The organism is Ectobacillus funiculus (genome assembly GCF_004138295.1).
Taxonomy (GTDB): Bacteria; Bacillota; Bacilli; order Bacillales; family Bacillaceae_G; genus Ectobacillus; species Ectobacillus funiculus.
Genome location: NZ_SCFM01000004.1, coordinates 403700 through 519042, shown reverse-complemented (window position 1 = coordinate 519042; position 115343 = coordinate 403700). Strand labels below are relative to the sequence as shown.

The 115343-nt window shown below is 38.6% G+C and carries 104 protein-coding genes and 6 pseudogenes (1 of these 110 cut by a window edge); 77 read left to right on the top strand and 33 right to left on the bottom strand.

Translation table 11 applies throughout. From position 1 onward, the window contains the following. The first annotated feature begins 174 nt into the window (after positions 1-174). The gene (locus EP737_RS03965) at positions 175-1179 is read left to right on the top strand and encodes a DUF3231 family protein (RefSeq protein WP_129726585.1); all 1005 of its coding nucleotides are present in this window, start codon (positions 175-177) and stop codon (positions 1177-1179) included. A gap of 243 nt (positions 1180-1422) precedes the next feature. On the opposite strand, the gene EP737_RS03960 is transcribed toward EP737_RS03965, so the two are convergent. Next, complete coding sequence (locus EP737_RS03960) at positions 1423-1956, bottom strand: DoxX family membrane protein (RefSeq protein WP_129726584.1); 534 nt, start codon at positions 1954-1956, stop codon at positions 1423-1425. A 581-nt stretch (positions 1957-2537) separates the two neighbouring features. Between EP737_RS03960 and uxaC the strand changes: the two genes are divergently transcribed. The 5 genes from uxaC to EP737_RS03935 all read left to right on the top strand — a co-directional run bounded on the left by uxaC (position 2538) and on the right by EP737_RS03935 (position 9627). Beyond that, entirely contained in the window at positions 2538-3980 is a 1443-nt protein-coding gene (uxaC, locus tag EP737_RS03955) for a glucuronate isomerase (protein ID WP_129726583.1), read from the top strand. Between the two features lie 101 nt (positions 3981-4081). Beyond that, entirely contained in the window at positions 4082-5080 is a 999-nt protein-coding gene (locus EP737_RS03950; protein WP_129726582.1) for a LacI family DNA-binding transcriptional regulator, read from the top strand. A gap of 73 nt (positions 5081-5153) precedes the next feature. Beyond that, complete coding sequence (locus tag EP737_RS03945) at positions 5154-6620, top strand: tagaturonate reductase (RefSeq protein ID WP_129726581.1); 1467 nt, start codon at positions 5154-5156, stop codon at positions 6618-6620. 13 nt (positions 6621-6633) lie between these two features. Then, a complete protein-coding gene (locus EP737_RS03940; RefSeq protein ID WP_129726709.1) occupies positions 6634-8127 on the top strand; it encodes a UxaA family hydrolase in 1494 nt (497 codons plus the stop codon). 120 nt (positions 8128-8247) lie between these two features. Next, positions 8248-9627, top strand: coding sequence for an MFS transporter (locus tag EP737_RS03935; RefSeq protein WP_129726708.1), 1380 nt, complete (start codon positions 8248-8250; stop codon positions 9625-9627). 162 nt (positions 9628-9789) lie between these two features. On the opposite strand, the gene EP737_RS03930 is transcribed toward EP737_RS03935, so the two are convergent. The 7 genes from EP737_RS03930 to nikA all read right to left on the bottom strand — a co-directional run bounded on the left by EP737_RS03930 (position 9790) and on the right by nikA (position 16579). Beyond that, on the bottom strand, positions 9790-9987 hold the full coding sequence (locus EP737_RS03930) for a DUF3600 domain-containing protein (RefSeq protein ID WP_281278872.1): 198 nt from the start codon (positions 9985-9987) through the stop codon (positions 9790-9792). 2 nt (positions 9988-9989) lie between these two features. Then, complete coding sequence (locus EP737_RS03925) at positions 9990-11324, bottom strand: MATE family efflux transporter (RefSeq protein WP_129726579.1); 1335 nt, start codon at positions 11322-11324, stop codon at positions 9990-9992. A 20-nt stretch (positions 11325-11344) separates the two neighbouring features. Next, complete coding sequence (nikE, locus tag EP737_RS03920; RefSeq protein ID WP_129726578.1) at positions 11345-12178, bottom strand: nickel import ATP-binding protein NikE; 834 nt, start codon at positions 12176-12178, stop codon at positions 11345-11347. A 151-nt stretch (positions 12179-12329) separates the two neighbouring features. Beyond that, positions 12330-13142, bottom strand: a complete 813-nt coding sequence (gene nikD / locus EP737_RS03915) for a nickel import ATP-binding protein NikD (RefSeq protein ID WP_425455844.1) — start codon at positions 13140-13142, stop codon at positions 12330-12332. Positions 13143-13160: 18 nt separating this feature from the next. Then, on the bottom strand, positions 13161-13994 hold the full coding sequence (gene nikC / locus EP737_RS03910; protein ID WP_129726576.1) for a nickel ABC transporter permease subunit NikC: 834 nt from the start codon (positions 13992-13994) through the stop codon (positions 13161-13163). Continuing rightward, positions 13991-14935 (bottom strand): nickel ABC transporter permease subunit NikB, encoded by a 945-nt coding sequence (gene nikB, locus EP737_RS03905; protein WP_129726575.1) that lies wholly within the window; start codon positions 14933-14935, stop codon positions 13991-13993. The genes nikC and nikB overlap by 4 nt, the downstream gene beginning before the upstream one ends. Positions 14936-14956: 21 nt before the next feature. Further along, positions 14957-16579, bottom strand: coding sequence for a nickel ABC transporter substrate-binding protein (gene nikA, locus EP737_RS03900; protein ID WP_129726574.1), 1623 nt, complete (start codon positions 16577-16579; stop codon positions 14957-14959). A 430-nt stretch (positions 16580-17009) separates the two neighbouring features. On the opposite strand from nikA, the gene EP737_RS03895 reads away from it, so the two are divergent. Then, positions 17010-18251, top strand: coding sequence for an ATP-binding protein (locus tag EP737_RS03895; RefSeq protein WP_129726573.1), 1242 nt, complete (start codon positions 17010-17012; stop codon positions 18249-18251). A 214-nt stretch (positions 18252-18465) separates the two neighbouring features. Here EP737_RS03895 and EP737_RS03890 read toward each other — a convergent pair whose 3' ends face one another. Further along, positions 18466-19350 carry a sulfite exporter TauE/SafE family protein gene (locus EP737_RS03890; protein ID WP_129726572.1) on the bottom strand — a complete coding sequence of 295 codons (885 nt, stop codon included), beginning with the start codon at positions 19348-19350 and terminating at the stop codon, positions 18466-18468. A gap of 693 nt (positions 19351-20043) precedes the next feature. Here EP737_RS03890 and EP737_RS03885 point away from each other — a divergent pair. Continuing rightward, a complete protein-coding gene (locus EP737_RS03885; protein WP_205650874.1) occupies positions 20044-21000 on the top strand; it encodes a hypothetical protein in 957 nt (318 codons plus the stop codon). 138 nt (positions 21001-21138) lie between these two features. Here the strand turns inward: EP737_RS03885 and thrS are convergent. After that, positions 21139-22275, bottom strand: a pseudogene (gene thrS / locus EP737_RS03880) (threonine--tRNA ligase); the annotation flags it as partial. A 196-nt stretch (positions 22276-22471) separates the two neighbouring features. Between thrS and tnpB the strand changes: the two are divergent. Next, on the top strand, positions 22472-23572 hold the full coding sequence (gene tnpB, locus EP737_RS03875; RefSeq protein WP_129726570.1) for an IS200/IS605 family element RNA-guided endonuclease TnpB: 1101 nt from the start codon (positions 22472-22474) through the stop codon (positions 23570-23572). A 341-nt stretch (positions 23573-23913) separates the two neighbouring features. On the opposite strand, the gene EP737_RS03870 is transcribed toward tnpB, so the two are convergent. The 3 genes from EP737_RS03870 to EP737_RS25945 all read right to left on the bottom strand — a co-directional run bounded on the left by EP737_RS03870 (position 23914) and on the right by EP737_RS25945 (position 26558). Further along, positions 23914-24621 carry an SDR family oxidoreductase gene (locus EP737_RS03870; protein ID WP_129726569.1) on the bottom strand — a complete coding sequence of 236 codons (708 nt, stop codon included), beginning with the start codon at positions 24619-24621 and terminating at the stop codon, positions 23914-23916. A gap of 154 nt (positions 24622-24775) precedes the next feature. Further along, a complete protein-coding gene (locus tag EP737_RS03865; RefSeq protein ID WP_129726568.1) occupies positions 24776-25963 on the bottom strand; it encodes an MFS transporter in 1188 nt (395 codons plus the stop codon). 25 nt (positions 25964-25988) lie between these two features. Next, entirely contained in the window at positions 25989-26558 is a 570-nt protein-coding gene (locus EP737_RS25945) for a cyclophilin-like fold protein (RefSeq protein ID WP_205650873.1), read from the bottom strand. Between the two features lie 519 nt (positions 26559-27077). Here EP737_RS25945 and EP737_RS03855 point away from each other — a divergent pair. The 3 genes from EP737_RS03855 to EP737_RS03845 all read left to right on the top strand — a co-directional run bounded on the left by EP737_RS03855 (position 27078) and on the right by EP737_RS03845 (position 29138). Continuing rightward, complete coding sequence (locus tag EP737_RS03855) at positions 27078-27623, top strand: TetR/AcrR family transcriptional regulator (protein WP_129726567.1); 546 nt, start codon at positions 27078-27080, stop codon at positions 27621-27623. Between the two features lie 708 nt (positions 27624-28331). After that, positions 28332-28823, top strand: coding sequence for a hypothetical protein (locus EP737_RS03850; RefSeq protein WP_129726566.1), 492 nt, complete (start codon positions 28332-28334; stop codon positions 28821-28823). A gap of 51 nt (positions 28824-28874) precedes the next feature. Next, a complete protein-coding gene (locus EP737_RS03845) occupies positions 28875-29138 on the top strand; it encodes an HPr family phosphocarrier protein (protein ID WP_129726565.1) in 264 nt (87 codons plus the stop codon). A 93-nt stretch (positions 29139-29231) separates the two neighbouring features. Here the strand turns inward: EP737_RS03845 and EP737_RS03840 are convergent, their stop codons facing one another. Then, positions 29232-29957 carry a RibD family protein gene (locus EP737_RS03840; protein WP_129726564.1) on the bottom strand — a complete coding sequence of 242 codons (726 nt, stop codon included), beginning with the start codon at positions 29955-29957 and terminating at the stop codon, positions 29232-29234. A gap of 2 nt (positions 29958-29959) precedes the next feature. Next, positions 29960-30328, bottom strand: coding sequence for an SDR family oxidoreductase (locus tag EP737_RS03835; protein ID WP_246040174.1), 369 nt, complete (start codon positions 30326-30328; stop codon positions 29960-29962). A 302-nt stretch (positions 30329-30630) separates the two neighbouring features. Here EP737_RS03835 and EP737_RS03830 point away from each other — a divergent pair, with 302 nt between their 5' ends. Beyond that, positions 30631-31716 carry an alpha/beta hydrolase gene (locus tag EP737_RS03830; protein WP_129726706.1) on the top strand — a complete coding sequence of 362 codons (1086 nt, stop codon included), beginning with the start codon at positions 30631-30633 and terminating at the stop codon, positions 31714-31716. Between the two features lie 467 nt (positions 31717-32183). Further along, on the top strand, positions 32184-32444 hold the full coding sequence (locus EP737_RS03825) for a hypothetical protein (protein ID WP_129726562.1): 261 nt from the start codon (positions 32184-32186) through the stop codon (positions 32442-32444). An 87-nt stretch (positions 32445-32531) separates the two neighbouring features. On the opposite strand, the gene EP737_RS03820 is transcribed toward EP737_RS03825, so the two are convergent. Further along, complete coding sequence (locus EP737_RS03820) at positions 32532-33080, bottom strand: TetR/AcrR family transcriptional regulator (RefSeq protein WP_129726561.1); 549 nt, start codon at positions 33078-33080, stop codon at positions 32532-32534. 269 nt (positions 33081-33349) lie between these two features. Between EP737_RS03820 and licT the strand changes: the two genes are divergently transcribed. The 4 genes from licT to EP737_RS03800 all read left to right on the top strand — a co-directional run bounded on the left by licT (position 33350) and on the right by EP737_RS03800 (position 39197). After that, entirely contained in the window at positions 33350-34183 is an 834-nt protein-coding gene (licT, locus tag EP737_RS03815; protein WP_129726560.1) for a BglG family transcription antiterminator LicT, read from the top strand. Positions 34184-34333: 150 nt separating this feature from the next. After that, the gene (locus EP737_RS03810) at positions 34334-36172 is read left to right on the top strand and encodes a beta-glucoside-specific PTS transporter subunit IIABC (protein ID WP_129726559.1); all 1839 of its coding nucleotides are present in this window, start codon (positions 34334-34336) and stop codon (positions 36170-36172) included. A gap of 76 nt (positions 36173-36248) precedes the next feature. Continuing rightward, positions 36249-37697, top strand: coding sequence for a glycoside hydrolase family 1 protein (locus EP737_RS03805; RefSeq protein ID WP_165350691.1), 1449 nt, complete (start codon positions 36249-36251; stop codon positions 37695-37697). A gap of 330 nt (positions 37698-38027) precedes the next feature. Continuing rightward, complete coding sequence (locus EP737_RS03800) at positions 38028-39197, top strand: MFS transporter (protein ID WP_129726558.1); 1170 nt, start codon at positions 38028-38030, stop codon at positions 39195-39197. A 189-nt stretch (positions 39198-39386) separates the two neighbouring features. Here EP737_RS03800 and EP737_RS03795 read toward each other — a convergent pair whose 3' ends face one another. From EP737_RS03795 to EP737_RS03785, 3 genes and pseudogenes are all read right to left on the bottom strand, one after another. Continuing rightward, positions 39387-40331 (bottom strand): sugar ABC transporter substrate-binding protein, encoded by a 945-nt coding sequence (locus tag EP737_RS03795; protein WP_129726557.1) that lies wholly within the window; start codon positions 40329-40331, stop codon positions 39387-39389. A gap of 100 nt (positions 40332-40431) precedes the next feature. Next, positions 40432-41862 (bottom strand): annotated as a pseudogene (pyk, locus tag EP737_RS03790) (pyruvate kinase); the annotation flags it as partial. A 96-nt stretch (positions 41863-41958) separates the two neighbouring features. Then, on the bottom strand, positions 41959-42201 hold the full coding sequence (locus tag EP737_RS03785) for an HPr family phosphocarrier protein (RefSeq protein ID WP_342772880.1): 243 nt from the start codon (positions 42199-42201) through the stop codon (positions 41959-41961). 914 nt (positions 42202-43115) lie between these two features. Here EP737_RS03785 and EP737_RS25425 point away from each other — a divergent pair. The 3 genes from EP737_RS25425 (at position 43116) to EP737_RS26815 (ending at position 44635) form a co-directional block, all read left to right on the top strand. After that, the gene (locus tag EP737_RS25425; protein ID WP_165350690.1) at positions 43116-43259 is read left to right on the top strand and encodes a hypothetical protein; all 144 of its coding nucleotides are present in this window, start codon (positions 43116-43118) and stop codon (positions 43257-43259) included. A gap of 212 nt (positions 43260-43471) precedes the next feature. Continuing rightward, on the top strand, positions 43472-44359 hold the full coding sequence (locus tag EP737_RS03780; RefSeq protein ID WP_129726555.1) for a LysR family transcriptional regulator: 888 nt from the start codon (positions 43472-43474) through the stop codon (positions 44357-44359). Positions 44360-44428: 69 nt separating this feature from the next. Continuing rightward, positions 44429-44635, top strand: a complete 207-nt coding sequence (locus EP737_RS26815; RefSeq protein WP_129726704.1) for a LysR family transcriptional regulator substrate-binding protein — start codon at positions 44429-44431, stop codon at positions 44633-44635. Positions 44636-44723: 88 nt separating this feature from the next. Here EP737_RS26815 and EP737_RS03770 read toward each other — a convergent pair whose 3' ends face one another. Beyond that, positions 44724-45953, bottom strand: a complete 1230-nt coding sequence (locus EP737_RS03770; protein ID WP_129726554.1) for a benzoate/H(+) symporter BenE family transporter — start codon at positions 45951-45953, stop codon at positions 44724-44726. Positions 45954-46518: 565 nt separating this feature from the next. Further along, positions 46519-47058 carry a helix-turn-helix domain-containing protein gene (locus tag EP737_RS03765; RefSeq protein ID WP_129726553.1) on the bottom strand — a complete coding sequence of 180 codons (540 nt, stop codon included), beginning with the start codon at positions 47056-47058 and terminating at the stop codon, positions 46519-46521. 281 nt (positions 47059-47339) lie between these two features. Between EP737_RS03765 and EP737_RS03760 the strand changes: the two genes are divergently transcribed. The 12 genes and pseudogenes from EP737_RS03760 to EP737_RS03715 all read left to right on the top strand — a co-directional run bounded on the left by EP737_RS03760 (position 47340) and on the right by EP737_RS03715 (position 57163). After that, a complete protein-coding gene (locus tag EP737_RS03760; protein ID WP_246040173.1) occupies positions 47340-47993 on the top strand; it encodes an alpha/beta hydrolase in 654 nt (217 codons plus the stop codon). A gap of 28 nt (positions 47994-48021) precedes the next feature. Beyond that, entirely contained in the window at positions 48022-48807 is a 786-nt protein-coding gene (locus EP737_RS03755) for a dioxygenase family protein (protein ID WP_129726552.1), read from the top strand. Positions 48808-48878: 71 nt separating this feature from the next. After that, positions 48879-49310, top strand: coding sequence for a DoxX family protein (locus EP737_RS03750; RefSeq protein ID WP_129726551.1), 432 nt, complete (start codon positions 48879-48881; stop codon positions 49308-49310). A gap of 183 nt (positions 49311-49493) precedes the next feature. Continuing rightward, a pseudogene (locus EP737_RS26180) lies at positions 49494-49601 on the top strand (hypothetical protein); the annotation flags it as partial. Between the two features lie 335 nt (positions 49602-49936). Continuing rightward, a complete protein-coding gene (locus EP737_RS03745) occupies positions 49937-50743 on the top strand; it encodes a uroporphyrinogen-III synthase (RefSeq protein ID WP_129726550.1) in 807 nt (268 codons plus the stop codon). A 432-nt stretch (positions 50744-51175) separates the two neighbouring features. Continuing rightward, complete coding sequence (gene trhO / locus EP737_RS03740) at positions 51176-52150, top strand: oxygen-dependent tRNA uridine(34) hydroxylase TrhO (RefSeq protein ID WP_129726549.1); 975 nt, start codon at positions 51176-51178, stop codon at positions 52148-52150. Between the two features lie 248 nt (positions 52151-52398). Next, positions 52399-52587 (top strand): hypothetical protein, encoded by a 189-nt coding sequence (locus EP737_RS25940; protein ID WP_205650872.1) that lies wholly within the window; start codon positions 52399-52401, stop codon positions 52585-52587. A 45-nt stretch (positions 52588-52632) separates the two neighbouring features. Beyond that, a complete protein-coding gene (gene cobA, locus EP737_RS03735; protein ID WP_129726548.1) occupies positions 52633-53406 on the top strand; it encodes a uroporphyrinogen-III C-methyltransferase in 774 nt (257 codons plus the stop codon). Between the two features lie 100 nt (positions 53407-53506). Beyond that, positions 53507-54811, top strand: coding sequence for an aminotransferase class I/II-fold pyridoxal phosphate-dependent enzyme (locus EP737_RS03730; protein WP_129726547.1), 1305 nt, complete (start codon positions 53507-53509; stop codon positions 54809-54811). A gap of 18 nt (positions 54812-54829) precedes the next feature. Next, positions 54830-56026: pseudogene (locus EP737_RS03725) on the top strand (aminotransferase class I/II-fold pyridoxal phosphate-dependent enzyme); the annotation flags it as partial. Between the two features lie 65 nt (positions 56027-56091). Beyond that, positions 56092-56380, top strand: a pseudogene (locus tag EP737_RS03720) (aminotransferase class I/II-fold pyridoxal phosphate-dependent enzyme); the annotation flags it as partial. A gap of 333 nt (positions 56381-56713) precedes the next feature. Next, positions 56714-57163 (top strand): YfmQ family protein, encoded by a 450-nt coding sequence (locus tag EP737_RS03715; RefSeq protein WP_129726545.1) that lies wholly within the window; start codon positions 56714-56716, stop codon positions 57161-57163. A 309-nt stretch (positions 57164-57472) separates the two neighbouring features. Here EP737_RS03715 and corA read toward each other — a convergent pair whose 3' ends face one another. Continuing rightward, on the bottom strand, positions 57473-58426 hold the full coding sequence (corA, locus tag EP737_RS03710) for a magnesium/cobalt transporter CorA (RefSeq protein WP_129726544.1): 954 nt from the start codon (positions 58424-58426) through the stop codon (positions 57473-57475). Positions 58427-58858: 432 nt separating this feature from the next. Here corA and EP737_RS03705 point away from each other — a divergent pair, with 432 nt between their 5' ends. The 4 genes from EP737_RS03705 to EP737_RS03690 all read left to right on the top strand — a co-directional run bounded on the left by EP737_RS03705 (position 58859) and on the right by EP737_RS03690 (position 64291). Next, positions 58859-59482, top strand: coding sequence for a hypothetical protein (locus EP737_RS03705; RefSeq protein WP_129726543.1), 624 nt, complete (start codon positions 58859-58861; stop codon positions 59480-59482). 151 nt (positions 59483-59633) lie between these two features. After that, entirely contained in the window at positions 59634-61463 is a 1830-nt protein-coding gene (locus EP737_RS03700; RefSeq protein WP_129726542.1) for a carboxypeptidase-like regulatory domain-containing protein, read from the top strand. A gap of 730 nt (positions 61464-62193) precedes the next feature. Next, a complete protein-coding gene (pdxR, locus tag EP737_RS03695) occupies positions 62194-63627 on the top strand; it encodes a MocR-like pyridoxine biosynthesis transcription factor PdxR (RefSeq protein WP_129726541.1) in 1434 nt (477 codons plus the stop codon). A 214-nt stretch (positions 63628-63841) separates the two neighbouring features. Next, the gene (locus tag EP737_RS03690; RefSeq protein WP_129726540.1) at positions 63842-64291 is read left to right on the top strand and encodes a YfmQ family protein; all 450 of its coding nucleotides are present in this window, start codon (positions 63842-63844) and stop codon (positions 64289-64291) included. 113 nt (positions 64292-64404) lie between these two features. On the opposite strand, the gene EP737_RS03685 is transcribed toward EP737_RS03690, so the two are convergent. Beyond that, entirely contained in the window at positions 64405-65595 is a 1191-nt protein-coding gene (locus EP737_RS03685; protein ID WP_129726539.1) for an SLC45 family MFS transporter, read from the bottom strand. Between the two features lie 497 nt (positions 65596-66092). Further along, positions 66093-67964, bottom strand: coding sequence for a glycoside hydrolase family 15 protein (locus EP737_RS03680; protein WP_129726538.1), 1872 nt, complete (start codon positions 67962-67964; stop codon positions 66093-66095). A gap of 237 nt (positions 67965-68201) precedes the next feature. On the opposite strand from EP737_RS03680, the gene EP737_RS03675 reads away from it, so the two are divergent. The 5 genes from EP737_RS03675 (at position 68202) to EP737_RS03650 (ending at position 73922) form a co-directional block, all read left to right on the top strand. Continuing rightward, complete coding sequence (locus EP737_RS03675; protein ID WP_129726537.1) at positions 68202-69260, top strand: LLM class flavin-dependent oxidoreductase; 1059 nt, start codon at positions 68202-68204, stop codon at positions 69258-69260. Between the two features lie 1095 nt (positions 69261-70355). Next, positions 70356-70655 (top strand): DUF2325 domain-containing protein, encoded by a 300-nt coding sequence (locus EP737_RS03665; RefSeq protein ID WP_129726535.1) that lies wholly within the window; start codon positions 70356-70358, stop codon positions 70653-70655. A gap of 198 nt (positions 70656-70853) precedes the next feature. Continuing rightward, on the top strand, positions 70854-71888 hold the full coding sequence (gene desA / locus EP737_RS03660; protein ID WP_129726534.1) for a Delta(5) desaturase DesA: 1035 nt from the start codon (positions 70854-70856) through the stop codon (positions 71886-71888). A 301-nt stretch (positions 71889-72189) separates the two neighbouring features. Then, positions 72190-73326, top strand: coding sequence for a sensor histidine kinase (locus tag EP737_RS03655; RefSeq protein WP_129726533.1), 1137 nt, complete (start codon positions 72190-72192; stop codon positions 73324-73326). Beyond that, positions 73323-73922 (top strand): response regulator transcription factor, encoded by a 600-nt coding sequence (locus EP737_RS03650; RefSeq protein WP_129726532.1) that lies wholly within the window; start codon positions 73323-73325, stop codon positions 73920-73922. Before EP737_RS03655 ends, EP737_RS03650 begins: the two co-directional genes overlap by 4 nt. Positions 73923-74195: 273 nt before the next feature. Here the strand turns inward: EP737_RS03650 and EP737_RS03645 are convergent, their stop codons facing one another. From EP737_RS03645 to EP737_RS03635, 3 genes are all read right to left on the bottom strand, one after another. Continuing rightward, on the bottom strand, positions 74196-75701 hold the full coding sequence (locus EP737_RS03645) for an MFS transporter (protein WP_246040172.1): 1506 nt from the start codon (positions 75699-75701) through the stop codon (positions 74196-74198). Continuing rightward, positions 75698-76321 (bottom strand): YqjF family protein, encoded by a 624-nt coding sequence (locus EP737_RS03640; RefSeq protein ID WP_129726531.1) that lies wholly within the window; start codon positions 76319-76321, stop codon positions 75698-75700. Before EP737_RS03640 ends, EP737_RS03645 begins: the two co-directional genes overlap by 4 nt. A gap of 369 nt (positions 76322-76690) precedes the next feature. Next, positions 76691-77719, bottom strand: coding sequence for a LacI family DNA-binding transcriptional regulator (locus tag EP737_RS03635; protein WP_205650871.1), 1029 nt, complete (start codon positions 77717-77719; stop codon positions 76691-76693). Between the two features lie 546 nt (positions 77720-78265). Between EP737_RS03635 and EP737_RS03630 the strand changes: the two genes are divergently transcribed. The 8 genes and pseudogenes from EP737_RS03630 (at position 78266) to EP737_RS03590 (ending at position 87129) form a co-directional block, all read left to right on the top strand. Then, positions 78266-79609, top strand: coding sequence for a sugar ABC transporter substrate-binding protein (locus tag EP737_RS03630; RefSeq protein ID WP_246040171.1), 1344 nt, complete (start codon positions 78266-78268; stop codon positions 79607-79609). Between the two features lie 146 nt (positions 79610-79755). After that, the gene (locus EP737_RS03625) at positions 79756-81060 is read left to right on the top strand and encodes a carbohydrate ABC transporter permease (RefSeq protein WP_129726701.1); all 1305 of its coding nucleotides are present in this window, start codon (positions 79756-79758) and stop codon (positions 81058-81060) included. Then, the gene (locus EP737_RS03620) at positions 81060-81896 is read left to right on the top strand and encodes a sugar ABC transporter permease (protein WP_129726529.1); all 837 of its coding nucleotides are present in this window, start codon (positions 81060-81062) and stop codon (positions 81894-81896) included. The genes EP737_RS03625 and EP737_RS03620 overlap by 1 nt, the downstream gene beginning before the upstream one ends. Positions 81897-82033: 137 nt before the next feature. After that, positions 82034-82303 (top strand): annotated as a pseudogene (locus EP737_RS03615) (TOBE domain-containing protein); the annotation flags it as partial. Positions 82304-82327: 24 nt separating this feature from the next. Continuing rightward, entirely contained in the window at positions 82328-84088 is a 1761-nt protein-coding gene (locus EP737_RS03610; RefSeq protein ID WP_129726700.1) for an alpha-glycosidase, read from the top strand. 106 nt (positions 84089-84194) lie between these two features. Then, the gene (locus EP737_RS03605) at positions 84195-84452 is read left to right on the top strand and encodes an HPr family phosphocarrier protein (RefSeq protein ID WP_129726527.1); all 258 of its coding nucleotides are present in this window, start codon (positions 84195-84197) and stop codon (positions 84450-84452) included. 161 nt (positions 84453-84613) lie between these two features. Beyond that, the gene (locus tag EP737_RS03600; RefSeq protein ID WP_129726526.1) at positions 84614-85606 is read left to right on the top strand and encodes an ROK family glucokinase; all 993 of its coding nucleotides are present in this window, start codon (positions 84614-84616) and stop codon (positions 85604-85606) included. A 152-nt stretch (positions 85607-85758) separates the two neighbouring features. Beyond that, positions 85759-87129, top strand: coding sequence for an MATE family efflux transporter (locus EP737_RS03590; protein WP_129726525.1), 1371 nt, complete (start codon positions 85759-85761; stop codon positions 87127-87129). A 242-nt stretch (positions 87130-87371) separates the two neighbouring features. Here EP737_RS03590 and EP737_RS03585 read toward each other — a convergent pair whose 3' ends face one another. Then, positions 87372-87866 (bottom strand): dihydrofolate reductase, encoded by a 495-nt coding sequence (locus tag EP737_RS03585; RefSeq protein WP_129726524.1) that lies wholly within the window; start codon positions 87864-87866, stop codon positions 87372-87374. A 396-nt stretch (positions 87867-88262) separates the two neighbouring features. Between EP737_RS03585 and EP737_RS03580 the strand changes: the two genes are divergently transcribed. Together EP737_RS03580 and EP737_RS03575 are read left to right on the top strand one after the other, a co-directional pair. Next, positions 88263-88745 (top strand): dihydrofolate reductase, encoded by a 483-nt coding sequence (locus EP737_RS03580; protein ID WP_129726523.1) that lies wholly within the window; start codon positions 88263-88265, stop codon positions 88743-88745. A 364-nt stretch (positions 88746-89109) separates the two neighbouring features. After that, on the top strand, positions 89110-89826 hold the full coding sequence (locus tag EP737_RS03575) for a lysophospholipid acyltransferase family protein (protein WP_129726522.1): 717 nt from the start codon (positions 89110-89112) through the stop codon (positions 89824-89826). Positions 89827-89948: 122 nt separating this feature from the next. On the opposite strand, the gene EP737_RS03570 is transcribed toward EP737_RS03575, so the two are convergent. From EP737_RS03570 to trhA, 4 genes are all read right to left on the bottom strand, one after another. After that, positions 89949-90434 (bottom strand): heme-degrading domain-containing protein, encoded by a 486-nt coding sequence (locus EP737_RS03570; protein ID WP_129726521.1) that lies wholly within the window; start codon positions 90432-90434, stop codon positions 89949-89951. Positions 90435-90443: 9 nt separating this feature from the next. Continuing rightward, the gene (locus EP737_RS03565; RefSeq protein ID WP_129726520.1) at positions 90444-91490 is read right to left on the bottom strand and encodes an oxidoreductase; all 1047 of its coding nucleotides are present in this window, start codon (positions 91488-91490) and stop codon (positions 90444-90446) included. After that, entirely contained in the window at positions 91487-92263 is a 777-nt protein-coding gene (locus EP737_RS03560) for a DeoR/GlpR family DNA-binding transcription regulator (protein ID WP_129726519.1), read from the bottom strand. Before EP737_RS03560 ends, EP737_RS03565 begins: the two co-directional genes overlap by 4 nt. A 231-nt stretch (positions 92264-92494) precedes the next feature. Then, complete coding sequence (gene trhA / locus EP737_RS03555) at positions 92495-93133, bottom strand: PAQR family membrane homeostasis protein TrhA (RefSeq protein ID WP_129726518.1); 639 nt, start codon at positions 93131-93133, stop codon at positions 92495-92497. Between the two features lie 183 nt (positions 93134-93316). Between trhA and iadA the strand changes: the two genes are divergently transcribed. The 18 genes from iadA (at position 93317) to EP737_RS03465 (ending at position 107968) form a co-directional block, all read left to right on the top strand. Continuing rightward, positions 93317-94492 carry a beta-aspartyl-peptidase gene (gene iadA, locus EP737_RS03550; RefSeq protein WP_129726517.1) on the top strand — a complete coding sequence of 392 codons (1176 nt, stop codon included), beginning with the start codon at positions 93317-93319 and terminating at the stop codon, positions 94490-94492. Positions 94493-94601: 109 nt separating this feature from the next. Further along, complete coding sequence (locus EP737_RS03545; protein WP_129726516.1) at positions 94602-94781, top strand: twin-arginine translocase TatA/TatE family subunit; 180 nt, start codon at positions 94602-94604, stop codon at positions 94779-94781. 214 nt (positions 94782-94995) lie between these two features. After that, positions 94996-95742, top strand: coding sequence for a twin-arginine translocase subunit TatC (gene tatC / locus EP737_RS03540; protein ID WP_129726515.1), 747 nt, complete (start codon positions 94996-94998; stop codon positions 95740-95742). Between the two features lie 168 nt (positions 95743-95910). Further along, positions 95911-96162, top strand: coding sequence for a DUF2535 family protein (locus EP737_RS03535; RefSeq protein ID WP_129726514.1), 252 nt, complete (start codon positions 95911-95913; stop codon positions 96160-96162). A gap of 478 nt (positions 96163-96640) precedes the next feature. Continuing rightward, a complete protein-coding gene (locus EP737_RS03530) occupies positions 96641-97228 on the top strand; it encodes an SCO family protein (RefSeq protein WP_129726699.1) in 588 nt (195 codons plus the stop codon). Between the two features lie 412 nt (positions 97229-97640). After that, positions 97641-98894, top strand: a complete 1254-nt coding sequence (gene urtA / locus EP737_RS03525; RefSeq protein ID WP_129726513.1) for an urea ABC transporter substrate-binding protein — start codon at positions 97641-97643, stop codon at positions 98892-98894. Between the two features lie 77 nt (positions 98895-98971). Further along, positions 98972-99874 (top strand): urea ABC transporter permease subunit UrtB, encoded by a 903-nt coding sequence (urtB, locus tag EP737_RS03520; RefSeq protein ID WP_129726512.1) that lies wholly within the window; start codon positions 98972-98974, stop codon positions 99872-99874. A 12-nt stretch (positions 99875-99886) separates the two neighbouring features. Further along, positions 99887-100948 (top strand): urea ABC transporter permease subunit UrtC, encoded by a 1062-nt coding sequence (gene urtC / locus EP737_RS03515; RefSeq protein WP_129726511.1) that lies wholly within the window; start codon positions 99887-99889, stop codon positions 100946-100948. After that, on the top strand, positions 100923-101675 hold the full coding sequence (gene urtD / locus EP737_RS03510; RefSeq protein WP_129726510.1) for an urea ABC transporter ATP-binding protein UrtD: 753 nt from the start codon (positions 100923-100925) through the stop codon (positions 101673-101675). Before urtC ends, urtD begins: the two co-directional genes overlap by 26 nt. Beyond that, entirely contained in the window at positions 101669-102367 is a 699-nt protein-coding gene (gene urtE / locus EP737_RS03505; protein WP_129726509.1) for an urea ABC transporter ATP-binding subunit UrtE, read from the top strand. Before urtD ends, urtE begins: the two co-directional genes overlap by 7 nt. A gap of 24 nt (positions 102368-102391) precedes the next feature. Then, a complete protein-coding gene (locus EP737_RS03500; protein WP_129726508.1) occupies positions 102392-102694 on the top strand; it encodes an urease subunit gamma in 303 nt (100 codons plus the stop codon). 11 nt (positions 102695-102705) lie between these two features. Further along, on the top strand, positions 102706-103029 hold the full coding sequence (locus EP737_RS03495) for an urease subunit beta (protein ID WP_129726507.1): 324 nt from the start codon (positions 102706-102708) through the stop codon (positions 103027-103029). Next, positions 103026-104735: an urease subunit alpha gene (gene ureC, locus EP737_RS03490; protein WP_129726506.1), complete on the top strand. Its 1710-nt coding sequence runs from the start codon at positions 103026-103028 to the stop codon at positions 104733-104735. Before EP737_RS03495 ends, ureC begins: the two co-directional genes overlap by 4 nt. 10 nt (positions 104736-104745) lie before the next feature. After that, positions 104746-105192 carry an urease accessory protein UreE gene (gene ureE / locus EP737_RS03485; protein ID WP_129726505.1) on the top strand — a complete coding sequence of 149 codons (447 nt, stop codon included), beginning with the start codon at positions 104746-104748 and terminating at the stop codon, positions 105190-105192. Beyond that, entirely contained in the window at positions 105185-105874 is a 690-nt protein-coding gene (locus EP737_RS03480; protein ID WP_205650870.1) for an urease accessory protein UreF, read from the top strand. Before ureE ends, EP737_RS03480 begins: the two co-directional genes overlap by 8 nt. Positions 105875-105901: 27 nt before the next feature. Next, complete coding sequence (gene ureG, locus EP737_RS03475; RefSeq protein ID WP_129726504.1) at positions 105902-106510, top strand: urease accessory protein UreG; 609 nt, start codon at positions 105902-105904, stop codon at positions 106508-106510. A 2-nt stretch (positions 106511-106512) separates the two neighbouring features. Beyond that, entirely contained in the window at positions 106513-107328 is an 816-nt protein-coding gene (locus EP737_RS03470) for an urease accessory protein UreD (RefSeq protein ID WP_246040170.1), read from the top strand. Between the two features lie 22 nt (positions 107329-107350). Then, complete coding sequence (locus EP737_RS03465; protein WP_129726503.1) at positions 107351-107968, top strand: HoxN/HupN/NixA family nickel/cobalt transporter; 618 nt, start codon at positions 107351-107353, stop codon at positions 107966-107968. A gap of 285 nt (positions 107969-108253) precedes the next feature. Here EP737_RS03465 and EP737_RS03460 read toward each other — a convergent pair whose 3' ends face one another. Then, positions 108254-108718 (bottom strand): Hsp20/alpha crystallin family protein, encoded by a 465-nt coding sequence (locus tag EP737_RS03460; protein ID WP_129726502.1) that lies wholly within the window; start codon positions 108716-108718, stop codon positions 108254-108256. A 195-nt stretch (positions 108719-108913) separates the two neighbouring features. On the opposite strand from EP737_RS03460, the gene asnB reads away from it, so the two are divergent. The 7 genes from asnB to EP737_RS03425 form a co-directional block, all read left to right on the top strand. After that, positions 108914-110815 (top strand): asparagine synthase (glutamine-hydrolyzing), encoded by a 1902-nt coding sequence (gene asnB / locus EP737_RS03455; RefSeq protein ID WP_129726501.1) that lies wholly within the window; start codon positions 108914-108916, stop codon positions 110813-110815. Positions 110816-111030: 215 nt separating this feature from the next. Further along, positions 111031-111501 carry a GNAT family N-acetyltransferase gene (locus tag EP737_RS03450; protein ID WP_129726500.1) on the top strand — a complete coding sequence of 157 codons (471 nt, stop codon included), beginning with the start codon at positions 111031-111033 and terminating at the stop codon, positions 111499-111501. A gap of 13 nt (positions 111502-111514) precedes the next feature. Further along, on the top strand, positions 111515-112006 hold the full coding sequence (locus EP737_RS03445; RefSeq protein ID WP_165350688.1) for a GNAT family N-acetyltransferase: 492 nt from the start codon (positions 111515-111517) through the stop codon (positions 112004-112006). A gap of 18 nt (positions 112007-112024) precedes the next feature. Further along, positions 112025-112339, top strand: a complete 315-nt coding sequence (locus EP737_RS03440; protein ID WP_205650869.1) for a hypothetical protein — start codon at positions 112025-112027, stop codon at positions 112337-112339. A gap of 433 nt (positions 112340-112772) precedes the next feature. Next, positions 112773-113036, top strand: a complete 264-nt coding sequence (locus EP737_RS03435) for a LemA domain protein (RefSeq protein WP_129726498.1) — start codon at positions 112773-112775, stop codon at positions 113034-113036. 146 nt (positions 113037-113182) lie between these two features. After that, complete coding sequence (locus EP737_RS03430) at positions 113183-114988, top strand: AAA family ATPase (RefSeq protein ID WP_129726497.1); 1806 nt, start codon at positions 113183-113185, stop codon at positions 114986-114988. After that, positions 114972-115343, top strand: the beginning of a protein-coding gene (locus EP737_RS03425; RefSeq protein WP_425455835.1) for a hypothetical protein. Its footprint extends 1485 nt past the window's final position; 372 of the gene's 1857 nt are visible here — the first part of the coding sequence; the start codon lies at positions 114972-114974; its stop codon lies beyond the right edge, outside the window. Before EP737_RS03430 ends, EP737_RS03425 begins: the two co-directional genes overlap by 17 nt.

Genomic DNA, 115343 nt, shown 5'->3' with positions numbered 1-115343 from the left:
GCCCTTTAATGGAATAACTAAGATATGTCATCAGTCCTAAAATCACTTAATTGTTCTTCCACTAACGCCCCCGTTCAACAAGAAACTACTCAACTAATCATCTAAAAGGTTGAAGTCCAAAGAAATGCATACCTATTTCTGTATTAGTAAAAAATACGGAAGAGGTGAGAACAAATGGAAAATGATAATTTAAAACTTACATCTTCCGAAATAGGAACACTATGGGGGGAGTATGTAAACGGAACTATGACCGAGATAGTAAATAGGTATATGATTTCTATCTTGGAAGACGAATCAATAAAAAAAGTTTTTGAAATTGCCATTGAGACATGGGAAAAGCAAAAGAAGCAGCTTGTTTCCTTCATTGAGAAAGAGGGATTTCCAGTTCCTATTGGATTTACTGAGTCCGACCTTAATAAAGGTGCAGAGAGATTGTTTTCTGACACATTCTGCTTAAATTATTTACATATTATGACTATACATGGTTTGTTGGGTCATACAACTGCTTTAAGTGTTTCTGTCAGAAAAGACCTACGGGAATTTTACAATTCATGTGATAATGATGCAAAAAGTATGTACGATTTAACCATTGAGTTATTGCTTAAGAAAGGAAAATTCCAACGAGACCCCTATTTCTATCCTAACGAAGGCCCTGAATTTATTTCTACCAAAGATTTTACTGATGGATTCTTCGGAAAAGAGAGACTTTTATCTGCTTCAGAACTAATCAGTATTTCTCTTAACATTAAAAAGAGCATTATGGCAAAAACTCTTTCAATTGGATTCAGTCAAGTCACAGAATCGAAAGAAGTAAGAAAGTTTTTTGAGGAATTAGAACAAGCCGCAGATGACAACCTACAAGCCCTTTCAAAAATTATGCACAATGATAATTTGCCAGTTCCAATGTCGTGGGAATCAGAGGTTACAACGTCAAAAGACTCTCCTTTTTCAGATAAATTAATGTTGTATCATATGGGCTTCTTGACTCAAACTGCACAAGTATATTATGGGACAGGTCTAGCAGGAGCCATGCGAAAAGACCTAGCTGTAGCTTATGAAAAAGCAATTCTAAAAACATTAGGAACTACCAAAAACTGGTTCGATATTATGGTGAAAAACAAGTGGTTAGAACAGCCACCACTTGCTCCCAATAGAAAAGAACTTGCACGAGATCAATAGGATATACCCCTCATTAGTGAGGGGTATATTTTTAATTAGCTTCTTATTTTAATGGATAATTCCAACATAAAGTGGTTATTCCTTCTTCAACATATATATTATATACCATCTTTTTAATATTTGATTATGGAGTATGCTATGTAAAAAATAAGAGGATCTATGCCTTTATATTGAACATAGTATCCCCTTCTAATTTTAGTATGTTTAAAGCAATCCACATGCTTTTGTACTGTGTTGAAAAATCTATAGCGCAGGTTTTACTTTAATGTTTTCAGTCTTTTTAATGCTAGTATTTTGTTTCAAAATAGTTTTACGAATAAATGGAATTACCCATCGGTCTAAACCAAATACACCGGCGTTAAACCCAGCTGCTAAAATAATTCCGCCTAATAGAATGTCAGTTGGATTATGAGAAACAGTTCCCGCAAGCAAGAAGCTAAAATTCATTACAAGACCAAAGAACGCCGCCGCTGTTGTTAAGCAGCCGAGCAACAATCCAAGACCTACAAGAGTTTCACCTAATGGAATTACAATGTTAAATAAGTCCGCATTCGGAAGAGCCAGGTTTTTTAGGAAAGATACATACCATCCATAGACAACGCCATCTGGACCAGCAACTGGTTTTGCAACAGCTCCAGCTAAGAAGCCAGCTGCATCAAATTGACCGCTTTGTAATTTTCCTAGTCCTGCTGTAAACCAAGAGTATCCTAAATATAAACGAAGAACTGTTAAAAGAGCTGCTGCAATTCGATTTTCCCTAACAAACTTTCCAAACATACAAGATCGCTCCCTTTCAAATTGGATTAAGTAATGATTACACTCTTAGTATATTTGAAAGTTTGTAAGAAGTATCAGTCTTGTGAATATATTCACAAATAGTTCAAAAGAAATTGACCAAATGGTGAATACTTCCTTCTTCCTAAATTCGGTAAGAACAACCGATTAAAAAGCTATATCATTCTACCTCCCGGGCAGAATGATATAGCTTTTTGAGCAGGAGTAGATTTTTGTTGCGCTGCAAGAAAGAAAATATAAATTTTCATCCGGAAGCCAATTTAACGTATTCGAAAATTTTAGGAATACGTTGTAAGGTAGCTACGCTTTTGCTTTTTCCTAACAGCTCGCCAATCCACGAGTTTTTTAGAACGAACGACCACATTTTTAGTCCTGTATATACACTTGTTCTTTTTGAAAAATGGAGTTTATTAGAAAAAAATACAAATCCCTATTGCATTAAAAAGAAATAAAAAGTAGAATGAAGGAGAAATGTTAACGTTAACATTTCTAAGTGACTTTCGCCCTATTATTTTTTTAATTTAAAATGTTAACGTTAACAAAAACTGTAGGATGGTGAAATAATGGAAAAATTTATGAATGAAAATTTTTTACTTAAAAATGAAACCGCTATCTCTCTGTTCCATGATTATGCGAAGGAAATGCCGATTATTGACTATCATTGTCATTTAAGCCCTAAAGAAATTTATGAAAATAAAAAATTTAAAAATATTACAGAAGCTTGGCTTTATGGTGACCATTATAAATGGAGAGCAATGAGAGCAAATGGAATCCCAGAAGAATATATTACCGGAAATGCAAGTGATTATGAAAAATTTCTTGCCTGGGCAAAGACGGTTCCAATGACAATAGGAAATCCTTTATATAATTGGACTCATTTAGAATTGCAGCGATTCTTTGGCATTTACGAAACATTAAACGAACAAAGTGCCCCAGGGATTTGGGAGAAAGCGAATGCCCTTATAACTGGAGAAGGATTTGGCGCCCGTGACCTCATCGTAAAATCAAATGTTAAAGTGGTTTGCACAACTGATGACCCGACAGATAGCTTAGAATATCATCAATTATTAAAAAAAGATGAAGACTATCCTGTCAGTGTTGTTCCGGGTTTTAGACCGGATAAAGGCTTGGAAATCAACCGAGATGAATTTCTAGAATGGGTTGGGAAGCTTGAGCAAGCTTCGCAAGTAAAGATTGAGAACTATAAGGACTATCTCGCTGCACTTGAAGTGAGAGTTCAGTTCTTCCACTTAGTTGGCGGTGTCGTCTCTGATCATGCATTAGATTCAATGGTTTATGAAGAAGCGACCTTTGACGAAGTACAGGAAATCTTTGCAGAAAGATTAACTGGCAGCAAGCTCTCCTTAGAAGCGGAAAAGAAATTTAAAACCTTTACATTAATTCACTTAGGCAAGCTATATGCAGATCTCGGTTGGGCGATGCAGTTCCATATTAATGCCCATCGCAACAATAATACAAACATGTTTAAGCGATTAGGACCTGATACCGGTTATGATTCAATTAATGATGATCAAATTGCCAAACCACTCGTTTCAATCCTGGATTCTTTAGAACAGGCTGGCAAGCTTCCAAAAACGATTATCTATTCTTTAAATCCTACTGATAATTATGTCATTGCAAGTATTATCAATAGCTTTCAAGATGGAAAGACACCAGGAAAGATCCAATTCGGTACTGCATGGTGGTTTAATGATACGAAGGAAGGCATGCTAGAGCAAATGAAAGCACTCTCCAATGTAGGGCTTTTTAGCCGGTTCATTGGAATGCTGACAGACTCTAGAAGCTTTCTATCTTATACGAGACATGAATATTTCAGAAGAATTGTCTGCAATCTGATTGGAGAATGGGTAGAGAATGGTGAGGTTCCAAAGGATATGGAATTATTAGGGAGAATCGTCCAAGCAATCGCCTACAACAACGCGAAAGAATATTTTCAATTTCAAGGAGTTACAGAAGGCCACCCTATTTCTTCTACAAGATCATAACGAAAGATGCTAAAGGTTGATTAATGCTGGTGAGGTAGTAAAATAGGATAATATATGCCACTTTTTCTAAATGAATGTAATGAAAAAAGGAAGGAAATAGAATGGTTACTATTAAAGACATTGCTAGGCTGGCCAATGTATCTCATACAACGGTTTCAAGGGCCCTCAATAACAGCCCGCTTATAAAAGAGCCAACCAAGCAGAAAATCCTTGAAATTGCCTCCCAGCTAAACTATACACCAAATTATAATGCAAAAAGCCTTGTGACGCAGAAGTCCCATACAATTGGTTTGTTTTTTTCAAGCATAAGCAACGGAACATCTCCAAGCTTTTTTGTCGATGCGCTCAAAGGTGTCAATCATGTCATCAGCCAGGATTATAATTTATTTGTCCGCGGCATAGATGATTATCAGGATTTTTCAACAATTAATCCCCTACGCTTTGATGGCATCATTTTAATGAGTCAAAGTGTGCAAGATAATTCGTTTATCTACCACACAATGCAAAAGGGAATTCCCCTTGTGGTACTTAACCGTTATATCGAGGAAAATCATATTATCAATATTTTATCTGATGATACAGAAGGATCCCGTCAAGCAGTAGAATACGTGATTAAAAACGGGCATCGGGATATCGCCATTATTGAAGGAATACAAGGCTTTAAGTCCACACAAATGCGCAAAGAGGGATATCTTCAAGCGTTAATCCAACACGGGATGTCCATTCAGCCCGAATACTCTGTTAGTGGAAACTATGATATGGAAAGCGGTTATCTCGCGATGAACAAACTGCTGTCATTAAAAAAGTCTCCAACAGCTGTTTTCTGTTCAAATGATGATATGGCCATTGGTGCCATGAACGCAGTTTTCGCTAAAGGACTAAAGGTTCCCGATGATATTTCAATTATTGGTTTCGATGATATAGGTTTTTCTCGGTATACAACACCGCGCCTAACAACCGTAAAACGCCCTACAGAACAAATCAGTATTTGGGGTGCGAAAAAAATTCTGTCATTAATCATGGGGAAACAAGAAAAGGTGGAAAAGATCTTTGCCAATACAGAGTTAATCATTCGTGACTCTGTTAAAAAGATGGAGTAATATTATTGTCCCGTTTTGGGACGATTATTGAAATAAATGTTCACGTGTGCATAACGAAGGGAGATACCTATAGATGCAGAGGTTAAATAAACACAATTACAAGCAGTCTGCTGTACGTCCAGAGAAAATTCTTCAGTTTGGAGAAGGAAATTTTTTAAGAGCGTTTGTTGACTGGCAGGTTCAAGTATTAAATGAGAAAACAGATTTTAATGGAAGTGTCGTCGTGGTCCAACCAAGGGGCTCGGAAAAAATTGAAAGACTGAATCAACAAGATGGTTTGTTCACCCTTTTTTTACAAGGAATGAAGGATGGGAAACCCGTTGATGAGCATATGGTGATTGAGTCGATTAGCCGAGGGATTAGCCTTTTTACAAACTATGAGCAGTATAAAGAACTGGCGGGAAAACAGGATATGCGTTTCATCATTTCAAACACGACAGAAGCCGGGATTGTTTTTGATTCTGAAGATCGGTTGGAAGATCGACCGCCAAGGAGTTTTCCAGGAAAGCTGACTGCTTTTCTTTACTATCGCTTTCAAGCTTTTTCGGGAGACGATAGCTATGGCTGCATCGTGATTCCTTGTGAGCTGATTGAAAATAATGGCGAAAAACTGAAAGAGGTTGTGCTTCAATATGCCAACCACTGGAACCTAGGTGATGAATTTATCAATTGGATCCATGATGCAAATACGTTTTGTTCCAGCTTAGTAGACAGGATCGTCCCAGGCTTTCCATTGGATTCAATAGACGAGAAAACAGCAGCGCTGGGCTATAAGGATGAATTAATGGTAGTCGGAGAACAGTATCATCTTTGGGTGATTGAAGGACCTGATTGGATCAAAGATGAACTGCCAGTTGCAGGTACAGGTTTGAACACGTTAATCGTTGATGATTTAACACCCTACCGAGTGCGAAAAGTCCGTATTTTAAACGGTGCTCATACCGCTATGACACCTGTTTCATACTTATATGGCCTAGACACTGTGGAAGAGTCGGTCAAGCATCAGGAGCTAGGGGTATTCATTAAGGAGTTGGTTGATAATGAAATTGTTCCAACTTTAGATGGATCGCCTGAAGAACTTGCTGCCTTTTCAAATGAAGTGTTAAATCGCTTTATGAATCCATATATCAAACATTATTTATTAAGCATTTCCTTAAATTCCATTTCAAAGTTTGCGGCGAGGAATTTACCAACGTTACTAGATTACGTGAACCAAACGGCTACTTTGCCGAAACGGCTCGTTTTTTCTTTAAGTTGCCTGCTGTATTTTTATCGAGGAAAACGAGGGAATCAGGATATTTCATTACAAGATAATCCAGAAATCCTACAATTCTTTCAAGCTCTTTGGGGGAAAGCCGATCAACATGAATTCCATATAGAAGATCTAGTTAAAACCGTGTTGGCTAACAAACAGCTATGGGCAATGGATCTTACTTCGATTCCAGGCTTGGTGAGCGCTGTAACAACTAATCTCCTGAATATTAAGCAGTTCGGAGTAAAAGAAGCCCTTAAAGAATTATACGGGACATCAATTAAGTGAGGTAATCATGCGGATGAAAAAATACTTGCAAATAAATGAAAACGATAACACTATCCTTGCCTTAAGAGACCTTAAGAAGGATGAAGAACTAAGCATCGACGGAAAGACCATTCAATTAAAACAGGATATTTATCGCGGCCATAAAATCGCTTTAAAAGAAATCCAAGAAAAAGAACATGTTATCAAATACGGGTATCCAATCGGCCATGCACTCACAACAATTGCGCCTGGAGAACTTGTTCATACCCATAACACGAAAACGAATTTATCCGGAACGCAGGATTATCGGTACACACCGAAACAAACGGACCTTTCATATAAAAATGAAAATCGGACCTTTAAAGGCTATGTAAGGGAAAATGGAAATGTCGGAATTCGAAATGAACTTTGGATCGTGCCAACAGTAGGCTGTGTGAATGGAATTGCCGAAAAAATTATGAAACGCTTTGAAAAACATGTAGGCGACATAAGTCCGTTTGATAATGTTCTCGTTTTAAAACATAACTACGGCTGTTCCCAGCTCGGTGACGACCATGAAAATACAAAGCAAATTTTGCTCAATGCTGTAAACCATCCAAATGCTGGCGGTATTCTCGTTTTAGGGCTTGGATGTGAAAACAATGAACTTCCTGAATTTAAAAGAGCGCTCGGTGACATAAATGAAGACCGAGTCAAGTTCCTCATTTCCCAGGCAGTTACAGACGAAATTGAAGAAGGATTTAAACTTGTCATGGACATTTATGAAAGCGCTAAAAATGATGAAAGAGAAGATGTTCCCCTATCAGAACTAAAGATTGGCCTGAAATGTGGCGGTTCTGACGGCTTCTCTGGAATAACCGCTAACCCTCTTTTAGGCAGATTCTCTGATTACTTAATTTCACAAGGTGGAACCACTGTCTTAACCGAAGTTCCAGAAATGTTCGGTGCCGAAACCATCTTGATGGAACGAGCGGCTAATGAAGCAGTATTTCATAAGGTCGTAGATTTGATCAATGACTTTAAGGATTATTTTCTTCAGCATAATCAGCCTGTTTATGAAAATCCATCTCCAGGAAACAAGGCTGGCGGCATTACAACTTTAGAAGACAAGTCACTTGGATGTACACAGAAGGCTGGTACTTCCACCGTCGTGGACGTTTTGAAATATGGGGAAACTTTAAAAATAAAAGGATTAAATCTTTTAAGCGCACCTGGCAATGATCTCATCGCTTCTACGGCACTTGCATCAGCAGGCTGTCAAATGGTGCTGTTTACAACAGGCAGAGGAACACCATTCGGGACATTTATTCCAACTATGAAAATTTCAACGAATACCCAAATTTACGAAACAAAACCACATTGGATTGACTTTAATGCTGGAACATTGCTTGAAGATGGGAGATCAATCGATCAAGTAATGACTGAGTTTGTCGACTATATTATCAAAGTCGCAAGCGGAGAATTTGTTAACAATGAGAAAAATGATTTTAGAGAGATTTCAATCTTTAAAAGCGGTGTAACATTATAAGCTGATTTTGTTTTTTTAAGCGAGTCTCCTTGACTTATTCTCACCTCATTCATTTTAGTTACCAGTACAGCACATTTCAAAAATATCATTCCAATATATCTGGAGGTAATTATGAGCACAATGTTAGCTACGAATAATTCCCAACAGGAACAAAATCCTAAGCACGAAAAGATCAGTATAAAAGAGAAAGTGTCTTATGGATTTGGAGACTTTGGTAATGGCTTCCTGTTTGATTTAGGTCAACTCTACCTGCTTAAATTTTTGACAGATGTTGCTGGAATCCCAGCTGCAGCAGCCGGTATGATTTTCTTAGTAAGCAAGCTGTTTAATGCTGTTATGGATCCAATTGTCGGTTCGTCGATTGATTATCGTAAGAACGTTGGTAACCGCGGCAAATTTCGCCCATATTTATTATTTGGCAGTTTTATATTAGGGATCATTACAGTGTTATTGTTCATGTCACCGGCTGCTTCGACAACAGGAAAGCTGATATATGCTTATGTGATTTATATGATATGGGGAGTAGCCTATTCATTTACAAACATTCCTTATGGTTCACTGGGTGCTGCAATTACCCAAGATGCAAGCGATCGCACTTCACTTGCAACATTCAGACAAATCGGTTCTTTAGGTGCTTTGTTGATTACAAGCGTTATCGTTATGCCAATCATTGTGCAATTTGAAAATCCACAAGTAGGCTATCCAGTTGCTATGGGGATGATGGCCATTATTGGTATTCTCGGATTCTATATTTGTTATCGGAATACAAAAGAACGAGTGATTGTAAAAGAGGCTCCGAAGGAAAAAATATCTGTAAAATCAATTATTAAAACATTTATTAAGAATAAACCATTGTTAACACTTGTGCTAATGACGATCTTTTCCATTTCTGCTTATAACATTAAATCAGCGCTACTGGTCTATTTTGCACAATATAATTTAGGAAATGTAACACTTGTAGCGAACATGAGCTTTATCATTATTGGTTCTTCATTTTTGGGTGTTATCCTTATGCCTAAGCTTGTTTCAAAATTTGGAAAGAAACATACGGCGATGCTGGGGTTTGCAATCTGTATAGCCGCTGATCTTGTGAATTTCTTGATTCCAACTAATATTTATTCATTCACAATTCTTTCAGCAATAGCTTTCATTGGAATTAGTATTCCAAATGGTATTACATGGGCATTGGTTTCGGATATTATTGACTATGGCGAGTGGGTATCAGGAGATCGAAAAGAAGCGACGACATATTCTTTATTTAACTTCTCAAGGAAATTGGCACAATCATTGGCAGGTTTTCTTTCCGGTCTCGGTTTATCTTTAATCGGCTATGTGCCAAACGTGGCTCAATCGGCTGGAACCTTGCTGGGTATTAAAGGACTGCTTACTCTATATCCAGCAGTTGCATTAACTATATCTTTACTAATCATTGGATTTATGTACAAGCTAACAGATGAGAAGCATGCAGAAATTATGAAGGATCTTAATGCAAAAGCGTAGTTGATATAAAAAGGGAACCTTCCTTCCTAACATAAAAAATGAATTATTGTGTAATTAAGAAAAACAAAAGCAGCCCTGTGTTTTTTCAGGGCTGTTCTTTTACATAGGTTTTACCATATATCTTCGTTATTCTTGTAATACCTTCTTATGAAACATATAAACTTATTCTTTTTTTGCTTGCTGCTTATTGTTTACATAGTCTATAAAATCCTTCGCTTGTTGAAATTCTCCTTGCAGTTCTCTAGGAAGCTTTTCCACCTCTATCGGTCCCTTGCTTGTATCTATTTCCCCTTGCGCCAACACCTTTTCATATGTCATGAGAGCCTCAATATACTGTTCGTGTTCTTCAGAAGTTAGGATTTCTAGCTGTAAAATGTTTGAGTATTCTGCACTTGAACCGAAAATAACTTTCTGTTTAATTTTGGAATATACATTACCAAAAACACAGAACGTCCTATACTAAATACAATAAAAGAGAACCATAAACCGTGATTTTGAAAACTAGGCACTGCAATAAATAGCGCCATGAGATAAGCAATCAACGCCAAAATCATCGAGTTTCGAATAGGTGCTGCTTCCGTTGCCCCTGTAAAAACACCATAAATAATGATGCCAAAGCTGGCTGAAATAGGAAATAGCGTAATCCATATTCCATAGGCATTTGCCAATTCAATAACACTTGGTATACTCGTAAATAGCATAATTATATTATGACCAAACAAGACGTAAATACCTGCGATAAAGCAGGACGAAAAGATAGCCCACTGACACGATAGCGAAAGTGTCTTCTTGTACAATTGTTTATCGTTTGCTCCAATTGCTTTCCCCACAAAAATACTAGAAGCATTCGCAAATCCGTCAAAGAAGTAAGCCATGAGATAGTGAATTTGGATGAGAACAGCATTTGCTGCCAAAACCTCTGTTCCAAAGGAAGCCCCTTTCGCCGTAAATATATTAAACATCGTTAATAAACAAAGGGTTCTGATGAACAAATCCCGGTTCACACTCATCATTTTTTTGAACGAAGCGGGATCAACAATCGCTTTTAAAGGAAGGCGCTTAAATGTAAAAGGAACAGCCTTCCATATGACAATAAGTCCTATAATAAAAGCCATTATTTCCGATAGTAAGGTTGCTACAGCTACACCAGCTACTGCCCAAGAGAATACGTTAACAAATAATAGAGATAGAGCGATGTTCATGAGATTCATAGATACTTGTATCATTAAAGAGGTTTTAATCCTAGACATCCCCATTAACCATCCGAGGATAACGTAATTCATTAAAGCGAACGGGACACCCCATATACGAATACTAAAATAATCTGATGCCAACGCCCGGACGTTAGACTCTGGGCTTATTAAGGTTAAAAATAAATGTTCGATAGGCCACTGTAGAAGAATAAAGGCAACCCCTACTACAATTGCCACTACAAATGGCCTTGTTAGAGCTAAAACCCCTTGCATATCATCATTTGCTCCATACGCTTGCGCAGCAAAGCCCGATGTACTAACTCGTAAAAAACCAAACAACCAGTACATCGTATTAAAAATAATGGTTCCTACAGCCACCGCCCCAATATAAGCAGGGTCAGGCAACTGCCCGACAACTGCTGTATCAACAGCCCCTAATAAAGGAGTAGTTATGGTTGAAATGATCAGGGGAATAGCCAACATAAGATAGGATCGATGATTCAATAGTTTCCCTCCTTTCTCTCTCATGCCAGAGGTTGGGCATAATGTCTCCCTCCAGAAAGAGAACGGTAACGGGGATGCTCGGAAAGAATAGACGAGAGCAAAGTTTGCACAGCAGGATGACGCGATGTGAACAGCTTGTCTTTACTTTTGCACTCCTCAACTATTTCACCTTTCTCCATCACAGCCAAAGCATCGGAGATAGAATAAGCAGCTTTTATATCATGGGTAATAAAAAGGTATGAGAGACCAAAAGCTGACTTCAATTCACTCAATAAGTTTAAAATATTTGTTTGGTTAACCATATCTAGACTACTTACCGCTTCATCTAATACAATTAGCTTCGGTTTTAAGGAAATCGCTCTTGCAATATTAATCCTTTGCAGCTGTCCTCCGCTAAATTGATGAGGGTACTTTCTCATATCCTCATGATTCAGACCTACTCTTTCTAGTAAATCTCCAACGGTCCGCTTCTGTTCATCCGGAGACATTCTTTCATAGTTTTGTAATGGTTCACTAATAATTTGTTCCGCAGTCATGCGTGGATTTACTGAAGAGTAGCAATCTTGAAATACTACTTGAAGATCGCGGCGAAGCCGTTTACGAGTGATGCGGTCTGTATTATAAAAATCATGCCCTTGAAACAAAACCTGCCCCTTTTGCGGCTTCTCCAATCCAAGGATTACTTTTCCAAGCGTGCTTTTCCCAGCTCCGCTCGTTCCGAGAACACCTAGACACATTCCTTGCCCTATGGAAATCGAAACGTTGGAAAGCACCCGTTTTCGTTGGTCTGTTCTGCTAAACAAATTATAGGAGCCGTACGTATGTGTTACATCCTTAACCTGCAGTAAACTCATGGACTCACCACCTGTTTTCTTAAGATATTAATGCTAGTCTAACAATGTTAGAGAATCCTGCGCTTTTTTGTACTGATCGGAAAGTATAAATTTCCAGCTAGAAGTGAATCCGACGTAGTCGGAAATTTTAAGAATACAGTATAAGTAGGGCTCAGTTTTCTTTACTAAATTGCAACGATGGTCGAGCATGAAGCAGCTTTTTCGTATATTCATGCTGCGGATGATCAAATAACTGATAAACATCTGCTTTTTCCACAATTCTTCCGTTCTGCATCACGATGACATCGTCAGCCAGCTCAGAAATAACTCCTAAATCATGAGAAATTAATAAGATCGCCGTACCATATTCTGAACGAATCCAATCCAACTGCCGCAGCACCTGCAATTGGTTTGTCACATCTAGCGCTGTTGTTGGCTCATCAGCAATAATTACAGCTGGCCGCAAGCACAAAGCAATAGCAATCATTACCCGCTGCAGCATTCCTCCGCTTAGCTGAAATGGATATTTACGCATAATGTCTGAAGGATTTGGCAAATTTACGTTGTGCAAAGAGTCAACAGCCAGCTCAAATGCTTCCTTCTTTGTTAAATTCGTATGAGTCCGAATCGTTTCAATGAATTGGTTGCCAATCGTATATACAGGGGTAAAAGCGTTCATTGGATTTTGCATAATAAGAGCAATCTCTTTTCCTCGGATCCGCTGCATCTCCTTCGCGCTCAGCCCATTTAATTCCCTGCCGCGCAATCGTATACTGCCTTCTATACTCGTTGTTTTACGGTCTAGCAATTGCAGGAGTGATAAGGAAGTAATGGTTTTTCCGCTGCCGCTTTCTCCAACAAGCCCGAGCACATGCCCAGGCTTTAGTTCAAATTGGATATCCTGCACCAAAGGAATTGTTCCAATGGAAGTTTTTGCTTTTACCTGAAGGCCGCTAACCTCCAAAATATTATGCTGCTTTTCTATCAATTATCTCATTCCTTTTTAAAAACGTCGTTTTACACCAAAGCGATCTGATAAAGCTTCTCCCAATACATTAAAAGTGATAACAACGAGCATAATCATTACACCTGGATATATCATTAACTCTGGATTGCTTCGTATATATGATTTTCCTTCATGAATCATAGCACCCCACTCTGGCGTGGGTGGCTGAATACCGAGTCCTAGAAACGACAGGGCGGAAATATCCATAATAGCCCAGCCTATTTCAAGTGTCCCCATTACGACAATTGGAGGAAGTACATTTGGGATAATATGCCGTCTAATAATTTTCCATTGTGAAGATCCGTTTATTCTCGCGGCGGCAATAAAGTTCTGCTCCTTCAGACTGAGCACTAAGCCTCGGAACATCCTCGCGTAATACACCCACTGCACAAGCACCATTGCCAAGATCACCTGTTTCATCCCAGGGCCGAATATTCCGACAAGTCCAAGAATAAGTACAAGATTCGGGAATGCCATCACTCCCTCACAAAATCTCATCAGTACAAGATCAATCCGGCCTCCCTTATAGCCGGCAAACGTTCCGACAAGTAAACCAATCCCCAATGACGAAATGAAAATTAAAAACGCAATCCCTAGGGAAATACGAGCACCATGTAAAAGACGAGACAGATTACATCGCCCCAAGTAATCAGTACCCAGTGGATATTCCATGGAAGGCGGCTTTAATTTTAAAGCTAAATTCACTTGAATTGGATCGTGCGGGGAAATCCACGGAGCCAAAATCGTAAGTATAAAAAGAACGATTAAAGTGAATAAGCAGACTGTGATGGTTGTTTGGTGCTTAAAAACACCCCTTATACTCGCAATCATTGATCCGTTCCCCCTTTCCAAGAGATGCGCGGATCCATATACATTTGTACAATATCTACAATCAGGTTGCACAAAATAAATAGACAGGCCGCAAGAAACACATAGCATTGGATGACTGGTATATCCCGGTTAAAAATCGCCTCAATAAAATAACGGCCAAACCCAGGCCATGAAAAAACGGACTCAACAATAATCGTTCCCGTCAGCAGCTTGCCAAAATTCATCCCAATCCCCGTAATCATCGGTAAAATTGCAATTTTTAATACATGCTTTACCATAATGGCACGCTCGTGAATACCTCTTGTTCTAGCATACAAGACATAGAAATCCTGCAAATTCTCCAGTACACTAATGCGCAGCAAACGAGTATAAATAGCAATTAGCGGTAAAGCCAGCGTTACGGACGGAAGAATAAAGTGCAGCCACGTTCCCGTCCCCTCTACAGGAAACAGATCAAATTTCACAGAAAACAAATAGATTAATAGATAACCAAGCCAAAACTGTGGAATGGAAGCACCCAAAAAAGCTAGAATTCTGCTGAACTGATCGATGACCCCGTTTCTCTTCACTGCAGCTAAAAATCCGATAGGCACACTAACGAGTACGGCTAGGAAAATGCTAGTAAAGGCAAGTTGGACCGTTGCAGGCATCCGGTATACAACCTCCTGCCAAACTGGCTTGTTAGAAAGATAAGATATGCCAAAATCAAGTTGGCATATCTTAATAAGAGATTGGATATATTGCACAAACAGCGGCTGATCTAGACCAAACTCCTGTCTTTTTTGTTCTAACATCTCCGCTGTCGGTTGAATATGGGCAGCTGCCAAATATGCTTCAGCAGGGTCGACCGGCGACAGATGAATGAACAAAAAAGTAAGCAGTGTGGCAAAGAGAAAAATAGGAATGATGGCAAAAAGTCGTTTCATAATATAGCTACCCATTATTTCTCCTCCTGCCGTTTCCTAGTTATTAATATTAATTCCACTGAATGGATGGTCATCACGATTTGCTGGGAATTCAAAGCTAGTTACATCCTTTTGATACACAGCTGTTTTCTTAATATAAGAAATCGGCACGATTGCTGCTTGATCCTGTAGTGTCTGCAAGATAGAGCTGTATAGTTCTTTTCGTTTTTTCTCATCCGTGGAGGCAAATACTTCTTTAATTTGTTGATCAAGCTGTTGTTTCACTGGTAAGTTGGACAAAGCATCTGAGAATCCAAATCCGTCTACGGAGACAATGTTAAGGAAGGTATGCGGATCATATGGAGCTCCGTAGTTGCTATAGAAATTCAAGTCAAAATCATTTTCACCAAAGCGTTTTACTTGAACGGGCAGCTCAACACCATTAATATTCAGCTTAACGCCGATCATCGCCCACTCAGCTTGAAGAGCTTCCGCCATTGCCTTTTGGATTTGGTTCGACTTGTCATACATCAATTCAAGCTCCAATGCTTTACCATCTTTCTCTCGAACACTTTTTCCAGCTGGCAGCTTCCAGCCCGCTTCTTCTAAATAACTCTTTGCTTTTTCTACATTATACTTAATAGGTGTTGTTTTAATATTGGTATATAACAGGTTGGGAGCTAGAATATTGTCTGCCTTCTCTTCCAGTCCAGAAGTCACTCCTTCTACCATTGCTTGCTTATTAAAACCGTATTGAAGTGCTAGACGTACCTTTATGTCGGAAAGCTGCTCTTTCGTCGTATTCATGACTAATTGTCTTGTTGCAACAGGTTCAGAAATACTTGTTTTATATTTTCCTGACTCCTCTAATTGTTTAAAAGCATCCAAACTAATAGCGCCCTCTCCATAAATTAAATCGAGTTCGCCCTTTTCGAAAGCAAGTACTCTTGTCTCTGCATCAGGAATTGTTTTAATCACGATTTTATCAACCTTCGGACGTTCACCCCAATAATTCGGGTTGCGAGTAAATACCGCATATTCATCTTTCTTATATTCCGCTAGCATCCATGGTCCCGTTCCAACAGGTTTCTTCACTCCTTTTGAAGTGTCACCGTCATCCGGAAAACCTGCTTCACCTAAAAAACGGACTGGACGGACCACTGCTAGCTCCTGCAATGTTGGATAATAAGCCTGCTTTAATGTGATTTTGAAGGTAGAATCATTGATTACCTCCGTCTTATCAATCATACTGATTAATCCTAACCAGCTATGCATTTTCACGTTTTTCATAATCGCATCAAAATTCTTTTTCACAACATTCGCATTAAACGCTGTTCCGTCAGAAAATTTTACATTTTGACGAAGATTAAAAGTGTACTCCTTACCGTCTTCAGATACTTCCCATGATTCAGCTAGAGCTGGTTCCAGCTTACCCCCTTCTTTATAGCTAACCAATGGCTCGTAAATCATTGATTGGGCAATCATTTGTGAAGGGTTGTAAACATGCGGATTCATCTCTCCTATATCCCTCGGCCAAGACAAAGTAAGAGTTTTTTCCTTATTACTCGTTTCCTTCTCTGTCTGCTCACTTTTTTGTGTTGTACAACCTACAAGGACAACAGATAAGAGCAGAATTACTGCTGATAGTAATATGGCGATTTTCCTTTTCCCTTTAAGCATTAGTAAATACTTCCCCCTTAAAATTAATAAAACAGATGGATACGAATGAAAATGATTATCATTCACTAATAATAGTTAACTAAGATACCCCCTGTCAATGAAAATTACGAATAATTTCACAATTAGAAACAATTCCCATATACTATGTCTTCCTTGGCATGCATATTGACCATGATACTTCGTAGATCAGTTTGCGGGAATGCGTTCCGGTACCAAGGTTCTAGCATATGTTACATCTATCTGCTTCCATTTAAAAATAAGGGAAGTTTATACAATTTTAAAAAAACTTAACCAGAAAACGTTTCCATTTGCTATTATAAATTTTAACAATATAACGATTTGAACCAAGACCTTGGACATAAAGTGTTTTTACTATTTTTATTTGCGGTCTAATGCAACTTGTATAACTATAACCGAAGAGGAAGCTTTTATGAAAACAACAGGCAGAATAACTTTTATCAGCATTACGATTATTTTTTCACTCATCCAAATTTTCTTTTTACATGAGCCGTTACAAATGCAAACTATCCAGTCCTTGTTAGCCGTATCCATTGCTTGGTTTGTAGGCAAACAATATGACAAAGCGAGGTTTTATGCGGAGAAGGAAAAAGTAAGTGAAAAGAGCTATAAACAACTAATTGAAACTATACCTAATGCTATTATTATACACTCGCAAAACCTTATCCTTTATGTAAATAAAGCTGGGGAAAACATGCTGGGCGCCTCCAAAAAAAATGATATTTTAGGGCAGACGATTTATAGCTTTATTGATGGTAATTATCAAGTTCTTGCAATGCAGCGTTTAAAACGGCTGCGCGAAGAAAATAGACCTCTTAATCAGGTCGAACAAAGGCTAGTACGTTTGGACGGAAAAAAGGTCTTTATTGAAGTCTCTAGCCGAGCTATTGTATATGAAGGAAAAGAAGCAATTTTGTCCATACTTAACGATATTACTGATAAAAAGAAAACAACAGACACCCTTCTTCAAAAGTCAGAAAAACTGGCAGTTGTGGGACAAATGGCGGCGGGAATCGCACATGAAATTCGAAATCCCCTCACTTCTATCAAAGGATTCATTCAGCTGTTTAAATCTAGGTATCCAAGTGATGAAGAATATTTTAATCTTTTATTAACAGAATTAGAACGAATTAATTTGATTGTTAGTGAATTCTTAATACTAGCTAAACCAACTGATATTGTGTTTAAAGAAAAAGATATAAAAAGTTTAGTTCAAGATATTGTAACTCTTATCAATACACAGGCCATTATGAATAATATTCAAATCCTTGTAGAATTTGAGCCGGATATTCCGATTATTGTGTGTGAAGAAAATCAGTTAAAGCAGGTATTCATCAATGTTTTAAAAAATTCCATTGAAGCGATGCCAAATGGCGGCATAATTCATGTAAAGGCAGCTATTAAGGAAAAAAATAAAGTCTCCTTATATTTTATTGACCAAGGATCTGGTATCCCTGAGGATCGATTGCCAACTCTTGGGGAACCTTTTTACACCACAAAAGAAAAGGGGACTGGCTTAGGATTAATGACAAGTTACCGAATTATTGAAAATCATGATGGGGAGCTGAAAATTTCAAGCAAAGTAAATGAAGGAACTACAATTGAAATTATATTACCTACAGTTCCCCAATCTCATCTGGTCCAGTTAACTTAGAAGATGTTTTTATTTGCTCATGAACGTCTTTGTACTGTATGAGGGCTAGGTCCGAAAAAATAGAAAAATCGATTATCATTAAATAACTAGTAAAACTAATAGTTTCAATGATAATCGATTTTATATTTTCCGTTCATGTTTACTATTGATCAGTGCGCTTTAAAAAGCAGGAAAGTTACACCTCTTAGATACTTCTTAGTTACTTCCTCATTAGCTATGAAACCTTTGAAATCCCTTTTACATCTTGATTCATTTTACGCACGCCAAAGATAATTGCAGCCCCCCAGCCAAGTACAAGCAGCAAATAAATATAAGGATGGAATGAAGCATTTGCTACCCATGTGTTTAATATTGTTCTTACGTTGACAAGGATAATAAAACCGCCTACTAATAAGCCCATCAGCTGTGGTGGAACAATCCGAACGAACCAAGCAGCGATTGGTGCAGCAATAACGCCGCCAATCACAAGCGCAGCTACCCACATCCAGTTCACTGACTCCCAGCCAAGTGAAATCACAAAGCCCACTGTTGCTGCTACAGCAATAGCAAATTCACTCGTATCTACTGTTCCTACTACCTTACGTGCAGACATGCCTTTTTTTGTTAAGAGAATTGGTGTCGCAATTGGCCCCCATCCTCCCCCGCCTGTTGCATCAGCAAAACCCGCAATTAAGCCCAATGGAATAGATTGCTTAATTGATAGCGGCTTTGCTTCTGCTTCCTCACTCTTACGAAACACAAACAGAAAGCGAAACAACACATAAAATCCAAGAAGCATTAGGAATGTGGATACATACGGTTTGGCAACATCCCCAGGCAGGCTGCTCAAAAAGCATGCTCCTGTAAATGCACCGATTGATCCAGGAATGATAAGACGGTAGACCATTTTTCGATCAACATTGCCAAATTTAATATGCGAAATACCAGAAGCTGCTGTTGTTGCTACCTCAGATAAATGAACAGAAGCAGACGCGACTGCCGGTGCGATTCCAAATGCTAACAACAATGACGATGAGCTTACCCCATACGCCATTCCAAGCGCACCATCAATTAACTGCGCGAAAAATCCAATAAACGCCAAAATCAATAATTTTTGCATTTTCATCCTCCTAGTTGGTTATAGTTATAACCTCATACCCAATTCAACCTTACTTATCCTGTACGTATATAGTTAAGTTAGCCCCTAACCTTTAATACATATTGGAATACTATGAATTAAACCAAAAAATAAACATATACCTTTCAGGTAAATTACTCCTTTTTATATAGATAACAAGCTGCCTATCAAGTTGAAATCTTCTGAATTTAATTTCTCTTATCTTATTCCAAGTTCACCACTATGTCAACTTGTATTTTTAAAAATATATAGGTACATCCTACTCTCCTTCGGAAAAGGCAATGATATAAATAAAGACCAAGACCTTGCTTCATTTTCAAATTGGAACGTGTTTTATGAGGACAAACATAAGAGTTCATGAGTAAATATCTGAATTATCTAAACTTACAAATATTATACTTGAGTTATCATAGTAGCAAACATCTATTAGATCTGTCCTTGACGAATCTGGAAATTAACACCATTTTTCTACTCCTTAGCTTCCTCCCCCCTTAATTTATATTAATATAATATTATAGTTAAGTAGTTTTATTGCTATAAAACTGGCAATGATTAGCTTGTATATAAGATTTTCACTTCTATCATAAGGGTATTTTAAGAGTTTTGGTTAGATGGTGAATTGATCTTTATGTTTTTAATAATTAGCTAGATAAAACAAGGGGAGAGCTGTTATTGATGAATGGTTGGGTAAAACAAAATACATTATCAGCATTACATAAAACAGCCGTTATTGTATACGGCCTGACAACTTTTTTGTCATTTTTTTCTCATGTATTTCCGATCATAGGAGTGATTGTATTCTTTTGTTTTACTGCTTTGCCTAAGATATGGAGGATGTTAATCTTTTTTGCAATTACCGCATGTATTGTTACGCTTCTTCCATTTTTAGCACCCATTGCAGTTATTTTAATGGTTGTATTTTTGATTATGCGCCTAAAGTATATTATCCAAAATTGGAGACCAATTATCGGAGGAATACTTGTATACGGTTCATTTTTTATTATGTTTAATAATGCTTATCAATGGCAATATAGTCTGAATATATTCAGTGCTTTATTTACTGGTGTTCTTGCTGCTATATTGCTCCATTTTTATATGAAATGGTTATATCGAAATGGATATAGCGCTAGCAAGGCTTTAGAAATTATGGGTGCTGTACCAGTTGTCCTTTTAGCACTAATACTCCCTTTTTTAAAAATGGTAGACTTTGCGGATTTTAGTCTATTTGAAGGAACTGTGGATCACGCTCCTGTCTCTGAGGGAACTAGCCATACTGTAACAACTGAAACTGTTCCTGGAGGAAGCCACCCTGGCATGCATCAAGTGGCAGGACATATGCGTACTGCTCCAGATGGAATTATCGAAAATAATTTATCGTATCATGGACCAGGTAAGATACCAAATACCCCTACAGTGCACGTTGATTCATATGTACGAACGAATCCAGATGGAATAATAGAAAATAATCTGTCATACCATGGTCCCGATAAACTAGTATCCTCTACGAATATAGACACACTCCCTCATACAACTGCTTCTTCTAGTGAGGGAGTGACAGTGACTGACTCTGACTCTCATATAACAGACGGTGTTATTAAGAGCAATCAGCAAAAAAGAAGAAAAACGGATTAGGCATTTCCTATAAAATTCTTAGGCTATAGAGAAGTCCTCTCTATAGCCTATTTTGTATGTAATCCTCCTTTTCTCTCAAAACTTGTAGTGTTGAAAAAAGACATGCTATAAGGAAGGCGGTTATTATGCATAAATAGTCAGCAGCTTTTTCTCCTGTTTCATTTTATCTTCGATTTGATCCTCTCTAACAAAGATGTGGGCATCATCCTGACAAAATGTACGAACCCGAAGCATTCCATTTAAAGCGCCGCTATATTCATGGCGGTGAACCTGGCCGAATTCTGCCAAACGGATAGGTAAATCTCGATAAGAGTAAAGATTATTTTTGAAAATTAACATATGACCTGGACAATTCATTGGTTTCATCGCAAATCTTGTCTGCTCCACTTCAGAAAAGTACATATTTTCACGATAATGATCCCAGTGACCTGACTGCTCCCATAATCGTTGATTCATCATAAATGGAGTACGAACCTCATCATAATTAGCACTGCTTTGAAGCTCACGAGAAAAATTTTCTAACTCATTTCTAATAATTTGCCCTTTTGGTAAATAAAACGGCATTCCCGGAGCTTCCTCGGAAAACATAAATAACTCCAATTGCTTCCCTAACTTACGGTGATCTCGTTTTGCTGCTTCTTCTAAGAACCTTACATACTCATTTACATCCTTTTTATGTTTAAACGCCACTCCATAAACTCGTTGCAGAACTTCGTTTTGACTATCCCCCCGCCAATAAGCTCCTGATACGCGAGTTAACTTGAATGCTTTTATTAAACCAGTAGATGAAAGATGAGGACCACGACAAAGATCAGTAAATTCTCGCTGTTGATAAAGAGTTATTTTTTCATCTTTTGAAATGTCTTTTAATATTTCTAACTTAAATGGCTCACCTTTTTCTTTAAATAACTTTTCAGCCTCCCCATAAGGAACCTCCATTCGCTTGATTGTTAAATTCTCATTTATGATATCTTCCATCTCTTTTTCAATGGCAAGTAAATCGTCGGAGCTTAAGCTGTGCTCTAGTTTCAAATCGTAGTAAAACCCCTCCTGAATGACTGGCCCTATACCTAATTTCACACTACCATAAAGTCTTTTCACAGCTTGTGCCAATACATGCGCTGATGAATGTCTTAGAACTTGTAATCCTTCCTCCGAGTCTAGAGTTAAAACGGAGAGTTCCACATCTTTTTCTAGTTTGTAGCTTAAATCCACCAGTTGTTCATCTACCTTCCCTACAACTGCAGCCTTTCTTAGACTGGAGCTAATAGAATCTATTACCTTTTCTATCAGATTTTGCTGAAAGAGTACCCCTACTTCAATTTCTTGAAGGGAATGAGCCCAGAAATAAGTAGGGGGTGAATTTCAGCTTTGCGAAGCAAAAAATTCTTTCATCGTGTACTGGAATTTGTTAAAATATAAACAGAACGTATGATCGTTTGTTATCTTGGAAAGAGACGAGGTGAAGAGAATGTTAACCAACAAAGCGTATAAGTTTCGTTTATATCCAAATCAAGAACAAGAAGTGCTGATTGCGAAAACAATTGGCTGCAGTCGTTTTGTCTTCAATCGCTTCCTTTCTTTGTGGAACGAGACATATCAAGCAACAGGAAAAGGCTTATCATATAGTGCTTGCTCTTCTCAACTTACACAACTGAAAAAAGAATTCACTTGGTTACAAGAGGTTGATTCACATTCTCTGCAATCATCCTTGAAACATCTTGCAGACTCCTTTGACCGTTTCTTTAAGAAACAAAATGAAGCCCCACGTTTTAAAAGTAAGAAAAATAAGGTGCAATCTTACACGACAAATATTGAAAAGAAGAATCAGCTTCCTGAAGTAAGTATTGCAGGCAATCGCATGAAATTGCCGAAGTTAGGTTGGGTTCGTTTTGCAAACAGTCGTGAGGTGCAAGGGCGTATCCTGAACGCTACTGTCAGACGAACTCCTTCTGGCAAGTACTTTGTATCCTTGTTAGTTGAAACAGAAGTGCAGGAACTGTCTAAAACTCATTCCAGTGTAGGGATTGATGTGGGTTTAAAAAACTTTGCCATCCTTTCCAATGGTGAAGTTTTTACCAATCCAAAATGGTTTCGCACATTAGAGGAGAAGTTGGCTCATGCACAGCGCATTCTGTCCAGACGTAAGCAAGGTTCTTCCAATTGGAATAAACAACGTATCAAGGTAGCACGCATTCATGAACGGATTGCTCATGCGAGAAAGGACTACTTGGACAAAATTTCAACGCACATCATCAAAAACCACGATGTCATAGCGATTGAAGATTTACAGGTAGCGAACATGCTCAAAAACGGCAATCTTGCAAAAGCAATTAGCGAAGTATCATGGTCAACATTTCGCAAGATGCTGGAATACAAAGCAAAGTGGTATGGAAGGCAAGTCATAGCTGTGAATCCACATTGTACGTCACAAACATGCAATGTATGCGGTCATACAGCGAAAGAGAACCGCAAAACACAAGCCTCCTTCAAGTGTGTATCTTGCGGTCATGAAGACAACGCTGACATCAATGCTTCCAAAAATATAAAGGATTTAGCAATCGCAAACTGATTCACCTTGCAGGAGACTTGCTACAAAGTCGTTTGGACTGCCAACCGTCGGAATGACGGGCGTAGCCTAATTCATTAGGAGCCGAGAGGCTTCTGTACTTAGGAATCCCCCACGTTCAACGAACGTAGTGAGTAACTGGGGGTAATTCAAAGAATATGCTTTTCTCTCTATTGGAAAGTTCAATAGCAATAGCTGTAACAGCTGTGATGTTGCCAGTTTTCCATCGTTGGTATGCCTCTACAAATTGATTTGTAAAAGTAGCTTTAGGTCTCCCTAAATTAGATTTTTTTCTGTAATTCATTTTAAACAATAAGCTGGGTCTATTATTATAAACAGTAATGTTACCACTCGATTTGTTTTTCATCCCTAAAGAATTCCCCATTAGGTCCTTCTGGTCCAATAGTTGCTAACCAAAGGATAGATTCAGCGGCTTGTTTTGGCGTTTTTGGAGCAGATGGTCCGCCCATATCTGAGCTTACCCATCCTGGATCGACTGCATTTATTTTGATATCACCATTGATTTCTGCAGCTACCAATCGTGTCAATCCATTTAGAGCAAGTTTAGACAATTTATAAGCGCCTACTCCTTGATATGACATTTCGCTCATCGCTCCATATTCTGAGGAAATATTAATAATTCTCCCATAGCCTTGTTTTTCCATGAGGGGAATAAAGGAACGAATGACATGGTAAGCGCCAAAGAAATTAGTTGCCATTGTTTTCTCTAGAATGGACGGTTCCATATTTAATAACTTTTGATTCCCATCCAAATAAACGCCAGCATTATTAATCAATACGTCTAATCTTCCATACCGATCATTTACTATAATCGCAGCTTGGTGGATGCTTTCTTGGTTGTCTACGCTCATCACCACAAAGGAAACGTCCAGATCTGACTGCTTAAGTTTTTGCGCAGCTTCATGACCATTCTCCGCATTTCGACTTGTCAAAATGACTTTAAAACCTTTCAAAGCTAATTGTTTGACTAGCTCATATCCAATTCCTCGATTACCACCGGTTACAAGAGCAACTTGTTTTTCATGTAACATTTTAAACTCTCCATTTCTCGTCTGCGGATAACCTGGGCTAAGGTAGTTAGTACTTTTAGATTGTTCCGTTCTTTGATTAAGTTACACCTAGAAATCCTGAAAGCAAATAGAACAGGAATGATAAATCAATAATGATTAGTAAACCCTAAAAAAGTTAAATTGATTTCCTATCTAAAAGGTTGTTTTGTACACTACTACCCATGTGGTTTCTCATTAAAATAAATACCAAACTCAATAGTAACGATAAAACCCCAACTAATACGACGTACCCGGTACCTATTTCTGATATAAATACCCCGCCTACAGCTGCACCCAATGTTGTTCCTACGTTACAGGATGATATAAATAATCCATTGGCAAAATCAGGCGCTTCAGGAGCTGAAGACGCAATCAAATATTGATTAATATTTGCCATTATGCCTCCAGCTAATATTCCCCAAATTAAAGTTATCATTGCCATAGGTACGGTAAACTGTCCTGTGAAGAATAAAATAATGTAAACAGCACCCAATAACAAAGGAAAAGATACTACGGATTTGGTGGCACTATGAGTAAGTAACTTTCCTGCGACAATGTTTCCAATAATATTGGCTCCACCGAAGATGAATAACGTTAAACTTATGGTATTCGGAGACATATTCGTTACTGTTTTCAGATATTCAGCAAGATAACTATAAACCCCAAATATAGCTGAGTTTAACAAAATGACAGTCACGATAGAAATCCACATAATGGGTTTTTTTAATACAGAAAGTTGTGTACCATAAGAAAGTATTTCTTCAACAGGCATAGACGGTACAAAAATCAATGTAGCAATGAATACAATAGCATTCACAATAGCAAAGAATGCCATCGCCATTTCATATGAAACGGTATTATCAATAAAACTTGCGATTGGTACGCCGGCTACCATACCAGCAGATACGCCTATAAATACTTTGGCAACGGCTTTTGGAGCTTCTTCTTTACTTACTGAGGAAGCAGCTACTGTAAATGCCAAAGAACAATAAATAGGATGAAAAAAGGCCAATATTACACGAACCACTAATGTAATGGTAAAGCTAGCTGTAAATAGGGAGACTATGTTCCCCAACAAGAAAACACCAAGTACAAGTAACATAGCCTTCTTTCGATCTATACCTGAAAATAATAACGGCATAATAGGACCAGATATTGCAACACCAAGGGCAAAAAAACTCACCAGCCATCCTGCTTTTGGTATGCTGACATGAAAGTGATCAGCAATGGAAGGCAATAACCCAATAACCCCCATTTCCGTATTTAGAATGCCGAAAACACCGATGGTTAATATAAATATGAGCAACTTGTTTTGTTTAGCCAAAAAATATACCTCCTAATTTCTCCTTTTAATCAATTTTTTCAATTTGAACTGTAAAATTGCCCTTCATACTTTCAAGCTTTTCTACTCCAGATTGAATCTTGCCTAATTGAATAAGTCCATTTGAATACCCGAAATCTTTATAAAATATAGCTAAATTTCCCCAGGGAGCATAATAAGTGAAATCTCCGACTGAAGGTTCACTGCCTGATGGCGCTTTTTCTATAGATAGTTTTTTTGGTAGGTAACTAATTTTTTCAGTTCTTGCATGATCTTCGAAGGTTACTGTTAACGGAAGTTGTGCTACAAAATCTCTGCTTGTTGGATTATCATACATATTCACAATTACTTCCTCGTTGTTAAACGTTAATTTTATTGCAACATCTTCCATACTAACTAACCCTCCATTATCAATTGTAGAATCCTTGCTACCCTGCTCGTTCGGTTCATCAGTTTTAACTGCTTGCTCACCACTTGAATTTGTATTTGCAGTATCATCTCCATTAATGTTTTTCTCATTATGACTACTGCTGCAAGCTGTTAGAAATAATGAAATAACCAATATAAACAAAAGTTTAGATTTAACTCCTTTTCCCATCAAAACGTCTCCTTATTTATTCTTACAATTGTTTGGGAAATAACATAGATGAACAAAGATTATCACGAAACTATCATCAGTAAAAAATTGCTTCCAACAAGCTGTGGGGCAACTTTTTCATTAGGAGATTTTATGGAAGTTGTCTTGTAGGACGAATAATTATTTCGTTAATCGCAACATCCATTAGATAATTTGTTTTGTTGGACGAATCAGGATTTCGCTTACCGCTACAGTTTCAGGTGTGTGCACCCATAATAATAACAACTTTATTTTGAATATTAGACATACTAAATAACATCCTTTCTTTGTTGTTTTAAAAACAATTCATTTGCAACTATAATGGTGGACATTGACTTCGCCCAGTAAAGAAACTCATCATTGATTGATTAATCAACATCTGCTTATAATTATTAAATAGAAACACGATGCTCTCAATGGTTAAATGAACGTAATTTGTTGATTACTCAACAAATCAATCAAAATTGTTGATTATCTTTAGGAAAGTCTGGTGACGTAACAATGCCAAAAGTAGATAGAAGAATAACCAAAAGCCAAGAAGCCATTAAAAGTGCTCTGATCGAACTGATGTCTGAAAAAAGTTTTGATCATATTACCATTCAAGATATTTCTGACAGGGCAAATGTGAACCGAGGAACCATCTATCTTCATTACTCCGATAAATTTGATTTATTAGATAAGATCATGGAAGAACATATAAACAACATGAGTAATTTTTGCGAGTCGGCAGCTGAAATGGATTTTATAGAATCGACTGTACATTGTATGGAATACTTTGAGAGTAATTATTTATTCTTTTCGACGATGTTAGCGAGTGAAGGGGCTCCTTATTTTCGTAGTCGGTTCCTTCAGTTTAATATCGAAGAGTTCAAGCATGATGTGGACATAACAAAAGGAAAAAACTATGGTCAAAATGAAGATGTACTTGTTCAATTTGTTGCAAATGCTTATGTAGGGGTAGTGGAATGGTGGTTAAAGAATGGAATGCCTTATCCACCTCGTGTCATGGCAGAAAAAGTAGGGGATTTGTTAGAGAGAATTGTATAAAATGTCCCTTACATTAGTGAAGAAGAAAGGGACAATTCCTTTAGAAGAGGCTTTTACTAGGGTATTGTCTCTTACTATTCATTAAAATATAGATTGTACTTAAAGTAATGGGTGCCAATGTTACATAAATCAAATGAAATTACTTTCTCTAACTAACGGTGCTTATGTGAACATGAAATCCCTCCAGTTAATCTGGAGGGATTTTGACAGTATTGACTCCCGACTTGGGGCTTCTTTCACACTGACCTTGTTGATATGTGCGCCCATTCCTCTCTCGGCTTCAGTAATAAACCAAACTTCCTTCAAAATACTCAACAATTTTGATTCATTTGTTCAATAATCAACAAATCGCGTTCATTTAACCATTGTAAGCATCCTGTTGCTATTTATAATTATAGACAAATGTTGATAAATGAGCTTTTGTTTTTTAGAACATCTCATTTAGTTAAATCGAAGTAACTTAAATAGTTGTTCAAATTTTAGTGACCAGCAAGTGAGTGATGAAGATGTTGAAAGAATCATTCATGGAATCGTCAAAGGAGGAAAACCTCGTGAAATCCAAAATTACATAAGGAAAAGAGGTCATGATTATGGGTTTTACAGAGGTGAGAGGCCTTGTTCCATACATCCTTGTTTCAACATCGGCGAGTCATACATGAGGTCGAAACTTCAAGTCAGTTATATAGAATAGAGTATAGGAGGAGAGGTATGGAAAGGAGGACACTTTGGTTCTTTATAGCTTCGATATTTATAATCAATCTCATTATCATTTGTGGTGTAAAAGTATTGGCGCACCAAATGAAATATCAGATAACTTCACCGACTGAGCAAAAGGTAACTATGATCATAAATGATGAAGCCGTTCGGAAAAAAGCAGAAACGCTGGGGATTCAAACGGAGGGAAAGAACACGCTCTTGTTAGAAAAAGAAATACAGGAAATAGAAGTGAAAAACGAAGCAAAGCAGCTTGGTATTGAGGTGGAAGGCAAAGGGCTGGCAGAGCTGTTCGAAGCCATTTATGAAACAAAACTTAGAAACGAAGCGGAGGAGCTTGGCATTGCCACAGAAGGCAAAGCGGCTTCGAACTTAATACAAGAAGTCTATGACGTAAAGGCAAGGAAAGAAGAAGAGGAACAAGGCCTTGTTATAGAAGGGAAAGATGTATCTGCTATTGCGGATGAGGTAATGGAAGTAAATTGAAAAATTTAATTGTTTATTTTTCAAAAAAAGAGCTATAGGAGTACGAGAACAATGGTTGAAAAACAATTTAAAATAATTACGAGTACGGGATTTGCTCGGCAAGCAACCGCATTGGTAAGGGTTGCTTGTCAGTTTGATTCGAATATATTTATTGAATATAAGAATAAGTCAGTAAGATTAAAGGGCTCTCCTCAATCTATCCTCGATGTTATGTCATTAGGAATTAGACCTCACACTCTATTTCATATAAGGATCGAAGGAATGGACGAGCATGAGGCTTTACAATCGCTAGAAGATCATTTGAGCAAAATTTAAGATTTATCCAATGAAGATAGGAGTTCTCCCTCAGACGATTTATATCTTCTCTAGGCGGAAAGACAAACATTTGGGAATTATGTTACATGATGATTAATCACGTTTTGTTACATACCTTATCCATAGTCCACTGTCGTCCAGTTTTTCGAGTGCTTTTAAGGAGAAATTTACTGGATTCGCTTTGTTTAGAAAAGAACTCGTTTCAAATAGTGTTACAGAGTTAGAGGCACCATCTGCAATTGGAACTAAAAGCAGGCTCAATTCATCAATTAATCCTTCGTTCAAAAAGGAGCCATTTAAAAAGCCTCCACCTTCTAGCATTAATTTATCGATTGAAAATAGACTTTTTAGTTTTTGCACTACGACAGTAAAATTTAAGTGTTCTTTCCCACCAAAAATATAAGATATACCTATTTTTCTCAGATGAGCTAAATAAGCATCAGATACTTGCTCTGTAAGTACCTCTACTATGTGGTCATCTGTCCTATGCTCATTCCATGACTCAATTGAATTTTCAGTCCATCCTAATTTCCCAGAGGGGTCTACTGCTATAGCATAACTTTCAGCATTTTTGTTTGCAACGTAATCAGTTCTAGGGATAGGTAGGATGTCTTCGTGTTTTAAATCTAATTTATGTCCAAAGGTAAAGTGTTCCTCCATGGTAACCCTACCACACATCCAAGCTTTAGATCCGTAACGTTCATGGATTTCTTCGTATACCTCTGTAAAAACAGCTGCTCGTTCCACTTTCAAATAATCTCCAATGATTTTCCCATCCAATGAAGTTGCCATGTGGCAAATAATATACGGTCTTTCCAAGCTTACAACCCCTTTAAACGATAAAATACTGCCCCAGAAATATGTACGATCATTTTATCCCATTCATCAATTTTCTTCTTGAAAAGAAAAGATTGGGGCATTAATCCAACATTATTGACTAATACATCTATTTTCCCAAAATTTTCGAGTGTATATGCAGCCAACCCTTCCATCCGTTCATGTGAAGAGACATCTGCTACTTTATATATAGCTTGTCCACTGTTGTTTTGAATCTCTTCTTGTAATTTCTTTAATTGGTTTTCACGACGAGCCGTTAGGACCAGCTTAGCACCTTTAGACGTAAGCTCTTTTGCAGTAACTTCTCCAATTCCACTAGAAGCACCAGTAATAAACCAAACTTCCTTGAACATACTCAACAATTTTAATTCATTTGTTCAATAGTCAACAAATCGCGTTCATTTAACCATTGTAAGCATCCTGCTGCTGTTTATAATTATAGACAAATGTTGATAAATGAGCTTTTGTTTTTTAGAACATCTCATTTAGTTAAATCGAAGTAGCTTAAATAGTTGTTCAAATTTTAGTGACCAGCAAGTGGGAGGGAAGATGTTGAAAGAATCATTCATGGAATCGTCAAAGGAGGCAAAACTTCGTGAGGCGGTTGCAAAAGAATTATTTTCAAAACAAAAATAAGAAAGGGTGTTATTTTAAAATGAAAAAAAAATCTATTATCACGCGTGTACTCACAGTGATAGCACTGGTCTTGCTTTTATCCGTGACCATCGTTGCATCCAAGACCAGCGTTGTCGCTGCATATACGCCGGACTTGTCCAATGGAGCAGACAACTTTTACAAGAGCAACAAGGTAACTATGAAGAAGGTTGAGTTTAAAAATCAATACAACATGAATGTTGTAGGGAATCTTTTTATTCCCAAAGGCTTGAAGAAGAATACCAAAAATCCCGCGATCATTGTCGGGCATCCTATGGGCGCAGTAAAAGAACAAAGTGCGAATTTGTATGCCCAGAAAATGGCTGAACAGGGATTCGTTACTTTGTCCTTGGATTTGTCTTTCTGGGGAGAGAGTGAGGGGCAGCCTCGTAACGCTGTTTCGCCGGATATCTATGCCGAGGATTTCAGTGCTGCGGTGGATTTCCTAGGCACCCGGTCGTTTGTTGACAAGGAACGGATTGGTGTTATTGGGATTTGTGGCAGCGGGAGCTTTGCCATCAGCGCAGCCAAGATCGACCCGCGCTTGAAAGCCATTGCGACAGTCAGTATGTACGACATGGGTGCCGCCAACCGTAACGGGCTTAAACACTCGCAGACTCTCGAGCAGAGAAAGAAGATTCTCGAAGAGGCAGCGGAGCAACGCTATGTGGAGTTCACAGGTGGTAAAACCAAATACACCAGTGGGACAGTACATGAACTAAATGAAAACTCTACTGCCATTGAGCGTGAGTTTTATGACTTCTATCGCACTCCAAGAGGTGAATTCACTCCCAAGGGCTCGTCACCTGAACTCACGACACACCCGACGCTTACTAGTAACGTCAAATTCATGAATTTTTACCCATTCGCAGACATAGAGACGATTTCTCCTCGTCCGATGCTTTTCATTACGGGTGAAAACGCTCATTCCAGAGAGTTCAGCGAAGACGCCTACAAGCTGGCGGCCGAACCGAAGGAACTCTACATTGTTCCGGGTGCAGGTCATGTGGATCTGTACGACCGGGTGAATTTAATCCCTTTTGACAAGCTCACATCCTTCTTCAAAGAAAATCTGAAGAAACAATAAGGCTTGTGTTGAAGATTGTAGAGGGCTTTGCGTGCCAATGGTGCTTTGATTGAAAAAGCTGTGTGAATCCTGCATATCTTGTCGGGGTTCACACTTTTTTGCACTTTAAGCAAGTATAAATTTCTAGCTGGGAGACCATTCGACGTAGCGAGAGATTTTAGAAATAAGGTATAAGGGTAACTATGCCTCTGTCTTCACCCAAGGGCAGGGCTCGCCAATCGGTGAGTTTTCTTTATCTGAATAGAATTCCATATGCTATGTAGGTTTGAAGGGGCGGTGTTACTCATTACCATATGCTGGAGTTTTTTATGCTTGGCGGATATAACGAATAGAGAGGGAGTCAGTATGAAAGTAATTCTCTTACCATCTAAAGACAACGCTATTCAACTTGGATTAAGAGTCAGATAGAAGCCAAGTCATGATGAATTTACGAGACAATAAAACGAAACTTGAAGGAGGAAAACGGGATGAAAAAACGATTATTTCATTCATTTGCGTTGCGTATTTTGGCGGTATTAATTGTAATCTATGGGGTGCATTCCTCCTTCGAGAGAGATATGGGTTCTAAGCTAACTATTTATAACCCCTTTGGTAATTGGTTCAATGATGATTCTATTATAAGATTTTTAATTGATCACCTATCTATCATAGGAATCTATATTTATGGGACACATTATGCTTTGAAATTCATTCAGAGACAGGAACAAAGAGCAGTTCAAAAAATCTGATATTGATTAGCCAAATGACAGAATAAAAGGGCATTAACTAAGAAATGAATTAATGCCCTTATTAAAATATTTTGTCTTAGGGAAGTTTTATACAATTCTGTCTAACAAATCCCCTACTTTTTCTGCCATGATACGAGGGGGATAAGGCATTCCATTCTTTAACCACCATTCCACTACCCCTACGTAAGCATTTCCAGCAAATTGAACAATAACATCTTCACTTAGACCTTCATTTTTTTCATTTGTTTTATGCAACTCGTTCTTGTACCCTTCCATAACATACTCTAGGAACTTACTACGAAAAGAAGGGGCTGCTCCTTTACTGGTTAACATGGTCGAAAAGAATAAATAATGAGTCTCAAAGTATTCGAAAAAGATCTGAATTGCATCTATCCATTCCTCTTGACATGCCCATTCATTTGTTTCCTTAAGCTCGTTTATATGCTCTTGTATCATTTTATCTAATAAATCAAATTTATCTAAGTAATGAAGATAGATGGTTCCTCGGTTCACATTTGCCCTGTCAGAAATATCCTGAATGGTAATGTTATCAAAACTTTTTTCAGCCATCAATTTAGTAACAGCTATTTTGATGGCTGCTTGGCTTTTGATTATTCTTCTATCCACCTTAGACATTTTAGTTCCCTAATCTTTTCTCAAGATAATCAACAATTTTGATTGATATGTTGAATAATCAACGAAATGCGCTAATTTATCCATTGTATGCAACCTGTTTTTATTTATAATTATAAACAGATGTTGATAAATCAATGTCTTAAGGTAAACGCATACAGAACGGATTGTTACTGTTAAATCAGGCAAAACCGATTACTTTAGGAAGAGGTAAGGGTTTTGCCTTTTTCTATTACTTGGAGGGGATACAGTATAAATCTGGGGGGTAGACAGTGAAAATCGAGAGAATATTAAACAATAATGCAGTTATTTCAACAAAAGATAAACAAGAGATCATTATCGTCGGACGAGGTATAGCTTTTAAAAAACAAGTTGGAGAGGAGGTTAATCAGGAACAAATAGATAAAGTTTTCACTTTAGAAAACGAAGATATAATGAAAAAGTTCAAGACCTTAATTGCTGATATGCCAATTGAATATATGGAAATATCTGAAAAAATCATTGCGTATGCAAAAATGAAGTTAGGTAAGAAGTTAAACGACAGCATTTATATTCATTTAACTGATCATATATACTTTGCAATTGAGCGTTATAGAAATAATTTGCCTATAAAAAACGGACTACTATGGGAAACAAGGCAATTATACAAAGAAGAATATGAGATTGGACTAGAAGCATTAAATATGGTATGTGAACAATTTGGTGTCATTCTACCTGAGGATGAAGCAGGGTTCTTAGCCCTTCATATTGTTAATGCTGAATTGAATGAAGAGATGCCCATTGTAAAAAATATGACGAAGGTTATGCAAGAAATATTAACGATGGTTAAATATCATTTTAAGATCGAGTTTAATGAAAATTCTTTACCATTCTATCGTTTTATTACCCATCTTAAGTTTTTCGCACAACGTCTAGTCAAGGGCAATCATTACAACAGCACAACAGATGATGGCTTATACCATGTAATACAGGAAAAATATCCAGAAGCCCATAAGTGTTCACAGAAAATAAAGAAGTTTATTGAGAGCTCTTACACATACGAATTAACAGACGAAGAAATGATTTATTTAACGATTCATATTGAAAGAGTGGTAAAAAGTAATTAACGGATGATCTTAGGGTTGTAACCTAACGGGCAAAACCTAAATCAAACATTCAAAATTGATTGTTTGATTTAGGTTTTTTTTATTAAGCTTTTTTACCATACGAATAGTTAAGCAGGGTTAGAATTTAACAAGAAATAAGGGGTGGAGAAATTGAGTTACCAAGGCTTAGCGAAAGAGATAGTCCAGTTGGTCGGTGGAGAACAAAACATAATTAGTGTTGTGCATTGTGCGACACGTCTACGTTTTACATTAAAAGATCATGGTCAGGCAGATAAGAAAAATCTTGAAAATTTAGATGGAATTCTCAGTGTTGTAGAGAATAGTGGGCAATTTCAAGTTGTCATTGGGAGCCATGTCTCCGAGGTTTATAAAGATGTGATAAAGATTGCAAATGTAGGTAGTACAGCAAAAGAATCATCAGAAAGATCAAAGGGAAATGTTATTGCAAGAATATTTGAAGTGATTTCAGGAAGTTTTTCTCCATTGCTCGGAGCCCTTGCTGGTGCTGGGATGCTTAGAGCGTTGTTAGCTCTTTTAACAATGACAGGGGTATTATCTACGGAAAGTGGAACGTACTCTATTTTGGTAGCGGCTGGGGATGCAATCTTTTTCTTCCTTCCCATTTTTCTAAGCATTACCCTTGCTTCAAAGCTTGGCGCAAATCCATACGTAGGTGGAATGATTGGGGCTGCGCTATTAGATCCGAATTTTACTAGCCTGCTGCAGAATCAAGGTGATATTACTCATTTTCTTGGTATACCGGTTGTTTTGATGAACTATTCTTCTTCGGTGTTCCCGGTTTTTATCGCAGTCAGTATTTATGCTGTTTTAGATCGGTTCCTTAGAAAAATCATTCACAAAGATTTACAAATGTTTTTGGTTCCGATGTTGTCTCTGATTATCATCGTACCATTAACGGCAATGGCATTTGGTCCTTTCGGAGTCTATTTGGGGAATAGCATTGGAGTATTTATTAATTTTCTATATTCTAAGAGTGGAATCTTGACAGGCGCCTTAATGGGTGGTGGATGGACTTTCCTTACCTTACTTGGGATCCACACAGGATTCACTCCGTTTATTCTTGAGAATTTGGCTAAGGGTGGGGATCCAATACTTGCATTGGTTTCCGCAGCTGTATTTGCACAAATAGGCTTGGCATTTGGGATTTTCTTAAAAACAAAGGATAAAAAAGTAAAGGCACTTGCTGGATCTACGTTATTGCCTGGACTTTTGTCAGGTATCACAGAACCAATTCTGTATGGGCTAATGCTTCGTTACAAGCGTACAATTCCTTATGTCGCAATAGCTGGAGTTGTTGGAGGAGGAGTTAGTGGTTTAGTTGGAGCAAAATCAATGGCATATGCATTTCCATCTGTTTTAAGTATTCCAATTTATTCACCATTAGTATCATATATTATTGCTATGCTATCTGCCTTTGCTGTTACAACGATTCTAACGGTAATTTTCGGATATGAAGATAAAAAGAAAGTAGAAGTGGAAGAAAACAAGGTAGAAGCTGGACAGACAATTATAAAACAAGAAGCAATTGTCAGCCCATTAACTGGGGTAATTAAACCGTTAGCAGATGTGGATGATCCAGTGTTTTCATCAGAAGCTATGGGAAAAGGGATTGCAATTGAACCAACTGTTGGAAAAGCTGTATCACCTGTGAACGGTACAATCACAACAGTTTTTCCGACAGGACATGCAATTGGAATTACGTCAGACGAAGGAGCAGAAATATTAATCCATATCGGAATCAATACAGTTCAATTAGGAGGGAAATATTATTCACCGGTTGTTAAACAGGGAGATCGGGTAAACCAAGGTGATCTATTAGTTCATTTTGATATTGAAAAAATTAAAGAGGCCGGGTACCCAGTTACTACTCCAATTATTATCACAAATACAGATCGTTATATCGATATTATCGAAATGAATAAAGAAACTGTTCAAGAAAATGATGGTTTATTAACATTAGTCATTTAATGTACTTTTTTAATATAGGGAAGAGATCTAGTTGCTCTTCCCAATAATTAAACTATAATCACGGAGGATACTAATTATGAGAAACGAAAAAATGAAATTTCCAGAAGGTTTCTTATGGGGCGGAGCTACTGCAGCAAATCAATGTGAAGGCGCGTTTGATGTTGATGGTAAAGGGATATCTGTGGCTGATACAATGCCTAGAGGTAAGGATAGATTTTCAATCATTGCTTCACCGGACTTTGATTGGGAGATAGATCCAAACAAATACTATTATCCAAACCATCTGGGTATTGATCATTATCATCGATTTAAAGAAGATATTGCTTTATTTGCAGAAATGGGATTTAAAGCTTACAGGTTTTCAATTGCTTGGAGCCGAATTTTCCCAAAGGGTGATGAAGTAACACCTAACGAGGCTGGACTGTCTTTCTATGAAGAATTGATTGATGAATGTTTAAAATACGGAATTGAGCCTGTGATAACAATTTCTCACTATGAAATGCCAGTTCATTTGGCAAAAGTTTATGGTGGCTGGAAAAACAGAAAACTGATTGGTTTTTTTGAAAATTATTCAAAAGTTGTATTGGAAAGATTTTACAATAAGGTGAAGTATTGGATGACTTTTAACGAAATCAATTCTGCAATGGAATTTCCGGCTTTATCTCAAGGGCTGATTGTATCTTCAGACGCTCAAGACTATACAAATCGGTTTCAAGCTTGGCATCATCAATTTGTTGCGAGTGCTTTAGTAGTAAAAATTGCTCATGAGCTAAGAGAAGATATTCAAGTAGGGTGTATGCAGATTTATGCCCCGTTATATGCTTTTGATTCGAATCCTGTAAATCAGTTTGCTTCCCAATTCAAGCAACGAGCTTTTGATTATTTTACGAGTGATGTTCAAGTTCGTGGATACTACCCAAGCTATTTCAATCAATTACTAAAAGAGTACAATGCAAAAGCTCCAGAAATTGAAGATGGAGATTTAGAGATTCTAAAAAACAATACGGTGGATTATATCGGATTCAGTTATTACATGAGCTTGGCAGTTAATGAGACCAATTCTGAAAAGAGCGATCCAGCGTCAGGAAATCTTATGCAAGGAGTTAAGAATCCATTCTTAGAAGCTAGTGAGTGGGGATGGCAAGTTGATCCTTTAGGGTTGAGAATCTCGATGAATGATCTCTGGGATCGCTATCAAGTTCCCTTGTTTATCGTTGAAAATGGGCTCGGTGCAAAAGATGAAATAGATGAAAATGGTGAAATTAACGATGATTATCGAATCGATTATTTGAAAAAACATATTATTGCTATGCACGAAGCTATGGAAGATGGAGTTGATTTAATAGGATATACGCCTTGGGGATGTATTGACTTAGTAGCAGCTTCTACAGGAGAAATGAGCAAACGTTATGGTTTTATTTATGTTGATTTAGATGATAACGGAAACGGTTCTCTCGATCGTATAAAGAAAAAATCTTTCTATTGGTATAAAGATGTAATTGCAACAAATGGAGCAAACATATAAAACTTTTATCATTTTTATATCTTTGTTAAACTAATTCGCATTGCTTTGATAACGACTAAACCAGGTTTAGATAATTAGCACGAAAAAACTCCCTTCGTTATTTCTAGAAGGGAGTTTTTAAAAATAAATGGAGACACTTGCATCTCCTTATCCAATTCATGTGCTTTGTTGCCAAAATAAGTGTAGCAGATCCAAGCTGAAAAATAGGACAACTTTATTTACACTGTTTTGTAGAAAAACGATATCTATTTGGAGGGTGGAATTCATTATGACATGGCGTCCAGACTTGCTTTCCCCCTCAATAACTTCAAGACTTAGGAGAAGGATTGTATGACTAAACGAAATAATTTACTTATATTCATATTGGCCGTAGGGGTTTTCGGAATTATTAATACTGAAATGGGGGTTATTGGGATATTACCTGCTATTGCTGATCACTTTCATATCAGTGTATCAAAAGCAGGATTGCTGGTGAGTCTTTTTGCTCTTACTGTTGCAGTAGCAGGTCCAACGATGCCATTATTGTTTGCGGGTGTAAATCGGAAGAAGGTCATGTTACTCGTACTTGGTGTTTTCGTTCTGGGGAACATTGTCTCCATCTTTACATCTAACTTTACCATTGCATTACTTGCTCGTGTAGTTCCAGCCTTTTTTCATCCCATTTATTGTTCGTTGGCCTTTACAGTAGCTGCTGCCTCAGGTAGCAAAGAAGAGGCTCCAAAAGCTGTTTCTAAAGTATTTATAGGAGTATCTGCGGGTATGGTAGTCGGTGTACCAATCGTAAGTTTTATTGCTAATACCGTTTCTTTAGAAATGGCTATGTCATTCTTTGCCGTTGTGAATGCTCTAGTATTCATTGCTACAGTATTATTTGTACCATCGATGCCTGTTAAGGAAAAACTTTCTTACGGTGCACAATTAAGCGTATTAAAAAAGCCCATTACATGGCTTTCCATTGCGGCTGTCATTTTATTAAACTCAGCCGTATTTGGAGTTTATAGTTATCTTGCAGAGTATCTAAAAACTGTTACGAATATGTCTCCGAATACAATTAGTTTAATGTTATTCATCTACGGTGGGGCCAATATTATTGGAAACATTGTGGCAGGGAAGTTACTTACTCATAGTGCCATCAAATCTGTAATATCTTTTCCTTTTGTATTGGGGGCTGTTTACATCATATTATTCTTCACAGGACAGTTTACCTTACCTATGGCAATCATTACTTTAATTTGGGGAATATTAGCTGGTATAGGAGCGAATATTAATCAATATTGGATTATGTCTTCGGCTCCCGAGGCTCCTGATTTCGCTAATGGCTTATTTTTAACATCCGCTAACTTAGGAACAACAATTGGTGCCGCTGTAGGTGGATTATTTATATCAGAATTAGGTACCGGGTACGTCGTATTGGTGGGAATCCTATCATTGATACTAAGTTTGGTAACTATTTTACTTAGAACCTACATGTTTACTCCTACACAACAGCTTTCTAGATAATGAATTAGGTATGGAAGGCTAGGGGGAATTCAAGTTTTATAGTCAGCAAACAAAAACAAGTCATTATATCGTATGGAAACGAAACACCGAAAGAACCATTCTCAAACGGGTTATGATGAGAATGGTTCTTTTTATTTCAGATTATTAACTTTATATAGTAATTTTTTATTAATAACTACTGATGAGGCTTCATTTTAACACTTCTTTTAGGAAATCTAGTTTCAACTTCGCGTTATCTTTAGTAATAATATCTACACCTGTATCAATATTTTTTCTAACTCTTTCTCCCTTTATTACTTCCCATGCGGTTTCAACACTTATATACCCCATATCATAAGGGTTTTGTGCTACGGTACTAGGTATAGTTCCATCTTCAATTGACTCAACCATTTTAGTAATTCCATCTGTTCCTACGACTGGTACTGTATTCCCGTGCTTCTTAATAACCTCTAAGGCATTTAATGCCATGACGTCATTGATGGCAAAGACACCTTTTATATTAGGATACTGCTGTAAAATCCTTGTCATTTCTTCTTTAACGTCCAAAGGTCTAAATGGTAATTCTACCAGCTTTTCTACAATTTTGATTCCTGCAGTTTCTAAACTAAATGTAGCCCCTTGGATCCGCTTATTTAAAACTGTACTGGTTAAATCTCCGGCAATCAGGACAACTTCATCTTTAGGATGCAGCTGCGAAGCTAATAATTCCCCTGCTATTCTGCCTAATTCAAAATTATCGGCACCAATATGAATGGTTCTATTTTTTAAAGGAACATCTGTGTCTAGTAACACTACAGGGGTCTTAGTTTCAACAGCCTTTTTTAAGTTGGATAGAACAACAGGTGATTCAAATGGAGAGACAACTAGTATATCTGGATGTTCCTTAAGAATATTTTTTATCATAGCTGCCTGTACATCTGCTGTTGAGCCGTAAGGAGGTGCGATAACTTTACCATCTATATCGAATTCTCGAAACCCCTTTTCCGCGCCTGCCTTCATAATATTCGAATACTGTGAGTCTAGGTCTTGTAAAACAACGATTACTTTAGGTCTATCGTCCGCTCTAAGGAACTTAACTATACAAGTGATCAGAAGGACAGTGATAATCAATAGGATGATCCATTTCCTTTTCATGATTTATCTCCCTTCTAGAAGGAGTAGTGCCAAGATTTTTCAAATTTACAATGTGAAGGACAAGCATAGTCCTATGAACATTTCCTGCTCAGTTCCAGGTAGCCAGTGATTTACCAACAGCATGAATCTTCATTAAGTTTGTAGTACCTGCTTCACCAACTGGTACACCTGCTGTGATCACAACTGTATCACCACTGTTTATAGTTCCTGTCTCTATTCCTGTCTGTATTGCTATTTCTAGCAGTTCATCTGTGGAATTCACCTGTTCCTTCGCAAGGTAAGCTTTTACTCCCCATATAAGAGCTAGCTTACGGCATACTCGTTCATCAAATGTAACTGCCACAATCGGGGATTTCGGACGATATTTCGCAACCATCTTTGCTGTATAGCCGCTCTCTGTTGGCGTTACAATCGCTGCTACATCTAGTGCAATGGCTGTATGTGCTACAGATTGACTGATTGCATCTGTGACTGTAGGTTTTGTTTCTTTTAGGTGCTTACGGAACGCGTCTTGATATTGTAACGAACGCTCTACGCGAGATGCAATGGTTGCCATCATGTTTACGGATTCAACCGGGTAAAGTCCTGCAGCGGTTTCACCTGAAAGCATGATGGCATCAGTTCCATCAAAAATTGCATTTGCCACATCACTTGCCTCTGCACGTGTCGGACGTGGGTTGCGCTGCATAGAATCCAGCATTTGTGTAGCTGTAATCACTGGCTTTCCTAAGATATTGCACTTCTGAATCAAACACTTTTGGACAAGAGGGACTTCTTCAGGCGGGATTTCTACCCCCATGTCGCCGCGTGCTACCATTAAGCCGTTAGATACTTCCAGAATAGAATCAATGTTATCAATACCTTCTTGGTTTTCAATCTTTGAAATGATCTGAATGTGCGTTGCACCGTGCTCTTTTACTAATTCACGGATTTCTAGTACGTCGGATGCTTTACGTACGAATGAGGCTGCGATAAAATCTACGTCTTGCTCAATACCGAATATGATATCCTGTACATCCTTTTCTGTAATACCCGGAAGCTGGATGCTTACGTTTGGCACATTTACGCCTTTTTTATTTTTGACTACACCACTATTCAATACTTTCGTGCGAATTTCACTATTTACTTTCTCAAGTACTTCTAGTTCAATTAAACCGTCATCGATTAAGATACGGGAACCGGCTTCTACATCATCGTAAAGCCCTTCATAGGAAACGGAGAATTTCTCTACTGTTCCTAGCACTTGTTTTGTAGAAATCACAACTTCTGCGCCTGCCTTCAGTTCAGCTTGTCCGTTTTCAAAGTCATGTGTACGAATTTCCGGACCTTTTGTATCAAGAAGAATGGCTACTGTTTTATTCGCTTGCTTAGCAGCCTCACGAATATTTTGAATACGAACCGCGTGCTCTTCATGACTTCCGTGTGAGAAATTAAGTCGAGCTACGTTCATTCCTGCTTCTATTAATTGTACTAATTTCTCAACACTTTCACTTGCAGGGCCAATTGTACATACAATTTTCGTTTTACGCATAACATACCTCCGGATATTTGTTGGAAACATTACTAAGTTCTTAGACTATTATTAGAAACTCTCACTAAGCCGCTTCGGTTCTTGCCTTACAAGGTATTATTCCTTATTTAAAAGAAATTCCTCCAAGGCTAAACCCGCCTCTTGTTCATCCTTTCCAGTTACAAGGAGTGTAAGTTCTGATCCCTCCCTAGCTGCTAGAGACATAACTCCCATAATACTTTTCCCATTTACTGATCTACCAGCTTTTATTACCAGTATTTCACTATAAAAGAAGGATGCTTTTTGTACAAATTTAGCAGTGTGTAGGGCTTGAAGCCCCTGTGGAAGTTGGATACTCACCTTTTTTTTTATCAAAAAACAATCGGCTATCTTTCTTAAGGATGATTCATATCAAACCCAAATATTGAGATGGGATGTATATGCCCTATATAAATAAAGATGTGAAGATTCGTAGTATATTTATCGCTGAGCTTGATAGCTCTCTCGGATGATTAACTCTGCCTTAAGCGCCGCTTACATTTCTAGCATGTAAGCGGTCATGCAAAAAACTTGTCACCATTTATTACTACTCAAAGTAAAGATAAGTAATTTTAAGTTAAATTTACTAAATTTATAAATAGAACATATCAAAAAAATCGTTTTCATTCAATGTATTTTTGATAAGTTCACTTAATTTTTTAAAAGTCAACTCGCTATTAACTGTAAGCTTTTTCGATTACCCTAGTGATTTTATGCGAAAAATGACAAAAAAACCTATAAAAAATAAAAATGCATGCTAAATGTGTGGGAAACATCAAATGATAATTTTAGTTAACGTAACTAAAATTATCATTTGTGAAATATGAATAACTTTAAGTGTGTTAGGTAATATATGGAATTAATGGTAAATTATTAATTAATCTATGATATCAAATCCATAATAAGGATCTTAATATTCGTTAGTCTTTAAAAGGGAGAATATTGCGATTGGAGGGTAAAATATAGTCAAAGACAATATTTTACCCTCCAATCGCAATAACCTACCGTTGAGGTTATTATGCAAGCATTTTATTATTATTTGTGTACATTATGAAGTTGAACTTTTATTTGATTCATAAAATAGCCGTCCCTACGAGATGATGACACTTTATTATGAATCAACCATCGGGAATCTTGCTTTATGGAGCAAGCCTTCTTACTTTATTATCAGAATAGCTTTGCGTCTAATTTATTTCATTCATGAAAAAAGAGACTATAGGGAGAGACCACGAATTATGATTATAAAACATTATTTTCTCAACGAGCTAGAACGGGAAATATGTGAACAAAAGCTGTTGAAACAAGACCCTGCATTAGATGAAACGGCAATTCTAGAGATGGATGATCGAGAACTGGTAGAGATGGATAAATCAAAGTAATACGCTTATTCTTTCTAAAAAAGGGTTAAGCACGGGGTACTCCCGTGCTTAACCCTTTTTTAGAGTAATAATATCAGTATGTCTAAGGTTTAAAGAATCTCCATTTCAACTCACATTTCTAAGTATGTTTCAGTGAAAAATAAACGTATGAGTATCTTAACAAATTTATGATAAACTAATTTGAAAATCGAAAATGAATTAGGGGCAGAAAAATGGAGTTAAGAGTACTTAGATATTTTTTGACAGTTGCACGTGTAGAAAGTATTACTCATGCGGCTGATATATTACATGTAACACAGCCTACGTTAAGCAGACAATTGGCGGATTTAGAAAAAGAGTTAGGGGCTCAACTACTTATACGCGGAAAAAGAAAGATATCACTAACAGATGCTGGTATGCTTTTTCGTCAGAGAGCAGAAGAGATTCTCACCCTTGCAGATAAGACGGAGAAAGAATTTAAAGATCGGAAAAACCTTGTAGGAGGTACAATATCTATTGGAAGCGTTGAAGCAACGGCATCACAAGTATTATCTAAAATATTAAAAGGATTTCACACTGAATATCCACAGGTAAGTTATCATATTTTTACCGGAACCGGGGATGAAATAAAGGAAAAAATAGATAATGGATTACTTGAGGTTGGAATTTTATTAGAGCCTATCAATATCAATAGTGAAAAATACGATTTTATCAGGTTGCCACAAAAGGAACGATGGGGAATACTTACAAAGACATCCTTTTCTCTTGCACAGAAGGATCATGTAACTCCTAAAGATCTTATTGGAGTTCCCCTATTCATTTCTGGTCGACCTGCAGTACAAAATGAAATTGCGAGTTGGTCTGCTGACGACTATGTTCATTTACATTTTGTAGCTACCTTTACTTTGATTTCCAATGTAATTAGTCTTGTAGAAAATGGTTTGGGACATGCAATATGTATTGAAGGTGCTCTTGCGATGAAGGATTCCAACCATCTTTGTTTTAGACCGTTTTATCCTGAACTCCAATCAGGGTGTGTGATTATTTGGAAAAAATATAAGATTATGAGTGAAACTGCGACTCGCTTTATTCAATTTATCAAGCATGCTTTACAGGCATAATAAAGTATAGATTATAGGTATTGGATATAGTTATTTATTTGGTGCTAGTATAAAGGTGCAAGGGCGAATATTGACCTTATTTTTACGTTAGTAGAGGCAGGTATTGGAGCGACGATAATGCCGGATTATATTTTAAGTCACTTTCATAAAAATAATATACGCTCATTACATATTGTTGGCTCTTCGTTGCGTAACGAATCTGCAATTGTATGGTTCAATAACCGCTATTTGTCGAAAATAGCTAAAAAATTTATTCATACATTTTTAAATAATTAGCAAGATTGTTTAAAATAATTCCCGAGTGAGCAGAAAAGCCCTAGAATTCTATGGAATACTAGGGCTTTTCTGCTTTTTGACTTAAACTTTAGTCTGGATTATATTCTACCATTTTTGCGATAATTGCACCAAGTATAAGCGCCCAAACAGGAGCACTAATATGAAGAAAGGACACGTTTGATAAGGCAACAATAAAGGAGAATAATGCACTTAATCGATATTGGTTTCCGGAAAAACCAGCCTGTAAGCTGGAATGCAGGGCTCCAATTAGAGCAAAACCAGCTAATAGGGAAACAAATGCCTGCGGTAAGGATTGGATGAACGGGACAATCTTCCAAGCGAAAACTCCAAATAGTACAATTATAATCCCCGATATAAGGGCGGCCATATATCGCTTTGACTTTGGCCCTGCATCAGGACCAGCACAGATTGCAGTCATCATTCCAGCGATATTAGCACTTTGTCCTCCGAAAAACCCCGCGATGATAGAAAAAACACCACTAACAGAAACAATTTTGCGAATGGGAGGATTAAATTCAGAACTTTCTAATGCAGCTATTCCAGGTGCTGCATCATTGCTAAGAATTAGCGCAGCAAGAGGAAGAGCCAATGTTACCAATCCCATCCATGTGAATTCTGGAGTCTGTAAGGATGGAAAGAAAAAAGCGGTTTCTGTGGATGTCATGTTCAGATTCTGAGTCGATAACATCACAAAGAAAGCCACGAATACAGCTACTATCACAGGTGGTAAACGTCTACTATATTTTGTGGCAATGAAAAAACTAATCAGTGCTGCTCCCCCAACCAAGGGCATCTCTTTAACTGAAGGAACAAGCCGAACGACATAACCAGTAACTAACCCCGCTAGCATTGCCGCAATAACCTCTCTCGGGACCCATTTAATGATTTTTGTAAAAAGGCCGGAGATACCGACGAGAAATATTAACAGACCAGATATCACATACCCACCGATTAACTGTGGATAGGTAAAATGAGAAGTAACTGTTGCTAGGAAGGCGACCCCTGTAATTGAATGACCACCAGTAATTGGAATCCGAAAGGCTAAAGGCATAAGAATACTGAATAGTCCACCAAAAAAATATACAGCGAACATCCAGTTTATGGTCTGTTGAGCCGTAAAATGACTGGAAGTCGCTGCCTCTAAAATAATGATCGCTGGTCCTGTCATGACCAAGGTGCTAGAAATTAGGCCGGAAGATATGTTTTGAGCTGTTATATTTGCAAGAAGATCATTTTTTCCTGATCCTTTGCCCAATAGAAAACTTTTTTGTCTTTTGTTTTCATCTGGTAATCCCATTTAATTAAATTCCTCATCCTTCTGTTGTCTAGTTAGCATAATCATTGGACAAAATTAGTGGATTGTCAAGAAGTCTTGTTTTTTTATGCCCTGTAATGATTAGTGTGTACACGTGAGGAGAATGCTATTTTAGTTAGGGTAATGAGTTCTATTTTGCAGGATAATCATTAAAGTAATACAAATTTAAAGGGGGGTGCCCCTCTAGTGAAAATAAAATGGAAATCAAGCACAGTTAAGATGTTCGTTTTATAGAGATAGATAAATGAAATAATGTTTTATTAACCATAAAATAGAAAAAGAATGCAAAGCAATTCCTGTTTTGAGTGACATACGGGGGTTAATGATAAAAGGAAAAGGTAGCTTGGATTAGCTACCTTTTGTTTTAGGTGAAAGCAACCTTTCAATGTTCAAGAACTGAGTGAAATAACTGGTTCAGATTTTTTATGATTAATCGGAGTGAACTAACTACATCATAAGTATATGAGGTTTCAATATGTTAGTAAGAAATAGTAACCATAATCTGGTCACTATTTCTTTTTTTGTACTGTTAATGTGTGGGTAGTACTTAAAAAATGTCGGTAAGTTCGGTATCTGAATAAACGGAAATTAACAAAACTGCTTTTCCCTCACCAATATTTTTAACAAAATGCGGTACACTTGCATTCCAACTGAAAGAATCACCTTCTTCAATAATCATCGAGTCTTCGCCTTGTTCTGCGATGACTCTTCCCTCTAATACTAAATGGCATTCTTCTCCCTCATGGGCATTTGCTTCACCCATTGAAGCACCAGGAGGAAATTCAACCAACATCATTTTTAATCCTCCTTTGGAAGATAAATGTTCTATTTTCAAATTGTTAAAGGTAGAGTGCGTTCTTTCAGTCTTTTTAATTACTCGCATGTGCTGCTTCTTTTCTAACAACAAATAGGGTAAAGGTACCTCTAGAAAATTTGATATGGTTTGCAAAGTGTTAATGGAAGGAGAGGTATTATTGTTTTCAACATTGCTGATAAATCCTTTTGAAAGTCCTGTTCCTTCACACATTTGAGCAATGGTGATTTTTTTCCTCTTTCGTATTGCGCGAATTTTTGATCCTATTTCCAAATTTCTCACCTCTAAAGTTTCCTAATAAAAAACTTAATTCTATATTAACAAAAAAACAATTGACAATCTACAAGGGGAATTGTTATCTTTTAGATAAATAATATTCATATAAGAAAACAAAAGCCGATTAGATGACTTATTTGTTCGTTGATATGTTTTTTTATATTCACATATTATCCTTGGTTAACAAGAAGAATCATTTTTAAATGCATCATTTTGATAGAGTGCTGGGAAAAGGTGATCTATTAACATTAATATGTTTAAATATACCTTTTGAAGGGATGATGAAAGTGAACTCACCAATGATTTATGAGCTTCGTCGACCGAAACGAGTCGAGCCAGATAAAATTTATCCTGCCCTTTTCGTAATGCATGGAATCGGAAGTCATGAACAAAACATGCTGCCTCTGGTAAACGGCTTGGAAGAGCAATTTTATATCTTTAGTATTCGTGGTCATTTGAAGCAGCCTCCCGGTTTCGCTTACTTTACGATTCAAGGGTATGGGAAACCTCATCGGGAAGTATTTGATGATGCTATTCATAAATTGTCGAGATTTATTGATTATGCCTCTGAACAATATCCTTTAGATTTAAGTCAATTGTACTTATTTGGCTTTAGTCAAGGAGCTATTCTTTCGATGACTCTTGGTCTGACATTAGGAGATCGAATAAAAGGCATTATTGCTCTAAGTGGCTATATTCCTGCATTCGTTAAGGATGAATACAACATAAAATCAGTCAAACAAATGTCTTTATTTATTTCTCATGGAGTAATGGATCAAGTCCTACCTTATGAGTGGGGAGTAGCAAATTACGAGTATTTTCAAGAGCTGGGTGTAACAGTAACGTTTAAAACATATCAAGAAGGACACACAGTATCGTTACAAAATCACCATGATTATATGAAATGGTTGTTTCATTCATTGGAAAAGTAAGACATGAAATATGTTTGGAGATGATATCATGCTTCCATCATTTTTTATTGCTCATGGGGCCCCGTTACTTGCAATTGAGAACAATGAGTACACTCAGTTTTTAAATCACTTAGGCATTACACTATCTAAACCAAAGGCAATTATTTTATTTTCGGCTCACTGGGAGTCGAATATTCAAAAAGTGAGCAGTGTCAATGAGTATGAAACGATTTATGATTTCGGCGGATTTTCTGAGGATTTGTATCGTATTAAATATCCGGCAAAGGGAAATGAGGAAATTACGAAGGAAATTATACAATTGTTTATAAACCAAGGTGTTCCTTATGAAGTGGATACGAATCGTGGATTAGACCATGGAGCCTGGGTGGTTCTAAGATTGTTGTATCCAGATGCAGACATTCCCGTTATTTCTATGTCTGTCAACCCGTATCTTTCACCGGAGGAGCAGTATAAGATTGGGAAATCTTTATCGGCGTTAAGGGAAAAGGATGTTTTAATTGTAGCTAGTGGAGGAACGGTGCATAATCTCAGAGCTTTGAATTGGGGGAAAGACACTACTGGGGAAATTGATGATTGGGCACTTGATTTTGATAATTGGTTATCCAATCATTTGAAAAATTGGGATGTAGAATCACTTTTCAAATACCAAACTTTAGCCCATAACGCTAACCTCGCAGTACCGCCGTATGGCGTTGAGCACTTTGTTCCCATTTTCTATGCTATGGGAGCAGCAGATGATCAAAGAACAGCAAAATTATTGCATCGTAGCTACCGATATGGAAATCTAAGTCATAGTGTTTGGCAGTTCGGTTGATAACTAGTCATCAAACACGCTGCAATATTTCAGTAATTATTCTTTTAAAATTATCATTTGGAGGAAATAACATGAAAAACAAATTTGAGGTAAGTACGTTGATTTTACGAGTAATCTTAGGAGTTAGTTTTTTTATACATGGGTTAGTCAAATTCCAAGGAGGAATTGAAAATATTGTAGGATGGTTTGAGAGTATCGGCTTACCTGGGGCATTGGCTTATGTTGTCGCATTCGTAGAGATGGTTGGTGGATTGGCAGTAGTCATTGGTTTAGGTACTAGAATTGTATCTGTTTTATTATCACTAGTCATGATTGGAGCTATTATTAAAGTGAAATTAGCTGTTGGCTTTTTAGGTAATGGACAAATGGCAGGTTATGAATTGGATTTGGCTTTTCTAGCGATGGCTGTGGTTATTGCGATCAATGGCAGTAACATATTTGCGCTTGACCACTTAATTTTTAATAAGCCAACGAACAGAAATAAGAGCAATACAGTAGCTTAGTTTTATCTTTACTGAAAAAGGATAAGACTCAATTAGGCATTACTTCAACCTATGATAGGATGGGTGAAATTTCATTTTCTGTTAGGTAATTCTGTGTTAAAAATAACATTAATTTCCATTTAATCAACATTTTTCATCACTATTCATCTTGATCTTAATGTAAGTTCATAGAACCCGTTACCTCTTTCCCATTATGCGAAAGAGCGCGAAGAAAGCGAGTACTTCGGCGACTTTGTTATCCATGCTGGTATCGTCAAAGCAACCACAGGCGGCACGAACTTCCCTGATTAAGATGTGCTAGAGACAGGAAAGATATCCTGTCTCTTCTTTAGTTTATCTTATTATTCAAGGTCTCTTATTATTCGATACATAGATAGAGATCTTGATTCGGTTTAAAGTGGTTGGTTTGAAAATCAATAAATTGGAGGGTTACTTTTTTTGTGTGGTCGTTATGATTAAGAAGAGCAGAAAGGTCTATGATTGTTTTTTCTACATGTATTTTAAGCCTAGAAAAGACAGTTGAAGTCACTATTGAAGCAAAAAAGATAGATAAGAACATAGCTAAAATAAAGTTTTGTGCCATGGAGAATATATAGGAATAAATTAAACGGAAGGCGGAAATCTGTGTGGGAAAAGGATTGGTAGGGAAGCGAGTTGCTATTGGCGCTTCGCGTAATACAGATGAAATTAGTACATTAATTCAAAAGCAAGGAGGTGTTCCTGTTATTCGCTCCCTTCAAGGAACCGTTTTTTTAGCTGAGAAGGAAGTGGAGCCTGACTTGCAAAGGTTTGTTCAAGAAGGGGCAGATTGGGTTATTTTCACGACAGGGGTTGGAACGGAGACTCTTTTAGATGTAGCAAGGAAGCTTGGTTTTGAGGAACAATTTTTAAATATAATTCATCAAGCTAAAGTGGCTTCAAGGGGATATAAAACATTTTCGTTTTTAAAGAAGCTTGGGGTTAAACCAGTTGCGGTGGATGGAGATGGGACTACCCAAGGACTCATTCGTTCTTTAGAAAGCTTTGATTTTTCAGGGAAAAGAGTGATGGTCCAGCTCCATGGGGAAACAGCACCAAAGCTAACGGAGTTTCTTGAAAGTAGAGGGGCTTCTGTATTAAAGCTTCTGCCTTATCAGCACATCGCTCCTGAGTCAGAGACAGTTGCAAGGTTGTGTCAGGAGTTGTTGCGTAACGAATTAGATGCTGTATGTTTTACAACTGCTATTCAAGTTCGCTCTCTCTTTGAGTTTGCAAGGAAACAAGGCTACTTTACAGATATCGTGCATTCTTTCCAAAGCGATGTCTTAGCTGTTGCTGTTGGGAAGGTTACCGCGGAAGTCTTAAAAGAAGAAGGTATTGAGCAATTACTTGCTCCTAAGCATGAAAGGATGGGGGCAATGATTGTAGAATTATCCCGCTACTATGAAAAATAGTTATGGGTTAACTAGCTGTCAACCTTGAAAAAGGAGAGATATGATGATATTTGCCATTAGCTTAGTCGCAATTATAAGTGTTATCTCGCTTTTGGGTACAATACTGGTTTCCAGAAATGTGGATACCTCATAACTGGTAAGTACAGAACTTTTATCAGATGAAGCAGTTAGAAGAAAATATGATGGTACAAGAGAATAGATAAAAAATATCTGATTGTATTTGGCAAGCAAAACATTTGCAGTATTGGACTAAATATGTTTTCCTTAGTTAGATAGCTTGGAAGATAGATGTTTGATTTTAAATGGGTTTTAAACAAAGCTTCATTATAATGAATAAAAATGTAATGATAGCAGGAAAAGTATATTGATTGAACTGGCCTACAAGTATATATATCTTGCAAATATAGACAACAGATAGGTGGTAAAAATAGCATGACAACTGTAAAACCGTATAGAGTATTATTGTATTACATGTATGTTCCGATTGAAAACCCAGAAGAATTTGCAGCGCAGCATTTAGAATTTTGTAAAGAGCTTAGTCTTAAAGGCCGAATTCTTGTGGCGGAAGAAGGCATCAATGGAACGGTATCTGGAACGATTGGGCAAACGGAGGAATATATGCAAGCAATGCAAAAAGATTCCCGCTTTGCAGAAATGGTGTTTAAAGTGGATGAAGCAGACGGACATGCATTTAAAAAGATGCACGTTCGCCCTCGGTCGGAACTCGTAACACTTCGATTAGATGATGATGTTAATCCGAACAAGTTGAGCGGTAAATATTTGAGTCCCAAAGAATTTTTTGAAGCGATGCAAAATGAGGATACGATTGTAATTGATGCTAGAAATGACTATGAATATGATTTAGGTCATTTTAAAGGAGCAATCAGACCTGATATTGAAGCCTTTCGTGAACTTCCTGAGTGGGTAAGGGATAACAAGGAAAAATTAGAAGGAAAGAAAATTCTTACCTATTGCACAGGTGGTATTCGCTGTGAAAAGTTTTCTGGGTGGTTGCTCAAAGAAGGGTTCCAGGATGTCGGCCAGCTTCATGGAGGGATTGTCACATATGGAAAAGACCCAGAAGTACAAGGAAGGCTGTGGGATGGACAATGCTATGTATTTGATGAACGGATTAGTGTTCCTGTTAATCAGACAGAACATGTTATTGTCGGAAAGGATTATTTCACAGGAGAACCATGCGAACGCTATGTAAACTGCGCCAACCCGGAATGTAATAAACAGATTTTATGCTCGGAAGAAAATGAACATAAATATTTACGCGGGTGCAAGCATGAATGCAGAGTACATCCAAGGAACTTATATGTAAAAGAACATGATTTAACTGATGAACAGATTGCTGCGAAGCTAAAACAGATCGAGGAAGAAGATACAGTACGATTAGGATAAGGATAAGGAGACTGACCCAAAAGGTTGCTGAAGCGCAATCTTTTGGGGGCAGTCTCTTTGTTTTGGTCACAAGTTTGGGTATAACTGAATGATTCTTAGGGGATGACCTTAATAGTGGATGATTTTCCCATTAAAAACAAGTCATACAGCATCGAGTTTCACGACCTCCGTGGGGAAATATTGCTCGATAGATAGGGAATATTCGGCGACCACTTTTACAATTTTTATAATCTAAAACTTCTAACATCATGAGGATAGATTTAACTTCCTACTGTCCGACATACACAGTAAATAATGGAAGCGAAGTAACCTATTCTAAATTGGATGGTCAAAATACATCTGTATTGGCCGGTTTGTTTTTTTTTGCATTCTTTATTATAGAAAGAGAAGTAATACTAAATGATTCGATTTCATATCCGTTCTTTGATTATGATTAGTTTCCATATAAAAAACAGGCTGATCGATGGGAGAAAGAAGTAATTATGAATAGAGGTAAAGTGTATTTAGTGGGGGCGGGATCAGGCGATCCCAAACTCATTACTGTGTATGGATTAGAATGCATTCAAAATGCAGATGTTATTGTCTATGACCGTCTGATAAGTAAGGAATTATTAAAGTATGCACGAAATAATGCAGAATTAATTTATTGCGGGAAGCTGCCAGGTAAGCATGAGTTAATTCAAGAGCAAATCCATGAGGTGTTAGTCAGAAAAGCGGAAGAAGGGAAAGTAGTTGTACGGCTAAAAGGTGGTGATCCTTTTGTATTTGGCAGAGGAGGAGAAGAAGCGGAAGTACTTGTAAACCATGACATTCCATACGAAGTCGTGCCTGGTATTACCTCTGGTATTGCTGGACCGGCCTATGCAGGTATACCAGTAACTCACCGGGATTACGCTTCATCGTTTGCGATTGTGACAGGCCATGGACGTGCCGAGAAGGGAACGGATATTGTTAATTGGTCTGCACTGGCTCAAGGTATTGATACGATTGCTTTTTATATGGGAATAGGAAATTTATCACATATATGTATGAAGTTAATTGAGCACGGAAAAAATCCACAAACGCCTGTTGCTGTTATTCAATGGGGAACTACTTCTTCGCAAACAACCGTTACCGGAGATTTAAAAACGATTGAAGAAACAGTCCGACAGAACAATATTACGCATCCTGCCATTATTCTTGTTGGACAAGTCGTGAGAATGAGGGAAAAGATAAAATGGTTTGAGAATGTATTAGAGGTTGTTGTTTCCGAGTGAAGGAAAATCCTTTTAAAGCTTATGAATCGATTTGCAAACTGGCTATGAAAAAAGACCAGTATGGGCTTTTGGGAAGTTGAATACACAGGAGGTTATTAGCTTGAACAGCTTAGCTGAAAAATTAAACGAAGTGATACAAAATCAGAACCCATTTATATACGCTATGTTATCAGAACTAGGTAGGAAACTGTATTATCCAAAGGGTATTTTAAGTCAAAGTGCTGAAGCAAGACAGAAGGCATACCGTTTTAACGCTACTATTGGTATTGCAACAGAAGAAGATGCTCCTATGCATTTTCAGCATATACAAAGCCATTTTTTAGACTACGCACCCGAGGATATTTATCCGTATGCTCCACCTGCTGGAAAGCAGAGGTTACGCGAAGTGTGGAAGGAAAAGCTGCTAAAAGATAATCCTTCTTTACGTAATCAAAGCTTTGGGTTACCTATTGTTACAAGTGCTCTTACGCATGGGCTAAGTATTGCGGCAGATTTATTTGCAGATCCGCAAGATTGTGTACTAGTACCAGATAAGTATTGGGGGAACTATCAATCGATTTTCCAAGTGCGAAGAGGAGCACTATTAGTAACATATAAGCTGTTTAATGAAAACGGACGGTTTCATACGTCCGCTTTTCGAGAGGTTCTATTGAAACAGAAAACGGCCGGAAAGGCTATTGTGTTACTCAATTTTCCGAACAACCCAACAGGTTACACACCGCATCTAAATGAGGTAGAGGAGATTATTTCTGCTTTATGTGAAGCTGCTCAAGAAGGAATGAATCTTGTTGTCATTCTGGATGATGCTTATTTCGGATTATTTTATGAAGATTCTGTAAAGGAATCATTATTTGGCAGATTGGCAGGACTGCACCCAAGGATTTTACCCGTTAAAGTAGATGGTGCTACAAAAGAAAACTATGTTTGGGGATTAAGGGTTGGTTTTATCACATATGCCAGCACAAGTCCTGCTATATTGGATGCACTGGAGCAGAAAACAAAAGGGATTATACGAGGAACGATTTCTAGCAGTGTCCATTTATCTCAAACTATTATTTTAAAATCCCTAGAATCAGAGGAGTTTGATCTAGAAAAACACCAAAAATTCAAACTGATGGAGCGTAGAGCTAGTAAGGTAAAAGAGGTATTACGTCAGGAGAAGTATGAAAAGTGTTGGTCTTATTATCCGTTTAACTCCGGTTATTTTATGTGCTTAAAGCTTAAGCACATAAATGCTGAAGAACTCAGAATTCACTTGTTGGATCAGTATGGGGTCGGTGTTGTTGCCATTAATTCCACGGATTTAAGGATCGCCTTTTCTTGTGTGGAAGAACAAGATATAGAAGAATTATTTAACCTTATTTATAAGGGTGTCAAGGATTTAACAGAATCTGCCGTAATGTGAGGGTAGGGGTGAAGATAGGGCGTTATTATGACAATGATACTGTCGGTTTGTGGACCTGGTGATAAAATCCTAGTACCGCGCAATGTGCATAAATCGATTATGAGCGGGATTATCTTCTCAGGTGCTAGGCCAATTTTTATTCACCCAGAGGTTGATCAAAACTTAGGCATCTCGCATGGGATTACACCTGAATCTGTGAAAAAAGCATTGGAGCAGCATCCGGATACTAAAGCTGTCCTTGTAATTAATCCTACCTATTTTGGAGTTTCCGGAGATTTAAGAAAAATTGTAGATATTGTCCATTCTTACCAGATTCCTGTACTTGTGGATGAAGCGCACGGTGCTCATATTCATTTTCATGATGCTCTTCCTCTTTCTGCAATGCAAGCCGGTGCTGATATAGCTGCAACAAGTGTGCACAAGCTAGGAGGATCAATGACGCAAAGTTCTATTTTGAACGTTAAAAAGGGCTTGGTATCCCCGGAGCGCGTGCAGACTACTCTAAGTATGTTGACGACAACATCCACGTCTTACTTATTGCTTGCTTCTTTGGATGCAGCAAGAAGATCCTTAGCGACAGAAGGACAAGCCTTACTAGAAAAAAGTATTCGGCTTGCTGAACAAACACGTGCCCAAATTAATGAAATTGCACATCTCTATTGCATTGGAGATGAAATCTTGGGAACGAGCGCTATATTTGCCATGGACCCAACAAAGCTCCTCGTCTCGGTAAAAGAGCTTGGGATTACTGGCCATGATGCGGAAAAATGGCTTCGTAAAAGGTTTAATATAGAGGTTGAAATGTCTGATCTTTACAATATTCTTTGTATCATTACATCTGGTGATACCGAGGAAGATTTATTAAGGCTCGTACATGCATTAAAGGAACTTGTGGACGAGTTTGAACATCAGGCAGATTCAGATATAGACACAAATATGGTGTTGCCTGAGATTCCAGTTCTCGCATTAACCCCACGAGATGCTTTTTATTCAGAAACAGAAATGGTGCCATTTGAGGAGTCGGTGGGGAGGATTATTGCTGAGTTCGTCATGGTGTATCCACCAGGTATTCCTATTTTTATTCCGGGTGAAATTATTACAGAAGAAAATCTGGCATATACAAAAAAGAATATAGAAGCTGGTCTTCCTGTTCAAGGAGCTGAAGATCATAGTTTTCAATTATTGCGTGTTATAAAGGAGCACTCTATAAGTTAGATAAAAATCAATTTATATATTATATATAAGATGAGGACGGATTGAAGAATGGTGGTGCCGCTCTAATGCGATCATATTTATCGTCAAAAGTTGAACAAGTAAAGCCTCCTGGCATTCGTCGTTTTTTGATTTGGCAGCTATAGTATGGAAGGGGTTATCTCTTTAGGGGTAGGAGAGCCTGATTTTGTTACTCCCTGGTCCAGACGTGAGGCTTCTATCTTATCTCTACAACGTGGATACACATCTTATACAGCAAATGCCGGTCTAATAGAGCTTCGAAGTGAGATTGCAGATTACATGCAATCACGCTTTCAAGTCTCCTATTCTCCAGAGTCTGAGATCATTGTGACGGTAGAGTGATGAGGGGCATATCCGTTGTTCCTATGCCTCATCTATCGAAGCCCTTCAAGAAGCAATGAAAAGAATGAAACGATTTGTAGAGAGTTTGTGTACGGCTTCTTTTTAAGAAAGGCTGTGTTAATTATTAGTACTGATAATGAAGTAGAATTAGGGAAAACCTGAACCTTAAAGGTTTCCTATTTCTACTAACGAATACGTTGCAGTATAATGTTTCACAAAGTAGCGACATATTAACAGAGCTAGTTGATTTTCTTGAAAAACTGTCCGACCTATAACATTATAAGTTATAGAATAATGTTAATTTAGAACGTAAGGGGATAATGAAATATGACATGGGCTGTTTTGGTTCCAATGATTCTCTTGGGTGTTTTTAAAATAGTAGTAAGTTCGCTTCCAAACAGTACTGTGGGATGGTTTATTGGCAGGTTTGAAATACATTCAAAACTTAGTGATGCGGATGCCAGCATAACTATTGATGGAAAACGGTTGGAAGGTGAAGACAAAACTCAAGTAATTCATTATTTTAACGAAGCTACATTTGTAGAACGATACCCTGTGTTTCCAGGTTACGAGCAATCATATTTACATCCAGAGAACAAAGGGATTCCAGTAATTATTGATACAAAAAAAGGAAAAAAGGGTGTTAGGTTATTTGTATACATTTATAACGATCGTGTTAATGTAGTCAAACAGCACAAGAAAAAAATAGTCGCGTATCGTCTGCTTTCCGAAAGCCTCCAGAAAATGTTTTATGATAGTGACGAGGAGGTATCTTAAGGTTATAAAATTTTCTTATATAAAATTCATTTTGAAAACTAAACTTGTAAAATAAGTTTGAAATTTTAAGTATTTTGGAGGGTTACTTTTTTTGTGTGTGGTCGTTAGGATTAAGAAAAGCAGAAAGTTCTATGATTGTTTTTTCTACATGTATTATAACCCGCACCCGACAATTAAGGCTCCAGTTGCGATTTGATACCAAATACAAAGGCACCCTTGTCAAGCATGATAAGGGTGCTTTAGTTCTTTAAAAAATAAGACATATAGTTATCTACATGGTTAAAAAAACTGGTTGATATATATACACTATTAATTTCTAAACCAGCCCTTTTTCTTAAACCATAACACCATTCCAATCCCCATTATGCCCATAATACCTAGTACAACAAAATAGCCGTACTTCCAAGTTAACTCTGGTATATTCTCAAAATTCATGCCATAGATTCCTGCAATGAACGTCAGCGGCATAAAAATTGTTGTGATTACTGTTAATGTCTTCATAATGCTGTTCATGTAATAAGAATTCAAAGAAAGGTAATTATCTCGAATTTCTGAGGTGATGGCTCTGTTCGTCTCAATCAATTGCCCCAACTTTATTAGGTGATCGTGAATATCTCGGAAATACGCTCTTCTATTTTGCTCAATCGGAATACGATCTGACTCAAGTATACGATATAACAGCTCACGCATCGGAGTAATTGTATGATGAAGATGCAATAAGTCTCCTCTTATAATGAAAGTTTCATTAATCAAGGAAGACATAGCACCCCTTCGTCCATGTCTTTCCAGCCCTTGAATCTGCTCTTCGATTCTATAAACAACAGGAAAATACATATCTACCAGTTTGTCCATAATTTTATGTGTTGCGTCTAGTGGTCCTTTTTTCTTTATATCTTTTAAATGTCGAAAGTACTCCCAAGCAGATTCGATTTCGTTTAATTCATGAAAATGGAAAGAAACAACAAAATTCTTTCCTACAAATAAATCTACTTCGCTTGCTTCCAAAGTACTCTGATTAATTGCATGAACCACTAAAAAACTGTAATCATCATAATACTCCAGCTTTGCTCGCTGTAAATGATGAAGACAATCCTCAATAGCTAATGGGTGGAATTGAAAATATGAATCTAATAATTGCGCTTCTTCCTCCGTTGGCATGTTAAAATCTACCCAGTACCATTTGATATCATTTCTTTTAAGAATATCTAACCCTAAATCGTTTAAAATTTGATGAGTATGCGTAATAGCTAATACACGAATCAAGTGCTTGTACCTCCAAATCTCTGTTTCAAAATTCTCTGAGGCAAATATAGCAACCAATCCGACAAAAAGCAAATTGAGAAATGGAACACTTATCACGGCATGGGGGCTAGAATCCTACTGCTTCAGCTGTGGGAGTGTCAAACAAATAGAATGAGAAAGATATTTTTTTACTTTAAGAAAGTATAAATTTCTAGCTGGAAGACCATTCGACGTAGCGAGAAATTTTAGGAACAAAGTATAAGTGTAACTACGCCTCTGTTTTCGCCAATCGGCAAGTTTTCTTTAGTTCCAAAAAATCTAGGTCATAGTATGTTTAAATCTTAAATTATAAATTTTCCATAAAAAAATGTCGAAAATTTACTGAGCACATCTTGTCCCAATTAAAGTACAATTAATACAGGTTTAGGTTTCCATAATTTGGAGGTGTGTTAGGTGAGAAGATTTAGAGTGTTACTATTAACAATTTTATTCATACTAACTATGGCTCTGCCAGCGATGGCACAAGGTACTCAAAGTAATTCTCCTGTAGAAAAGACTTCTATAGATGTTGCAACGTTTTACGGTGGGAAAGGGTCTACCAATACATATGCTAATCTTACTACTGACTATGAAAATCAAGACCAATATATTTTGTATGTAGAAAAAAACAATAATTTAACTGATGAGTATTATTATGGTCGAGTTAAAATTCCAAAATCTGATGTAGTTTTTAACACAACAAAAGGAACGGTAATGGTCAGTAAAACAGTAGCTGTAAATACAGTTGAATGGGTATATGATGAAGAAAGTGATTCTTATAAACCTATTGAAAAATATGTAGGTGATGAAGCTATCAATCTTACTTGGTCATTTAATCCTAAAGATTATTCGGATTATAAATATATTGATAAAAAGATAGAGATAGGGCCCAATGAATATCTTCAAATTGGCAGAACTACTACTAAGGAGTACAATCATGTTACAGCTTCAGGTAAAATAGGTGATACGGAAATTAAAGATTTTGATGGCACCGGTGCTAATGTTTCAACAGGAACTTCCTTTGCAGTAATTAAATAACTATATAATTTGTTTTTGTTATTTTAATCAATAAACCTAAACCCCAATTGTATAAGTAACTAAAAGGTTGGTTGTTTTTTACACCGACCTTTTAGTTATTATCTTGCCATTTCAATAGAATCTTTTTATTTGAAAGGAAATGAGGAGTTAGATGAGGAGATTGAGAGGTTTTGTGTTATTAGTTATTGTGATGATTTTGTTTGGAAGTTCGATTGGAACTACTGCTGCTCAATTTGATCCAGCTAAGAGCAATAAGGCTAATTTACAGACAGAAAAAGAAAGTTTCCAAAAGGAAATGGTGGCAGGTGCTATAAAAGAAGGAGATATTCCTTTAAAAAATGCAATTCTCCTTATTCAAGCCAAGAACAAAGACTCAAACGTATATGAGGTTGTAACGAATTCGAGCGGGAAGTTTAAAGCCGAATTATCAGATGGCAGCTACACAATCAAAGCGTTTAAACAGAATCAGGATGACCCGTGGTACGTTACGAATCAATCTTTTTTGGTGGAAAATGAAACTGTAAAGGGCCAGAGAGAAAACCAGATTAATATAGCAAACAAAACAAAGCTGAAAGAGCACTTGAAGACATCAGAAATCAATGTTCAAGGTGTTTTGCAGGAGGGGAAAAAGGGAATCAAAGGTGAATTACTTCTTGTAAAAAGCAGCGAAAATGGGAACGAACTATTTGCTATTACCTCAAAAAACAATGGGACATTCTCTGCATCTCTCCCTGATGGGACCTACAACCTTTGGAGCATCACAATCGAAGGTGGAGTTTATCCATATAATTTAGCATTTTCAGTTGAAGGCAATGATGTTTATATAAATGGGGAAAAACAATCCTCTATTACTATTTCCCTGCCTGAAAACCAATATACCGGAATGGTTCATGACAGCGCGGCACCGGTCGCAGATGCCTTAGTGTTATTGGAAAAAATGGTCGGCAACGATGAATATGAGTTCGTTCAATCTGTGGTTTCAAATAAAAAAGGAGAAATACAGCTCAGGGAATTACCGGATGGAAAATACTCATTAAGGGTCTCCTACAATGATTTTGACCCTTCACGGATAATTGAATTTGAAATAGTATCAGGAAAAGTACTTATAGCGGGAAAGAGTGTTTCCATATTTGATATTAAAGTTCCTGATATTACTTTAACTGGCATACTCATGGATGATGGGAAACCTGTCGGCAACGGTGGTCTTCTCATTAAAGAGTATAGTAATGAAGGATATCCGATACAGGAATTTTATGTAGCTATTGATAAAAAAGGAAAATTTGAATACCGACTAAAGGATGGGTCCTACAAAGTGGTTTCGATTGATGAGCCGGGACGAAGCACAGTAACAGATACACCGTTCTTAATTCATAATGGGAGATTAGTTCAGGATGGTGAAGAAAAGGATTCATTGTTTATGAGTCTTCCGGCAATAACCTTTAGTGGAAAGTTAATAGAAAATGGCAATGTACTTCAAGGTATGGTAAAAGTAGAAAGTGTTATCCAAGGAGAAGAAGCGAGCTCGTATTACGCCCAGACAAATGATCAGGGAATTTATTCTCTTCGCTTGCCTGATGGGCAATACAGGGTTTCTTATGTATATTTATCCTCTGAAGGTTTTTCTATCTCGCTTGCATTTGAAATGAGGGAAGGAAAGCTTTATGTTGACGGTGAACAAAAGAATCTTTTTGAGCTGCTAGTGACTCCAGTCACCTTACATGGTATTGTCCTTGATGGTGAGACTCCCGTAACAGGTGGGGATATTATCATTAGCTTTGAAAATGGCGAAGGTCATTTTGGCGGTTGGATACGCCCCGATGGGACCTTTCATACCCGTTTACAGGACGGAAATTATGTCGTGAATGGAATCTATCTTGAAGATGGAACATACGTGTCCATCAATAAAGGCTTCACCATCAGCGGTGGCAAGCTTTACGTAGATGGTAGTCTAATCGAAAGGCTCGAAATTTCTCTTCCTTAATTACATGAAAAGGCGGTTTATTCGAAAATGGTACTCTGATTCACGGAGGATTATAGATCATAGAAATTGTTCATTAGCATTTAAATTATTACTGCTGGCTAAGTTAGGCATAAAGTTGAGTAGGAAAAATAATACGATAAAAGGGAGGGGGCGTAGCATTGCTATGGCCCCATTTTTTATTTTATTGGCTGATTAGTTGGTTATTTTATCATTTTCCGACAGAAGACCCCCACCTCAAGGAGCATTAGCGAGTAGGTGGGGGGAGTTCAATGTATAGATTTATAACTTAGGTGTAATGTCCTACCCGAATATAGAAGCTAGTTACGCATTTTAATTTGAATTGGATGGTCAAAATACATCTATATTGGCTGGTTTGTTTTTTTCTTCATTCTTTATTATAGAAAGAGAGGTGATACTAAATTATTCGATAGCGATCATATTTATCATCAAAAGTTGAACAAGTATAGACCTCTGGTATTCGCCGTTTTTTTATTAAGTGGATGGTTTAAAAAGTTTAGAATTGGATGGTTACTTTTCTGGAATGATTGTTAACATAAGAAGGAAAGAGCGTTTTAGTGAGAATTTTCTCTATATGTATCTTTAAGCTGCAAAAGTTAATCGGATTCAATAATCATAGTGCTATGTATAAGATGTGACAAGGTTTTACTTGTACCATCCACCTTTACTATAATAGGGTCAGCAAAGAAACGATAGCAAGGATGAAAAGGATATGGAATGGAAACCGAATCGCGAAGATAAGAAGCCTATCTATAAACAAATTGCAGACTATATTGAACACGGGATTTCTTTAGGTGAATTCCCGCCAGACAGCGTTTTACCCTCTGAACGTACTTTAGCGAAGGAGCTACAAGTAAACCGAAGCACCGTAGTAGCTGCATACGAAGAGCTGCAGGCGCTTGGGGTCATAGAGCGCAAGAAAGGAAGCGGAACACGCGTAAGTACAGATATATGGGGGATCGCACATAAACGTATCCCGAACTGGGGGCGATATATGGAGGACGGCTCTTTTCTTCCTAATTTACCTTTGGTGCAGCGAATACGTACAGAAACGCAAAAGAACGATTTAATCAATTTAGCCAGTGGTGAATTATCACCGAGTTTGTTTCCAACTAGTCAGTTTCGTACTATTTTATCTGAAGTCCCCTTTGAGGGACAATTAGGATATGATCATCCACAAGGGAATGAGCTGTTGCGAAAAACTATTTCCGCACATGTTAAAGAGTATAAAAATATAGAGATTGATCCTGCTTCTATTTTGATTACGTCAGGTGCTCAGCAAGCTTTGCACTTGATTGTCCAATGCTTGCTTAAGCCAGGAGATGCTGTTGCCATCGAGGATCCGTCCTATTGTTTTTCCTTGCCAATATTCCAGTCCGCGGGGTTACGAACCTTTCTTTTACCTGTAGATCAGCATGGTATCAATCCAGATGATCTTGTATCCTTACACAAAAAGCATCGAATTCGAATGCTTTTCCTAAATCCAGATTACCAAAATCCTACAGGAACGGTCCTTTCATTGGAACGCCGGAGGAGAGTGTTAGAACTATCATCGGAATTTGGCATTCCAATTATTGAAGATGATCCGTACAGTCTAACTTCCTTTAAAGAGGAGGTAAATCCTACTTTAAAGTCGATGGACACGAATGGCAATGTTCTCTATATTAGCTCTTTATCAAAAATTGTAGCATCCGGCCTGCGAATTGGCTGGGTGATTGGGCCCCCGCAAGTGATTCAGCGTTTAGCAGATGCAAAGCAGCAGGTTGATTTTGGCCATAGTGTGTTCCCGCAATGGATAGCACATGAGTTTTTAGGTTCGGAATATTTCAGCACACATATTAGTATGCTCCGAAAACAGCTGAAACAACGAAGAGACGAGATAACTTCAAGTATTAAAGATCTTTTAGATAGTCAAGTTGAATACTTCGCTCCAGAAGGCGGAATTCATCTATGGTGTAAATTGAAGAGTTCTGTGAATGAATACTCTTTATTAGAAGAGTCCATGAAAAATGGGGTAGCTTTTGTGCCGGGAAGTGTATTTGGTTCAAGGAAAGGATATGTGCGTTTTACTTTTGGAAGAGGAGAAACAACCTTGATTCATGAGGGGATTTTGCGATTTGCGGCTGCTTTAAAAAGTATTCAGTAAGTATTTCTGCAGTGTGTTGATGAAATGAGCTTAAGTGAAGCAAGTTGTCTGTAAAGGTTCCTGTTTCAACCAACGCATCTGTTAACTAAAGTACAAATTTTCACAAAAAGTGAGGCGGCGATAAAACAATCTCGTTTTCAAAAAAACTATCCGCCCGATAACGTTATAAGTTATATAATAATGTTGATTTAGAACATAACGGAGATGATGAAATATGACATGGGCTGTTTTGGTTCCGATCATTCTGATGGGGATCCTTAAAATAGTAGTGAGTTCTCTTCCAAACAATACTGTGGGATGGCTGATCGGCAAATTTGAACTGCATTCAAAATTGAACGAGGAGAATGTCTGTGTAACTGTTGCTGGAAAAACCTTAGAAGGTGAAGACAAAGCTCAAGTGATTCATGATTTTAACGAAGCTACATTTGTAGAACGATACCCCGTATTTCCAGGATACGAGCAAGCGTATTTACATCCAGAAAACGGGGGGAATCCTTTAGTTATCGATACGAAAGGACGTAAAAAGACTGTTAGGTTATTTGTGTACATTTACGACGGTCATGTTAATGTGGTCAAACAGTACAAGAAGAAGGTAGTCGCGTATAAGCTGCTTTCTGATAGTCTTCAAAAAACGTCCTCTGTTAGTAATAGGGATCTAGCCTAAAAGGAAAAAGGATTCCTCTGCTTAGCAACACGATAGAAGCAAAGCAGTCCATGTGGCGAGTTTTTAGCCGCATGGACTTTTAATATGGAGAAAACCCAGATGTGCTAGGGCACTTAATCATCCAATTTTTGATTCGAAACAGAACTAGTCTCAGTATCCTTAACCTTAATCATACAAGCTAGTGCAAGGAGCATGCTTCCTGCAGCAGCAAAGAATAACATTTTAAAACCCCAGAAATCAATTAAAAGCCCTAAGGTTGGCGGGGAAATAATGGCAGCTACTGAAGAAACTAAATAATATAAACCAGTTCGTGTTCCGTAGCTGTGTTCACCCCCGGTAGAAACAATAAAAGGATATGCATTGATATTGATACATGCCCAAAATATCCCGCCAATTAATAAAAGGGTTCTTAAGATAAAGACCGATTCTGCCCAATTTAATAGAATGAAAATGAAAATTAATCCGACGATTCCGATTAGTATTATATTTTTCTTACCGTATTTTGCACCTAGTAGACCGCTGGGTATCGAGGATAGGACAAAGCTTAACGAAAAAAAGGCCAATGAAAATGCGGAAGCACTTTTTGAAAAACCAAGCGCATGGACTGCATACAAAGTAAATAAAGCCTCCATTCCCTGGACAGCAATAAACCAAAAAAAGATAGCAGATAATAGCAAAACAGTTGGTGGATTTAATTCTATCTTATAGTCTATTTTCGCTGTAGGCGTCACTGTATAAGGAATTGCATCGCGATTTTCGTTAATATTGTTAAAGATAATCCATAAAGCTATTAAGAAAATGACGGAGACTGCTAAAAATGGTAAAAATGCTTTAATATCATATAAGAGAGAGCCTATACTAAGCGCGATTATTGCACCACAGCCTCCCATGAAATTAATGATGCCATTCGCTTTTGTACGTTTTGAGTGAGGAGTAATATCTGGCATCAAAGCAATGGTTGGGGAACGGAAAATGGCCATGGACAAGTTCATGCATACCATAAAAATGACCAACGTCACTAAACTTGTGTGAAAGGGGATCAGAGCAAAAAATAAAGCAGCGCTCGGAATACCGATCAGTAAATAAGGCATCCTTCGACCGTAGCGTGTATTTGTACGGTCACTGCGATTTCCGATATAAGGCTGTAAAAACAAGGCAATATAATTATCAATCGTCATTAGAAATCCAATTAAAGCTGTGCTTGCAAGATAATCATTAAGAAAGAATGGAACAAATCCGTTATACAATGCCCATCCTAAACTGATGCTAAAAAAGCCAAATCCTAATAGCCATGTCTTTTTCATTGCCGTTCTCCTTTAGATTAACTAATATTCAAGAAATCGCTTAGGACATTCTATGAAAATACCGAACGTATCAGTGAGAATTAGCATTTTCATGTTGATGCATTTTCTTTACACTTTAAGACAGGATAAATTTTCAGCTAGAAGCGAATTCGACGTAGTCGGAAATTTTAGGAACAGGGTGTAAATACAACTACGGCTCTGTCTTCGCCTACTAGCTTGCCAATCAAAGAATTTTCTTTAAAATGAGAAGCACAAGATAGTACAATTTATTATTATATTATGCGGTTTAGCACTTTCTTTTGTTTCTTTTTTCTTGGTTTATAAATCTTAAAAATTTTATATTTTTATATTTTGAAGTAGCTTAAATATAAAGAGATTGTTCCTTCGATACAGGAAATGTTCAACTTAGACAAGAGGAATAGTGAATAATGCAGACTAAATGAAATGGAAAGAACAGATACCATCTTAGAAGAGGGTCTCTGTTCTTTATCTCACTCCTAAATGTTTCTATGAAAGAAACCTTGTGAGAAAAGCAAAGAACGTATCACGCCTGATTGAGAATAGCTTGGCATTCCAATCCCTCTTGCACGGCCTCTGCTATATAATAATTCTGGTAAAAGACCACAAAATGCACTATTCTGGTAGTTATGGTTAAAATATTTCCATGCCTGAGTGACATCCCCTTTCACTAAAAGAGCCTCAGCTAACCAAAAAGTCGGTCCTGTCCATGGCTTTAAATCGCCTTCTTCTGTTGTTAAACTCTCGTGTCGCCAAATCCCTCCAATAAAGGGATCTTCCAGTCTTTTTTGAATCGCTTTTACGGTTTGTTCTAACCATTCTTGCGGAAATATTGGGAATTCTGAGAAGAACAAGGAAACCGATGCATCCAATAAAGTACTTTCCATGGAACGGCTTACAATTCCATTATCGACATTGTGTTTAGCGATAGCCTGGAGCAGTTCGTATGATCCTTCTCTGAATCGCCGCGCTCTCTCGGTTTTCTGGATAGCTTCAGCCATTTCTGCAGCCTTAATTAGTCCGAATGCCGAAATAGCAGATGTCCAGGTCATGTGCTCAAAGGATTCTCCTAAATGAGGTCCGAAGGTTTCCCAAATTCCTGCGTCTGGAAGGATGAGCCCAGTGAAGTCACGATTTCTTAAGATCCAATCGGCAGAATGACTAATAATTGGCCACAGATCGTGTAAAATGGCGTTATTTTTTGCTAAAGACCATACCTGCCAAATTCCGTATAAAATGAGTCCAGTTGTATCATTTTCAAATGCATGCTCGTTCGGTAGGCGTGTTACAACATTGTATGCAAAATAGTAGTTGTCGTCAGGACGTTCCATTAGATAGCTAAGTGTTGCATACAAAGCCTTCACAGCATCCTTTATATGGCCAGCTAGCGCTAGTGTAGACACGATCCATAAGCTATCACGAATCCATACATTTCCTTGATATGGTTTAAAGCCAATAAGAATCGGAGTACCATCTTTTTGTAGACTCATCTTTAATAAGGTATTGCTAACTCTCCAGTAATACTCAAGTTCAGGCGGGAGTGAGCCGATATTTATAGTTCTGCGATGCCAAATTTCCCATTCCTGTAGTGTATGTTGTTCACTCTGTTCGATCGTTACTAATGTGTCGTGCAGAGCCTTAAGTGCCTCATCTTTGGTAGCGCCAGCCACAAACACTTGGTAAACGGGTTTGCTATAGTGTTCATTAGGAATGGTTTGGGGAATGGAGAAAATTAGCGGCGTAGGAAGCAAACTATGTTCGAAAGTAGAGATTTGGCCTCCTGTCACAGCTTTGGCAACATCTCCTGTTATCCCTATAGAACTAGGAGAGACGGTTACTGCTAACCATTGATTCTCAGAAATGCGTGAAATAAAAATATTGTCTATTCTTTGTACGATGTTTTGGAGGTGCACTACTGGGAAAATAGATACTATTGTAGGGTTGTTGCGGAGTGTTTTTACTTGAATAGAACGGATGAGAGCATTTCTATGAGGAGGAGTCCAGGTTTTTGTTTTGACAACGGTGTTGCCTTTATGAGAAACAACTTCATAGACGCCGGAACCATTAATATACTGAGTGGTATTTATTGATACAATTTCACCCACTTGCCCAAATTTCTCTTGTACAATGCCGTATGGATCATACCAGACTTTTTCATTTTGATCTTTTGCTAGTACATAGGATCCATGTGTATCTAACAAAGCACTTGAAAGATCGAAGTTCGGGAAAAACAGCTGGCTTATTTTATCGACAGGACGGCAATCTGCACTATATTGCTGAAGCCAAGCTAATACATTGCCGTTAGAGATAGGGGCATGGTTATCTTGATTTTTGCCAATAAAGTAATGCATGAATTCACTCTCCCTCTAGTTAGTATGGTTACAACTTTTGCAATCGTTATAAAGATAATTATGATAATTAAAAACAAAAATATATATTGTCCATAATAAGTGAGCTAGCGAGATTATTGGCATGTTCTAGCGAATGGGATACACTTGGTGTAGTAAAAGTTTTGTCTATAGCTAATCAAGGAATGGAGTTTTTTGATAACTATGAAATAAATCAAAGGTAAGAAAGAGGGTTTTTTAGTGGAAATAGGTGTAAGTACATTTGTAGAGACAACACCGGATGTGAAAACTGGTGAGGTAATTAGCCATGCGCAACGGATACGTGAGGTCGTTGAGGAAATTGTACTAGCAGATCAAGTAGGATTGGATGTTTTCGGCGTGGGCGAACATCATCGCGAAGATTTTGCGGCGTCTTCTCCCGCCGTTCTCCTGGCCGCAGCTGCATCACAGACAACACGGATACGATTGACAAGTGCTGTTACTGTACTTTCTTCGGCTGATCCAGTGCGAGTGTTCCAGGATTTTGCCACACTTGATGCAATCTCAAACGGTCGTGCAGAGATTATGGCGGGGCGAGGTTCCTTTATTGAATCCTTCCCGCTGTTTGGATATGAATTAAAGGACTATGATGAACTGTTTGAGGAAAAGCTGGAGTTATTGCTAAAAATACGGGAGTCCGAGAAAGTCACTTGGAAAGGCGGACATCGTCCGGCAATTCAAAACTTAGGTGTGTATCCGCGCCCGATTCAGAAGCCTTTGCCTGTATGGATTGGCAGTGGCGGCAATTCTGAATCTGTAATCCGTGCAGGACTTCTTGGATTGCCTTTGGTGTTAGCGATTATTGGCGGCAGTCCGCTACAATTTGAACCGTTGGTGCAGTTATATAAAAAGGCTGCCAGCCACGCTGGCCATGATGTATCAAAGCTGTCGGTTGCATCGCATTCGCACGGTTTTATAGCTGAAGAAACTCAGGCAGCTGCTGATAAATTTTTTCCTTCTACCCAGCAAGTCATGAACAAATTAGGTCGAGAACGAGGGTGGGGGCATTATGACCGATCAGCTTTCGATGCCGCTCGCAGCTTTGGGGGAGCGTTATACGTAGGCGATCCCAAAACGGTTGCTGAGAAAATCATCCATCTTCGAAAATATGTCGGTATTACACGTTTTATGCTGCACGTACCGGTTGGCACGATGCCTCATGAGGACGTGATGAAAGCTATTGAACTGTTAGGAACAAAGGTGGCACCAATAGTGCGAGAAGAAATAGCTAAATGGGAAGCGGATGGCGAAGAGAAATAAATAAGCCTGTGTCCTTTTAACAACAACGTAAAAACTTCTTACATAAATAAGGGTTAGTCTTTCGGAGATGTAATAGCATGAATGCTATAATTCCTCGAAGTATTGATTAAATCACGCTTGAGTAAAAAGCTTGGTAAAAAGATAGAGGTTATCCCAAGAGAGTGACGCAGTACACTGCCCATTGGGACAACCTCTTTTGATTATAATGTTTTCATATGTGAACGTATTCCTGTCCCTTCTCTTTTCGAAATACTTAGGAAAGCTTGTACTACATTAGGGTCAAATTGATTGAGTGTCTCGCTTTCTCCCGCAGACGTTTTTGGCCTGCTGCATAATTCAGCATGGATTCCTCTTTCTCTCAACCGATTCACTATACGTTTTAATGAGCTTACATTTTCTATCATCTTCATCGGCCACTCCTTTTCAAGGAAGTTCTCCATTTTATATTTTTTGTTTTTCTCTTCCAGCTACATGCCCACATTGTGTTTACAAATGTTATTAACTATAGATTACCTTTCTTAAATGAAAGTTTGGTGAAAGAAACACCGATGTTACTCGTAATGAACAAGAAGAAGCTGGTTATGATGAAAGGTATACAAAGGTTTGTTAGTTTAGAAGTAATCTATCTAGAGAGACGATTGCTGGGGAGGCATGGATGACTCCTCCTGGTATTTGGGAACCAAGCTCGAAAGTCAGCAGAGTTCTGTAACTTCTCCTAACAGGATAGTAACGAATAGTCTAATCTCGAAAAAAAAAAAAATCAAAATGTATTGACAATGAGAATTATTATCAGTTATAGTTTATTACAACGGTTACTGATAATCATTTTCATCTGTAAAATGGTTGATACAGTTATTTGTTGTTTGCTGCTGTTCTATACGTAACAATAAAAGTGATCCTATATAAACGAATAAATAAGGAAAAGATAAAGAAGGTATATATTGATTGCGAATAGGCATGTTTGCTTGTAAGGGAATAGATATAATGTAGTCATCGGAAATTGATGTTTATGGGTTATGTTCTTGCAGTAGCATAGGGGATTAGAGTGTGAACTTCCCTAGAATTTAAAATGCGAAATAGAAAAGAGGAAAAAAGATGTCCAGTTCATTGCTCATCGTAGGTGCAGACGATTTAGGAATCATCCTAAAAAAACTATCGTCTGTTGGCTTTCATGAAGTCTTTCATATTAATGGCCGTAAAGAAAAAACAGTAAAAGCAGGGATACCGAAAAATATTGATATGATTTTAGTCTTAACAGATTTTGTTAATCATAATTTATCAACAGTTATAAAACAAAAAGCAAAAAGTCAATCTATTCCTATTTTCTTTGCAAAGAGATCGTGGCCTTCAATTTATCAGACCTTAATTAAAGGAAGAACAACAATAAATAATTAAAATTTTTTATTTATAAATGATAATGATAATCATTTATAAAGTAGGAGGTGAACTGACTGTTGAATAAAGATCATACATAATTCTTTTTTTATGCTTATACATGACATTTATCATGTTTTGTCCATGACACGTATGTCTACAAGACCGGATTTCCTTCCTCTATAATTTAAGATAACAAAAAGAGAAGGGACATAAAAGATGACGATACAAAAACAGAAACATTTAAGGAAACAAGTAGCTCCTTATGAAAAATCTGATACATGGCATAGTGTAAGACAACTTGTTAACACTTTAGTGCCTTTTTTTATATTATGGTTCTTGGCTTATCAAAGCTTATCGATTTCATATATACTTACGCTAGCTTTGTCAGTGGTTGCGGCTGGCTTTCTCGTACGAGTGTTCATTATTTTTCATGACTGCTGCCATCACTCTTTCTTTAAAAATCGGACTGCTAATGAAGTTATTGGAAACATAACAGGTGTTTTAACTTTATTTCCATATAAACAATGGCAGCACAATCATTCTATTCATCACGCAACGAGCGGTAATTTGGATAAACGAGGAGTAGGGGATATATGGACGTTAACAGTTGAGGAGTATGTGTCAGCACCATTTCGGACTCGGGTGGCTTATCGGCTGTACCGCAATCCGTTGGTCATGTTTGGATTAGGACCGATTTATGAGTTTCTGATTTCGAATCGTTTTAATCGAAAAGGTGCTAGATGGAAGGAACGGATGAACACCTATGCTATAAACGTAGCAATTGTTGCTTTAGTAGTTGTGCTTTGCCTTACATTGGGGTGGCAGTCTTTCCTTTTAGTACAAGGGCCAATTTTTTGGATTTCAGGCTCCATGGGAATTTGGCTGTTTTATGTACAGCATACATTTGAGGATTCGTACTTTGAAGAGGATACGGAATGGGAATATGTAAAAGCAGCGGTGGAAGGAAGTTCTTTCTATAAGCTTCCGAAGCTCCTGCAATGGCTTACAGGAAATATTGGCTTTCACCATGTTCATCATCTAAGTCCGAGAGTCCCGAACTATAAGCTTGAGAATGCGCACAATAATACGCAGCCGTTACAAAATGTGCCGACGATAACTTTAGCTACAAGCTTACAGTCATTACAATTCCGCTTATGGGACGAACAGAGTAAAAAGTTTGTAGGGTTTAAAGACATCAAGGTTCCGTCAAGATCAAAGAGTGTCTTGGTTCAGCCTAAACCTAAGGTATAGAAAAATATATAGCATCCACTAAACACACTACCTAGAGAAGAGGCCATAACCGGGCCTCTTGTTTTATACTTTAAGAAAGTATAAATTTCTAGCTGGATGCCAATTCGACGTAGCGAGAAATTTTAGGAATAAAGTATAAGGGCAACTAGGCCTCTGTCTTTGACCAAGAGCAGGGCTCGCCAATCGGCGAGCTTTCTTGATTGGGGAAGCGGTAGAGGACATATATGGATAAAAAGTGGTAAAATAAATTAGGAAGGCAGATTTACGTAAAATATGTAAAATCAAAAAAGAGGTTTCAGTCATGATTAAAAAGTATTTAACATTCCAGAAGAATAACGGAATTTCTCCTTATATTTGGACGATTCTTTGTATTTTACCGTTTTACTTTATTTTTCAAGCCTCCTCCATGTTCAAAATAATTGTAGGGATTTTCCTTACAATTTTATTTTTTATCTTTTACCGAATTGCCTTTGTTTCTAGAGGGTGGCCCGTTTACTTGTGGACGCTCATTCTGATTGGGATCTCGATTACATCAACGAACCTTTTCAGTTATGTGTATTTTGCCTTTTTCCTAGCGTACTTCATAGGCAATATAGCAGATCGGGTCGCATTTCTTACATTGTACTTTATTCATCTAATTAGTACCTCTGTTTCAATAAATTACAGCATTGTAAAGCAGGATGAGCTTTTCTTAACGCAATTGCCATTCGTAATTATCATTTGGATCAGTGTCATCCTTCTTCCATTCAACATTTACAACAAGAAAGAGAGAGGGCAGCTGGAAGAAAAGCTAGAGGATGCAAACAAGAAGATAGCTGAGCTTGTCAAATTGGAGGAGCGGCAGCGGATTGCCCGAGACCTGCATGATATACTAGGGCAAAAGCTTTCTCTCATCGGTCTGAAGAGTGATTTGGCGAGCAAGTTAATTTCTACAGATCCTCATCAAGCGCATCATGAATTAAAAGATGTTCAACAGACGGCAAGAACTGCGTTAAGTGAAGTAAGAAAGCTCGTATCTTCCATGCGGGGTATTAGATTGAAGGAGGAGATTTTTCGTGTGCGACAAATTATGGAGGCGGCACAAATCGATTTTGTATTTGATCAGAAAACTCCTCTAACCAATGTTTCCCTGCTAACGGAGAATATTCTAAGCATGTGTTTGAAGGAGGCTGTAACGAATGTGGTAAAGCATAGCGAGGCCACTTCCTGTTGCATTTCCATTGAACAATCGTGGAAGGAAATTGTGATTACTGTACAGGATGACGGAACCTTTAAGGATGCGGAAGATTCCCCAGTTAAGGGGCATGGATTGCTAGGAATGAAGGAGCGTTTAGAATTCATAAACGGCGATTTGGAAATGAGAACAGAGGAAGGGACAACTTTAATCATAAGAGTTCCGAATGACGTCAAGCAGACAGATAAGGAGAAGCTTAAATGATTACAATTGTGATTGCGGAAGACCAGAAGATGTTGTTAGGGGCCTTTGGTTCGCTACTAAATTTAGAGATGGATATGACAGTAGTGGGACAAGCCTCTAATGGAGAGGAAGCCGTAGCTTTGGTACGGGAATTTCGGCCAGATGTTTGTATTATGGATATAGAAATGCCTGGAAAGAGCGGGCTTGATGCTGCTGAAGAGATTAAGGGGCTAGGTTGTAAGGTTATTATTTTAACAACTTTCGCCCGTTCTGGTTATTTTCAACGTGCGTTAAAGGCTGGGGTAAGCGGCTATTTATTGAAGGATAGCCCCAGTGAAGAGCTGGCAAGCTCGATACGTGATGTAATGGCAGGAAAAAGAATTTATGCGCCTGAACTTATGGACAGTGTTTATGGTGAGGAAAACCCTCTTACCGATCGGGAAAGGGAGGTATTAGGGCTCGTAGCTGATGGGAAAAACACAAAAGAGATTGCTGATGAGCTTAGTATAAAAACAGGAACGGTTCGAAATTATATTTCTCAAATATTGGATAAATTAGAAGTCAAAAATCGTATAGAAGCAATTGTCCAATCAAGGGAAAAGGGTTGGTTTAAGTAGTGGGTAACGGAGATGTTATTTTAGATGGCAAAAGAGCCAGTATCATTCTAGATACTGGCTCTTTGCTTGTTTTACAGTAGAAAGTAGAACTTTCTAGCTGAGAGACCGGTCGATGTAGCGAGAAATTTTAGGAATAAAGCGCAATTACCCCTCTGTCTTCGCCTGCCGGCTTGCCAATCGGCGAGTTTTCTTTACACTGTAAGGAAGTATAAATTTCCAGCTGGAAGGTCATTCGACGTAGTCGGAAATTTTAGGAGTACAGTATAAGTGCAACTACCCCTCTGTCTTCGCCTGCCGGCTTGCCAATCGGCGAGTTTTCTTTATAGCGTGGTATGGTTTGTTGAACATAAAAACTATACCGACACAGCTCGTTAGTAGAATTCCCGTAATCAAAAATTGTACCGGTATTGCTACTGTTAGCAAGCCTAAGCCTGAAGAACCTACAATAACACCGATGGAGAAAAAGGCGTAAAAGTAACCATATGCTTTTCCTCTTGTTTTAGGAGTAGTTGCTTGTATAAGCAACAAATTAATTGCGGGGAATAAAAAGGCAAACCCAACACCATATAAGGCTAAACAGGCATATAGAAGGGCTGCCGTATTGGCCTGCCCGATTAATATTTGACTTACTCCCATGCTGCCTAAACCAATCGAAAAACTAATAAAGGGCGATATACGATCAAATAATTTATTAGTCGGTAAAAGAAATAAAGCCACTGCCACAATTCCAAACATACTCAGCAAGGTCCCGCTCAACCGTGAACTGTAGCCCAACGCTTCTACATGCAAAGGCAAAAGATACGCTAATGCTCCCTGGGAAAACATTAAAAGGAAGGCACCTGCAAAGGATTGAATAACTCCCCGATTAAAAATAAACTTATCACTCTGTAATTCTTTTGTTGAAGCCTGTGCCTGTTGTTTCTTGAAGAGAAGAATGGTTATCAAAAATAATAAAAATCCAAAGATAGCAACAGTCATAAATACAAAAGGTACTGATGTTTTACTTGCCATAATGCCACTATAGGCAGGACCTACGATTGCGGCAATGCCGACAAAGGAACCTGTGAAGGCGTTTTGGCTTCCATGTCGATCGTTCTTTGTTTGGTTGGCTAAATAGGTAAAAGCCGCTGGTACAATTAATCCCCCAAAAAAACCGTGAATACATCGAACGATGAATAACCCTTCGACACTTGTAATAGCATTGTATAAATTTAGAGAAATGCTAGTTGTAAGCAAACTGATACATAAGACAATAAAAGCTCCGTATCTATCTGTTAATACACCGGATAAAATATTTCCAAATATATTTGTAAAGGAATACACCCCAACAATAAAGCCTGCAAGCATTGTAGTTGCACCTATAGAAGTAGCAAATGTACTCATCACAGGTAACTGTGTGAATAAATCAATAAATGTAAAAAAGATAATGATATAAATCAACCATATCTTAGGGATCGGTTTAATAGTAAATGTATTTTGCTGTTTTTTTAAGAATACATCATAAATAAAATTACCAAATGGGATAAATGCGACAAGCACGGCAAAGAAAGACCATTTTACATGCCACTGAATCCGGACTTGAGTATAGATAATTGCCAGCGCATACAAAATAAAAATACACCCATGAACGGAGCCCGCCACAGTTACCGCATAAGGATAATTCGCTATGTACTTTAACGGCATGGCTATTCCTAATAACACCAATAATGATACTCCATCAGCTATTCCGGTCCACCTTAACCAGTGAATAGGCGATGTTAGTAGACGTATCGCTTTCAATATACAAACACTCCTTTGGATAATATCCTTACCTCTGTTTGATTACCATAGAGAAGATGGTCCGCTTCAAGAGGAAAGGAAAATCCTTTTGATGAACCTAATGTATTAGATTGAATTGAGGCATTAACATGTTGTAGTTTCCATGATTCATGCATAATATCACAATATGATTGATCGGTAAATAAACTATAGCGTTCTGTCAAAAAATATTCTAAACTTCCGCTTTTTGCATGGAACCATTCTCCAAATGGGGTATATTCAACCTGATATTTATGATCTTTTCGCATGCTGTGAAAAGAAACAGTTGCATCAAATTGAGCTTGAATATTTGAATAGGTATAGGGGAGAGAATAAAATCTTTTGGCAAAAAACACAGCCAAATGATTTGCAGCGTCACAGCTTAAAAAGTACACGCCAGACTTTCCTTTGTGAGACACGTATGTGCGCACATTGACCTGAGGGTAGCGAATAATGCCGAAGCTCATATCAAATGAAACAATGCCAATCCAGGCACTTCCTTCACATGTTTCAATCTCCAGCGGGGCCGGAACCCAAGGACGTAAGGATTCCACCGGTACTCGGTAATGACAAAATAAAAGATTGCTCCATCGTTGTTTCATGTAGTTTCCTTCTTTCCTTTAATGTCGAAGAGATAGACGATTTACGATCGTATTAAGCTTTTGCAAGCTGGAGTTTACCCCGCCCGATTCGCTTTATCCTTATCAATATGAGAAGGATAGCTTTTTTACACTTTAAAAAAGTATATATTTCCGGCTGGAAGTTAATTCGATGTAGAAGGGAATTTTAGGAACAAAGGGTAAATGCAACTACGCCTCTGTCTCGCCAATCGGCGAGTTTTCTGTATTTACAGCAAATTTGAACAGTCACTATATAAAACCAAGAGCAGTTCCTGTCACTTACAAAAGTGTTAGGAACTGCTCTTAGTTTTCACGATTAACTCACTTTTATCATCTTAGGCTGCATAAGACCTATGGAGTTGCAGGCGGTTTTGTTATAGCTGAGGTGCTGTTACGGATCACTAAATGGTGAGTCACATTAGAATGATGGGGAATTACCGTTTCCCCTTTAATCATTTTAATTAGGTTACGCGTTGCTGTCATTGCAATCTCTGTCGCAGAGTACGAAACCGTCGAGAGTGTAGGCCGTACTATGGCTGACATGAAACTCCCATCAAAGCCGAAAACGGAAACATCTTCAGGAACGCGTAGTCCTTGGTCCATTAAATAATTCATCGCTCCAATTGCGATCCAGTCCGTTGCGCAGAATACAGCAGTGGGCATTAGACCGCTTTCAGCAATTGTACGCATGGCCTCCATACCGTCTTCTGTGGAAATCCCGCTCTCGACGACCCAATCCTCATGAATCGGAATACCCGCATCATTCAATGCCTGCTGATAGCCCTGAAAGCGGTATTTCCCGATATCCGGACCAGGACCGTGAATGATTGCAATTTCACGGTGTCCATTTTGAATGAGATATTTTACCGCTTCATAAGAAGCAGTTACATTATCTATATGAACGGAAGGGACAGAGGAAATAGATGAAATCTGCCCAACTAAGACGCAGGGAATGTTATATTGCTCAATCATCTCAACATGTTTTTCCTCAAAGGCAGAACCGATAAAGATAATGCCATGCACCGTCACTTTACCGAATAAATTCAAATAATGCAGTTCGTTTTCGGCACCCCCATCAGTTGAGCCGATCATAATATCATACCCATATAGCTTAGCTACATTATTGATACCTTCTAGGAAATCATTGAGAACAGTATGGGTGGATTGAGGTGTAATAACGCCGATTAGGCGGGATTCATGCCTTTTTGGTTCAGGACCAAATGTGTTAGGACGATAATTAGTTTGTTTGATAACTTCTAAAACCCGTTTCTTGACATCTTCTTTGACTGGTTTGCTGTTATTGAGGACTCTGGAGACAGTGGCAATGGAAACGCCTGCCATTTCGGCAATGTCTTTAATTGTTATTTTCAAGTGAATCACCACAATCTTTTAGAATATATGTGAACTAGGAAAAAATTTTCCTTTAGTGTTTATATAGTAAGATTCTAAAATCAGCTGCCTTCCCCTGATATGTACGCAACAAGAGGCGGAACTAACTAAGTTTTTAGTAGTAAAGAAACGTTTATAGTTTTATTTGTAGGTACAAAGTAGAGCTAGTGTAGCGAATTACAACATTTTTTAGGAAAACTCACCTTATAAATCATAACACAAATAGAAAGAATAGTTCAAATATACATTGACTAAGGAAAATCAATCCTATATAATCGGCTTTATGGGAAACGTTTTCCTAAAAAGGGCGAAGTTTTAAGTTTTTTAGTTGGTTTTTGATGTTTTTTTATAGAATCTATGTTTATTCTTCTTTATAAGGAAAATATTTTCCTTAATGATGTTTTTGAAAGCGTTGTTATAAAGTGTCGATTATTTTCTTGTAGGATTTTGCTAGAGTGGTAGGGGGTATCTTCGGCTTGCTGTCATTTGATAGTGTCCGATGACTATAAAACTAATTTTAATAAAGGGGAATGGAAAATGGTATTTAAGCAACAAGAAAAGTATCATTCAATCGCTGGGGAAAAGTATGACATGATGAAGCAAGTAAAACGAAAATTAGGGTTGGTTGCACTGACTTCCATCCTTACGTTTTCGTTGGCTGCTTGTGGCGGAAAATCCGCTTCTAACGAAACGAAAGCATCTGAACAACCATCAGGAACAGCGGCAACGGATGAATTAAAAGCAGAGCCGGGTGCAGAGCTTCTTCTTTGGGATTCTAAAGATCCTTTTGTAGAATATGCGTCGAAGGAGTTTGAAAAGAAATACAATGTGAAGGTAAAGTTTGAGAAGGTGGAATCAACTGATACTGTAAAACGTCTCTCAACAGACGGTCCAGCGGGTACTGGCGCTGATGTGGTTGTGTTCCCACATGATCATCTGGGAACTGCGGTAAAATCCGGAGTTATTCTACCAAATGACTATTTTGAAGAAGAAACAAAGAAAACAATTGTTGAACCTGCGGTACAAGCCTCGACTTATGAAGGTGTTCTGTATGGTTATCCACGTAACATTGAAACGTATGCATTGTATGTAAATAAGGATTTGGTGAAAGACGCGAAACTTGATACTTGGGAAGATATCATTGCATTTTCGAAGAAATTTAATGATGTCCCTAATAACAAATTTGGCTTTTTGTACGAAGCAAACAATCCGTACTTTAACTATGCGTTTATGGCAGGATACGGCGGCTATGTGTTTGGGAAAAATGGTACCGACAAAAACGACATTGGTATCAATAATGAAGGCGCTGTCAAAGGGATGGAGTTTTACCGTTCGCTAAAAGAGATTATACCAGTTAACCCAAAGGATATTACAGCTGATGTGAAAACTGGCTTATGGCAAGAAGGCAAGGTAGCAATCAATCTTGATGGAATTTGGAATGCTGGAAACTTTGCGAAATTGCCATTTGAAGTTGAAGTAATTCCACTTCCGAAAATGCCTGGTGGAGCAGAACCCGTTGCATTCTCAGGTGTGAAATCTTACTATGTGAGCTCCTACTCGAAATATCCAAATGCTGCTAGATTATTCGCTCACTTCTTGACAACGAAGGAAATGATGTTGAAAAACTACGAGTTGAACGGTGTTCTTCCTGCCGCGAAAGGTCTTGAAAATGAGGAAGCGATCAAAAACGATAAGATTATCGCAGGATTCATGCAGCAAGTAGCAAAGACGCAACCAATGCCAAGTATTCCAGAGACACAGTTCTTCTGGCAAAGTGTAACACCAGCGATTGAGCAAATTTGGAACGGTGCTGATGTGAAGGCGACATTGGACAAGGCTGCTGGAGAGATGAAAACAAATATTGCCACTGGTAACAAATAGACGGGATAGTAGCGTGTATTGAAGGATATAAAATTCGCTCACCCGATGCGGCGTACTAGGTGAGCGAATCTATTAAGAAGGAGTTGATTAGAATGCAGCAGCAATACAAGGCAGTAATAGATAAGCAACAATATAGTTTGGACGGAATGAGGCAGCATCGTAAGACAGCAACGCTCTTATCTATCCTCGCTATGGGAATGGGCCAACTGTATAACAAACAGTATGTAAAAGGAATTTTAATGTTGATGCTTCATCTTTCAGGTATTTATTTCATTGCTACTAAATTACCGCATGCGATTTGGGGTGTATACACACTTGGAGAGACAAAAACTGAACTGAAAAAGGTAGGAAAGTTGTACCAGCAAGTAATGGGTGACCATTCTATTTTCTTGCTCGTTGAAGGTTTAATTGTTCTTTTTATCGTGATCGTATTGGCCTGCATTTACGTAGCAAATGTGAAAGACGCGTATCGGATTGGACAACTGCGCGAAGAAGGGCAAGTGCCAAACACGTTTAAGCAGACCGTGAAATATATCGCAGATTATCGTTTTCCACATTTTGTGATATCGCTTCCAATGCTAGGTATTTTATTCTTCACAGTATTACCTATTATATTTATGATTTTGCTTGCATTCACAAACTTTACTCGAGAAAATATGCCGCCAGCTAACCTGGTTGATTGGCACGGTTTTCAAACGTTTAAGGATATGTTTCAGATTAAAGCTTGGAGCGGTACATTTTACGGGGTAGCATTATGGACATTTGTGTGGGCGGTCTTTGCAACGTTTACCTGTTTCTTTGGCGGATTCGCTGTTGCGCTTATCGTACAACAGAAGGATATCCGATTTAAAGCATTCTGGCGCACACTTTTCATTCTTCCCTATGCAATCCCGGCGTTTGTATCAACTTTGATTCTGCGCAATATGTTTAATGGACAATTTGGCCCAATTAACCAGTATTTAGCAATGATGGGGATTTCCAAAATCCCTTGGCTGACAGATCCAATGTGGGCCAAATTCACAATTATTCTAGTTAACTTCTGGTTAGGTTTCCCGGTTTCTATGTTGATGATTATCGGTATCTTGTCTACGATACCGAAGGATATGTATGAGGCAGCTGATATTGATGGAGCGACTGCTTTCCAAAAGATGCGCTGGATTACATTCCCTGCTGTAATGCAGTCCATGGCACCGCTCTTAATTATGCAGTTTGTTGGAAATATCAATAATTTCAATATTATCTACCTATTAACTAACGGAGAACCGTCTAATGCAGAGTATAAGTTTGCAGGACATACAGATATTTTAATTACTTGGTTATACAAGTTGTCCTTAGACCAAGGGCAATATAACTTTGCTTCGGTAATCGGAATCTTCATCTTTATCATTCTCGCAGTATTCGCAATTTGGAACTTACGCCGTACGAAAGCATTTAAAGAGGAGGAAGCATAATGAGTCGGAAAAAAGCAAAGAACTCTATCCGTTTAGTACTCAGTTATACCGTACTTGTAGTAATTGCTATTCTTTGTTGTTATCCAGCGTTATGGGTGGTGATGTCTTCCCTTCGCCCGGGAGGTGCTCTTTATAGTGAAACATTGATTCCGAAGACTTTGACATTTGTTCATTATGCAGAATTATTTTCCAAATATCCGTTTGGTCAATGGTATATGAATACATTAAAGATTGCAGTGATCAGTACAATCATTGGTACGACTCTTGTCATGCTGACAGGCTATGTGTTCTCGAAGTTCCGTTTCTCGGGACGTAAAAACCTGATGAGCGGTTTGCTTGTGCTTGGCTTGTTCCCTGGCTTTATGAGTATGATTGCTGTATATATTTTGTTAAATCAAATGAACCTGTTAAATACACATTTTGCCATCATTTTAGTATCAGCAGCAGGAGCTCCGCTTGGCTTTCTATACGTAAAAAGCTACTTTGATACAGTTCCGACTAGCTTGGTTGAAGCGGCAAGAATTGACGGTGCATCCAATTTGAGTATTTTGTTCCGAATCATTTTGCCAATGTCAACACCGCTAATTGTATTTACGTCGTTAACGATTTTTACCGGAGTATTTACAGATTTTATTTTCGCAAAGCTAGTACTGCGATCTCCTGAGAAGCTCACTCTTGCGGTCGGTTTGTTTGACATGATTAACAACAAGTTTGCGACTGAGTTTACTGTGTTTGCAGCAGGTTGTGTCATGATTGCTCTCCCGATTACAATTTTGTTTATGATCATGCAGCGTTACTTAGTAGAAGGCTTAACAGCTGGTGCTGAAAAGGGATAAGAAGGTTCATTGACAGGTTAATAGATAACCAAAGCAAAGAAAACGGAAATCAAACCGTCCCGCACCCTGTTGCGGGACGGTTTGATGTGATAGATGTAAAGAACAGACAAAGGAGCCGAGTATATTGAAAAAACATGAAGGAAGTTATTTTAGGAGTTTGTCCAGAAGATTTCCATGATGAGCCTGCATTTATAGAAGCTTTCCAAGGGACAAATGTAACAATTCGGGTAGAAGTAGCAGAATTAATGGGAGCTGAAACTATGGTGTACTCTGAAATTAGCGGTCAAAGTTTTGTGGCTCGTGTGGATGCCCGCACAGAAATAAAACCGGGTCAACAGATGAAGTTAGCCCTAGACATTAATAAGTTCCATTTCTTTGATGCCAAAACAGAGATTCGCCTGTCTTAGGGAAATAAGGGAGGAATAATTTTGATTACTCGTGAAGCGATATATCACCGTCCAAAAAACAACTTTGCATATGCTTATGATACAAAAACATTGCACATTCGTCTGCGTACAAAGAAAAATGATATAGAGAACGTAACCCTCATTCATGGTGATCCGTATATCTGGAAGGAAGGTGTTTGGCAATACGAAACAAGCACGATGAATAAAATAGCAACTACAGAGTTGTTCGATTATTGGTTTGTTGCGATTCAACCGGATTTTCGCCGTTTGCGTTACGGCTTTGAATTAAGAAGCAACGAAGAAGTAATTGTTTATACAGAAAAAGGATTCTTTGATGAAATTATTACTAAGGTTAATGCTCCTTATTTTTGCTTCCCGTATTTAAATGCAGAAGATGTATTCAATCCACCTGCTTGGGTGCGCGACACAGTGTGGTATCAAATTTTCCCAGAGCGCTTCGGCAACGGTGACCCTTCCATCGATCCTAAAAGTGCATTGCCATGGGGTAGCGAGGAGCCGACACCGACAAACTTCTTCGGCGGTGACTTTGAAGGCGTCATTCAAAACATTGATTATCTTGTGCAATTAGGCATCACAGGCATCTACTTCACACCGATTTTCAAAGCAACGACAAACCATAAGTACGACACGGTGGACTATATGGAAATCGACCCGCAATTCGGTGACAAGGAAACATTTAAACGTCTTGTACAAGTTTGTCATGAAAATGGAATAAAGGTGATGCTGGACGCCGTATTCAACCATAGCGGTTTCTATTTTGCACAATTCCAGGACGTATTAGAAAGAGGTGCATCATCTAAATACAAAGACTGGTTCTACATTTGGGACTCTCCAGTACAAACAGAACCTGTACCTAACTACGATACATTCGCATTCACTTATATGATGCCTAAACTAAATACCTCTCATCCAGAAGTGAGGGAATATTTATTAGAGGTAGGCCGCTACTGGGTACGAGAGTTTGACATTGACGGCTGGCGCTTAGACGTAGCAAACGAAGTAGGGCATGATTTCTGGCGTGCATTCCGTAAAGAAGTGAAGGCTATTAAGTCAGATGTGTATATTCTCGGTGAAATTTGGCACGATTCCATGCCGTGGCTGCAAGGTGATCAATTCGATGCAGTGATGAACTACCCGTATTCAAACGCAGCTATTCAATTCTTTGCTCAAGATATAATTCAAGCAGAAGAATTCGCAAACAAGGCAACGGAGACACTTCTTATGTATCCAGAAAACGCAACCGAAGTAGCCTTCAATTTATTAGGGAGTCATGATACACCGCGTATTTTAACGGTATGCAAGGATAATAAGGAAAAGATAAAACAACTATTTACTTTCCTGTTTTCGTCTCCGGGTACACCTTGTATTTACTACGGAGATGAAATTAGTATGTCAGGGGAAATGGATCCCGGCTGCCGTAAGTGTATGATTTGGGATGAGGAAGAGCAAGACAAGGATATGTTTCATTTTGTTGCCCAATTAATTCGTTTACGCAAAGAAAACTCCGCATTCGGCAACTACGGTACATTTCAATTTGTTACGGCAAGCAATGAAACGAACCATGTCATGTATACAAAAACATTTGAAGAGCAGACAGTGCTATTTGCATTCAATAACTCTGATAAAGAAATTACAGTGGATGTACCGTTTAACTTAAAAGGCAAAAAGATTACGAACTTACTGACAGGTGAAGAGGTTTCATATGGAGTGGAACATGTGGATTTAGTCCTTGCAGCTCATGGATTTGTCGTATTGGAATTTTAATGATGAAAAAACTTACCAGAGCCTTGTTTTCGGTTCTAGTACAAGAAACCTAATAAAGATCAGAGAGAATCAGAAAGAAAAGAACAAAAAATAAGGGTGATTATTAATGATAGAAAAAAAGATTGTCATTGGTCTTCAACATGGACTTCAAGCCCGAAATGCTACTGAGTTCGTGCAAAAAGCATCCTCCTTCAGCAGTGAGATCAACCTTATTAAGAACGGAGGATCGGTAGCTGCTAAAAGTATTATGGGGATTATGGCCCTCGCAATTAGAAAGGGGGAAGAAATTACACTCATTGCAGACGGAAGTGATGAACACCAGGCTGTTATAGCCCTAGAAACTGTCCTTTTGAACAAGGAATGATATTTTTAAGATTCTGGTATGAAATAAATTACAGTGGATAAGGTGTAGCTACAGTAAGCGAGTGAAGAATATATGTTTACCTTTTTATAGATAGAGTAGGAATGTAAGTTAGCAAGTATTGAAGATACTTACAAATTTATGGTAGGAGAAGGATGATGATGATGGGCGACAGATGGTTAGTAGGTGTTGATGTAGGCGGAACCTCGATTAAAATGGCGTTTATCAACTTGATGGGTGATATTATTTACAGTTGGGAAATAGACACGGATAAAAGAAAAAGCGGTCGCTACATTCCCATAGATATTGCAAGATCAATTGATAAAAAGTTGAATGAATTAAATCAAACAAAAAGTAAGTTGATTGGTATTGGTATCGGAGCGCCGGGCCCCGTTAACGAACAAGATGGTTCTATTGAGATTGCAATTAACTTGGGGTGGGAGAACTTCCCGTTACAAAACATCCTTGAGCGGGAAACGTCTTTACCTGTTGTGGTAGACAATGATGCAAATATTGCAGCAATCGGGGAAATGTGGAAAGGTGCCGGCAAAGGCGCAAAAAACTTAATATGTGTAACACTAGGAACTGGTGTTGGTGGCGGGATTATCGTCAACGGTGAGATTGTGCGCGGTGCAAATGGAGCAGGTGGTGAAATCGGCCATATTACATCTGTTCCTAAAGACGGCTCACCTTGTAATTGCGGAAAAACGGGATGCTTAGAAACAGTAGCATCAGCAACCGGAATTACCCGTCTAGCATTAGAGGAACTAGCTTCTGCTAATAGGATTAGTAAATTAAGAGATCACTACGATACACATCAAACAGTAACATCTAAACTAGTTTTTGATGCAGTAAAGGAAGGAGATGAAATAGCGAAACAAGTCATTGATCAAGTTACATTTTATTTAGGAGTAGCTATAGCAAATTTAGCGAATGGTTTGAATCCCGAAAAAATTGTAATTGGCGGTGGTGTTTCGAAAGCTGGTCACGCGTTACTGACACCTTTGAAAGAACAATTTTCTCAATTCGCTTTTCCAAGAGTAGCCCAGGGAGCGGAGTTAGTTATCGCAACATTAGGCAATGATGCGGGTATAGTTGGTGGTGCCTGGCTAGCGAAGGAAAAACTGATGAACGAGTTACAAGTATTGAACTTATAAGCAGTTACATGTATAGAACATTGTCATAGCAGTAGGAACGTTCCTAGAAATAAGCGGAGGTATGTTATGCGTAAAACAAAAATTGTATGTACGATTGGTCCAGCAAGTGAAAGTATTGAGAAATTAATCCAATTAAGGGAAAGGTTTAAATCATGGGACAATCGAAAGATGAAAAAAAATTGACTTTATTCGCTCTTACTTGGCCAATTTTCATCGAACTCCTTTTGCACATGGTAATGGGAAGTGCAGATACACTCATGCTAAGCCAATATAATGATAACGCCGTAGCGGCTGTTGGTGTGTCAAATCAGATTCTCCAGCTTGTCATTGTTATGTTTGGTTTTGTTGCGACGGGAACAGCTATTATCGTCGCGCGACATTTAGGGGGAAAGCAAAATAAAACAGCAGCTGAAATTGTTATGGTCTCAATTGGGGTTAATTTTATCTTTAGTGTGATCCTAAGTGGAGCTTTATTGCTATTTGGCGAATTGTTCTTAAAAGCAATGAAGCTTCCATCTGAATTGATGGATAATGCTTTAGTATACTTGCAGATTGTTGGCGGTTTTTCTTTTATGCAGGCTTTGTTGATGACGATTGGAGCAAGCCTAAAAAGCTATAGTTTTACCAAGGATGCCATGTATGTAACAATTGGTATTAACGTATTGCATATAATCGGAAACTATCTATTGATATTCGGCATCATGGGATTTCCTGAATTGGGTGTAAAAGGTGCTGCAATTTCTACTGTTGTGAGTCGTTTAGTAGGTCTCATCATCATTTTTATATTATTAATAAAGCGAATTCCTCAAGGGCTTCCATTCAAACAAATACGTACATTGACTAAGGAACATACATCAAAACTACTTAAAATTGGTGTTCCTACGGCTGGAGAGCATATTGCTTACAACACATCACAAATGATGATTACTGTTTTTGTTACAACTTTAGGTACAACAGCAATTACAACAAAAGTGTATACTCAAAATTTAATGATGTTTCTGCTTTTGTTTGGAGTTGCAATCGGACAAGGTACGCAAATTTTAATCGGTTATCTTGTCGGTGCAGGTAAACAGGAGAAAGCATATGCTCGCTGTTTAAAAAGCTTACGAAGTGCTATGATTGTCTCAACCGTCATGGCCATCATATTTTCTGTATTTTCAAGAGAATTGCTTGGCATCTTTACTAAAAGTCCAGAAATCATTAGTTTAGGGAGCACTCTAATTTCATTAACCATTATTTTAGAACCGGGACGTTCATTCAATCTCGTTGTGATTAACGCGCTGCGTGCTGCAGGAGATGTTAAATTCCCTGTTTATATGGGAATTCTTTCAATGTGGGGGGTGGCAGTACCACTCGCTTATCTATTAACAATTCATTTCAATATGGGGCTTAGTGGAATTTGGATTGCTTTCATTGTAGACGAGTGGTTACGAGGAATCCTCATGCTGTGGAGATGGCGTTCAAGGGTATGGGTAAATATGAGGTTTATAGGTTCTAGTTCTAGTGCGAGGTTAACTCAATGAGCTACCTATTTAACAAAAGGAAACGATGGAAGACACTTTAGTGAACACTACATCGTTTTTCTTTTTGTAATTTAACAATTCAAATGCCTGACTGAGTAAAGTTAGAAACTAATAAGAGGAAATATGTAAACTATTTTTGTAGAAAAGAGATATATACCTATTTGTTAATTTTTATATATGTACGGTTGAGCGATTGTTTAGTGCTGAGATATAAAAAACAGCTAAAGAATCGTCTTCAGCTGTTAATTCAATGAATTTCGATGAAGCACATAAAAGGTATGTGGGTAGATATTTCTTTCATCTACCTGTCCTTCCTTTTCAGAAACGGTCGTCCACTCTGCTTTGTTGAAAGAGGGGAAATACGTATCTCCGTCAAATGTATAGTGAATTTGTGTTATGTACATTTTATGAACGTAAGGAAGAAACAGTTGATAAATTTCTGTTCCACCAAATATAAAAATCTCCCTAGGATCATCTTTGAATTCTGAAATTACTTCTTCCAAAGAGTGGTTTACTTGGCAACCATCTATCTGTAAATTCTTATCTCTCGTTAATACTACGTTTAAACGGTTAGGTAAAGGCTTTCCGATAGATTCAAAGTTTTTTCTGCCTAGAATAATAACATTATTAGTTGTTAATTCCTTAACTCGTTTTAAATCGTTAGGCAAATGCCAAGGTAAATTATTGTCTTTTCCTATAACTCCATTTTGATCCATTGCAACAATTAATGAAAACATATGTCATGGCCCCTTTCTAGATTATAAGCTGTATTCGTTGTAGTGGGATTTGTTGATTGTATTTTTATCCAATGATTCTTAGAAAATCTATTGAATATACGTTGAAGATGCTCCCTGTATCTTATCACATGCTACTAAAATGGTATACGTATTAATAAGGGAATGTTAATCGTTCGGAGGCTTGGATTTGGGGGAATATGGCCAGTAAATAGAATGACTTAATTTAATTAAATTGTACTGTCTGGAGAATAATATTAGATGGTGTTAATATGTGTAACAAGAAACATGAGTTGATTTTATTGGAAAGAGTAAAAGTGCTCTTTATGGTTAGAAATGTTAATTCTTTGATTCTGCTTTACATACTTTAAAACTTATATTTAAGGGAGGAAATTTAGTATGCTTTCCGGTCTTGTCGCAATGGACAAAAATAGATTAATCGGTAAAGATAATGATTTACCTTGGCGGCTTCCTGCAGATTTGGCGTATTTTAAAAAGGTAACAATGGGGCATCCAATTATCATGGGGCGAAAGACATTTGAAGCGATAGGAAAGCCGCTTCCAGGAAGAAGAAACATCATCGTGACAAGAAATGAGCAATATAAGCAGCCAGGCTGTGAGGTGTTGTCTTCTATTGAGGACATCTATAAAGTGGGCGATGGTATTGAAGAAGTATTTGTCATTGGGGGGGCAGAAATTTTCAAAGAGGTGCTGCCGATGATGGACCGGCTATATGTTACATATATTGATGAGGAATTTGAAGGAGACACCTATTTTCCAAATATAAATGATAATGAGTGGAGAATTATTTCGGAGGAACCAGGAATAACAGATGAAAAAAATCCTTATCACTACCGCTTTGTTGTGTATGAAAGGCAATAATGGCTGGGAGCAATGTGATTTGGTGGAGGTCTGCTCATAAGGTGGACCTCTATCTATGCAGAAGTGCTCTAGTTTCCGTGAAAAAGACTAAGCAAAAACCTGCAGGAAAGACATTTTTTTCTTTACACTTTAAGAAAGTATAAATTTCTAGCTGGAAGACAATTCGACGTAGTGAGAAATTTTAGGAATACAGTATAAGTAGGGCTACGCCTCTGTCCTCGCCCAAAGGCAGGGCTCGCCAATCGGCGAGTTTTCTTTAAACCGTTTTTACCTTCTCTCTTCTCTCATTTTCTGTTTCTCTTCTTCTTTTTCTTCTGCTCGTCCTGTATAATGGATACGAATGTATTTTAGATGGGGGTCTTTTATGATTCGTACTATTTTTTCTGCTGTATATATTTTCATTCTTGTTCTTCGGACCGCGCCAAGATTACTTCCCATGCAAAAGCTGGCAGAAACGATTCCGCCTGAAGAAAAGGATCGGCTTGTACATAAAACGCCTGACTGGTTTGGTAAGCGGATGGTGCGTGTCACTGGTTCTAAAGTGGAAGTAAAAGGCTTAGAGCATATACCGCAAGACCGAGCTGTTCTTGTGGTTGCCAATCACCAAAGCAACTTTGATATCCCTGTATTAATGGGATATTTAACCAAGCCAATCGGCTTTATTTCGAAGGTAGAAATGAAGAAGATTCCGATTGCAGCACACTGGATGGAACTCATGAATAGTGTATTTATGGATCGAAGCGATCGACGTCAATCACTGCAGGCAATTAAAGATGGTATCGAGACTTTAAAAGCAGGTCATTCACTTGTTGTGTTTCCAGAGGGTACTCGCAGCAAAAGTGGTGAAATGGGAGAGTTTAAAACAGGCAGCTTTCATCTTGCAACAAAGTCTGGTGTTCCGATTTTACCAGTTACGATTGAGGGAACGTATAATATTTTAGAGGGAAATGGGAATAGAATTCGTCCTGCTCGTGTTACACTTACGATTTCTGAGCCGATTTATGAGGAAGAGTACCGCGATATGGATTTAAAAGAACTTGCTCGTTATACACAAAATATTATTCAATCTAAATTATCGTAAGAAAAGCGGGCCTTGAGAGCTACACATCATCCCGAAAAGTTATGCTTTCTTACAGTGTAAAAAACGAAGCTGTCTCCAAAAGATTACGTGTAGCAATCTTTTGGAGACAGCTTTCTCTTTTTTTACTTATTTTCTTGCTCAAGTAACATTCGGATTCCAGTCACAATCAATTGGTGATCTTCCTCCTGAGATAGCCCAGACACTGTGATTGTACCAATCACCCCGACATGTTTAATCGTCAGTGGAAAGGATCCGCCATGAACAGCATATTCCTCTGGATTAACAGAATACGTTGCAAAGTATGAGCGATTTTTAGACTCATTATAAAGCCTCATGAAATAGGAGCTATGATAATGCCTTTCGACAACTCTAGATTTTCGTTTGATCCAATGCTCTTGATCAGGGCTTGTTCCGTTCATCGCATGATAAAAAAGCTGTTGTCCTCCTCTTGTAATAGCAACTGCGATACTCTTTCCTTCTTTTTTAGCTAATTCGATAATGAATAACCCTAACTGTAAAGCTGTATCATTAGTAAATGTCGTGAACTGCAATTCTTTTTCTTGAGCTTGGATCAGTGCTAATTTGTTTTCGATTGAATGAACCTCCATTTTTTCTCCTTACTTGTCAATGAAGACAGCTTGTTTTTCGGCGCTGCTCTTAAGTGCGGCATGAATCATTTGAATGGTTTGTAAACCTTCTTCTGCACGAACTGGGCAAGGCTGTCCGTAACGAATATGTTCAAATACTTGTTTATAATAGGATGTGTAGGAACCAGGCAGCGTTTTCACCTTGGTTACGACCCCTTGCTCATCCTCGTGGAGTATTAATGTACCATAACATTCAGGATTGTCCTCGCCCCAATCATCAGCTGTTGGAATTTTCCCCGCTTTTAATGCATCTTCTTGTCCGTCAATTCCGTATTTAATAAAGCTGCCTTTGCTGCCATGTAATGTAAACTTTGGTCCTTGGCCTGCGACAATTGAACCGCAGTGTAAAATAACCCGTAGTTTGCCATAACCCATAATGATGTGGAAGTAATCATCTGTTTTTGCGCCGTCCCTTTGTGCAACTACGTCAGCTAGTACAAATTGCGGTTTGCCAAATAGGTGCAGCGCTTGATCAATTAGGTGGGAACCTAAGTCATACAGTATCCCAGCCCCTTTGACTGCTTGCTCTCTCCAGCGATCTTGTACGTGAGGGCGGAAGCGATCAAAGTGAGCCTCGTACGTATTAACCTTTCCGAGCGTATCCTCTGCAATTAAACGTTTAATGGTTAAGAAGTCATTATCCCATCGTCGGTTCTGATATACACTTAACATAAGCTGCTGTTCGTTTGCTAATTGAATCAGCTCTTCCGCTTCTTCGGGATCTATGACCATTGGTTTTTCAATGACAACATGTTTCCCAGCTAGTAAGCTTTGTTTCGCCATTTCATAATGAAGCGTATTTGGTGTTGTAATGATAACTAGTTCGATAGTCTCGTCTTTTAGCACATCTTCTATCGTTGCAACGACCTGTACAGCTCCTAAAGTTTGCGCAACCTTTTGGGGATTCCGGGACATAACTTTGACGATCTCATATTCCGTTAATGCTTGCAGAAGAGGGGCATGAAAGGTCTCTCCAGAGAAGCCGTATCCGATTAAGCCGACTCTCATTGTATTCATTGGTAATCACTCCTCATGTTTTTGTTTGTTACAATTAATTCGATATTATAATTGTGCAGCTGCTGCTCTATTTCTGGAGGAGGAACTCGATCCGTTATGATAATATCAATCTCTTCTAGTCCGCATACCTTATGCAGAAACGTTTTTTGAAATTTTGTAGATTCAGTAAGCACTATTACCCGTTGGGACGCCCGGATCATGCCTTTTTTTACATAAGCTTCGCCTTCGTCAGGGGCGGTGAGACCGCCTGTTCCGAGGCCGCATGCTCCAATAAATAATGTATGAGCTTGATATTTTGCTAGCTCTTCAACGGTGTGCAAACCAATAAAATTCCGATGATAGGGATTGAATTTTCCTCCGACCATATAAACGGTAATGTCGGGACGATCGCTTAAGCTTGTAACAATATCGATGGAATTAGTAATAGCTGTTATATCCTTGCTTCTCATATAGCGGGCAGCAAGCTCTACAGTGGTGGAGGTATCGAAGAGGATAGTATCTCCATCATGAATCAATGAACAAGCTGTTTGGGCAATATGTTCTTTTTCTTGAGAGATATTTCTCTCCTGATAATGAGGTACGTGAGAATGTTTTGAGGAGAGAATAGCACCTCTTTTTACTCTTACAATATCCCCATCTTCCTCAAGTTTCACTAAGTCCCTTCTTGCGGTATCACGTGAGACCTGAAATTTCTCCATAATGTCCTCAAGGCTAATTTCGTTATGGGTATGAAGCGATTCTTTAATCTGTTCGATGCGTTTTTTCTGGGACATGTATTCACCTCTATTTTCCAATAGGTAACATTGTCTTAAGAGTAAGCTTTTTTTAAGTAATAATCAAGTAAAAAACTTATATTTTATAATATTTTAAGTTTTTTACTTGATTTTGGATTAGAAGAGACTTGAGGAGGAAGACGAAGTCAACATAAAAAACCCACAGAGAATATCTTCGTTGCTCTGTGGGTTCACTTTATCATAAAAGGGTTTTTTAGACAGAAGTATTTTTTATAACAAGTACAACAAAACAGAAAAAAAGTGCATCGTCGTGCCAGCAATAACAAATACGTGCCAAATGGCATGATGAAATTTAAAGCCGCGCCAAACATAAAATATGGCGCCTACCGTATATAAAATGCCTCCAATCACAAGCAGAACCACTCCGTTATGCGGGACACCCTGCACGAGGGGCTTCCAGGCAAAGACAATAAGCCATCCCATTATTACATATAGTAAAGTGGAAATGTGAAGGAATTTCTTTACAAAAAAAGATTTGAAAACCGTTCCAGCAACAGCAAGTCCCCAAACAATCCCAAATAATGTCCAGCCGAGCCATCCCTTTACTGCGATGAACAAAAATGGTGTGTATGTGCCAGCAATGAAAAAATAAATGGAGGAATGGTCAAGTATTTCGAATACATCCTTCGCTTTTCCACGTGGAAGAGCATGGACGAGTGTAGACGACAAGTATAAAATAACCATGGTGCTTCCGAATAAGGTGAAGCTTACAACATGCCAGGCTGTACCGTGCAAGGCGGAGAATACAATGAGCAAGACGAGGGCAGCGATGCTTAGCAGTGCCCCAATTCCATGGGTAATTGAATTTGCAATTTCCTCTCCTTTAGAAAATGTGTGTGTAGTTGCCATCTGTATCCTTCCTTTCGAACGCGAGGCTGGGAATGAGTAGATGTAGTGTTTTTTGCCTCGTTCTTGAAAAAACATTAATTCTACCATATCATATATCAAGCAAATGGAAAACTGCCATACGTCCGATTTCAAAATCATTTGTTTTCCGTGATACATATTGCTGCAGAAGGAAGAGTGGTCATTGTGTTAACATTGCTTCAAAACGGCGAAGTATACGCTCCGCATTATATAGGAAGAAAAGATGTTTTGCTTGTCGGCAGCAAAATTGGGTATATACAGGATAGGATTGAAGTTCCCACTAACTTTGTGGCTGTGCGGGTAATAGATGCTTCAGATACATATATTGTTCCTGGATTTATTGATCCGCATGTTCATATTATCGGCGGCGGAGGTGAAGGCGGTTTTAAGACGCGCACACCGGAGCTGCAATTAACAGATGCGACGACTTCGGGTGTTACAACGATAGTTGGGTTGCTCGGTACAGACGGAACAACAAGACGGATGGAAAGCTTGCTGGCAAAGGCACGTGCACTTGAGGAGGAAGGCATTACTTGCTATATTCATACCGGCTCGTATCACCTGCCTGTACAAACGCTAACGAATCGTATTCAGGATGATATTATTTTAATTGACAAAATTATTGGGGTTGGGGAGATTGCGATTTCAGATCATCGTTCTTCACAACCTACATTTGAAGAGCTGGCAAAGGTAGCGGCAGCAGCGAGAAATGGCGGCATTTTATCAGGTAAGGCCGGCGTAGTGGAGATTCATGTTGGGGATGGCATGGCGCAGCTGCGGTTGCTCGAAGAGATTGTCGATCAAACAGATATTCCAATCCGGCAGTTTCATCCAACTCATATAAATCGTAATGCTGAGTTATTTGAAGCGGGAATTCACTATGCAAAGAAAGGCGGTTATGTGGATTTTACAACGAGTACCATTCCGCAGTTTTTGGAGGAAGGGGAAGTGAAATGCTCGCGTGGTCTGCGAATGATGTTAGAGAGAGGTGTGCCGATTGGCTGCATTACATTTTCTTCGGACGGACAAGCAAGCTTGCCTGCGTTTAGTAGTGATGGAGAATTTCTTGGGCTGCAGGTAGGAAGTGTCTCTTCCCTTTTCCAAGAAGTGCGAGATGCAGTGTTACAGGAAGGGGTTTCCCTTGAAACAGCATTGCAGGTTATTACTTCTAACACATCCCATGTGTTAAGGCTACCGGATAAAGGGTATGTAAAGGAAGGAAAGGATGCTGACATTGTGCTGCTCGACAAACACACGCTGCAAATTGACTCTGTCTTTGCGAGGGGGAGATTGATGGTAGAGGGGGGTACTCCTGTTGTGAAAGGAACGTTTGAACGCTAATAGTAATTTAGCACATATTTGTGTCAAAGCAATGCTTGTCATTGACGGTTCTCCCTTTTTTTGTCACAATATAAGTAGCAGTAGCATGCCATGCTAAGGGGGATAAAATATGCCGAATATTGGATTTCCAGGATTGATTTTAATTTTACTTATTGCTCTTGTTGTATTTGGTCCGAAAAAACTTCCGGAGATTGGGCGCGCATTCGGTGAAACGTTAAAGGAGTTTAAGAAATCGACAAAGGATTTGCGTGATGATGTGCTGGATGGGGACAGCAAAGACAAAAAATAAAAGCTATATAAAAGATGTAAGGTGACAATTCTCTTGCATCTTTTTTACACGGTAGGAAAGTATAAATTTCCAGCTAGAAGTGAATTCGGCGTAGTCAGAAATTTTAGGAATACAGTATAAGCAGGGCTACGCCTCTGTTTTCGCCCAAAAGCAGGGCTCGCCAGTCGGCGAGTTTTCTTTATATGAGCCAGGGAATGGGAAATGTGGTGAAAGAATGAACGATCAAGAGATGAGCGTGGTAGACCATTTAAGTGAACTGCGCAAGCGTATTATCATTACAATGATATTCTTTTTTATCTTTTTAACGGTCGGCTTTATGTATACAAAGGAGATTTATACGTTCATTGTCAAGGATTTGCCGATGAAGCTTACCGTGCTCGGACCTAGTGATATTTTATGGATTTATTTTATCATTGCCAGCGTTTTCTCTATTGTATGTACAATTCCTTTTGCAGCATTGCAGCTTTGGCTGTTCGTGAAGCCTGCATTATCTCCGAATGAGCAGCGGGCGACGCTTTTATATGTGCCCGCATTATTTTTATTATTTGCAGGTGGACTTTGCTTTGGGTATTTTGTTATTTTACCGTTTGTGCTGCAGTTCTTGGTGAATCTTGGAAAAGAAATGTTTCAATCAATGTTTACAACAGAAAAGTATTTTGAATTTGTTTTAAATATGACACTGCCGTTTGCGGTTCTATTCGAATTGCCGGTTATTGCCATGTTTTTAACAAGCATTGGTTTATTAAATCCAATTGCCCTTCAAAAGGTGAGAAAGTATGCTTATTTTGTTTTAATAGTGATTGCGGTTAGTATTACACCGCCGGATTTTGTCTCAGATTTCTCTGTAGCGATCCCGTTGTTATTTATTTATGAAATCAGTATCTCTGTCTCTAAGTTTGTATACAAACGCAGGTTAAAGCGAGAGATGGAACACCCGGGAGAAAGTGCCTCATATGAGTAGGCACTTTTTTCCTTTTTTAGTTATAATATTTATGAAAGCGTATACAATAAAAAGAAAGAAGTTGCATAAAAATTTAAAGAAAATTCATGATTTTCCTGAAATTTAGACAAACTTTTTAGATCTATTCATTTATACTAAAAATAAATTCCAAAAGAAGGATTGATATTTGTGATAACAAAAAGCTTTTATTTCACTCATTCGTCTGGAAATTGCATCAAGATTGTTGATATCCCCGTGCTAGAAGTCCAACATCCTTTAACATTCCAAATGCAGTCACGTCTTCAATTATTGGTCTCCAAAATTCAAAAGCATAGCAGTCCGAGATTTTCTTACTCATTCCGGGAATATTTACGTAATTGTCTCCCTTGGACTGATTACTCCAAAGTATATGAGATTAATTCGCTCGAAAAAAATGCATAGCAGCAAGTGTAAAAAGAGCGGGGGCAGCATCCGCTTTTTTTCGCACTGTAAGAAAGTATGAATTTCTAGCCGGAGGCCAACTCGACGTAGTAAGAAATTTTAGGAATACAGTATAAGAGCAACTACGCCTCTGTCTTCGCCTAACGGCTCGCCAATCAGCGAGTTTTCTTTACATCATTGCAGAGATAGAAAATTGGGCTACTGAAGGAAATAAGATATAGTAAGCGTTAGTAAAGCAGCGCAGCTTATGCAAAGGCGTGTTTGTACATAATTCATGATAAAACCTCCTAAACGTCTTTATATATAGAATGTTCAGGAGGTTTTATCTGTTATACATAATAGTAGCTTTTTTCTTATATTTTACTTGAGGCAATTACATAAGTTTGTCTGTTTCGTGAATAAAATGGGTGATACCGTTTTTCTTTTCACGTCCTTTTGTTACAATAAAAAGGATGGTATGGAAAGGGGTTTATATATGATGAAAATAACTCACATGAGATTTGCAGCCATAATATTTCTTTGTTTGATGATACTGGCTGGCTGTAGTACAGGATCGAAAATCCCTAAGGCGTTAAATTGGGATATTGCAGATTTTAAATACATAAATCAAAATGGGGAGTCCTATGGTTTAAAAGATTTAAAAGGGAAGGTATGGGTTGCTGATTTTATGTTTACGAATTGTACGACGGTCTGTCCACCGATGACTGCCAATATGGCGCGTCTGCAAAAAATGGCGAAGGAAGAAAAGTTGGACGTGCAATTTGTTTCTTTTAGCGTTGATCCGACTGTAGACAAACCTGATGTTTTGAAGACATACATACAAAAATATACAACAGATACAAGCAATTGGGCACTTTTGACGGGCTATTCACAAGAAGAGATCGAACAGTTTGCAAAGGAAAGTTTTCAAACGCTTGTCGATAAGCCGGATTCAACAAATCAAGTTGTACACGGTACGTCTTTTTATTTGGTTGATCAAAATGGAAAGGTTATGAAGAAATATAGCGGTGTATCGAATACCCCGTATGAGGATATTGTTCGGGATATAAAAAGATTGTTAAGATAAGTTATCGTATGCGTTAGCATAGAAGTTTATAATGCATGTAAGAAAATATGACAAAAATATTGACTAGAGAGGCCTTTCTTACAGAAGGGCCTCTCTTTTTTTAGCAAAGAAGCGAAAAAAAACGGATGTTTAGTAAAGTGAAACTTATAATGTTACCGCTTTCAATCGGAATTTGTAGAAAATTTACCAAAATATAGTTGTACTTACCAAAAAAATATGTATAATGAAAATATCAAAAATGTTACATAATCTAACATTTTATGTTAAGTTTTCTTACAGGGGGTGTTTGTGAAAAAAGAAAGACTTTCTCATTGCCGTGAGAAAGTCTTTCCAGAACCAGCATAAATTGTCGAGTTCTATGCTTGGTTCTGATTATATCATATGTAATTAGAATCTGATAAGGGGTGTTTGTATGGGATTTGGGAAGTTGTTTCAAAAAGGATGGTCAAAGAAAACCGTTGTTGCAGCAGCAACAGCAGCAACTTTCGCGTTAAGCGGATGTGCTGCATCTACAGCAGTTGATCAAGAAGAGAAAAAAGAAACAAGTACAGGAGATACAGTAAAAGTTGGTGTGCTTCATTCATTGAGTGGAACAATGGCGCTTAGTGAGGTATCCTTGCGTGATGCAGAGCTTATGGCAATTAAAGAAATTAATGACGCAGGCGGTGTACTTGGTAAAAAAATTGAGCCTGTTGTTGAAGATGGAGCCTCTGACTGGCCGACATTTGCTGAAAAAGCGAAGAAGTTGTTGCAAAAGGATCAGGTAGCCACCATTTTTGGGGGATGGACATCTGCAAGCCGTAAGGCGATGCTGCCGGTAGTAGAACAAAATAAGGGTTTGCTTTGGTATCCCGTGCAATATGAAGGTATGGAATCTTCCCCGAATATTTTCTATACAGGTGCAACAACAAATCAACAAATTGTACCAGCTGTATCATGGCTTTTGCAGAATAAAGGAAAGAAATTTTTCTTAATTGGCTCTGATTACGTATTTCCGCGCACTGCCAATAAAATTATTAAAGCGCAGTTAAAGGCAGAAGGAGGCACGTTATTAGGGGAAGAATATACGCCGCTGGGTCATACAGATTACGGCACGCTAATTAGTAAAATTAAAGAAGCAAAGCCGGATGTTATTTTTAATACATTAAATGGTGATAGCAACGTTGCTTTCTTTAAACAATTAAAGGATGCAGGACTTACATCTAAAGATGTAACGGTAATGTCGGTAAGTATTGCGGAAGAAGAAATTCGTGGAATTGGTCCAGAGATTTTGGCAGGTCATTTAGCTGTGTGGAACTATTTTCAAACAACAGACACGCCTGAAAATCAAAAATTTGTAGACTCATATAAGAAGGCATATGGTCAAGAACGTGTGACAGATGATCCGATTGAAGCTGCCTACTTTGCTGTATATTTATGGGCAGAAGCCGTGAAAAAGGCAGGGTCATTTGATGTGGAAAAGGTAAAGGCCGCTGCTGATGGTATTGAATTCAAAGCACCAGGCGGAACGGTTAAAATTGATGGCGCAACACAGCATACTTGGAAAACTGTTCGTATCGGGGAAATTCAAAAAGATGGCCAGTTTAAGGAGATTTGGAACTCTGGAAAGGCAATCCAGCCAGATCCATATTTAAAAGGCTATACGTGGGGCAAGAATTTGAACTAGCCGAACAAGAGAATAAGGGAAAGGTAGTTTAAGATTCCCTTATTCTTCTTTTTATGAACAGAAAAGGAGTGAATTATATGTCTGTTGTTATTACACAGCTTTTTAACGGGGTCAGTCTAGGTTCCATCATGTTGCTTATCGCTCTTGGATTAGCGATTACCTTTGGATTGATGAATGTCATTAATATGGCACACGGTGAGCTTATTATGGTTGGCGCCTATATGACGTATGTCGTACAGCAAGTATTCACGAAGTACTTACCAATGGATTTATTTGATTACTATTACATAGTAGCTGTTCCTCTCGCTTTTTGTGTCTCGGCGCTTCTTGGGGTGATAATAGAGAAAACGCTGATTCGATATTTGTATAATCGCCCTCTAGACAGTCTACTAGCAACATGGGGCGTCAGTTTAATTTTACAGCAAGCGGCACGTTCTATTTTCGGGGCGCCTAACGTAGCTGTTACAGCCCCTTCGTGGTTAGATGGAGGTTTAGTGATTGCGGGGCTTGTTTTTCCATACAAGCGTTTATTTATCTTGTTTTTAGTGCTTGTTTGTATGACTGTCTTATACTTCTATTTGGATAAAACCGCTGCAGGAAGAAGAATGAAAGCTGTTACAATGAACCGGAGCATGGCATCTTGTCTTGGGGTTTCAACGAAAAAGGTAGATGCCTATGCATTCGCTCTCGGTTCTGGACTTGCGGGGATTGCGGGTTGTGCCCTCACCGTTCTAGGACCAATTGGATCTACAATTGGAACCTACTACATTGTGGACGCTTTTATGGTTGTAATTTTAGGCGGCATTGGCAAACTTGTTGGGACAATACTTGGGGCATTTGGAGTTGGAATGGTCGAAACGATTGTAGAGTATTCGACTGATGCATCTATGGCAAAAGTAATTGTTTTTGTACTTATCATTGCATTCTTACAATTTAGGCCGTCCGGACTCGTTAGTGTCCGTACCCGCTCACTGGATTAAGGAGGGAAACAAATGAAACATAAGTGGGGATATAGCTTGTTTTTTCTTATCTTATTATTGGGCCCCTTCTATTTAACAGAATTCAGGCTTGCGTTATTAGGGAAGTTCCTTTGCTTTGCAATGATTGCGCTTAGTATATGTCTGATTTGGGGGTATACAGGTATTCTCAGTCTTGGACATGGTGTGTATTTTGGACTGGGTGCTTACTGTATGGCTATGTATTTAAAATTAGAGGCTGTGAACGGGAAGCTCCCAGATTTTATGGAATGGAGCGGCTTGTCTGAACTGCCGTTATTTTGGAAGCCTTTTTCTAATCCGGTATTTGCAATTACAGCCGCTGTATTCATTCCAGCTTTGTTAGCTGCTTTTTTAGGATATCTAACATTTAAAAATAGAATCAAAGGTGTATATTTTTCTCTTATCAGTCAGGCGGTTGTGGTTGTAGCGGTAACTTTGTTTATTGCAAAACAGGACTTGACTGGTGGAACGAATGGTCTAACAAACTTCTCCACTGCATTTGGTTTTTCACTTTCCTCACCACTTGTACAAATTGCCTTGTACATCCTTACCGTCTTCGTACTAGCGTTAGCATTTTGGGTGTATTCGTTTATGACAAACAGCCGTTTTGGCCGTGTATTAATGGCAATCCGTGATGGGGAGAACCGAGTTCGTTTTCTTGGCTTTAATCCAACTGCTTACAAGGTATTTGTCTATAGCGCTTCAGCAGCGTTGGCTGGATTGGCTGGTGTTTTGTTTGTTCTGCAGGTTGGCCTTATCTCACCCGCGATGATGGGTATCATTCCTTCTATTGAAATGGTTCTCTGGGTAGCAGTCGGTGGCAGACATTCATTAATTGGAGCAATCATCGGAGCGATTATAACCAATAGCGCTAAAAGCTTTTTCAGTGAGACCTATCCAGATATTTGGCTAATTTTTCTCGGTCTTTTGTTTATCATCGTTGTTGTGTTTTTGCCAGAAGGAGTTGTGGGAGCGTTTCAGTCGCTTAAGCAGCGTTTTATGAAGACAAAAGCAAAAGGAGGACAAAAGGATGCAGCCGATTCTATCGTGTCGTAATATTCTCGTGGATTTTTCTGGGTTCAAGGCCATTCAAGGAGTCGATTTAGAGGTTCAACCACAGGAGGTTCGTTTTTTAATTGGTCCGAATGGAGCAGGAAAAACAACAATGCTTGATGTGATTTGCGGAAAAACGAAGGTGAGATCTGGTGAGGTTTTGTTTCAGCAGACAAAGAAAATCACAAAATTACAGGAGCATGAAATTGTAAATCTCGGCATTACAAGGAAATTTCAGGCACCGTCTATTTTTTCAAAGCTTACAGTGTTTGAAAATTTAGAACTGTCTGTTAAACAGAGAAGAAATTTATGGTCAGTGCTTCGGGCGAAGTTGTCTGGTGAGGAGAAGGACAAGATTGTTTCCTTGCTTGAAAAAATTGGCCTGAAGGAACAGATGAGTGAAGCAGCCGGATCACTTGCGCACGGTCAAAAGCAATGGTTAGAGATTGGTATGCAACTTATGCAAGAGCCTCAGATTTTGCTTCTCGATGAACCGATTGCTGGTATGAGTGAGTCAGAGCGTTATAAAACAGGTGAGCTTATTCATGAAATTGCTGATACATGTTCTGTTCTTATCGTAGAGCATGATATGGAATTTGTGAAAAATTTTTCTAAAAAGGTAACGGTTATGCACGAAGGAAAGGTACTATGTGAAGGATCGATGGAGGAAATTCAACAAAATGAGCAAGTGGCTGAAGTGTACTTAGGAAGGAGGGGAAAAGCTTGCTGAAAGTAGCTTCGTTACAATCCGGATACGATGAGAGTATGGTGTTAGAGAATATTGATATGGAAGTACTCCCAGGATCTGTTGTTGCTGTTCTAGGCAGAAACGGTGTTGGAAAATCAACACTTATGAAAAGTATCATAGGATTGCTCCCGCTAGCTGCAGGTTCTATTATTTGGGAGAACAACCCTATTGAAAAGCTGCCTCCTGAGGAGCGGACGAAGAGAGGTATGGCTTATGTTCCACAGGGAAGAGAGATTTTTCCGACGCTTACAGTGGAAGAAAATCTGCTACTTGGACTTGAATCTCTTCCGAAACAGGAACGAAAAGGGATACCAGAGCACTTGTTTGAGATGTTTCCTGTTTTAAAGGAAATGCTCCACCGAAAAGGAGGGGATTTGAGTGGGGGCCAGCAGCAACAGCTTGCAATTGCCCGTGCATTGGCGGGCCAGCCAAGATTACTGCTTTTGGATGAGCCGATGGAAGGTATTCAGCCCTCCATTGTCCAATTAATTCAACAGGTCATATCACAAATTGCCGCTTCGAAAACAGTAGGAATTGTGCTAGTAGAGCATAGTCTGGATGTAGCGTTCGAATGTGCGGATTATTACTATGTTGTTGACCATGGTAAGATTGTTGCGCATGGGGATATCGCTTCCGCACAGATGGATGAAGTGAAAAAGTATTTAGTCGTATAACAGGGAAGGGAAAGGGTGATTCACATGAAGCTGACAGCTCGTGAACAAGAGAAATTGTTAATTGTTGTAGCAGCAGATTTGGCAAGGCGTCGCCAGGCAAGAGGATTAAAACTCAATTACCCGGAAGCTGTCGCGATACTTACATACGAAATTTTAGAGGGAGCACGTGACGGGCAGTCGGTTACTGCTCTTATGCGTTATGGCACAACCATTTTAACGAGAGATGATGTAATGGAAGGAATTCCTGAAATGATTTCAGATATTCAGGTAGAGGCGACATTTCCAGACGGGACGAAGCTTGTTACTGTTCATAGTCCAATTCGCTAGGAGGGGTTATTGTGATACCAGGAGAATACAGATTACAAGCAGAGCCGATAGTTTGTAATGCTGGCAAGAAGGGACAAACGGTGTCTGTGCTCAACCGGGGAGACCGTCCGGTGCAGGTCGGTTCACATTTTCACTTTTATGAAGTCAATGCAGCACTTTCCTTTGAGCGAGAAAAGGCGTATGGCATGCACTTAAACATTCCGGCAGGGACAGCTGTTCGCTTTGAGCCGGGGGATGCGAAGGAAGTAGAACTCGTTCCGTTTTCAGGCTCCCGCCATGTATATGGCTTAAATAACGGTGTGAACGGAGCGTTAGATAAGGAGGGAGAAGGATGAGCTTTCGTATGTCACGACAGCAATATGCGGATATGTTTGGTCCGACTACGGGGGACTGTATTCGTCTTGCGGATACGGAGTTGTTTATTGAGATTGAAAAGGATTATACCGTATATGGGGATGAAGTGAAGTTCGGAGGCGGAAAGGTGATTCGTGATGGAATGGGTCAGCATCCGCTTGCGGGACGTGAAGCTGCCATGGATCTTGTACTTACAAATGCTGTTATTCTCGACTATACGGGCATTTATAAGGCGGATATTGGGATAAAGGATGGGAAAGTCGCTTCTATCGGAAAGGCGGGCAATCCGTTATTGATGGATCATGTAGATATGATGATTGGGGCTTCCACTGAAATCATTGCTGCTGAAGGAATGATTGTAACTGCAGGTGGCATTGATGCTCATATTCATTTTATCTGTCCACAGCAAATTGATACTGCACTTTCCTCTGGGATTACAACAATGATTGGCGGTGGAACGGGACCGGCCACGGGTACAAAAGCAACAACATGTACTCCAGGTGCATGGAATATATTTCGGATGCTTGAGGCGGCAGACGCATTTCCGATGAACATCGGCTTTTTAGGGAAAGGAAACGCCTCAGCTGAGGAGCCGCTTATTGAGCAAATCGAAGCGGGTGCGATTGGCTTAAAGCTCCATGAGGACTGGGGTACAACAGCGGCGGCAATTGATACCAGCTTGCGCGTGGCGGACAAGTATGATATTCAAGTGGCAATTCATACCGATACGCTCAATGAAGGCGGCTTTTTAGAAGACACTATTGCTGCAATTAATGGGCGTGTTATTCATACATACCATACGGAAGGAGCAGGGGGAGGCCATGCGCCTGATATTATGAAAGCTGCGAGCTTCCCGAATGTGCTGCCTTCCTCCACAAACCCGACTCGCCCGTATACCAAAAATACACTAGATGAACACTTAGATATGCTTATGGTCTGTCACCATCTGGATCCTGCTGTCCCCGAGGATATTGCTTTTGCTGATTCACGCATTCGTAAGGAAACGATTGCTGCCGAAGATATTATGCACGATTTAGGCGTGTTTAGTATGATTAGCTCTGATTCGCAGGCAATGGGCCGCGTTGGGGAGGTAGTATCCCGTACGTGGCAAACAGCGGATAAAATGAAAAAGCAACGCGGGAAGCTGGCAGAGGATACCGGAAATGGAGATAATTTTCGGGCGAAGCGCTATGTTGCCAAATATACGATTAACCCAGCGTTAGCGCATGGAATTTCGGAGTATGTTGGCTCGGTGGAAGTTGGAAAGCTTGCTGATTTAGTGCTATGGGAGCCTGCTTTTTTTGGAGTGAAGCCCGAGCTAGTAGTAAAGGGAGGAATGATTGCCAGCAGCTTAATGGGAGATCCAAATGCTTCTATCCCAACGCCGCAGCCTGTTTTGTATCGGCCGATGTTTGCAGCCTTTGGTCAAGCACTACATAAAACAGCAATTACATTCGTGTCGCAGGCAGCAATGCAAAGCGGCATCCCGGAAAAGCTTGGCTTGAAAAAAATGGTGCAACCTGTGCATGGTGTGCGGACGCTGCAGAAGAAGGATATGATTCACAACGGTGAAATGCCTCATATTGAGGTAGATCCGCAAACATATGAAGTGAAGGTAGATGGAGAGTTAATTACATGCGAGCCTGCGGAAGTTGTGCCGATGGCTCAGCGATATTTCTTATTTTGAGGTGAGATGTATGATTATTGAACGCATTGTTGGAAACATCGAGACGGCGGAGAAGCTTGCTCCGCATAAGGAAAGGGTATACATGGAGAGCAGTGATCTTGTGAAACGGATTCAGCGTGTTACGACGGATCATGGAAAAGAGATTGGAATTCGCTTGAAGGATGCAAAGGATTTACAGGATGGCGACATTTTATATCAAGATGAAAAGAATATGATTGTTATTAGCGTACTCGCAGATGACTTGCTGATCATCTCACCAACCTCGCTGCAGCAAATGGGAGAAATTGCGCACCAGTTGGGCAATCGTCATCTTCCGGCACAGTTCGAGGGAGGAGAAATGCTGGTGCAGTATGATTATCTTGTAGAGGACTTACTACAGCAGCTTTCGATTCCACATCGCCGGGAAGAGCGAAAGGTGAGACAGGCGTTCCGTCACATTGGGCATAAGCATGATTAATAAACTGTTGCCCCTGCTGCAGCTGTGCGACTCGAATTTTCCGTCAGGTGCCTTTTCACACTCCTTTGGATTAGAGACGTACATATATGAACAAGAGATTCACAATACCATAACGTTTCAGGCTGCTCTTCATACATATATGGACATACAGGTGACGTATACAGATGGATTGGCATGTCATCTTGCTTATGAGTATGTAAAAGAGGGGAATATAGAAAAGCTATGGGAACTTGATGCCATGCTGTCTGCACTCGCGCTTGCGAGGGAGACGAGAGAAGGCAACCGTAGGATTGGAGAGCGGCTAGTAAAGCTTTGTAGTGTACTATATTCCGAGTTTGTTCTTCTTGCTGAATATGAGCAGCGTATAAGAAAGAAGGAAGCATACGGTCACCCTGCAATTGCATTTGCACTTGTTGCATACGGTTTGGAAATTAACCAGAGAGAGACAATAGCGGCATACATATACTCAGTTGTGCAATCGCTGATTCAAAATGCCGTTCGAGCGGTTCCCCTTGGTCAAACGGATGGACAAAAGCTGCTATTGTTTGTGCAGCCCCTTATCCAGCAGGCTGTGCAGAAAATTGAAAAAGCTGATGCAGAAGAACTAGGCATGACGTCACCAGGGCTTGAGATTGCCCAAATGAGGCATGAGCATTTACCTGTCAGATTGTTCATGTCATAACGATAGATAAGAAGGGATGAATGTGAGATGGAACCAGTACGAATTGGTGTAGGCGGACCTGTGGGTGCCGGTAAGACAATGCTTGTGGAAAAGCTGACAAGAGCGATGCATAAGGAACACAGTATGGCCGTTGTTACAAACGACATTTATACGAAGGAGGATGCGCTGTTTTTAATGAAAAATGGCATTCTGCCAGAGGACCGCATTATCGGCGTTGAAACGGGAGGCTGCCCGCATACCGCGATTCGCGAGGATGCATCTATGAATTTTGCGGCAATTGATGAATTAAAGGAACAGCACGCTGATTTAGAGATTATTTTTGTAGAAAGCGGCGGCGATAATTTAGCTGCAACATTTAGCCCAGAGCTTGTTGATTTTTCTATTTATATTATTGATGTTGCGCAAGGGGAGAAAATTCCTCGAAAAGGTGGACAAGGAATGATTAAATCCGATTTATTTATTATTAATAAAATCGACCTTGCTCCTTATGTCGGCGCTAGCTTAGAGGTAATGGAACGCGACACGAAAGCGGCACGTGGAAATAAGCCATTTTTCTTTACGAATCTAAAGGACGAAACAGGATTGAATGAGGTGGTCGAGTGGATTAAAAAACAAGCGTTGCTTATAGGGCTGTAGGTATGGAACACACTGGTTCTCTCTGCTTAGAGGCGATGCAAAAGGATGGACAAACTATCATTTCTGATTGCTGGTTTGAAGGGGCATTTAAAGTGACGCGACCTGTATACCTTGAATCCTCTCATCCTACGATTTACTGCATTCATGTAGGGGGAGGGTATGTAAATGGTGATTCCTATGAAACCAGCATTTCCTTAAAGAAGGATGCAAGGCTGACGGTCACAACGCAAGCCTCGACCAAGGTATATCGAACACCAGATAAACCAGTCCGTCAGTATACTTCTATCTTATTGAAGCAAGGAAGTATACTCGAATTTTTGCCTGACCCTCTTATTGCGTATGAGAAATCCCGCTTTGTCCAGGAAACGACAGTGCATATGGAAAGAGGGGCAACTTTTTTATATAGCGACATTATCACGCCAGGCTGGTCCAAAACAGGGGAACACTTTCAATATGATTGGGTTCGTTCTAAGCTGAAAATCTATGAGGATGAAAAGCTTCAAGTATATGATCATCTTTTTTTACAGCCTAAAGGTCACGATATGTCTTCCTTTATGCAAATGGAGGGGTATACGCATTTTGGAGCATGGCTTCTCGTTTCCCCGTTTGTTACCGAACAATGGATAAAAGAGCTAAGTAATATATTAGAAACTTGCAGTAGTGAAGCAAGAATTGGCTGGTCTGCTTTAAAAACAAATGGCATTGTTGTTCGTGTGCTTGCTTATCATACACAAACAATTGAACGTATATTTCAAGCGTGTACGGATTTAGTGAGAAGGCAATGGCAGCAAGTACCGCTCGATTTAAGAAAGTATTAGGGAAACACAGGGGGATTTGTGTATGAGTGGCAGTTTTTTATCTATATTGGCACTAGGATTTATATTAGGAATCAAGCATGCAACTGAGCCAGACCATATTATTGCTGTTTCAACCATCGCAAGCCGGACAAAGAAACTATCACGTTCCTCTATGACAGGAATATTTTGGGGTCTTGGTCATAGTGCAACTCTTTTAGTAGTCGGTATGATTGTGATAGGTTTAAAGCAGCAAATTTCTGAGCAAACGGCGGCTTTTCTAGAGTTTTTCGTTGGTATTATGCTTGTATACCTTGGTGTGAATGGGGTTCGTCTAAGTAGAAAACAAAAGGTGCATGAACACGGAGGCACAAAACATTTTCATGCGAAGTCGTTTGCAATCGGTTCAATTCACGGCTTAGCTGGAAGTGCAGCGATGGTGTTGCTTACTTTAACAAGAGTAAATACAACAATGGAGGCGTTCCAGTTTATTTTAATCTTTGGAGTCGGAACAATCGCCGGCATGCTTTTATTTACGACAGCGCTTGGCCTACCATTTATATGGGCAGCTTCCCGTCATTCTTTGCAGTCTTCCGTTGCGGTGATGGCATCCGCGCTTAGCTTGCTGTATGGCTTATATTACATGTATAGTATTGCATTTTAGAGGAGGAAGCCTTGATATATCGAGATTTTTAAGGTGTATTCCGCATTTTTAATGCCGTGAATTTTAAATTAGCTATTTTCTGAGAGGTTTCTCATGAGTTGCATTTGTATAGCAGGTGTAGCTGTCATGTTACTGCCAAGAAATTAATCAACTTTCTAGATCGAGTTTCTAGTAACAAAAGTAAGAGCAGCCTCACAATGCGGGGCTGCCTTTGCTTTGTTGATGACTTGGATACACCATCATAGTCCTACATATTCGGTTCTTTCCTAAATGTTTAGTACTCATTTAGTCAATGGACAAAATGTCGTTTGTGTATGCTGCTCGCGGTGCACGGATTTCTAAAACACCATTTTGATAAGACACTTTTGTATTTTTCTTGTTGATAGGGTAAGGCAGCTTGATGAGACGAGTAGCTTCTGTGAGGGAGCGTTCGCGGCGGTAATAGCTATCGGTATCGTTTTGCTCCTCTTCTAGCACATCGTCCTTTACGGAAATACGTAAATAATCACCTTGTACTTCTATAACAATTTGATTTTTGTTTATGCCTGGCAGTTCGGCTTGAATGACAAGGGAATCACCTGATTCATACAAATCAACAGGAAATGTCACTAGCCGATTTCCTTTTTGAAGCAAATGATTCATTTCTGCGATGATATTGCGTAAAGGTGTCTGCTCAAAAAAGTTATCAATTTGTTTTAAGTAATTTTTGATTTGAGAACGGTTGAGCTCATTTTTATTATTTTCGCTCATTATCATTACCTCCTTAAAATGACTCTGCGATATCATATGATGCATTTGCCTAAAGGTGATGGATCTCTTGGTAATGAAAGCGATTTTATTATACTTTTTCTCGCAGTCTTGTCATTCTTATGCTAGTATTAATAAGGTCAATATGGCAGTACAGAAAAAAAACAATGGAAATTGAAAGAAAGAAGGGTAAGAGCTATGTGCGGTTTTGTAGGGTGTTTGTACGAAAAACCTAAAGCACTTTCCAACGAAGAAATTACGCAGTTTGAAAATATGAATACGATAATTTATCACCGCGGTCCGGATGATGAAGGATATTTTCGCGATGAATATGTGCAATTTGGCTTTCGGCGTTTAAGCATTATTGATTTAGAAGCGAGTCATCAGCCGCTAACATATGAGAATGAGCGATATGTCATTATTTTTAATGGAGAAATCTACAATTATTTAGAGCTGCGAGAGATGCTTCTTGAAAAAGGTGCGACATTTGCTACACACGGTGATACAGAGGTTATCATTGCACTGTATGCAACGATGAAGGAGAAGTGTGTTGAGTATCTGCGAGGGATGTATGCATTCATGATTTGGGATCGTGAAGAGCAGGTACTCTTCGGTGCGCGTGACCATTTTGGTATCAAGCCTCTTCATTTTGCTGAGGATGGGGATGCAGTATATTTTGCTTCGGAGAAAAAGAGCATTTTACACGCGCTTCGTGATAAGGGTGTAAATCCAACGTCACTGCAGCATTATTTCACGTATCAATATGGTCCTGAGCCAGAAACGCTCACTGTGGATATTCGTAAAGTTGAGCCGGGTCATTATTTTGTAAAAAAACCGGGACAACCGATTTCCTTCCATCAGTATTGGAAGCCGCACTTTAAGGCGTCCCATGCGACAAAAGATGAGCATATCCAAAAAATCCGTGATGTCTTGTACAATTCAGTTCAAGTACATATGCGCAGTGATGTACCAGTTGGATCCTTTTTGTCAGGGGGAATTGATTCATCTATTATCGCATCCATTGCGAAGGAATTTAATCCGAACTTGCTAACGTTTTCGGTTGGCTTTGAACGAGAGGGCTTTAGTGAAGTAGATGTAGCAAAGGAAACAGCAGAAAAGCTGCAGGTGAAAAACTATAGTGTCAATGTAACACCAGAAGAGTACATGAAGGAATTTCCAAAAATCATTTGGCATATGGATGATCCTCTTGCGGATCCAGCGGCTGTTCCTTTGTATTTTGTTGCTAGGGAAGCTCGTAAGCATGTAACAGTTGTGCTTTCGGGGGAAGGATCCGATGAATTGTTTGGCGGTTATAATATTTACCGCGAACCAAATTCTTTAAAGATGTTTTCTTACATTCCAGAGCCAGGAAAACGTGTGCTTAAGGCATTAAGTGGAGCTCTTCAGGAAGGTTTTAAAGGGAAGAGTTTCCTAGAACGCGGCTGTACGCCAATTGAACAACGCTATTACGGAAATGCCAAAATTTTCACAGAAGCTGAGAAGCAGCAACTGATGAAGAGTTACAATAACGGAGTTAGTTATTTAGACATTACTAAGCCGCTTTATGATGAAATTCATATGTATGATGATGTAAGTAAAATGCAATATATTGATATGTATACATGGCTGCGTGGTGACATTTTATTAAAGGCAGACAGAATGACGATGGCACATTCTCTTGAGCTTCGCGTTCCGTTTCTCGATAAAGAAGTGTTCGCTGTTGCTGCGGAGATTCCAACTGAACTCAAAATTGCTGATGGCACAACGAAGGCGATTCTACGTGAGGCGGTAAATGGGATTGTACCGGATCATGTGTTGGGACGTAAAAAGCTTGGTTTCCCTGTTCCGATTCGTCATTGGTTGAAAAACGAGATGCATGATTGGGTGGTTTCTATCATAAAAGATAGCGCTACAGAGCATCTAATTGATAAACAATATGTATTGGGATTGCTAGAAGCACATTGTGCTGGTAAAGGTGACTATAGCCGTAAAATTTGGACGGTTCTTACTTTTATGGTATGGCATCAAATCTTTATTGAGCGTAAATATAATACGGAAGCATTTCATGAAGCGACTGTACAGGCTTACGCAAGAGTATAAGGAAGGGGTCGCCGATTGGTGAAGACTGAGGTGAGGTGTAGTCACACTTACACTTTATTCCTAAAGCTTTCTACTGTGTCAAATTCGCTTTTAAATGGAAACTCATACTTTCCTAAAGTGAGAAAAAAACCTTAAAGCGGTTTGCTTTAAGGTTTTTTTCATAAATACTTGTCCGCGTAATACATTTATATTATGAGAACGTTTGGAGAGATGATATGTTCACACTGGAACGCGTTACGGAAGATAATCTAGATGTAATTAAGGAGATCTTTCATTCTAATCCTGCCTATAATGAATGGGAAAATAAGGGATCCTTGTGTACGGATGAAGAACTGAGAAACCGTTTTTTTCATCCTATTCCTGAGCGGGATCTATATTTTATTAAAGCAGATGACACTTATGTTGGTTTGCTCGATTATATGGAAGGTTCTAAAAGGGATGGGGATGTCCGGCTTAATTTGCTGATGATTCATGGTGATTATCAGGGATATGGATATGGAACAAATGCGTACTTTTTAATTGAAAATATGTTCAAAGAAAAGGGGATAACAGGTCTAGAGATTGCTATCCCGAAGCAAAATAAAAAAGCGAAACGCTTTTGGGAAGGGCTTGGCTTCGTGTGGTTGGAGGAACAGCAAACCTCTAATGGGGAAGCTATAGACTACTTTGAAAAACAACTGTTGTAACGGAGGAAACATCATGAATATTCGTCACGCTGTACTAGAGGATGTACCAGGCATCTTAGACATTTATAATGACGCTGTTCGGAATACAACAGCTACTTTTGACTTGCGAGAGCAAACACTAGAGGAAAGACACGAATGGTTTCAAAAATATGGAGATACGTATCCGCTTCTTGTAGCAGAGGAGAATGGACATGTGCTTGGCTATTGCTCACTTTCTGCGTTTCGTGAAAAGGAAGCATACAAATCCACGGCTGAAATTTCCGTTTATGTACATAAAGATGCGCGTGGCAAGGGAGTGGCTCATACGCTTATGCAAATCATTCTTGAATTGGCACCTGACAAAGGCTTTCATATGATTGTTGCAGGTATTACAAAAGGAAATGATATAAGCGTTAAGCTTCACGAGGATTTTGGCTTTAGCTTCGCCGGATGTCTCCTCGAAGCTGGCTATAAGTTCAATGAATGGCAGGATGTGCTCTTTTATCAGCTTATTTTAAAATCTTAAAGCGAAGGCAGGGGTATGATGTCAGCTACGTGGGGGATTGTAAGTGCTGTTAGTTGTTTAGTTTTATGCGAAACGATAGGGTTTATACTCATGAAGCGGCTTGGCGCAAAAGGAGTACCTTATGAAATGCCCCATCTTCCAGTACTTGTTCTAACCTTCTCAGCACTGTATGGCATCGAGAAAGTAGCTTTATTTTCTCCAAGTCTACGGGTTATTGTCCAATTTGGAATGCTTTACTGTATGATTGCGGCTGGTGTGCTGCTCCTGCTGGCTTTCATCCGGCATGTCCATTATCAATCTTATATTTTTATTTTAAATTGGTTAAAAAAATAGATAAGCCGCCTGTTTTTCAGAACAGACGGCTTTTTTACACTGTAAGAAAGTATAAATTTCCAGTTAGAGGTGAATTCGACGTAGTTAGAGATGTTAGGAATACAGTAAAAGTAGGGCTATGCCTCCATCTTCGCCAAGGGCAGGGCTTATCAATCAGCGAATGTTCGTGCCAGAAAGTATAACCTTTCGGGGTGATGTCTAGCTCCCAAGGACCAAAATGGCAGACTCCGGGCTGAACCTTCGCAAAAGGCAAAAAGCACCGCCACCCCTACGCTGCCATAAAAGGCGGGCCTTGTCCGCTTTTCTTAATTTATCGTAAAAATTGCACTCAGTACGGCAGGAATATAAATAACATAGCAGAATAGTACTATATTAAGTAGAATAATTTTTGAGTCGATTTAGTTTATCTACATTTGGTCGGGAGGTTGGAGATATGGAGGAGAAATTGCGTCGTATCCAAGATTTAGCGCAAGAGATTGTGGAAACATTGCTGCAGGAAGCGTTTTTTAATCAAAATACGCAAATGCGTCATTCGGTAGAGCATCTTGCTAATACGGTGGCGGCTCTCGCCAAAATCCAGTTGAACGAAGATGACAACATTGAGGATACTCTTCGTTATACCGTGACCAAAATGTGCATTGTGCGTAATGCAATGGAGAAAGAAAAGCAGCATAAGAACATAAAAGAGTTTGCCTAACACCTGATTACAAGTCAGGTGTTTTTATTTTAGTAATGGAAACTTTAAGGTTGAAAGGATGACATGCATGAGTATGCGGAGTTCCCTTCTAGTTTTTGAAAAGCCTTCATACAATGATAAAAGCATTGAAAAAGGAGGGCAAAAACGTGAAGCTCCAGCAAGCTCTTCATCCAAATCTGGTGAAGCGATTGCAGCATATGGTGTTCGTCGGTATCGTGATGCCGCGAGAAGCTGATAATCCTCGCTTTTTCGTAAAGTGTTTATCACCTATTCCCAAGGTTATTTCTGACGCATTGGTAGAGCCAGGTATATTGTTTGAAGGACTATCCACTATACGGCACAATGAGAAACTGTTATCTCTTCTCACAAAAGAAATGCAAAAGCAGCATGTGGCTATTTTTCGTCTTCGATATGCTAATGGTTCTTTGTATGTGGAGTTGCTAGAGTTGAGAGCAGGAAAGCCGTGTGAATCGTATCGTATTGTCCCAATTCCTTACTTAACATCTGATCAAACGAGAGCAGTTCTTGAAAAAAAACTTACAAAGGGATATGTGTCACTCATACTTAGAAAGTATCCGATTGATTTTGGAGCTCCTGAATTTTTACTTTATGAAGGTCGGTTATATGGAAATTTATCTTTAAAGCCATCAGTCAGTTCTATTATGTATTCTGAACAAAGACGGGAGGTAGTATATTGTGATGTAATCGATTGGCCAAGTGAAAATGACATTTCTGTTGGGGATCACTTATATTTTATAAGTGAACAAACATATAATACGCTAAAAAGACAGCTTGCAGAAAAGGGAGGAAAATTGGTTGAACCGGATTCTGCTCCAACTAAGGCGAAGGAGCAAGGGAATAAGCGGGAAATAACATTTTTGCAGCATGTTAAAACGCAGGCTCTGCAAAGGAAGCTATATATGGAGGAAACTGATTTATATAATCTCCATATTTGTTTAAAAACCAGTCCTATTACAATTGTTGCAGGTATGTCAGGAATTGGAAAATCGCAAATTGTGAAGCTGTATGCAGAAGCGCTTGGTTTGCAATACGGGAAAGAGCTGCTTTGGATTCCGGTCTCTTCTTCTTTTCAAGAACCGCAAGATTTGCTTGGGTATCTTCATCCGAACGGGACATATATGGAGAGTGATACAGGGTTAGTGAGCAAGCTGTTAGAAGCGCAAAAAAATCCTGAGAGGCTATATATGATTGTTTTTGATGAGATGAATATGTCACATATTGAACATTGGTTTACTCCATTTCTATCATTGTTAGAACTGCGGGAAGAGGAACGATTGCTTTCTTTATATGAAGGGGAGCAAAAGGGAGAAATTCCATCATCTATAAAAATTGGTTCAAATCTTCTGTTTATCGGTACCATTAATTTTGACGAAACGACGAAGGAATTATCGGATCGGCTTCTTGATCGTACCCCTATTGTAACTTTTCGAAAGTTGCCTTTTCGAGAGGCTGCTCTGATGCGGGAACAATCGCTGGCAAAGAGATGCAAGCTTTCTGTTTCGGCATTAGAGTATTGTAAGCAATGGAAGCAGGAAGAAGATGCATTTTCTGTATTTTCTGAGGAGGAGCTTGAAATTCTTGATGCTTTGCATGCTGCATTGCAAGTACATGACCCATCGAAAGGGGTCTCGTTTCGTGTTGCGGCAGCAATTGCAAATTATATAGCTAACATTCCACGGGATGAAGATGGAGCCCTTCTCATGAGCAGAGAAGAGGCATTTGATTTACAGCTGAAGCAGCGTATTTTTACGAAGTTGCGTGGCATGGAAGCTGTAATCGGTTCGCTTCTTGCAGAGGATGGCAGGAAAGGGAATTCCCTTTTTTTACTTTTGCAATCTCCGCTTGCAAAGGAAGTATCAGCATTTACTCATAGTATATCTTTTTTAAAAGAAAAAGCGAGAGAGCTGGAGCTGTATGGGTATGTTCGATAGCGGAACAGATATTATTGATAGTGGTGAAAAGCTTTCGTTTGTTCTGCAGCTTATGGTAGGGGGAGGAGAAAAAGGAGATGTTATTTTTCTCGATCGACTTTGTGAATCACCGCGTTTTATTTCGCAGTGTATTTATGACGTACAAGAGCTAAAGCCGATTCGTCTCTCTATCCAAAATAGCACAGAAAAGGTTACGTTTACTTGGAATAAAGTATATGAGGGGAAAAAAGGAGAAAAGGAATGGAAATATGAGCTCGGCCCTGAAAAAGCGACTGTTTTAATTTATGAACATGGAAAGACCGACTATCTATATCCATGGCGTTGCGGTATGTATCATTTTGAAGTGATGGTTGCG

Bases quoted from the DNA above. Each gene is read 5' to 3' on its own strand.
- EP737_RS03965 (WP_129726585.1), top strand. From the start codon at position 175: ATGGAAAATGATAATTTAAAACTTACATCTTCCGAAATAGGAACACTA.
- EP737_RS03960 (WP_129726584.1), bottom strand. From the start codon at position 1,956: ATGTTTGGAAAGTTTGTTAGGGAAAATCGAATTGCAGCAGCTCTTTTA.
- uxaC (WP_129726583.1), top strand. From the start codon at position 2,538: ATGGAAAAATTTATGAATGAAAATTTTTTACTTAAAAATGAAACCGCT.
- EP737_RS03950 (WP_129726582.1), top strand. From the start codon at position 4,082: ATGGTTACTATTAAAGACATTGCTAGGCTGGCCAATGTATCTCATACA.
- EP737_RS03945 (WP_129726581.1), top strand. From the start codon at position 5,154: ATGCAGAGGTTAAATAAACACAATTACAAGCAGTCTGCTGTACGTCCA.
- EP737_RS03940 (WP_129726709.1), top strand. From the start codon at position 6,634: ATGAAAAAATACTTGCAAATAAATGAAAACGATAACACTATCCTTGCC.
- EP737_RS03935 (WP_129726708.1), top strand. From the start codon at position 8,248: ATGTTAGCTACGAATAATTCCCAACAGGAACAAAATCCTAAGCACGAA.
- nikE (WP_129726578.1), bottom strand. From the start codon at position 12,178: ATGAGTTTACTGCAGGTTAAGGATGTAACACATACGTACGGCTCCTAT.
- nikC (WP_129726576.1), bottom strand. From the start codon at position 13,994: ATGATTGCGAGTATAAGGGGTGTTTTTAAGCACCAAACAACCATCACA.
- nikB (WP_129726575.1), bottom strand. From the start codon at position 14,935: ATGGGTAGCTATATTATGAAACGACTTTTTGCCATCATTCCTATTTTT.
- nikA (WP_129726574.1), bottom strand. From the start codon at position 16,579: ATGCTTAAAGGGAAAAGGAAAATCGCCATATTACTATCAGCAGTAATT.
- EP737_RS03895 (WP_129726573.1), top strand. From the start codon at position 17,010: ATGAAAACAACAGGCAGAATAACTTTTATCAGCATTACGATTATTTTT.
- EP737_RS03890 (WP_129726572.1), bottom strand. From the start codon at position 19,350: ATGCAAAAATTATTGATTTTGGCGTTTATTGGATTTTTCGCGCAGTTA.
- EP737_RS03885 (WP_205650874.1), top strand. From the start codon at position 20,044: ATGAATGGTTGGGTAAAACAAAATACATTATCAGCATTACATAAAACA.
- tnpB (WP_129726570.1), top strand. From the start codon at position 22,472: ATGTTAACCAACAAAGCGTATAAGTTTCGTTTATATCCAAATCAAGAA.
- EP737_RS03870 (WP_129726569.1), bottom strand. From the start codon at position 24,621: ATGTTACATGAAAAACAAGTTGCTCTTGTAACCGGTGGTAATCGAGGA.
- EP737_RS25945 (WP_205650873.1), bottom strand. From the start codon at position 26,558: ATGGGAAAAGGAGTTAAATCTAAACTTTTGTTTATATTGGTTATTTCA.
- EP737_RS03855 (WP_129726567.1), top strand. From the start codon at position 27,078: ATGCCAAAAGTAGATAGAAGAATAACCAAAAGCCAAGAAGCCATTAAA.
- EP737_RS03850 (WP_129726566.1), top strand. From the start codon at position 28,332: ATGGAAAGGAGGACACTTTGGTTCTTTATAGCTTCGATATTTATAATC.
- EP737_RS03845 (WP_129726565.1), top strand. From the start codon at position 28,875: ATGGTTGAAAAACAATTTAAAATAATTACGAGTACGGGATTTGCTCGG.
- EP737_RS03835 (WP_246040174.1), bottom strand. From the start codon at position 30,328: ATGTTCAAGGAAGTTTGGTTTATTACTGGTGCTTCTAGTGGAATTGGA.
- EP737_RS03830 (WP_129726706.1), top strand. From the start codon at position 30,631: ATGAAAAAAAAATCTATTATCACGCGTGTACTCACAGTGATAGCACTG.
- EP737_RS03825 (WP_129726562.1), top strand. From the start codon at position 32,184: ATGAAAAAACGATTATTTCATTCATTTGCGTTGCGTATTTTGGCGGTA.
- EP737_RS03820 (WP_129726561.1), bottom strand. From the start codon at position 33,080: ATGTCTAAGGTGGATAGAAGAATAATCAAAAGCCAAGCAGCCATCAAA.
- EP737_RS03805 (WP_165350691.1), top strand. From the start codon at position 36,249: ATGAGAAACGAAAAAATGAAATTTCCAGAAGGTTTCTTATGGGGCGGA.
- EP737_RS03800 (WP_129726558.1), top strand. From the start codon at position 38,028: ATGACTAAACGAAATAATTTACTTATATTCATATTGGCCGTAGGGGTT.
- EP737_RS03795 (WP_129726557.1), bottom strand. From the start codon at position 40,331: ATGAAAAGGAAATGGATCATCCTATTGATTATCACTGTCCTTCTGATC.
- EP737_RS25425 (WP_165350690.1), top strand. From the start codon at position 43,116: ATGATTATAAAACATTATTTTCTCAACGAGCTAGAACGGGAAATATGT.
- EP737_RS03780 (WP_129726555.1), top strand. From the start codon at position 43,472: ATGGAGTTAAGAGTACTTAGATATTTTTTGACAGTTGCACGTGTAGAA.
- EP737_RS03770 (WP_129726554.1), bottom strand. From the start codon at position 45,953: ATGGGATTACCAGATGAAAACAAAAGACAAAAAAGTTTTCTATTGGGC.
- EP737_RS03760 (WP_246040173.1), top strand. From the start codon at position 47,340: ATGATGAAAGTGAACTCACCAATGATTTATGAGCTTCGTCGACCGAAA.
- EP737_RS03755 (WP_129726552.1), top strand. From the start codon at position 48,022: ATGCTTCCATCATTTTTTATTGCTCATGGGGCCCCGTTACTTGCAATT.
- EP737_RS03750 (WP_129726551.1), top strand. From the start codon at position 48,879: ATGAAAAACAAATTTGAGGTAAGTACGTTGATTTTACGAGTAATCTTA.
- trhO (WP_129726549.1), top strand. From the start codon at position 51,176: ATGACAACTGTAAAACCGTATAGAGTATTATTGTATTACATGTATGTT.
- EP737_RS25940 (WP_205650872.1), top strand. From the start codon at position 52,399: ATGAGGATAGATTTAACTTCCTACTGTCCGACATACACAGTAAATAAT.
- cobA (WP_129726548.1), top strand. From the start codon at position 52,633: ATGAATAGAGGTAAAGTGTATTTAGTGGGGGCGGGATCAGGCGATCCC.
- EP737_RS03715 (WP_129726545.1), top strand. From the start codon at position 56,714: ATGACATGGGCTGTTTTGGTTCCAATGATTCTCTTGGGTGTTTTTAAA.
- EP737_RS03700 (WP_129726542.1), top strand. From the start codon at position 59,634: ATGAGGAGATTGAGAGGTTTTGTGTTATTAGTTATTGTGATGATTTTG.
- pdxR (WP_129726541.1), top strand. From the start codon at position 62,194: ATGGAATGGAAACCGAATCGCGAAGATAAGAAGCCTATCTATAAACAA.
- EP737_RS03690 (WP_129726540.1), top strand. From the start codon at position 63,842: ATGACATGGGCTGTTTTGGTTCCGATCATTCTGATGGGGATCCTTAAA.
- EP737_RS03685 (WP_129726539.1), bottom strand. From the start codon at position 65,595: ATGAAAAAGACATGGCTATTAGGATTTGGCTTTTTTAGCATCAGTTTA.
- EP737_RS03680 (WP_129726538.1), bottom strand. From the start codon at position 67,964: ATGCATTACTTTATTGGCAAAAATCAAGATAACCATGCCCCTATCTCT.
- EP737_RS03665 (WP_129726535.1), top strand. From the start codon at position 70,356: ATGTCCAGTTCATTGCTCATCGTAGGTGCAGACGATTTAGGAATCATC.
- desA (WP_129726534.1), top strand. From the start codon at position 70,854: ATGACGATACAAAAACAGAAACATTTAAGGAAACAAGTAGCTCCTTAT.
- EP737_RS03655 (WP_129726533.1), top strand. From the start codon at position 72,190: ATGATTAAAAAGTATTTAACATTCCAGAAGAATAACGGAATTTCTCCT.
- EP737_RS03650 (WP_129726532.1), top strand. From the start codon at position 73,323: ATGATTACAATTGTGATTGCGGAAGACCAGAAGATGTTGTTAGGGGCC.
- EP737_RS03640 (WP_129726531.1), bottom strand. From the start codon at position 76,321: ATGAAACAACGATGGAGCAATCTTTTATTTTGTCATTACCGAGTACCG.
- EP737_RS03630 (WP_246040171.1), top strand. From the start codon at position 78,266: ATGGTATTTAAGCAACAAGAAAAGTATCATTCAATCGCTGGGGAAAAG.
- EP737_RS03625 (WP_129726701.1), top strand. From the start codon at position 79,756: ATGAGGCAGCATCGTAAGACAGCAACGCTCTTATCTATCCTCGCTATG.
- EP737_RS03620 (WP_129726529.1), top strand. From the start codon at position 81,060: ATGAGTCGGAAAAAAGCAAAGAACTCTATCCGTTTAGTACTCAGTTAT.
- EP737_RS03605 (WP_129726527.1), top strand. From the start codon at position 84,195: ATGATAGAAAAAAAGATTGTCATTGGTCTTCAACATGGACTTCAAGCC.
- EP737_RS03600 (WP_129726526.1), top strand. From the start codon at position 84,614: ATGGGCGACAGATGGTTAGTAGGTGTTGATGTAGGCGGAACCTCGATT.
- EP737_RS03590 (WP_129726525.1), top strand. From the start codon at position 85,759: ATGGGACAATCGAAAGATGAAAAAAAATTGACTTTATTCGCTCTTACT.
- EP737_RS03585 (WP_129726524.1), bottom strand. From the start codon at position 87,866: ATGTTTTCATTAATTGTTGCAATGGATCAAAATGGAGTTATAGGAAAA.
- EP737_RS03580 (WP_129726523.1), top strand. From the start codon at position 88,263: ATGCTTTCCGGTCTTGTCGCAATGGACAAAAATAGATTAATCGGTAAA.
- EP737_RS03575 (WP_129726522.1), top strand. From the start codon at position 89,110: ATGATTCGTACTATTTTTTCTGCTGTATATATTTTCATTCTTGTTCTT.
- EP737_RS03570 (WP_129726521.1), bottom strand. From the start codon at position 90,434: ATGGAGGTTCATTCAATCGAAAACAAATTAGCACTGATCCAAGCTCAA.
- EP737_RS03565 (WP_129726520.1), bottom strand. From the start codon at position 91,490: ATGAATACAATGAGAGTCGGCTTAATCGGATACGGCTTCTCTGGAGAG.
- EP737_RS03560 (WP_129726519.1), bottom strand. From the start codon at position 92,263: ATGTCCCAGAAAAAACGCATCGAACAGATTAAAGAATCGCTTCATACC.
- trhA (WP_129726518.1), bottom strand. From the start codon at position 93,133: ATGGCAACTACACACACATTTTCTAAAGGAGAGGAAATTGCAAATTCA.
- EP737_RS03545 (WP_129726516.1), top strand. From the start codon at position 94,602: ATGCCGAATATTGGATTTCCAGGATTGATTTTAATTTTACTTATTGCT.
- tatC (WP_129726515.1), top strand. From the start codon at position 94,996: ATGAACGATCAAGAGATGAGCGTGGTAGACCATTTAAGTGAACTGCGC.
- EP737_RS03530 (WP_129726699.1), top strand. From the start codon at position 96,641: ATGAAAATAACTCACATGAGATTTGCAGCCATAATATTTCTTTGTTTG.
- urtA (WP_129726513.1), top strand. From the start codon at position 97,641: ATGGGATTTGGGAAGTTGTTTCAAAAAGGATGGTCAAAGAAAACCGTT.
- urtB (WP_129726512.1), top strand. From the start codon at position 98,972: ATGTCTGTTGTTATTACACAGCTTTTTAACGGGGTCAGTCTAGGTTCC.
- urtC (WP_129726511.1), top strand. From the start codon at position 99,887: ATGAAACATAAGTGGGGATATAGCTTGTTTTTTCTTATCTTATTATTG.
- urtD (WP_129726510.1), top strand. From the start codon at position 100,923: ATGCAGCCGATTCTATCGTGTCGTAATATTCTCGTGGATTTTTCTGGG.
- EP737_RS03500 (WP_129726508.1), top strand. From the start codon at position 102,392: ATGAAGCTGACAGCTCGTGAACAAGAGAAATTGTTAATTGTTGTAGCA.
- ureC (WP_129726506.1), top strand. From the start codon at position 103,026: ATGAGCTTTCGTATGTCACGACAGCAATATGCGGATATGTTTGGTCCG.
- ureE (WP_129726505.1), top strand. From the start codon at position 104,746: ATGATTATTGAACGCATTGTTGGAAACATCGAGACGGCGGAGAAGCTT.
- EP737_RS03480 (WP_205650870.1), top strand. From the start codon at position 105,185: ATGATTAATAAACTGTTGCCCCTGCTGCAGCTGTGCGACTCGAATTTT.
- ureG (WP_129726504.1), top strand. From the start codon at position 105,902: ATGGAACCAGTACGAATTGGTGTAGGCGGACCTGTGGGTGCCGGTAAG.
- EP737_RS03470 (WP_246040170.1), top strand. From the start codon at position 106,513: ATGGAACACACTGGTTCTCTCTGCTTAGAGGCGATGCAAAAGGATGGA.
- EP737_RS03465 (WP_129726503.1), top strand. From the start codon at position 107,351: ATGAGTGGCAGTTTTTTATCTATATTGGCACTAGGATTTATATTAGGA.
- EP737_RS03460 (WP_129726502.1), bottom strand. From the start codon at position 108,718: ATGAGCGAAAATAATAAAAATGAGCTCAACCGTTCTCAAATCAAAAAT.
- asnB (WP_129726501.1), top strand. From the start codon at position 108,914: ATGTGCGGTTTTGTAGGGTGTTTGTACGAAAAACCTAAAGCACTTTCC.
- EP737_RS03450 (WP_129726500.1), top strand. From the start codon at position 111,031: ATGTTCACACTGGAACGCGTTACGGAAGATAATCTAGATGTAATTAAG.
- EP737_RS03445 (WP_165350688.1), top strand. From the start codon at position 111,515: ATGAATATTCGTCACGCTGTACTAGAGGATGTACCAGGCATCTTAGAC.
- EP737_RS03440 (WP_205650869.1), top strand. From the start codon at position 112,025: ATGTCAGCTACGTGGGGGATTGTAAGTGCTGTTAGTTGTTTAGTTTTA.
- EP737_RS03435 (WP_129726498.1), top strand. From the start codon at position 112,773: ATGGAGGAGAAATTGCGTCGTATCCAAGATTTAGCGCAAGAGATTGTG.